General features: G+C 70.1%; 107 protein-coding genes, 2 pseudogenes and 1 riboswitch (1 of these 110 only partly in view). Of the genes and pseudogenes, 61 read left to right on the top strand and 48 right to left on the bottom strand.

Annotated elements, in window-relative coordinates; all coding sequences use genetic code 11:
• From AB0J87_RS41095 to AB0J87_RS41115, 5 genes are all read right to left on the bottom strand, one after another.
• Positions 1-528, bottom strand: the 5' portion of a protein-coding gene (locus AB0J87_RS41095) for a DUF4142 domain-containing protein (protein ID WP_363975202.1). The gene continues 174 nt to the left of window position 1, outside the view; only the first 528 of its 702 coding nucleotides appear in the window; it begins with the start codon at positions 526-528; its stop codon lies off the left edge, out of view.
• Positions 529-791: 263 nt separating this feature from the next.
• Entirely contained in the window at positions 792-1,559 is a 768-nt protein-coding gene (locus AB0J87_RS41100; RefSeq protein ID WP_363975205.1) for a GH25 family lysozyme, read from the bottom strand.
• Between the two features lie 11 nt (positions 1,560-1,570).
• A riboswitch (cyclic di-AMP (ydaO/yuaA leader) is annotated at positions 1,571-1,715 on the bottom strand.
• Between the two features lie 502 nt (positions 1,716-2,217).
• Complete coding sequence (locus AB0J87_RS41105) at positions 2,218-3,705, bottom strand: MBL fold metallo-hydrolase (protein ID WP_363975208.1); 1,488 nt, start codon at positions 3,703-3,705, stop codon at positions 2,218-2,220.
• A gap of 82 nt (positions 3,706-3,787) precedes the next feature.
• Positions 3,788-4,057, bottom strand: a complete 270-nt coding sequence (locus AB0J87_RS41110) for a metal-sensitive transcriptional regulator (protein WP_350735590.1) — start codon at positions 4,055-4,057, stop codon at positions 3,788-3,790.
• A 294-nt stretch (positions 4,058-4,351) separates the two neighbouring features.
• Complete coding sequence (locus tag AB0J87_RS41115) at positions 4,352-4,642, bottom strand: Lrp/AsnC ligand binding domain-containing protein (RefSeq protein ID WP_363975212.1); 291 nt, start codon at positions 4,640-4,642, stop codon at positions 4,352-4,354.
• 336 nt (positions 4,643-4,978) lie between these two features.
• Between AB0J87_RS41115 and AB0J87_RS41120 the strand changes: the two genes are divergently transcribed.
• The 3 genes from AB0J87_RS41120 (at position 4,979) to AB0J87_RS41130 (ending at position 9,054) form a co-directional block, all read left to right on the top strand.
• Positions 4,979-6,439 carry a carboxylesterase family protein gene (locus AB0J87_RS41120; RefSeq protein ID WP_363975214.1) on the top strand — a complete coding sequence of 487 codons (1,461 nt, stop codon included), beginning with the start codon at positions 4,979-4,981 and terminating at the stop codon, positions 6,437-6,439.
• Between the two features lie 141 nt (positions 6,440-6,580).
• Positions 6,581-8,023, top strand: coding sequence for a multicopper oxidase family protein (locus AB0J87_RS41125; RefSeq protein WP_363975217.1), 1,443 nt, complete (start codon positions 6,581-6,583; stop codon positions 8,021-8,023).
• A gap of 344 nt (positions 8,024-8,367) precedes the next feature.
• Positions 8,368-9,054 carry a TIGR00266 family protein gene (locus tag AB0J87_RS41130; RefSeq protein ID WP_363975220.1) on the top strand — a complete coding sequence of 229 codons (687 nt, stop codon included), beginning with the start codon at positions 8,368-8,370 and terminating at the stop codon, positions 9,052-9,054.
• 337 nt (positions 9,055-9,391) lie between these two features.
• On the opposite strand, the gene AB0J87_RS41135 is transcribed toward AB0J87_RS41130, so the two are convergent.
• On the bottom strand, positions 9,392-10,600 hold the full coding sequence (locus tag AB0J87_RS41135; RefSeq protein WP_363975223.1) for an alkyl sulfatase dimerization domain-containing protein: 1,209 nt from the start codon (positions 10,598-10,600) through the stop codon (positions 9,392-9,394).
• 457 nt (positions 10,601-11,057) lie between these two features.
• Between AB0J87_RS41135 and AB0J87_RS41140 the strand changes: the two genes are divergently transcribed.
• The 8 genes from AB0J87_RS41140 (at position 11,058) to AB0J87_RS41175 (ending at position 26,112) form a co-directional block, all read left to right on the top strand.
• Positions 11,058-16,367: an amino acid adenylation domain-containing protein gene (locus AB0J87_RS41140; protein ID WP_363975226.1), complete on the top strand. Its 5,310-nt coding sequence runs from the start codon at positions 11,058-11,060 to the stop codon at positions 16,365-16,367.
• 78 nt (positions 16,368-16,445) lie between these two features.
• Positions 16,446-17,966 (top strand): AMP-binding protein, encoded by a 1,521-nt coding sequence (locus AB0J87_RS41145; protein ID WP_363975229.1) that lies wholly within the window; start codon positions 16,446-16,448, stop codon positions 17,964-17,966.
• Complete coding sequence (locus AB0J87_RS41150) at positions 17,963-19,462, top strand: condensation domain-containing protein (protein ID WP_363975232.1); 1,500 nt, start codon at positions 17,963-17,965, stop codon at positions 19,460-19,462. Before AB0J87_RS41145 ends, AB0J87_RS41150 begins: the two co-directional genes overlap by 4 nt.
• The gene (locus AB0J87_RS41155) at positions 19,456-19,695 is read left to right on the top strand and encodes a phosphopantetheine-binding protein (protein ID WP_350735567.1); all 240 of its coding nucleotides are present in this window, start codon (positions 19,456-19,458) and stop codon (positions 19,693-19,695) included. The genes AB0J87_RS41150 and AB0J87_RS41155 overlap by 7 nt, the downstream gene beginning before the upstream one ends.
• Before the next feature lie 8 nt (positions 19,696-19,703).
• Positions 19,704-20,999, top strand: coding sequence for a condensation domain-containing protein (locus tag AB0J87_RS41160; RefSeq protein WP_363975236.1), 1,296 nt, complete (start codon positions 19,704-19,706; stop codon positions 20,997-20,999).
• An 8-nt stretch (positions 21,000-21,007) separates the two neighbouring features.
• Positions 21,008-21,172, top strand: a complete 165-nt coding sequence (locus tag AB0J87_RS41165; protein ID WP_350735841.1) for an MbtH family NRPS accessory protein — start codon at positions 21,008-21,010, stop codon at positions 21,170-21,172.
• Between the two features lie 15 nt (positions 21,173-21,187).
• Positions 21,188-23,059, top strand: a complete 1,872-nt coding sequence (locus AB0J87_RS41170) for a non-ribosomal peptide synthetase (protein WP_363975239.1) — start codon at positions 21,188-21,190, stop codon at positions 23,057-23,059.
• Entirely contained in the window at positions 23,056-26,112 is a 3,057-nt protein-coding gene (locus AB0J87_RS41175) for an amino acid adenylation domain-containing protein (protein ID WP_363975242.1), read from the top strand. The genes AB0J87_RS41170 and AB0J87_RS41175 overlap by 4 nt, the downstream gene beginning before the upstream one ends.
• On the opposite strand, the gene AB0J87_RS41180 is transcribed toward AB0J87_RS41175, so the two are convergent.
• The 3 genes from AB0J87_RS41180 to AB0J87_RS41190 are packed head-to-tail and all read right to left on the bottom strand — an operon-like array spanning position 26,102 to position 29,104.
• A complete protein-coding gene (locus tag AB0J87_RS41180; protein WP_363975245.1) occupies positions 26,102-27,190 on the bottom strand; it encodes a 2-oxo acid dehydrogenase subunit E2 in 1,089 nt (362 codons plus the stop codon). The two genes, AB0J87_RS41175 and AB0J87_RS41180, sit on opposite strands and share 11 nt — an antisense overlap.
• Entirely contained in the window at positions 27,187-28,188 is a 1,002-nt protein-coding gene (locus AB0J87_RS41185; RefSeq protein WP_355199833.1) for a transketolase C-terminal domain-containing protein, read from the bottom strand. Before AB0J87_RS41185 ends, AB0J87_RS41180 begins: the two co-directional genes overlap by 4 nt.
• 4 nt (positions 28,189-28,192) lie before the next feature.
• The gene (locus AB0J87_RS41190) at positions 28,193-29,104 is read right to left on the bottom strand and encodes a thiamine pyrophosphate-dependent dehydrogenase E1 component subunit alpha (RefSeq protein WP_363975249.1); all 912 of its coding nucleotides are present in this window, start codon (positions 29,102-29,104) and stop codon (positions 28,193-28,195) included.
• Between the two features lie 259 nt (positions 29,105-29,363).
• On the opposite strand from AB0J87_RS41190, the gene AB0J87_RS41195 reads away from it, so the two are divergent.
• Together AB0J87_RS41195 and AB0J87_RS41200 are read left to right on the top strand one after the other, a co-directional pair.
• Positions 29,364-30,779, top strand: coding sequence for a condensation domain-containing protein (locus AB0J87_RS41195; protein ID WP_363975252.1), 1,416 nt, complete (start codon positions 29,364-29,366; stop codon positions 30,777-30,779).
• Positions 30,780-30,789: 10 nt separating this feature from the next.
• Positions 30,790-32,082: a condensation domain-containing protein gene (locus tag AB0J87_RS41200; protein ID WP_363975255.1), complete on the top strand. Its 1,293-nt coding sequence runs from the start codon at positions 30,790-30,792 to the stop codon at positions 32,080-32,082.
• Here AB0J87_RS41200 and AB0J87_RS41205 read toward each other — a convergent pair.
• Entirely contained in the window at positions 32,073-32,642 is a 570-nt protein-coding gene (locus tag AB0J87_RS41205) for a helix-turn-helix domain-containing protein (protein WP_363975258.1), read from the bottom strand. The genes AB0J87_RS41200 and AB0J87_RS41205 overlap by 10 nt on opposite strands.
• Before the next feature lie 96 nt (positions 32,643-32,738).
• Here AB0J87_RS41205 and AB0J87_RS41210 point away from each other — a divergent pair, with 96 nt between their 5' ends.
• Both AB0J87_RS41210 and AB0J87_RS41215 read left to right on the top strand, forming a co-directional pair.
• Positions 32,739-33,020: an NmrA family NAD(P)-binding protein gene (locus AB0J87_RS41210; protein ID WP_363975261.1), complete on the top strand. Its 282-nt coding sequence runs from the start codon at positions 32,739-32,741 to the stop codon at positions 33,018-33,020.
• Positions 33,021-33,061: 41 nt separating this feature from the next.
• Positions 33,062-33,664, top strand: coding sequence for an NmrA family NAD(P)-binding protein (locus AB0J87_RS41215; RefSeq protein WP_363975263.1), 603 nt, complete (start codon positions 33,062-33,064; stop codon positions 33,662-33,664).
• Here AB0J87_RS41215 and AB0J87_RS41220 read toward each other — a convergent pair.
• The 3 genes from AB0J87_RS41220 to AB0J87_RS41230 all read right to left on the bottom strand — a co-directional run bounded on the left by AB0J87_RS41220 (position 33,658) and on the right by AB0J87_RS41230 (position 38,268).
• Positions 33,658-34,866: an FAD-dependent monooxygenase gene (locus AB0J87_RS41220; RefSeq protein ID WP_363975266.1), complete on the bottom strand. Its 1,209-nt coding sequence runs from the start codon at positions 34,864-34,866 to the stop codon at positions 33,658-33,660. The genes AB0J87_RS41215 and AB0J87_RS41220 overlap by 7 nt on opposite strands.
• A gap of 51 nt (positions 34,867-34,917) precedes the next feature.
• The gene (locus tag AB0J87_RS41225) at positions 34,918-38,004 is read right to left on the bottom strand and encodes a BTAD domain-containing putative transcriptional regulator (RefSeq protein ID WP_363975269.1); all 3,087 of its coding nucleotides are present in this window, start codon (positions 38,002-38,004) and stop codon (positions 34,918-34,920) included.
• 63 nt (positions 38,005-38,067) lie between these two features.
• Positions 38,068-38,268 (bottom strand): hypothetical protein, encoded by a 201-nt coding sequence (locus AB0J87_RS41230; RefSeq protein WP_363975272.1) that lies wholly within the window; start codon positions 38,266-38,268, stop codon positions 38,068-38,070.
• Here AB0J87_RS41230 and AB0J87_RS41235 point away from each other — a divergent pair.
• The 6 genes from AB0J87_RS41235 to AB0J87_RS41260 are packed head-to-tail and all read left to right on the top strand — an operon-like array spanning position 38,251 to position 43,763.
• Positions 38,251-38,586, top strand: a complete 336-nt coding sequence (locus tag AB0J87_RS41235) for a YbaB/EbfC family nucleoid-associated protein (protein ID WP_363975275.1) — start codon at positions 38,251-38,253, stop codon at positions 38,584-38,586. The genes AB0J87_RS41230 and AB0J87_RS41235 overlap by 18 nt on opposite strands.
• Positions 38,587-38,607: 21 nt before the next feature.
• Entirely contained in the window at positions 38,608-38,907 is a 300-nt protein-coding gene (locus tag AB0J87_RS41240; protein WP_363975277.1) for a hypothetical protein, read from the top strand.
• Positions 38,904-42,986: a toxin glutamine deamidase domain-containing protein gene (locus AB0J87_RS41245; protein ID WP_363975280.1), complete on the top strand. Its 4,083-nt coding sequence runs from the start codon at positions 38,904-38,906 to the stop codon at positions 42,984-42,986. The genes AB0J87_RS41240 and AB0J87_RS41245 overlap by 4 nt, the downstream gene beginning before the upstream one ends.
• A 19-nt stretch (positions 42,987-43,005) precedes the next feature.
• The gene (locus AB0J87_RS41250; RefSeq protein WP_363975283.1) at positions 43,006-43,290 is read left to right on the top strand and encodes a YrhB domain-containing protein; all 285 of its coding nucleotides are present in this window, start codon (positions 43,006-43,008) and stop codon (positions 43,288-43,290) included.
• Positions 43,287-43,526 carry a hypothetical protein gene (locus tag AB0J87_RS41255; RefSeq protein ID WP_363975286.1) on the top strand — a complete coding sequence of 80 codons (240 nt, stop codon included), beginning with the start codon at positions 43,287-43,289 and terminating at the stop codon, positions 43,524-43,526. The genes AB0J87_RS41250 and AB0J87_RS41255 overlap by 4 nt, the downstream gene beginning before the upstream one ends.
• 12 nt (positions 43,527-43,538) lie before the next feature.
• Positions 43,539-43,763 (top strand): hypothetical protein, encoded by a 225-nt coding sequence (locus AB0J87_RS41260; protein WP_363975289.1) that lies wholly within the window; start codon positions 43,539-43,541, stop codon positions 43,761-43,763.
• Between the two features lie 20 nt (positions 43,764-43,783).
• Here the strand turns inward: AB0J87_RS41260 and AB0J87_RS41265 are convergent, their stop codons facing one another.
• Positions 43,784-44,767, bottom strand: a complete 984-nt coding sequence (locus tag AB0J87_RS41265; protein WP_363975292.1) for a helix-turn-helix transcriptional regulator — start codon at positions 44,765-44,767, stop codon at positions 43,784-43,786.
• A 182-nt stretch (positions 44,768-44,949) separates the two neighbouring features.
• Here AB0J87_RS41265 and AB0J87_RS41270 point away from each other — a divergent pair, with 182 nt between their 5' ends.
• Positions 44,950-45,183, top strand: coding sequence for a heavy-metal-associated domain-containing protein (locus AB0J87_RS41270; protein WP_363975296.1), 234 nt, complete (start codon positions 44,950-44,952; stop codon positions 45,181-45,183).
• A 328-nt stretch (positions 45,184-45,511) separates the two neighbouring features.
• Positions 45,512-46,816 (top strand): vanadium-dependent haloperoxidase, encoded by a 1,305-nt coding sequence (locus tag AB0J87_RS41275; RefSeq protein ID WP_363975299.1) that lies wholly within the window; start codon positions 45,512-45,514, stop codon positions 46,814-46,816.
• Between the two features lie 14 nt (positions 46,817-46,830).
• Here AB0J87_RS41275 and AB0J87_RS41280 read toward each other — a convergent pair whose 3' ends face one another.
• From AB0J87_RS41280 to AB0J87_RS41310, 7 genes are all read right to left on the bottom strand, one after another.
• The gene (locus tag AB0J87_RS41280; RefSeq protein WP_363975302.1) at positions 46,831-47,160 is read right to left on the bottom strand and encodes a hypothetical protein; all 330 of its coding nucleotides are present in this window, start codon (positions 47,158-47,160) and stop codon (positions 46,831-46,833) included.
• A 76-nt stretch (positions 47,161-47,236) separates the two neighbouring features.
• Positions 47,237-47,842: a gluconokinase gene (locus AB0J87_RS41285; protein WP_363975305.1), complete on the bottom strand. Its 606-nt coding sequence runs from the start codon at positions 47,840-47,842 to the stop codon at positions 47,237-47,239.
• Entirely contained in the window at positions 47,832-49,061 is a 1,230-nt protein-coding gene (gene manD / locus AB0J87_RS41290) for a D-mannonate dehydratase ManD (RefSeq protein WP_363975308.1), read from the bottom strand. The genes AB0J87_RS41285 and manD overlap by 11 nt, the downstream gene beginning before the upstream one ends.
• Positions 49,062-49,104: 43 nt before the next feature.
• Positions 49,105-50,253: a galactonate dehydratase gene (gene dgoD / locus AB0J87_RS41295; protein WP_350735507.1), complete on the bottom strand. Its 1,149-nt coding sequence runs from the start codon at positions 50,251-50,253 to the stop codon at positions 49,105-49,107.
• Positions 50,254-50,258: 5 nt separating this feature from the next.
• The gene (locus tag AB0J87_RS41300) at positions 50,259-51,074 is read right to left on the bottom strand and encodes a carbohydrate ABC transporter permease (protein ID WP_350735505.1); all 816 of its coding nucleotides are present in this window, start codon (positions 51,072-51,074) and stop codon (positions 50,259-50,261) included.
• Complete coding sequence (locus AB0J87_RS41305; protein ID WP_350735502.1) at positions 51,071-52,021, bottom strand: sugar ABC transporter permease; 951 nt, start codon at positions 52,019-52,021, stop codon at positions 51,071-51,073. The genes AB0J87_RS41300 and AB0J87_RS41305 overlap by 4 nt, the downstream gene beginning before the upstream one ends.
• 28 nt (positions 52,022-52,049) lie before the next feature.
• Positions 52,050-53,288: a sugar ABC transporter substrate-binding protein gene (locus AB0J87_RS41310; protein WP_363975313.1), complete on the bottom strand. Its 1,239-nt coding sequence runs from the start codon at positions 53,286-53,288 to the stop codon at positions 52,050-52,052.
• A 243-nt stretch (positions 53,289-53,531) separates the two neighbouring features.
• Here AB0J87_RS41310 and AB0J87_RS41315 point away from each other — a divergent pair, with 243 nt between their 5' ends.
• Positions 53,532-54,236, top strand: a complete 705-nt coding sequence (locus AB0J87_RS41315; RefSeq protein WP_350735496.1) for an FCD domain-containing protein — start codon at positions 53,532-53,534, stop codon at positions 54,234-54,236.
• A 74-nt stretch (positions 54,237-54,310) separates the two neighbouring features.
• Here AB0J87_RS41315 and AB0J87_RS41320 read toward each other — a convergent pair whose 3' ends face one another.
• Together AB0J87_RS41320 and AB0J87_RS41325 are read right to left on the bottom strand one after the other, a co-directional pair.
• Positions 54,311-54,499 (bottom strand): hypothetical protein, encoded by a 189-nt coding sequence (locus AB0J87_RS41320; RefSeq protein WP_363975316.1) that lies wholly within the window; start codon positions 54,497-54,499, stop codon positions 54,311-54,313.
• 27 nt (positions 54,500-54,526) lie between these two features.
• Positions 54,527-55,129, bottom strand: coding sequence for a molybdopterin-dependent oxidoreductase (locus AB0J87_RS41325; RefSeq protein ID WP_363975319.1), 603 nt, complete (start codon positions 55,127-55,129; stop codon positions 54,527-54,529).
• A gap of 81 nt (positions 55,130-55,210) precedes the next feature.
• Here AB0J87_RS41325 and AB0J87_RS41330 point away from each other — a divergent pair, with 81 nt between their 5' ends.
• From AB0J87_RS41330 to AB0J87_RS41350, 5 genes are all read left to right on the top strand, one after another.
• Positions 55,211-55,606: a helix-turn-helix domain-containing protein gene (locus AB0J87_RS41330; protein ID WP_363975322.1), complete on the top strand. Its 396-nt coding sequence runs from the start codon at positions 55,211-55,213 to the stop codon at positions 55,604-55,606.
• A gap of 10 nt (positions 55,607-55,616) precedes the next feature.
• Entirely contained in the window at positions 55,617-56,426 is an 810-nt protein-coding gene (gene modA / locus AB0J87_RS41335; RefSeq protein WP_355199813.1) for a molybdate ABC transporter substrate-binding protein, read from the top strand.
• Positions 56,427-56,432: 6 nt separating this feature from the next.
• A complete protein-coding gene (locus AB0J87_RS41340) occupies positions 56,433-56,723 on the top strand; it encodes a hypothetical protein (protein WP_363975325.1) in 291 nt (96 codons plus the stop codon).
• Entirely contained in the window at positions 56,720-56,977 is a 258-nt protein-coding gene (locus tag AB0J87_RS41345; RefSeq protein WP_363975328.1) for a hypothetical protein, read from the top strand. The genes AB0J87_RS41340 and AB0J87_RS41345 overlap by 4 nt, the downstream gene beginning before the upstream one ends.
• 316 nt (positions 56,978-57,293) lie before the next feature.
• A complete protein-coding gene (locus AB0J87_RS41350; RefSeq protein WP_363975331.1) occupies positions 57,294-57,632 on the top strand; it encodes an aldehyde dehydrogenase family protein in 339 nt (112 codons plus the stop codon).
• Positions 57,633-58,005: 373 nt separating this feature from the next.
• Here the strand turns inward: AB0J87_RS41350 and AB0J87_RS41355 are convergent, their stop codons facing one another.
• Positions 58,006-58,227 (bottom strand): hypothetical protein, encoded by a 222-nt coding sequence (locus tag AB0J87_RS41355; protein ID WP_363975334.1) that lies wholly within the window; start codon positions 58,225-58,227, stop codon positions 58,006-58,008.
• A 127-nt stretch (positions 58,228-58,354) separates the two neighbouring features.
• On the opposite strand from AB0J87_RS41355, the gene AB0J87_RS41360 reads away from it, so the two are divergent.
• Positions 58,355-58,873: a helix-turn-helix transcriptional regulator gene (locus tag AB0J87_RS41360; protein ID WP_363975337.1), complete on the top strand. Its 519-nt coding sequence runs from the start codon at positions 58,355-58,357 to the stop codon at positions 58,871-58,873.
• A gap of 10 nt (positions 58,874-58,883) precedes the next feature.
• Here AB0J87_RS41360 and AB0J87_RS41365 read toward each other — a convergent pair whose 3' ends face one another.
• The 8 genes and pseudogenes from AB0J87_RS41365 to AB0J87_RS41400 all read right to left on the bottom strand — a co-directional run bounded on the left by AB0J87_RS41365 (position 58,884) and on the right by AB0J87_RS41400 (position 67,414).
• On the bottom strand, positions 58,884-60,683 hold the full coding sequence (locus tag AB0J87_RS41365; protein ID WP_363975340.1) for a cytochrome c oxidase assembly protein: 1,800 nt from the start codon (positions 60,681-60,683) through the stop codon (positions 58,884-58,886).
• A gap of 80 nt (positions 60,684-60,763) precedes the next feature.
• Complete coding sequence (locus AB0J87_RS41370; protein WP_363975343.1) at positions 60,764-63,052, bottom strand: polysaccharide lyase 8 family protein; 2,289 nt, start codon at positions 63,050-63,052, stop codon at positions 60,764-60,766.
• A 383-nt stretch (positions 63,053-63,435) separates the two neighbouring features.
• The gene (locus AB0J87_RS41375; protein WP_363975346.1) at positions 63,436-64,257 is read right to left on the bottom strand and encodes a class I SAM-dependent methyltransferase; all 822 of its coding nucleotides are present in this window, start codon (positions 64,255-64,257) and stop codon (positions 63,436-63,438) included.
• A gap of 256 nt (positions 64,258-64,513) precedes the next feature.
• Positions 64,514-64,990 (bottom strand): DUF2278 family protein, encoded by a 477-nt coding sequence (locus AB0J87_RS41380; RefSeq protein WP_363975893.1) that lies wholly within the window; start codon positions 64,988-64,990, stop codon positions 64,514-64,516.
• Positions 64,972-65,127: pseudogene (locus tag AB0J87_RS41385) on the bottom strand (DUF2278 family protein); the annotation flags it as partial. The pseudogene AB0J87_RS41385 and the gene AB0J87_RS41380, both read right to left, overlap by 19 nt.
• Positions 65,128-65,188: 61 nt before the next feature.
• On the bottom strand, positions 65,189-65,827 hold the full coding sequence (locus tag AB0J87_RS41390; RefSeq protein WP_363975349.1) for a hypothetical protein: 639 nt from the start codon (positions 65,825-65,827) through the stop codon (positions 65,189-65,191).
• A gap of 112 nt (positions 65,828-65,939) precedes the next feature.
• Positions 65,940-66,878 carry a D-alanine--D-alanine ligase gene (locus tag AB0J87_RS41395; RefSeq protein ID WP_363975352.1) on the bottom strand — a complete coding sequence of 313 codons (939 nt, stop codon included), beginning with the start codon at positions 66,876-66,878 and terminating at the stop codon, positions 65,940-65,942.
• The gene (locus tag AB0J87_RS41400) at positions 66,860-67,414 is read right to left on the bottom strand and encodes a hypothetical protein (protein ID WP_363975355.1); all 555 of its coding nucleotides are present in this window, start codon (positions 67,412-67,414) and stop codon (positions 66,860-66,862) included. Before AB0J87_RS41400 ends, AB0J87_RS41395 begins: the two co-directional genes overlap by 19 nt.
• Here AB0J87_RS41400 and AB0J87_RS41405 point away from each other — a divergent pair.
• Positions 67,408-69,393, top strand: coding sequence for a TIM-barrel domain-containing protein (locus AB0J87_RS41405; protein WP_363975358.1), 1,986 nt, complete (start codon positions 67,408-67,410; stop codon positions 69,391-69,393). The two genes, AB0J87_RS41400 and AB0J87_RS41405, sit on opposite strands and share 7 nt — an antisense overlap.
• Before the next feature lie 15 nt (positions 69,394-69,408).
• Positions 69,409-70,449 (top strand): amidohydrolase family protein, encoded by a 1,041-nt coding sequence (locus tag AB0J87_RS41410; RefSeq protein ID WP_363975361.1) that lies wholly within the window; start codon positions 69,409-69,411, stop codon positions 70,447-70,449.
• 78 nt (positions 70,450-70,527) lie between these two features.
• Here the strand turns inward: AB0J87_RS41410 and AB0J87_RS41415 are convergent, their stop codons facing one another.
• Both AB0J87_RS41415 and AB0J87_RS41420 read right to left on the bottom strand, forming a co-directional pair.
• Positions 70,528-71,406, bottom strand: a complete 879-nt coding sequence (locus AB0J87_RS41415; protein ID WP_363975364.1) for an LLM class flavin-dependent oxidoreductase — start codon at positions 71,404-71,406, stop codon at positions 70,528-70,530.
• The gene (locus AB0J87_RS41420; RefSeq protein WP_363975367.1) at positions 71,406-72,350 is read right to left on the bottom strand and encodes a zinc-binding dehydrogenase; all 945 of its coding nucleotides are present in this window, start codon (positions 72,348-72,350) and stop codon (positions 71,406-71,408) included. The genes AB0J87_RS41415 and AB0J87_RS41420 overlap by 1 nt, the downstream gene beginning before the upstream one ends.
• Before the next feature lie 453 nt (positions 72,351-72,803).
• Here AB0J87_RS41420 and AB0J87_RS41425 point away from each other — a divergent pair, with 453 nt between their 5' ends.
• Positions 72,804-74,261 (top strand): FAD-binding protein, encoded by a 1,458-nt coding sequence (locus AB0J87_RS41425; RefSeq protein WP_363975370.1) that lies wholly within the window; start codon positions 72,804-72,806, stop codon positions 74,259-74,261.
• A 180-nt stretch (positions 74,262-74,441) separates the two neighbouring features.
• Here the strand turns inward: AB0J87_RS41425 and AB0J87_RS41430 are convergent, their stop codons facing one another.
• Positions 74,442-74,999 (bottom strand): hypothetical protein, encoded by a 558-nt coding sequence (locus AB0J87_RS41430; RefSeq protein WP_363975373.1) that lies wholly within the window; start codon positions 74,997-74,999, stop codon positions 74,442-74,444.
• 185 nt (positions 75,000-75,184) lie between these two features.
• A complete protein-coding gene (locus AB0J87_RS41435; RefSeq protein WP_363975376.1) occupies positions 75,185-75,580 on the bottom strand; it encodes an ATP-binding protein in 396 nt (131 codons plus the stop codon).
• A gap of 517 nt (positions 75,581-76,097) precedes the next feature.
• Here AB0J87_RS41435 and AB0J87_RS41440 point away from each other — a divergent pair.
• Positions 76,098-76,559 carry a GNAT family N-acetyltransferase gene (locus tag AB0J87_RS41440; RefSeq protein WP_363975379.1) on the top strand — a complete coding sequence of 154 codons (462 nt, stop codon included), beginning with the start codon at positions 76,098-76,100 and terminating at the stop codon, positions 76,557-76,559.
• A gap of 480 nt (positions 76,560-77,039) precedes the next feature.
• The gene (locus AB0J87_RS41445) at positions 77,040-77,855 is read left to right on the top strand and encodes a CPBP family intramembrane glutamic endopeptidase (RefSeq protein ID WP_363975382.1); all 816 of its coding nucleotides are present in this window, start codon (positions 77,040-77,042) and stop codon (positions 77,853-77,855) included.
• 418 nt (positions 77,856-78,273) lie between these two features.
• Here the strand turns inward: AB0J87_RS41445 and AB0J87_RS41450 are convergent, their stop codons facing one another.
• The gene (locus AB0J87_RS41450) at positions 78,274-79,254 is read right to left on the bottom strand and encodes a metalloregulator ArsR/SmtB family transcription factor (protein WP_363975896.1); all 981 of its coding nucleotides are present in this window, start codon (positions 79,252-79,254) and stop codon (positions 78,274-78,276) included.
• 86 nt (positions 79,255-79,340) lie between these two features.
• On the opposite strand from AB0J87_RS41450, the gene AB0J87_RS41455 reads away from it, so the two are divergent.
• Entirely contained in the window at positions 79,341-80,546 is a 1,206-nt protein-coding gene (locus tag AB0J87_RS41455) for an MFS transporter (protein ID WP_363975385.1), read from the top strand.
• 427 nt (positions 80,547-80,973) lie between these two features.
• Here the strand turns inward: AB0J87_RS41455 and AB0J87_RS41460 are convergent, their stop codons facing one another.
• The 3 genes from AB0J87_RS41460 to AB0J87_RS41470 form a co-directional block, all read right to left on the bottom strand.
• Positions 80,974-81,414: a hypothetical protein gene (locus tag AB0J87_RS41460; protein WP_363975388.1), complete on the bottom strand. Its 441-nt coding sequence runs from the start codon at positions 81,412-81,414 to the stop codon at positions 80,974-80,976.
• Positions 81,415-81,807: 393 nt separating this feature from the next.
• Complete coding sequence (locus AB0J87_RS41465) at positions 81,808-82,335, bottom strand: hypothetical protein (RefSeq protein WP_363975391.1); 528 nt, start codon at positions 82,333-82,335, stop codon at positions 81,808-81,810.
• Between the two features lie 277 nt (positions 82,336-82,612).
• Positions 82,613-83,491, bottom strand: a complete 879-nt coding sequence (locus tag AB0J87_RS41470; RefSeq protein ID WP_363975394.1) for a hypothetical protein — start codon at positions 83,489-83,491, stop codon at positions 82,613-82,615.
• A gap of 226 nt (positions 83,492-83,717) precedes the next feature.
• On the opposite strand from AB0J87_RS41470, the gene AB0J87_RS41475 reads away from it, so the two are divergent.
• The 5 genes from AB0J87_RS41475 to AB0J87_RS41495 all read left to right on the top strand — a co-directional run bounded on the left by AB0J87_RS41475 (position 83,718) and on the right by AB0J87_RS41495 (position 87,010).
• Entirely contained in the window at positions 83,718-84,071 is a 354-nt protein-coding gene (locus AB0J87_RS41475) for a hypothetical protein (protein WP_363975396.1), read from the top strand.
• 257 nt (positions 84,072-84,328) lie between these two features.
• Positions 84,329-84,595: a hypothetical protein gene (locus tag AB0J87_RS41480; protein ID WP_363975399.1), complete on the top strand. Its 267-nt coding sequence runs from the start codon at positions 84,329-84,331 to the stop codon at positions 84,593-84,595.
• A gap of 694 nt (positions 84,596-85,289) precedes the next feature.
• Complete coding sequence (locus tag AB0J87_RS41485) at positions 85,290-85,778, top strand: hypothetical protein (RefSeq protein WP_363975402.1); 489 nt, start codon at positions 85,290-85,292, stop codon at positions 85,776-85,778.
• A 458-nt stretch (positions 85,779-86,236) separates the two neighbouring features.
• Positions 86,237-86,626, top strand: a complete 390-nt coding sequence (locus tag AB0J87_RS41490; protein WP_363975405.1) for a DUF2690 domain-containing protein — start codon at positions 86,237-86,239, stop codon at positions 86,624-86,626.
• 36 nt (positions 86,627-86,662) lie between these two features.
• Complete coding sequence (locus tag AB0J87_RS41495; protein ID WP_355199773.1) at positions 86,663-87,010, top strand: hypothetical protein; 348 nt, start codon at positions 86,663-86,665, stop codon at positions 87,008-87,010.
• A gap of 664 nt (positions 87,011-87,674) precedes the next feature.
• Here the strand turns inward: AB0J87_RS41495 and AB0J87_RS41500 are convergent.
• Entirely contained in the window at positions 87,675-88,256 is a 582-nt protein-coding gene (locus AB0J87_RS41500) for a TetR family transcriptional regulator (RefSeq protein WP_363975408.1), read from the bottom strand.
• 92 nt (positions 88,257-88,348) lie between these two features.
• On the opposite strand from AB0J87_RS41500, the gene AB0J87_RS41505 reads away from it, so the two are divergent.
• Together AB0J87_RS41505 and AB0J87_RS41510 are read left to right on the top strand one after the other, a co-directional pair.
• The gene (locus tag AB0J87_RS41505; protein WP_363975410.1) at positions 88,349-89,224 is read left to right on the top strand and encodes an SDR family oxidoreductase; all 876 of its coding nucleotides are present in this window, start codon (positions 88,349-88,351) and stop codon (positions 89,222-89,224) included.
• 11 nt (positions 89,225-89,235) lie between these two features.
• Positions 89,236-89,973, top strand: coding sequence for an SDR family NAD(P)-dependent oxidoreductase (locus AB0J87_RS41510; protein WP_363975413.1), 738 nt, complete (start codon positions 89,236-89,238; stop codon positions 89,971-89,973).
• A 92-nt stretch (positions 89,974-90,065) separates the two neighbouring features.
• Here AB0J87_RS41510 and AB0J87_RS41515 read toward each other — a convergent pair.
• Positions 90,066-90,200: pseudogene (locus tag AB0J87_RS41515) on the bottom strand (transposase); the annotation flags it as partial.
• Between the two features lie 208 nt (positions 90,201-90,408).
• Between AB0J87_RS41515 and AB0J87_RS41520 the strand changes: the two are divergent.
• Positions 90,409-90,873, top strand: coding sequence for a hypothetical protein (locus AB0J87_RS41520; protein ID WP_363975416.1), 465 nt, complete (start codon positions 90,409-90,411; stop codon positions 90,871-90,873).
• Between the two features lie 277 nt (positions 90,874-91,150).
• Here AB0J87_RS41520 and AB0J87_RS41525 read toward each other — a convergent pair whose 3' ends face one another.
• Positions 91,151-91,759, bottom strand: a complete 609-nt coding sequence (locus tag AB0J87_RS41525) for a TetR/AcrR family transcriptional regulator (RefSeq protein ID WP_363975419.1) — start codon at positions 91,757-91,759, stop codon at positions 91,151-91,153.
• 94 nt (positions 91,760-91,853) lie between these two features.
• Between AB0J87_RS41525 and AB0J87_RS41530 the strand changes: the two genes are divergently transcribed.
• From AB0J87_RS41530 to AB0J87_RS41550, 5 genes are all read left to right on the top strand, one after another.
• Positions 91,854-92,594 carry an SDR family oxidoreductase gene (locus AB0J87_RS41530; protein WP_363975422.1) on the top strand — a complete coding sequence of 247 codons (741 nt, stop codon included), beginning with the start codon at positions 91,854-91,856 and terminating at the stop codon, positions 92,592-92,594.
• A gap of 94 nt (positions 92,595-92,688) precedes the next feature.
• Positions 92,689-93,081 carry an ester cyclase gene (locus AB0J87_RS41535; RefSeq protein WP_350736209.1) on the top strand — a complete coding sequence of 131 codons (393 nt, stop codon included), beginning with the start codon at positions 92,689-92,691 and terminating at the stop codon, positions 93,079-93,081.
• Positions 93,082-93,315: 234 nt separating this feature from the next.
• Positions 93,316-94,002, top strand: a complete 687-nt coding sequence (locus tag AB0J87_RS41540; RefSeq protein ID WP_363975426.1) for an SDR family NAD(P)-dependent oxidoreductase — start codon at positions 93,316-93,318, stop codon at positions 94,000-94,002.
• Positions 94,003-94,006: 4 nt separating this feature from the next.
• Positions 94,007-94,306: a hypothetical protein gene (locus AB0J87_RS41545; RefSeq protein ID WP_363975429.1), complete on the top strand. Its 300-nt coding sequence runs from the start codon at positions 94,007-94,009 to the stop codon at positions 94,304-94,306.
• Positions 94,300-94,497 (top strand): hypothetical protein, encoded by a 198-nt coding sequence (locus tag AB0J87_RS41550; protein ID WP_363975432.1) that lies wholly within the window; start codon positions 94,300-94,302, stop codon positions 94,495-94,497. The genes AB0J87_RS41545 and AB0J87_RS41550 overlap by 7 nt, the downstream gene beginning before the upstream one ends.
• A 68-nt stretch (positions 94,498-94,565) precedes the next feature.
• Here AB0J87_RS41550 and AB0J87_RS41555 read toward each other — a convergent pair whose 3' ends face one another.
• Entirely contained in the window at positions 94,566-95,498 is a 933-nt protein-coding gene (locus AB0J87_RS41555; protein ID WP_363975435.1) for a hypothetical protein, read from the bottom strand.
• A gap of 858 nt (positions 95,499-96,356) precedes the next feature.
• Between AB0J87_RS41555 and AB0J87_RS41560 the strand changes: the two genes are divergently transcribed.
• From AB0J87_RS41560 to AB0J87_RS41585, 6 genes are all read left to right on the top strand, one after another.
• On the top strand, positions 96,357-97,058 hold the full coding sequence (locus AB0J87_RS41560) for a response regulator transcription factor (protein WP_363975438.1): 702 nt from the start codon (positions 96,357-96,359) through the stop codon (positions 97,056-97,058).
• A complete protein-coding gene (locus AB0J87_RS41565; RefSeq protein ID WP_363975441.1) occupies positions 97,055-98,512 on the top strand; it encodes an ATP-binding protein in 1,458 nt (485 codons plus the stop codon). Before AB0J87_RS41560 ends, AB0J87_RS41565 begins: the two co-directional genes overlap by 4 nt.
• An 86-nt stretch (positions 98,513-98,598) precedes the next feature.
• The gene (locus AB0J87_RS41570) at positions 98,599-99,558 is read left to right on the top strand and encodes a polyphosphate polymerase domain-containing protein (RefSeq protein WP_363975444.1); all 960 of its coding nucleotides are present in this window, start codon (positions 98,599-98,601) and stop codon (positions 99,556-99,558) included.
• Entirely contained in the window at positions 99,555-100,241 is a 687-nt protein-coding gene (locus tag AB0J87_RS41575) for a DUF4956 domain-containing protein (protein WP_363975446.1), read from the top strand. The genes AB0J87_RS41570 and AB0J87_RS41575 overlap by 4 nt, the downstream gene beginning before the upstream one ends.
• 10 nt (positions 100,242-100,251) lie before the next feature.
• On the top strand, positions 100,252-101,919 hold the full coding sequence (locus tag AB0J87_RS41580) for a CotH kinase family protein (protein ID WP_363975449.1): 1,668 nt from the start codon (positions 100,252-100,254) through the stop codon (positions 101,917-101,919).
• A 311-nt stretch (positions 101,920-102,230) separates the two neighbouring features.
• Positions 102,231-102,368, top strand: a complete 138-nt coding sequence (locus AB0J87_RS41585; RefSeq protein WP_363975452.1) for a hypothetical protein — start codon at positions 102,231-102,233, stop codon at positions 102,366-102,368.
• A gap of 45 nt (positions 102,369-102,413) precedes the next feature.
• Here AB0J87_RS41585 and AB0J87_RS41590 read toward each other — a convergent pair whose 3' ends face one another.
• The 3 genes from AB0J87_RS41590 to AB0J87_RS41600 form a co-directional block, all read right to left on the bottom strand.
• On the bottom strand, positions 102,414-103,184 hold the full coding sequence (locus tag AB0J87_RS41590; RefSeq protein ID WP_363975455.1) for an MFS transporter: 771 nt from the start codon (positions 103,182-103,184) through the stop codon (positions 102,414-102,416).
• Between the two features lies 1 nt (position 103,185).
• Complete coding sequence (locus tag AB0J87_RS41595) at positions 103,186-103,761, bottom strand: TetR/AcrR family transcriptional regulator (protein WP_363975458.1); 576 nt, start codon at positions 103,759-103,761, stop codon at positions 103,186-103,188.
• A 205-nt stretch (positions 103,762-103,966) separates the two neighbouring features.
• On the bottom strand, positions 103,967-104,602 hold the full coding sequence (locus AB0J87_RS41600) for a TetR family transcriptional regulator (RefSeq protein ID WP_363975461.1): 636 nt from the start codon (positions 104,600-104,602) through the stop codon (positions 103,967-103,969).
• A gap of 102 nt (positions 104,603-104,704) precedes the next feature.
• On the opposite strand from AB0J87_RS41600, the gene AB0J87_RS41605 reads away from it, so the two are divergent.
• From AB0J87_RS41605 to AB0J87_RS41625, 5 genes are all read left to right on the top strand, one after another.
• The gene (locus AB0J87_RS41605; protein ID WP_363975463.1) at positions 104,705-105,916 is read left to right on the top strand and encodes an FAD-dependent monooxygenase; all 1,212 of its coding nucleotides are present in this window, start codon (positions 104,705-104,707) and stop codon (positions 105,914-105,916) included.
• Complete coding sequence (locus AB0J87_RS41610) at positions 105,913-106,563, top strand: DUF3159 domain-containing protein (RefSeq protein ID WP_363975466.1); 651 nt, start codon at positions 105,913-105,915, stop codon at positions 106,561-106,563. The genes AB0J87_RS41605 and AB0J87_RS41610 overlap by 4 nt, the downstream gene beginning before the upstream one ends.
• Positions 106,564-107,247: 684 nt before the next feature.
• Complete coding sequence (locus AB0J87_RS41615; protein WP_363975469.1) at positions 107,248-108,096, top strand: oxidoreductase; 849 nt, start codon at positions 107,248-107,250, stop codon at positions 108,094-108,096.
• Positions 108,097-108,330: 234 nt separating this feature from the next.
• Positions 108,331-109,287, top strand: coding sequence for a patatin-like phospholipase family protein (locus AB0J87_RS41620; protein WP_363975472.1), 957 nt, complete (start codon positions 108,331-108,333; stop codon positions 109,285-109,287).
• A gap of 15 nt (positions 109,288-109,302) precedes the next feature.
• Complete coding sequence (locus tag AB0J87_RS41625) at positions 109,303-109,575, top strand: hypothetical protein (protein WP_363975475.1); 273 nt, start codon at positions 109,303-109,305, stop codon at positions 109,573-109,575.
• 148 nt (positions 109,576-109,723) lie between these two features.
• Here AB0J87_RS41625 and AB0J87_RS41630 read toward each other — a convergent pair whose 3' ends face one another.
• On the bottom strand, positions 109,724-113,050 hold the full coding sequence (locus tag AB0J87_RS41630; RefSeq protein WP_363975478.1) for a S8 family serine peptidase: 3,327 nt from the start codon (positions 113,048-113,050) through the stop codon (positions 109,724-109,726).
• Between the two features lie 84 nt (positions 113,051-113,134).
• On the opposite strand from AB0J87_RS41630, the gene AB0J87_RS41635 reads away from it, so the two are divergent.
• Positions 113,135-114,112, top strand: a complete 978-nt coding sequence (locus tag AB0J87_RS41635) for a LysR family transcriptional regulator (RefSeq protein WP_363975481.1) — start codon at positions 113,135-113,137, stop codon at positions 114,110-114,112.
• Positions 114,113-114,566: the final 454 nt, after the last annotated feature.

The following is a 114,566-nucleotide window of genomic DNA, read 5'->3' on the forward strand; positions in this document are numbered from 1 at the left end:
CAGCCATTTGACGTACGTCTTGTCATAGGCGGATCCGGACCTGCCGGAAATATCCGTCATCCAGTCCTGCTGCTGAGGCGTGGGCTTCACCGGCAGCTTGACCTTCAGCTTGGCGGCCACGTCGCGAACCTGCCCGTCGAGCATGTCGTGCTGAGCCGCGATCTCCTTGCTGACCTGGCGGACGCGGGCGCTGTTGGCGCGCTGTATCGCGTCCTGGGCCATGGGCATCTCCCACAGGCTGGCGAGCCGGACCTTCTTGATGAGCTCCTGGTCGGCCTCGGACAGCGGTCCCCACTTGGTCTGCCGGGTGCGGGCCTCCGGCTCGTCCTCCACGGGTTGGACGGTGGGCGCGTCGGTCGGTCCGGTCTCGACGGCGGTCGGCTCGGTGCTGAGGCCGGCGGTCGGCTCGGTGCTCAGGCCGGCGGTGTCAGAGACGGGCGTCGGCGTGTAGCCGGCGCAGGCAGTCAGAGTGCAGAGGGCGGCAATGCCGCAACTGATGAGAGCGCGACGGCTGTCGAGGAGTCGCATACGCCGTCATCCCCTTCCGGTCCCTTGGACGCGGCCTTCGTGAGTGGCGCCGGTCACTGAGGGATACGCGGGAGGGTGCGGGAGTGTTCATGGCATTGTGCAAGATTTGCATTGGGCAAGACTGCCGGGGTCCGCTGAGCCGTTGTCCGAGGCGGCCTTCACCGGTGCCATCCGTGACCGGCGTCCACCGCGAGCTCCTCCGGGCCGAGAGGAGCACGCGGGGCGGCGTCCACCCGATCGCGGTGCGGACCCGCCGTGTGGGCTCAGGCCGTGGGACGGCCCAGGCCGCGCAACTGGTCGGCGGTCAGCGCGGAGACGTTCTGGTCGACAGGGACCTCGGAGTACTGGTGGATGGCCCAGGACTTCCAGTCGGCAGGCGGGGTGATGGCCCCCTTGGCCTTGCTGTAGTGGGCGACCCACAGCGGGTACTCGGACAGGCCCTTGCCGTACTTGTTGGCGAAGTTCCAGCCGCTGTAGAACATCGGGGTGATCCCCGTCTTGTCCTTCACGTACGACAGCCACGTCTTGGCCCAGGCGTTGACCTCGGCGACGGATCTGCCGTTCGCGGTCTCCAGGTCAAGGACCAGCAGGTCGCCGGCCTTGGCGGGCTGCGAGTTCACCACGGACAGGAAGTGCTCGGCCTCCGCGATGGGATTGTTGCGGGGATGGCCATAGTGGTACGCCCCGCGCACGATGCCCTTCTTGCCCAGCTCGCGCCAGTGCCTGGCGAATGAGGCGTCGCGGAAGGACGTGCCTTCTGTGGCTTTGATGATGCCGAACTTGGCCGGGCTGGCATTCCAGTCGTACAGGGGCTCGTAATTGGAGATGTCCAGGCCGTAGATGAGGGCTCCGGCTCCATGACGAGTCGCCTGCACCGGGCTCTGCTCGGTGGGCGATGCGAATGCGAAGGTGGTGATGGCGGCGGTTGCGGCGAGGATCGCGACGGCGACGGCGAAGCTGAGGTATTTGGTGAGGAGATCGCGGTGATTCTTGAGGATGTAGGCGATTGTGGCAAGCCGGGGCTTGGACATGAGGCATTGACTCCTTGCTTCCATACCGCCTACCGGGTTAGCTGACGGGTTCGGGCCTGGAAGTGCCCTACCTGGCGCAGCCTGGGCTGGCGTCCGATTCACCCCAAGAACGTGGGTCCCCGGTTCCGCGAGGCGCGGATTCGGCGGCCGGACGCTGTCCCCGAAGGGCTTCTTCGGGCAGCGCGCGGTCCGGTCAACGAAGCGGCAACGATGCGGCGAAAGAGCGCCACATCCGTGCCGCAACTAGGCAAAAGATAGACATATATCCATAGATGGTGCAAGTAGTGCAAATCCGATTCGCGGGTGTCGGCGACCGGGCGGCGCTGAAATGCCGTGCCTGTAGGGATTCTGGTGCTTGGCAAAGAATCGGGGGAGTCGCTTCCGGGCCTTTTTATGATCTCGGCACGGGTGGGGCAGGCCATTCATGCGTTGCCATTGTGACCAAACGCCGTTCTATGGGTAATCGTGACTCCAGCCATCGTTTGACGTCCGCGGCGCCGTCGGGCACGCGGGAGCCGGGCAGGTGGGCGGGCTCCAACTCTCCGGGGGTCCGCACGTCGATCGGCCCCGGCGGGTCACGGGATCCTGGCGGGTCACCGGATCCCGGTGCGTCGCCGGATCGCGGCAGGCGTCCTGGTGTCGCCGGGGCCGAGGGTGGTCAAGAGGGGGCCTCGTCGGGGGTGGTGATGGGCAGGCCGGCGTCGGCGGCCCGGGAGTAGGCGTCGTCGATGTGGACCACCTGGCGGCCGCCGCGGGCCAGCAGGCTCGCGGCCGCCGCGGCCCGGTAGCCGGTGCCGCAGTGCACCCACACCGTTCCCTCCGGCACCTCGGCCAGGCGCTCCGGCAGTTCGGGCAGTGGGATGTGCACGGCGCCGGCCACGTGACCGGCCCGCCATTCGTTGCCCATCCGCACGTCCAGGACGGTCGGGCCACCGGCCGGTTCGCCCGCACGAGCGGGGGTCTGTTCACCCGTACGAGCGGCGGTCTCTTCGCCCGCACGGGCGGTGGCCCGTTCTCCCGCACGGGCGGTGGCCCGTTCTCCCGCGCGGGCGGTGGCCAGGTCGGCGAAGGTCGCGGTGGCCAGCTCGGCGATCAGGCCCGGGTCGTGTCCGGCCCACTGTTCGACGGTGCCGGTCGAGGCGGCGGCCGGGCGGTCTATGCCGATGCGGGCCAGCTCGCGCTGGGCGGCGGCGACCTGTTCGGCCGACTCGCCGAGCAGCGTGAGGGGCGTGCCCCACGGGGCCAGCCAGCCCAGCCAGGTCGCCATCGGCCCGTCCAGGCCGAAGCTGAGCGTGCCGGCCAGGTGCCGGTCCGCGAACGCCTTGCGTGAGCGCAGATCCACCACCCATTCGCCAGCCCGCAGGCGAGCCAGCAGCTCAGCGCTGTCGGCCGGCCGCGCCGGGGTCAGGTCGATCGGCTCCGCTCCGGCGGCGTTGCGCGCGCCCATGTGGGCGTAATAGGCGGGGTAGGCGTCCAGGCCTTCCAGGATGTGGGTGACGAAGTCGTCGGCCTCCATCCGCAGCACCGGGTTGACGTCCTTCTCCCGGCCGATGGTCGAGGCGGACGCGCCGGACTGCGTGACCGCGCAGAAGCTGCCGAACCCGTGCGTCGGCCAGAGCCGCGCGCCGTCGGGCAGCAGGCCGGACAGCCGCCGCGCGGAGGCGTGCTGGTGGCGGGCCAGGGTGCGGGCATGCTCGGCGCCCAGCAGGTCGGTACGCCCGGTGCCGCCGAACAACAGCGATCCTCCGGTGAACACCCCCTCCGGCCCACCCGGACCGGCCAGCACGTAGGACAGGTGGTGGAAGGTGTGTCCCGGCGTGGTCACCGCCTCCAGCCACATCCGCTCGGAGACGGCGATCCGATCTCCGTCGTACACCGGCACGCGGTCGAAGCCGACTTCCTCGGCCCCGCCCACCAGGTACGCCGCCCCGCTCACCCGTGCCAGCGCCAGACCGCCGGAGACGTAGTCGTTGTGCAGATGGGTCTCCACCACGTGGATGATCCGCACCCCCAGGCGACCGGCCAGGGCGAGGACGCGGTCGATGTCGCGCTGCGGATCGACCACCACCGCGACGCGCCCGTCATGGACCAGATAACTGCGGTCCCCCAGGGAAGAGGTCTCGATCACCTCGACCTGGATCGTCATCTCCTTGTCTCCTTTCGATCGTCAAATACCCCCGGGGGTATCAAGAGAACATATGGGTGCCCCGGCTCACCCGATCACACGGTCACGAAAGAGCGAGGAACAGCTTCTCCAGCCGCTCAACGCTGATCGGTGGCTCCTCGCCCTGCTCGCGCGCCACCTGGCACTGCTGCAACCCGGTCGAGATAATCTTGAATCCGGCCCGGTCCAACGCCTTCGACACCGCCGCCAGCTGCGTCAGCACCTTCTCGCAGTCCTCGGCGTTCTCGATCATCGCGATCACCCCGCCGAGCTGGCCGTGGGCCCGCTTCAGCCGCGTCAGCGCATCCCTCAGAACGGTCGCGTCCATCTCCACCCGGACCACCTCCGCGCCCAATATACCCCCCGGGGTAACTCGGCAAAGGGCCGCGGCGGTAGTCAACGGCGCTGAGAGCACCTGGTCCACCTTGATCAGGGTTCCGGCCGGGCGCGGTGACGTACCGGATGACGTGCTGGAGCCGCGCGTATCTCCGACGGGAGCAATGGAACGAGAACGTGGGCCGATCCGTGACCGCGGGACCTGACGTGCTCCTTCGGGCGGCGGCGAGGAGGTCTGGCGAACGATACGTCATGACGCGCGGGGGTCGTGAGCGGCGACAGGTTGATGAACTCAGATCTCGGATCGGCGAAGGAGGCCGGTCCGTTTCAGTGAGCTCAGGATCGGGGTCACCTCCAGCCCGCGGACATCGTCAAGCGATCCGACAGTCTCGGTGAGGAAGGCGTACAGCCCGTCCAGATCGTCGGCCGCGACGGCCACCAGGAGGTTCGCCGCCCCGGTCGTGGCCGCGGTGAACCGCACCTGCGGATGCCGGCTCAACTCTTGCCCGGTCGCCTCCAGGCTGCCCGGACCGGTGGCGATCCACAGCAGCGCCTCGCTGCCGATGCCCAGTAGGCGTCCCACGAATGGACGGCGGCCGTGGCGGGCAGGTTCCGCAGCAGCAGCGAGGTCCGGGCCTGGGGCCCGTCGAGAAAGAGCACGCTGCTGATCTCGTCACCGCCGCCGAGAATGTCGACCCACACCGTGTCGGCACGCCGCGCCAGTCCCGCGGCGATCGCCTGAAAGCGGCTGGGCCGGCACCGGATCCGCAACACCATGGGGATGAGCCGAGGAAAGAGAGCGGGATTGCGGATCGCTGTGGGCCGCAGCGTGCCGTCGTGCAGGAGCGGTGTGCTCGCTCTTTTCCGCCGAACGACCGTAGAACGGAGGCGTACCACTCCGGCAAGGAAGGTGACATCAATGATCGTGAGGGAACGCCCCGTCGTGGACACCGAGTCGGGGAGCGTGCAGGGCACCGTCGAGGACGGCGTCGCCGCGTTCCGCGGCATCCCCTACGCGGCTTCCCCACTGGGGGACCGGCGCTTCGCCGCTCCCGAGCAGCACCCCGACTGGTCGGGCCGGTGGGATGCCGCCTGCCCCGGCCCGTCCGTCCCCCAGGCCCCCTCCCGTCTCGAAGCGGTCATGGGACACCGCACCCCCGACTGGAACGAGGACGGCTCCCTCACCCTCAACGTGTGGACCCCCCGCCTGCCGGTCGGCGGACCCGCCCCGCACGCCCTCCCGGTCCTGGTGTGGTTCCACGGCGGCGGATTCACCAGCGGATCCGGTGGCTGGGACTGGTACGACGGCCGGAACCTGGCCGCCGCCGGCGACATCATCGTCGTCACCGCCAACTACCGCGTCGGCCCCCTCGGCTACCTCTACCTCCCGGAACTCGGCATCGAGAACCTCGGCGTGCAGGACCAGGCCGCCGTCCTCACCTGGGTGAAGCGCAACATCACCGCCTTCGGGGGAGATCCCGGCAACCTCACTGTCGGCGGCCAGTCCGCCGGCGCCTTCTCCGCCCTCTACCTCGCCCTCTCACCGGTCACCGGCCCGCCGATCAAGCGGGTCATCACCCAGAGCGGCCCCTGGGGGCTCCCCCCGCAAGACCCCGGAGAGGCGGCCGACCATGCCCGACGCTTCCTCAAGATCCTCAACCTGGAGCGGGGCCCGGATCACATCACCACCCTGCGCGCTGTCCCAGCCGAGCAGCTCCTCGCCGCCTACCGGCAGCTCGCCCAGGACATCTTCCGCCCGGGCAGCGTCGCTCCGCCGATGTACCCCGTCCTCGGCGCCTTTGGGATGCCCGAGGCGTGGGAACAGGCGCTGGCCTACGGACGCCTCGACGGCAAGCAGCTGCTGACGGGGACCACCAGGAACGAGATGGCGGCGTTCTTCGCGTTCGACCCGCGCATCCAGGCCGTCACCGCCGCCCAGGCGAGCTCGATCGTGGCCGGCCAGATCGACGGCGGCGCCGAGCGGTTCGACCGCGCCGCCGCCCGGCTTCCGCACGCGACACCGAGCGACGTCTTCACCGAGGTCGAGACCGAGATCATTTTCCGCGACGGGGCCCTCGCCATCGCCGATCACCACGCTGCGGCCGGCAACCCCACCTACGTCTACCAGTTCGACTACGCCCCGGCTCAGGACCCCGCACACCTGGGCGCCGCGCACTGCGTGGAACTCCCCTTCTTCTTCGACACCATCGACGCCTACCCCGACAGTCCCATGCTCGGCGAGGCCACCGTCGCGGCCCGCTCGCTCGGCCACACGTTCTCTCACGCGGTAGCGGCCTTCATGGCCTCCGGCCGGCCCGCCGCAGAGCAGTGGCACCCGTACGAGGCCGCCAACCCTGCGACCATCCGGCACTTCGCCTGACATTCCGCCGCCGCCTGGTCCGCGCGCCTCGCAGAACAGCCGCTCCAACGGCCAATCTTTGTGAAAATGCGGGCCAGCTCCCGCGTGGGCGAGCCGACACCGGGCATCCACGTAGCCGACCTCGTCGTCACAAGGAGCGCCATGTCCCTGTCCAGAGCCGTCCTCTTGCTGGGACCGGCCCTGCTGATGGCGACCGGCTGCGGCACCACCGCCACAATGGAGGCCGCCCCAGGCGGTCCTGCCGGCCCGGCGAGTCCGGCCACCCCGACCGCGCAGGCGCAGCCGGCCTTCCGCCAGCCGCGCGAATTGTCGAGCCACAACGGCCACCTGCACGTGCGGCTGGTCGTGGAGCAACGCGTGGTACGGCTCGCGGGCCAAGACGTCCGCGCGTTGACCTACAACGGCGACTTCATGCCGCCGACCCTGCGCCTGTTTCCCGGCGACCGGGTCGACCTGGAGTTGGTGAACCGGCTGGGCGAGCACACCAACCTGCACACGCACGGCTGGCACGTCTCACCGAAGGACAGCTCCGACAACATCTACCTGCACATCAGGCCGGGCCAGACCTACCGCTACACCTACCGGCTGCCCGAGGACCTGGCACCGGGCACGTACTGGTACCACTCCCACGCGCACCCGCTCTCGGAGGGGCAGGTGTTCGCCGGACTGTCGGGCGCGATCGTGATCGAAGGGCTGAACCGGTACCTGCCGTCCGACCTCCATGACACGGCCGAACTGCTCATCGCGCTCAAGGACTTCCAGGTGCGCGCGGGCGCCATACCAACGGCGAACATCGACAGCAACGCCCCGACCACCCGGACCGTGAACGGGCTCATCAACCCGATCATCCACATCCGGCCCGGCGAGACGCAGATGTGGCGGCTGGCCAACATCGGCGCCGACATCGCCTACAACGTCCAGCTCCAGGGCGTGCGCTTCCACGTCATCGCCCAGGACGCCAACCCCGTTGCCAGGGTCTGGAGCACCGACACGCTGCTCATGCCTCCCGGCAGCCGGTGGGACGTGCTCGTGCAAGGGCCGCCGGCCGGCCGTACCCGCCTGGTGACCCGGCCCTACAGCACCGGCAAGGACGGCGACTCCTACCCTGAGGCGACCCTGGCCACCCTGGTGTCCGCGGGGCGCGCCGTGACGCCCGCACGCCTGCCCACGACGTTCGCCGCCCGGTACTTCGACGACCTGAGGAAGGATCCCATCGCCCAGAGGCGGGTCGTCACGTTCTCGGAGAACACCCGCGCCGACCGGTTCTTCATCAACGGCAAGTCGTTCGATCCGAACCGGATCGACGTGCGGGCGAGGCTGAACACCACCGAGGAGTGGCGGGTGCGCAACCTCGCCGACGAGGAGCACACCTTCCACGTGCACGTCAACGACTTCCAGCTGATCAGCGTGAATGGCAGGCCGTACGACGCCCGTAACTGGCAGGACACGGTGCAGCTCCCCGCGCGCGGCGAAGTGGTGATGAGGACGAGGTTCAGGGATTTCGTCGGGAAGTACCCGCTGCACTGCCACATCCTCAACCACGAGGACCGCGGCATGATGGCCAACATCGAGGTCGTCCGCTGACAGCGGTTGGTAGATCTGCGGCACGCTTCGACCAGGAGGCCCGCCCGACCGGCCGCCATGCCGGGACTCCCTCAGGCGAGGCGAGAGACGCCATAGGTGATCAGGTTCCGCCGGGCGAGAGCAACCGCAGGAGGTCTCCGGCCGGCGTGCCGCCCACGGGGTCGACCGCGGCGGGAACAGGCCGTGCCCCGATGTGCTCGCGGATCTCTTCCTTCCACGTGGGCCGAGCGGGAACGCCCGGGTGGCGTTCTCGCAGCGTCTGGGGCGTTTACGTGTTGTCTACGAATCGTGTACGGCCGTACAGCAGAGTCGCTCCGGACAAGATGATCGGGATGGAGGGGTACATGAAGACCGAGATCCGTCACCCTGGTTCGTTCGCGGTCGCGCGCTGCCACCTGGACGGCGGGGAGACCCTGCGCGTCGAGGCGGGCGCGATGTACGCGACGAGCGCGGGGGTCCAGCTCCGGGCCAAGGTGGAGGGTGGTCTGCTGCGTGGGCTGGCGCGTTCGGCGCTGGGCGGCGAGTCGCTGTTCACCACGCGCTACACCGCTCCGGAAGGCGGCGGCTGGGTGGACGTGGCGCATCACCTGCCCGGCGATGTCCAGGCCGCCGAGGTACGAAGCGACAGCGCGCTCCTGCTGACCAGGGGATCGTGGATCGCGTCCAGCGACGGCGTGGAGATCGCCACCAAGTGGGGTGGCATGTCCAACCTCATCGGCAGCGAGGGCGGCTTCCTCATCAAGGCGCAGGGCGACGGCGTCGTCGTGCTCGGCTGCTACGGCGCGATGGACGTGATCGACCTGGCGGCCGGGCAGCAGGTCGTGGTCGACTCGGGGCATCTGGTCGCCTACGACGAGACGGTCAAGAGCAATCTGCGCCGGGCGGTCGAAGGGAAGACGGTCCAATCGCTCAAGTCGGGCGAAGGTCTGGTCTTCGAGTTCACCGGGCCGGGCAGGATCATGACGCAGACCAGGAACCCTGGGGCCTTGATCCTCCACCTGACGGAAGTGCTCCCCTTCGAGCGCGCCTGACCCCGCGCCGGCGGCCCGGCATGCCTCGGGCGATGGGGATCGACGCGGCGAGGTCGCCCGCGCGCCGCCCACGCCCGTGCGCCGCCGCGCAGCCCCATCGGCCCGGTCCCTGCGTCCCGCCGCTGCGGCGATGGGCCGCTGGCTGCGGTGGGCCGATTTGGCGCCGGGCCGCCCAGCGGTCGCGCCGGGTGGGGCGCGGATGTGGGAACCGTGGGTTTCTCGGCCGTGACGACGGGATCGACGGCTGTGACGACGGGATCGACGGCCGGGCGATGGGACGTGACCATGTCCGCCACCGCCAGGAAACGCCCGCCGACGCCGGAGTGGAGGCCGGCCGTTACGAGCGTTTCCGGGACTCGGCGGCGGCCCAGGCGAAAATGCCCTTCGCCATGAGGGACAGTTCGCCGGCCGCCCTGGTGGAAAAGACCTCCGCGCGTACGCGATGCACTCCCGCGTCGTCCGGAGCCGCCAGGGCGGCCATTTCCGCCAGATGCCCGGCCAGCCGCTCATCGCCTTCGGAAAGGGCCTTGAGCGCCGCGTCCGCGAGGGCCTGCGCCCCGCCCGCCAGTTCCGCGACCGATTTCGCCAGCACCGCCTCGGGAGCGGGCTTCAGGTGGGCCGGATTGCCGTCGTACCAGCCGCCGTAAAGGCGCCACAGATTGCGTACGACGAATTCCGGCTCGTCGTAACGCGCCCGCAGATAGGGCCGGTCGGCGAGATGCTCCGGCGCCTTCACGGAGTGGACGATCTCGTCGAGCCGGGCGCCCGCGTTGAGCAGTTCCAGGGTCTGCGTGATGAGCGACTCCAGCCATTCGGCCGTTTCCAGCAACGCCTGCCGGATGCGGTCGCGGCCGAAGATGGGGGCGCCGTGGCCGGGGAGCATGATCTCGGCGTCCATGGCGGCCATCCGGTGCAACGCGTGCACCCATTCCCGGGGATAGCGCTGCGCCTTCTGCGGGTTGCCGCAATTGGGCGTCACCCAGAGGAACAGGTCACCGGGCAACAGCAGCTTGTGCTCACGCACGTAGCCGATGGTCCCGTCGTCGGTCTCGCCCTTGGCGTGCACGAGGTCGAACGTGAGCCCGCCGCGCCGCACGGTCAGCGCGTCGGTGTAGGTCACGTCCGGACGCCGGTAGTCGGTGGGCCAGTGGAGCCCGGCGGCCTGGAACTGCCGCTGGTTGATCACCGAGTTATAGCCATTTGTCAACACATAACGCTCGAACCGGTCAACAACTGCTTTATGGGCATAAATCGCGGCTCGAGGCCCCGATTCCTCGAACGGCCCCGTCCCGAAGACATGGTCGACGTGCCCGTGCGAGTAGAACGCCGTGGTCAATGGCGCCCGTGTCCAGGCCCGTACGTCCTCGTGCAATTTCGCCGCCGAGAACGCGCTGCTCGTGTCGAACAGCACCAGCTCGCCCTCGGTCTCGAACGCGGTCACATTGCCGAACCCCGGCCACCAGCCGACACCGTCGGCGATCGGCTGAACACCCTTGCCCTGCAGGCCCGCGTCCACGACGCTGTCGTCCGATTCGCCGCGCCACACGCGCTCGGCGTACTCGATAATCATGGGCCCAACCCTGCTTCCAGAACCTCATTCTGGGCAAGGGGTTCACGGCAGGATCTCGCCTTTGACGCGCGGTCAAAGGGCGGAGGCGCTCGGCTTCCTTGCAGGCGCAGGTCAGAGATGATGACACGCTGTGGGAGCGCTCCCAGATATATGACGAAGATGTTTCCGAACTGTCAAGGACCCGAAAGACAGAGCTAACGGAAACAGGGGTGCGACCTGCGCACATCGCGAATTGTTCTTGTTAGACCACGGTGGGCATCCGGAAATGCGGATCTAGCCCTTGACCTCGAAGGAGCCGAAACCTAGCCTCCCTCGTGGGAGCGTTCCCACGGCCTCATCAGGCTTCGCCGTTCCGGCTGCAGCACATCCGCGTCATCGCCGCGGACCTCCGTACGTGTACGTGCACCACCGCGTGTTCCGAGGAGAAAGACGCGTGACCAGGAGCTCCCTTTCACCGGCCAAGCAGGCCCTGCTGGAGCGTCGCCTTCGGGCGCGCGGCACCAAGGTCAGTGTTCCCCGCCGTGACCCCGGCACCGCGCCGCCGCCGTCGGCCATGCAGGAGCGATTGTGGTTCCTTGAGCAGTACGCCCCAGGCACGGCCGCCTACACCGTGCCGTTCGCGGTCCGGCTCACCGGCGACCTCGACGAGAACGCCCTGGCCGGAGCCCTGACAGAGCTCACCCGGCGGCACGAGAGCCTGCGTACCAGCCTGGTCACCACCCCGGACGGCCGCCCGGAGGCGGTGGTCGCCGAGGAGCCGGTCGTGGAGTTCCGCGTCACCGACGACCCCGGCGAGATCGACCGGGAACTGGTCCGGCCGTTCGACCTGGCCCGCCCGCCGCTGCTGCGCGCCCTGCTGGTGCGCTCGGCCCCCGGCGAGCACGTGCTGCTGCTCACCATGCACCACGCGATCACCGACGGCTGGTCGTGCGACATCCTGTTCCAGGAGCTGCTGGCGCTGCACGCGGGCCGGGAACCGGCGCCGGTGCCGCTGCAGTTCGGCGACTACGCGCACTGGCAGCGCGGCCGGACCTTCGACGACGACGTGCGCTACTGGGTGTCCAACCTGGACGGGGTGCCCGCCCTGGAGCTGCCGACCGACCTGCCCCGGCCCGCCGAGCAGCGCTGGGACGGCGCCGCCGTGGACGTCGTCGTGGACCCCGCCCTCACCGCGTCGATCGCGGAGCTGGGCAAGGCGCACCGGGCCACGCCGTACATGACGCTGCTCGCCGCCTTCCAGGTGCTGCTCGGCCGGTTCGCCGGGCAGGACGACTTCGCGGTGGGGTCGCCGGTGTCCGGGCGGGAGCTGCCCGAGCTGGAGACGGTTGTCGGGCCGTTCATCAACACCCTGGCCCTCCGGGCCGACCTGCGCGGCGACCCGACCTTCGGCGAACTGCTCGGCCGGGTCCGCGACTCCACCGTGGACGCCTTCGCGCATCAGGCGCTGCCGTTCGACCGGCTCGTCACCGAGCTGGCCGTGGAGCGGGACGTCAGCCGCACGCCGGTCTACCAGACCATGTTCGCGCTGCAGAACTACCGCGGCCGGACCCTGGACACCTCCGGGCTGGGCGCGGAGCCGTACCCGATCCCGACCGTGGCCAGCCGCTTCGACCTGGCGCTCTACCTCTTCGAGGGTGGCGGCGGGCTGCACGGGCAGCTCACGTACAGCACCGCGCTGTTCCGGGAGGACACGGCGCGGCGGCTGGCGGGATGCCTGGAGACGCTCCTGCGGGCGGCGGTCGCCGACCCCGGCCTGCCGATCTCCCGGTTGCCGCTGCTCGGCCCGGACGAGCGGCGGCGCGTGCTCGCCCTCGGGGCCGCCGAGCCGGCGCCGCTCGCCGGGATCGGGCTGCTGCACGAGGTCGTCGCCGGGCAGGATCCCGCGGCGGTCGCGGTGGTCGCGGGGGAGACCTCGCTCACGTACGGCGAGCTCGGCACCCGCGCCGACCGGCTGGCCCGGCGGCTGCGGGCCCTCGGCGCCGGGCCCGGGGAACGGGTGGCGCTGTGCCTGGAGCAGTCGGCCGGACTGGCCGTGGCCGTGCTCGGCGTGCTCAAGGCGGGGGCCGCGTACCTGCCGCTGGATCCGGAGCATCCGCCCGAGCGGCTGGCGTACGTGGTGCAGGACGCCGGGGTACGGATCGCGGTGACCGATTCGTCCTCCAGGGAGCGGTTGCCCGACGGCCTGCTCACGGTGGGCCTCGACGAGCCCGACGGTGACGAGGCGCCGGTCCCTCCTGACGTGACCCCCGACGACCTGGCCTATGTCATCTACACCTCCGGCACGACCGGGAGGCCCAAGGGCGTCGCGATCCAGCACCGGCAGGCGCTGGTCTATCTCGCGGGCCTGCGGGAGCGGCTGGGGATCGAACCCGGCGGTTCGTACGGGCTGCTGCAGTCGCTGGCCTTCGACTTCGGGGTGACGGTCTTCTACGCGTGCCTGATGACCGGCGGCACGCTGCACATCATCCCGCCGCGCACGGCGGGGCACGAGCTGGCCGAGTACGTCCGGGACGCCGGCATCGACTACCTCAAGATCACCCCGTCCCATCTGGCCGCGCTGCAGGCCGACGTGCTGCCGCGCAAGCTGCTGATCCTCGGCGGCGAGGCGGCGCCCCGCGACTGGGCGGAGGAGCTGGCCGCGTCCGGACGCTGCCGGGTCGTCAACCACTACGGCCCGACCGAGGCGACGGTCGGCGTGACCACCTATCCGGTCGAGGGCACCGGCGGCACGACCACCACGCTGCCCATCGGCAGGCCGCTGCCGGGGGCTCGGGCGTACGTGCTGGACGAGCAGCTGGAGCCGGTGCCGATCGGCGTCGCGGGGGAGCTGTACCTCGGCGGGGATCGGCTGGCCAGAGGCTATCTCGACCGCCCCGCCCTGACCGCGGAACGGTTCCTGCCCGACCCGTACGGCCCGCCCGGCGCTCGCATGTACCGCACCGGCGACCTGGCCCGCCACCTTCCCGACGGGAACCTGGAGTTCCTCGGCCGCCGCGACCTGCAGGTGAAGATCCGCGGCTACCGGGTGGAGCTGGCCGAGGTCGAGTCGGTGCTCGGCCGGCATCCCGGCGTGACGTCGGCGATCGCCGACATGCGCGGCGGTCTCCTCGTGGCCTACCTCCTCGCCGAGTGCGGTGAGGCCCGGCCGGAGGCCGCCGAGATGCGGACGTGGCTGGCCGAGCGGCTGCCCGACTACATGATCCCCGCCCGGTACGTGTGGCTGGACGAGCCGCCGCCGCTGAAGTCGCACGGCAAGGTGGACCGGGCCGCCCTGCCCGACCCGGCGCCGGAGACGACCGGCCGGTTCGAGCCACCGCGATCCGCCGCGGAACGGACGGTCGCCGCCGTGTGGGCCGAACTCCTCGGTGCCGCCGAGGTCGGCGCCACGGACGACTTCTTCGAGCTCGGCGGACACTCCCTGCTGGCCATGCGGGTGGTGGCCCGGCTCAGGCAGGAGCTGCCGGAGCGTACCGTCACCGTGCTCGACCTGTTCAAGCACCGCACCGTACGCGAGCTGGCCGCGCTGCTGGAGTCGGACGGCGACGGCCCGCGCCACCTGCTGCACCGGCTCACCCCCGCCAGGACGGCCACCTCGACGTTGGTCTGCGCGCCGTACGGAGGCGGCAGCGCGGTCATCTACCAGCCGCTGGCCGACGCGCTGCCGGCCGACTGGGCGCTCTACTCGATCGCGGTGCCCGGGCACGAGCTGGGCGAGGAGTCCCGGCCGCTGGACGAGGTCGCCGACGGGTGCGTACAGGAGATCCTCGACGGCATCGAGGGCCCCGTCACCCTGTACGGCCACTGCGGCCTCGGCGTGATGCTGGCCGCGGAGATCGCCCGCAGGCTGGAGGACGCCGGCCGCGAGGTCGAGGCGGTCTACCTCGGCGGTGTCTTCCCCTTCGCCCGCCCCCGCGGCCGACTCTCGGGCCTGACCGAGCTCATGGAGCGCATCCGCGGCGACCAGGCCTGGATCAACGACCTGCGCTCCGCCGGCCTGGACGTGGAGGAGGTCGGACGCGACCAGCTCGACCTCATGGTCCGCAACCGGCGGCGCGGCACCCGGCAGGCTGAGCGGTACTTCACCCGCATGTTCGAAGAGGCTGCGGCCCCGCTGCGGGCGCCGGTGATCGCGCTGGCCGGCGAGCGTGACCCGGCGATGGAGTTCTACCAGGAGCGCTATCGCGAATGGCACGTGCTGTCGGAGCTGACGGCCCTGGTCGTGCTGGACGAGGCCGGGCACTTCTTCCTGAAATATCGGGCGGAGGAGCTGGCGGCCATCGTGACCGGCACGCACCGCGCCATCGCCGAGGGCCGGACCGAGCCGCTGGTACGCACACCGCGATCGACGTGGTGGCTGGAGGGCGTGTCATCCGGAGACTCGCCGGCGCCTTCGGAGGAACGCCGGGCGCGGCCGGGCATGGGGAGGTTCGCGCTGGTCGCGGCCGGGCAGCTGGTGTCGATCCTGGGGTCGGCGCTGACCGAGTTCGCCGTGCCGCTGTGGATCTACACGACCACCGGCTCGCTGGCGGACTTCGCGCTGTTCGCGGTGCTCGGGCTGCTGCCCGGCATGCTGGTCGCGCCGCTGGCCGGGGCCATCGTGGACCGGCATGACCGGCGCGCCGTGATGCTCGCCGGCGACGTCACCGCGGGCGGCGTGCAGCTGGTCCTCGGGGTGCTGCTGTGGACCGGCAACCTGGAGATCTGGCACATCTACCCGCTGCTCGCGCTGCTGTCGGTCGCGCTGACCTTCCAGCGGTTCGCGTACGCCTCGGCGATCCCGCAACTCGTCCCCAAACGCTTCCTGGGCCACGCCAACGGGGTGGTGCAGCTCGTCACCGGCACGGCCCAGGTGGCGGTGCCGCTGGTGGCGGTCGGGCTGATGGCGGTCATCGGGCTGGAGGGCATCCTCGTCCTCGACGTGCTGTCGTACGTGTTCGCGGCCGCGGTCGTGCTGGCGGTCCGGTTCCCCCGGAGCATGGCCTGGCGGCGGCGCGAGACGGTCATGGCGGAGATCGCCGGCGGCTGGCGGCTGACCTGGGGGAACCGGGGCTTCCGCGGGATGCTGGTGTTCTTCGCCGTCCTGAACGTGTTCCTGTCGCCGCTGTTCCTGATGATCTCGCCGCTGGTGTTGTCGTTCGCGACGCTGCAGGACGTCGGGCGGGTGTCGCTGGCGGGCGGGATCGGCGTGCTGGCCGGCGGGCTGCTGATGGCCGTGTGGGGCGGGCCGCGCCGGGGGCGGCTGCGCGGGGTGCTGCTGTTCACGCTCGCGCTGGCGGGGTTCTGTGTGGTCGTCGGCGTACGGGCGGATCTCGTGGCGATCGCCGCGGGGGCGTTCGGGATGTCGCTGTGCCTGACGCTGCTCAACGGCGTGTACGCGACGATCATCCAGGTCAAGGTGCCGCAGCGGTTCCACGGGCGGGTCATCGCGCTCAACACGCTCGTCGCCTGGTCCACGCTGCCGATCGGGTTCGGGCTGGTGGCGCCGTACGGAGCGACGGTGCTGGAGCCGCTGATGGCGCCGGACGGGCCGCTGGCCGCGACGGCGGGGGCGTTGCTCGGGACGGGGGAGGGGCGCGGGATCGGGCTGATGTACGTGGTCTTCGGGCTGGCCATCGCGCTGATCGCGGTGTGCGCGATGCGCGTGCGGGTGCTGGCGCGCTTCGATCGCGAGGTGCCCGACGCGCTGCCCGACGATCTCGTCGGCATCGAGGAGCTGCGGCGGCGTGCGGGAGGCGAGTCGTGATCGTGCGGGAGCTGCGGCGGTGTGCGGGAGGGGAGCCGTGATCGTGCGGGAGCTGCGGCGGCGTGCGGGAGGCGAGTCATGATCGTTCCGGAGCTGCTCGCCAGGCGGGCCGCGGAGGAGCCCGAGGGGGTCGCGCTGGAGGTCGCCGGGGGCGGCACGCTGACCTTCGCGGACTGGCACGCGCAAGTGGACTCGCTGGCGCGCGGGCTGGTCCGGCGCGGGGTGCGGCGGGGCGACCGCGTGGGGCTGCTGTTCGGGGCCGAGAACTGGACCGGCTTCGCCGTGACCTACTGCGCCGTACAGCTGGCCGGCGGGGTGGCCGTGCCGATCTCCGACCGGTTCGCGCCGGCCGAGGTGGCGTACATGCTGGAGCACTGCTCGGCGACCGGCGTGCTGCACGCCGGCAAGGGGCCGGCCGCGCCGCCGGACGGCGGGTACTGGAGCGCCGTGCCGGCCGAGCTGGAGCCCGGCTCGCGCGAACCCGCGCCGCCGGGGCCGGCGGATCTGGCGCAGATCCTCTACACCTCCGGCACCACGGGCAGGCCCAAGGCGGTGGCGGCCACCCACGCCAACCTCACCTACGGCAGCGCCACCCGGGCCAATCGCCGCAGGTTCGGGCATTCGCGGCTGCTGCTGCACGCCTTTCCGATCGGCACCAACGCCGGCCAGGCCATGCTGATCAACGCGCTGGACGCGCGGCCGTCGGTGCTGACCCTGGCGCGGTTCACCCCGGGCAGGTTCGCCAGGCTGATCGAGTCGCGGCGGGTGGGGACGGTGTTCCTGGTGCCGGCGATGGCCCTGGAACTGCTCAACGCCGGGCTGCACGAGCGGCACGACTTCTCCGGCGTGGTCCTGCTCGGGTCGGCGGCCTCGGCGCTGCCGGCGGCGCTGTGCGCGCGGCTGGCGGCGGCGTTCCCCAAGGCGACCGTGACGAACTACTACACCTCGACCGAGGCGGCGCCCGCCCAGACCGTCATGATCTACGACCCGTCGCGGCCCGCCGCCCTGGGCCGGCCGGCGCTCGGCAGCGGGCTGAGGATCACCGGCCCCGACGGCACGCCGCCGGCGGCCGGGGAGACGGGGGAGATCTGGCTGCGCTCTCCCGCCGCCGCGCGCTCGTACTACCGGGACCGGCAGGCCAGCGCGCACACCTTCCGCGACGGGTGGGTGCGGATGGGCGATCTGGGCTACCTCGACGCGGACGGCTACCTGTATCTCGTCGACCGGGAGAGCGACGTCGTCAAGTCCGGGGCGTACAAGGTGTCGACCGTGCAGGTGGAGGCGGCGCTGCACGAGCACCCGGACGTGGCCGAGGCGGCGGTCACCGGCGTGCCGCACCCCGTGCTGGGCACCGTGCTGGCCGCGGCCGTCGTGCCCCGTTCGCGGGCGCCGCGCGTGACGGAGCTGCGGGCCTTCCTCATGGCCCGGCTGGCCGCGCACGAACTGCCGACACGAGTGATCTTCGTGGACCACCTGCCCCGGAACCACTCGGGGAAGGTCGTCAAGTCCGGCCTGCGCGATCTGCTGAAGCAGGCGGACTCCGTGATGGAAACAGGCTCTATGGAAACAGGCGCTGTGGAGAAAGAAGGCGGGAGATGACCGGATCGTGGCCGGCCTCCCCTGCGCAGCAGGGGATGTGGCTCACCGAGCGGGCCGGGGTCGCCGGGCGGGCCTTTCACATGCCGCTGGCCGTGTGGCTGGACGGGCCGCTCGACGTGATGGCCCTGGCGGAGGCGTGTGAGGAGGTGGCGCGCAGGCATCCCGTGCTGGGCGGCGTGCTCGCCGAGGACGGCGGTGAGCTGCGGGTGGTCCCCCACGGGGTGCCGCCGATGCGCGAAGGCGGCGACCTTGAGGAGGAGCTGGCCGGGCCGGTCGATCCGGGGGAAGGCCCCGCGGCGCGGTTCACGCTGATCCGGGAGGACGCCAAGCGGCACGTACTGCTGTTCCAGGCCCATCACGCGGTGTTCGACGGGGAGTCCAAGGACATCCTGCTGCGGGACCTGGCCTCCTGGTACGGGGGCGCGACGCCGGCGCCGCTGGTGCTGACGCACCCGGAGGTCACGGTCCAGCAGCAGGTCAGGCTGGCGGACGCGCTGCCGGACGCGCGGCGCTACTGGCAGGACCGGTGGCAGGACCAGCGGGAGCTGCACCTGCCCGGCCTGACCGGCGTCTCCGTGGCCGCGGCACCCGGCTGCGCCCTCGACTTCGTCGTCGAGGATCTCGGCGGGCTCGCCGGGCGGCTGGAGGTCACCCGTTTCGAGGCGGTGCTGGCCGCGTTCGTCGCGCTGCTGCGCGCGTACGGCAACGCGCGGCCCGCGGTCGGCGTGGATCTGTCCACGCGGACCGAGCGGAGCCGGGACCACGTGGGCGCCTTCGTCAACGAGCTGCCCGTGATCGGGGCGCCGGAGGCGGGCACGTTCGGCGAGTTCGCGCGGAGCCTGCGGGTCGAGCTGCGACGGTTGTACCGGCACCGCGAGGTTCCGCTGGCCAGGGCCGTGGACGGGATCGGCCCGCGCGCCGCGCTCACCCCCGTGTCGCTCAGCTACCGCCGGCGGCCCGAGACGGGCCCGCTGTTCCCCGGGCTCGGCGCGTCGGTGGAGTGGATGATGTTCAACGGCTGGGTGCGCAACACCCTCCACCTGCAGATCGTCGATGACCCGGCGGGCACGGCGGCGCGGCTGCAGTACAACCCGGCGCTCCTCGACCCGGCGGGGGCCGAGCGGATCCGGGAGGATTTCGCCGCGCTGCTGGCGGCGGTCGCCGCGGACCCGGACGCGCCGCTGGACCGGCTGCCGCTGCCCGCCCCCGTGCCGGCGGCGTCCGTGATCACGGCCGACACGGGAGCGGGCGGGCCGGTGGCCGCCGAGCTCGTACGGGAGATCCAGGCCATCTTCGCCAAGGAGCTCGAACTGGACGACGTGGAACCCGACGACGACCTGTTCGATCTCGGCGGCCATTCCCTCACGATCACCCAGATCATGGCCAGGGCCCGGGAGCGGTACGGCGTGGAGCTCTCCTTCGAGGTGTTCATCGACGACGCCACCGCGACGAGCATCGCGGCGGAGGTCGCCCGCCTTCGGGAGCAGGCATGTTGAGGGAGCGCGTGGCCGCGCTGGTGGCCCAGGCCAGCGACGGCGAGCTCACCGCGGCGGAGGTGCTGGCGGCCGACTGCTCGCTGACGGCGCTCGGCCTCACCTCGCTGGGCTACATCCGGCTGATCGACGCGATCGAGGAGGCGTTCGGCTTCGACATCGAGTTCGACGGCAGCCTCGACACGCTCGACGGGCTGGTCGACCACCTGTCCCGGTTCGCGGGCCGCCCGTCATGATCGGCCCCGTGATCGGTCCTGTGACGGTCGAGTTCACCGGCGCCAGGTCCGGCCAGGGGCCGCTCACCTGGGGCCAGCGGGCGATCTGGCGGCTCACCGAGTGGCTGCCCCCTGGCGACCCGTACTTCAACATGCCGTGGGCCCTGCCGGTGCACGGCAAGCCCGACCTGCCGGCCGTACTCGCCGCCCTCGCGCGGCTGCTCGGACGGCATGAGAGCCTGCGGACGAACTGGCTCCCCGGCCCGGAGCCGGCCGATATGGTGCAGCGGGTCGCGGGGCAGGGGCGCTTGGCGGTCGAGCTGGTCGACGCCGCCGGCTCCCGGCCCAGGGTGCTGGCCGGGGAGATCGCCGCCGAGCTCGCGGCCAAGGGCTTCGACTACGCCGACGAGCTCCCGGTGCGCTGCGCCGTCGTCATGGACGGCGGCAGGCCGCGCGCGGTGGCGTTCGCGTTCACGCACATGGCGGTGGACGGGCGGGCGCTCGACGTCATCGCCGGCGAGTGGCCGCGGCTGCTGTCCGGGGAGCCGCTGCCCCAGGACGTCCCGCAGCCGCTCGACCTGGCCGCCGAGGAACGCTCGCCCGAGGGCGCGGCGCGCGGCGAGCGGGCGCTCAGGTACTGGCGGGCGGCGCTGGAACGGATGCCGCGCCCGCTGTTCGCCGCGCCGCCGGGCAGGCCCGAGGAGCCCAGGTTCGTCAAGCTCGGCATGGAGTCGGCGGCGCTCGGCGCGGCGGCCACCGGGCTGGCCGCGCGCTGGGGGGTGAGCACCAGCAGCGTGCTGCTCGGGGCGTACGCGACGCTGCTGTCCCGGCTGACCGGCCGCGGCACGGTCGCGCTGCAGCTCATCGTGGGCAACCGGCACGATCCCCGGCTGGCGCCCATGGTGGCCACCCTCGTCCAGGACGGGATCTTCGTCCTGGACGTGGCCCCGGGTCAGCCGCTCGCCGAGGTGGTGCGGGCCGCCCACCGGGGGGTGCTGGCGGCGTACCGGCACGCCCGCTACGACCCGGCCGCCCAGCGGGCGCTGATCGAGGAGACCGGGCCGCCGCCCACCGCCTACTTCAACGACGTACGGGTCACCGGGGGCTGGCCCAACCTGCCGCCGAACCCGCCCGCGACCCCCGGCCGGATCTTCCCGGTGGGGGCCTGGCCGGAGGTGGACGCCGAGGTGTTCTGCACCGCCGGGCCCGCCACCCACACCTGCCGGCTGGACCTGCTCGCCGACACCGCCCTCCTGCCCCGGGAGGCGATCGAGGCGACGCTGCGCGAGGTCGAGACGCTACTGGTCAGCGAGGAGAACACGTGAGTGCCGAGATGCGCGTGGTCGTCAACCACGAGGAGCAGTACTCCGTCTGGGCCGCGGATCGCGAACTGCCGCCCGGCTGGTCCGACGCGGGGTTCGCGGGCACCCAGGAGGAGTGCCTGGGCCACATCGAGACCGTCTGGACGGACATGCGCCCGCTCAGCCTGCGAAACTGAAAGGCGATACCGACGTTGAGTGACGACACGACGCCGCCCCCGCGCAGTGCCGCGAACGGGACGGCGGGCACGATCTGGCGGTGGCTGGACAAGGCCCCCGACGCGGTGGCCGTGACCGGCTCCGACGGTCAGGTGACCTACCGGGAGCTGCACCGGCGCGTCGAGGACCTGGCCGCCGTGCTGCGCGGGCACGGCGTCGGCCCCGAGACGCCCGTGGGGCTGTGCATGGAGCGGACCACCGGGATGCTCGTGGCGATGCTCGCCGTGTGGACGGCGGGCGGTGCGTACGTGCCGCTGGATCCGGCCTTCCCCGCCGGACGGCTGCGCATGATGCGCCAGGACGCCGGCATCGGCCTGGTGCTGACCCAGGCGGGCGTCGATCCCGCGCTGCTGGACGGCGTTCCCGCCGTCGTCACGCTCTCGCCCGGGGGCAGGCCGCTGACCGGCGCTCCCGCCCCGTCCGGCGGGGTCGCGGCCGATGGGGACCGGCTGGCGTACCTGATGTTCACCTCGGGCTCCACCGGCCGCCCGAAGGGGGTGGCGGTGCCGCACCGGACCGTGGCGAACCTGCTGGAGTCGTTCGCCGAGCTGCTGCCGATCGGGCCGGAGGACCGGTGGCTGGCCGTCACCACGCTGTCGTTCGACATCTCGGTCCTGGAGCTGCTGCTGCCCCTGTTCACGGGCGGCCGGGTGGTGATCGCGGCCACCGGGGAGGTCTCCGACGGGTGGGCGTTGCGCGAACGGGCCGTCGCCGAGGGGGTCACGATCATGCAGGCGACGCCGGCGGGCTGGCGGATCCTGCTGGAGTCCGGCGGGGTCCCCGCGACGATCAGGACCCGGTTGTGCGGCGGCGAGGCGCTGCCCCGCGATCTCGCGGACGCGCTGCTGGCCGACGGCGCCGAGCTGTGGAACGTGTACGGGCCCACCGAGACCACCGTGTGGTCCACGGCCGGCCGAGTGCGGCCGGGACCCGAGGCCGTGGATCTCGGCTCGCCCATCGGGCGGACCTCGCTCCACCTGCTGGACGGGAACGGGACGCCGGTCGCCGACGGGGAGGCCGGCGAGCTGCACATCGGCGGCGCGGGGGTCGCCCGGGGATACCACGGGCTGCCCGGCCAGACGGCCGCGCGTTTCCTGCCCGACCCGTACGCCGGCGTCCCCGGCGCCCGCATGTACGCCACCGGCGACCTGGCCAGGATCACGCCCGACGGCCGGCTGGAGTACCTCGGCCGCGCCGACCAGCAGGTCAAGGTGCACGGATTCCGCATCGAACTGGGCGAGATCGAGGCCGCCCTGCGATCGGCCGCCGAGGTCAGGGACGCCGCGGCCGCCGTCCGCGACGGGCGGCTGGTGGCCTACCTGGTCCCGCGGGAGCAGGCCGTGGACTGGGCCGCGCTGCGCGAACGACTGCGCGCCTCGCTCCCCGACTACATGATCCCGGTCCGGCACACGACCCTGACGTCCCTGCCGCTCACCCCCAACGGCAAGCTCGACCGCGCCGCCCTGCCCACCCCGTCCTGGACGCGCCCCGGCACCGCCGCCTTCCGCGCCCCGGCCGCCGGGGTCGAGTCCGACCTCGCCGAGATCTGGGCGGGGGTGCTCGGCGCCACCGAGCCCATCGGCGCCGACGACGACTTCTTCGAGCTCGGCGGCCACTCCCTGGCCGCCACGCAGATCATCGCCAGGGTCCAGGCCAGGTACGGTCTCGAGGTGCCGATCGTCGTGCTGTTCGAGCGTCCGACGATCGCCGGGTTCGCCGCCCGGCTCGACGACCTGGACGACGCCGAGCTCAGCCTGGCCGACGTCGCCGCGCTGCGCGACCAGCTCGACGGCCTGAGCGCCGAGGAGCTCCAGGGGCTGTTCGACGACCTGGCGGCCGGGTCATGAGGGCGCCGCTGTCGCCCGCGCAGGAACGGCTCTGGATGCTCCAGCGGCTGGAGCCCGGCGACGCCTCGTACACGATGTACCTGGTACGACGCCTGCGCGGCCCCCTCGACCGCGACGCGTTCACCGCTGCCGTCGGCGCGCTCGTGGCCAGGCACGAGAGCCTGCGCACCGCCTTCGCCGAGGAGGACGGCACGCCCTGGGCGGTGGCCGGGCCGGTCGGGTGGTCGCCGCCGATCGAGTGGCTGACGGCGGCGGGGGAGCAGGTGGACGCGCTGGTCGCCGAGCGCACCAACGCCGCCTTCGACCTGGCCGCGGGCGTCCCGCTGCGGGTCGCCGTCATCGAGGTCGCCCCGGACGATCACGTGCTGTGCCTGACGCTGCACCACATCCTGGCCGACGGGCACTCCCTGGAGATCATGCTCGACGACCTGGGCGAGCACTACGCCGCCGCCGTCGAGGGCCGCCCCGCCCGCCTGCCCGACATGCGCATCCAGTCCAGCGACTACGCCCGCTGGCAGCGGCGCAGGGCGGACAAGGCCATGCCGTACTGGACCGAGGCGCTGGCCGCGCCGCCGGTCACCGAGCTGCCCTTCGCCCGTCCGGGAGCGCGCGCGGCCGTCCGGGAGGGCGGCCATCACTGGGTACGGCTGGGCGCGCGGCACCTCGCGGAGGTGGAGCGGCTGGCCGTGGCCCACCGGGCGACCCCGTTCATGGTGCTCATGGCGGCCTACCAGGCGCTGCTGTTCCGGCACAGCGGGCAGCACGACCTGGTGGTCGGCACCGTGGTCGCCGGGCGGGACCGGGTCGAGCTGGAGCGGATGGTCGGCTACCTCACCCAGACCCTGCCGCTGCGCGGCGACCTGGCGGGCGACCCGACGTTCGCCGAGCTGCTCGGGCGGGTCAAAGCGGTGGTGCTGGACGCGATGGGCCGGCCCGCGCCGCTGCTGGAGCGGCTGGCGCGCGGCGTCGAGACGCTGCTGCCGACCGTGTTCATCCTGCAGGACTACGCCGCCGGGCAGGACCGGGCGTACGGCGGGGTCCGGGTGTCGGACTTCGAGGGACGCCACGAGCAGATCGTGGTGGACCTGCTGGTGGAGGTCTGGCCGGCGGGGGAGGAGCTGGCGATCTGCTTCGGCTACGACGGCGCGGTGTTCGAGGCCGGCGAGGTGGCGACGATCGCCGAGCGCTACCTGACGCTGCTGGCCGGGGCCGTGGCCAGGCCGGACACGCCGATCTCGCGGCTGCCCGCGTGGACCGAGCGGGACGAGACGGCGATGGCCGAGCTGGCCGACGGTCCCGCCGAGCCGGTCGCGGACGGGGTGCTGGAGCTGGTGGCGGACGCGGTGCGCCGGACGCCGGAGGCCGTGGCCGTGCGCTGCGGCGATCAGGTGGTCTCGTACGCGGCCCTCTGGGACCAGGCCGGCGCGCTCGCCGGCACCCTGCGGGAGAGCGGCGTCCGGGAGGGCGACGTGGTGGCCGTGCGGCTGGCCCCGTCCGCCGAGGTGATCGCGGCGCTGCTGGGGGTGTGGCGGGCGGGCGCCGCGTACCTGCCGCTGGACCCGGCCGACCCGCCCGCCCGGCACGCCGACGCCATGGCCGCCGCGGGCGCCGCCTGGCTGATCGGCGAGGACCGGGTGCACGCCGTGGCCGACGGGAGCGCGGCCAGGGGGCCGGTGAAGGGAATCGCCTACGTGATGACCACCTCGGGGTCCGCCGGGCTGCCCAAGGCGGTGCTCGTCGAGCATCGTTCGGTGGCGGCCAGGGTCGGGTGGATGCGGCGGGAGTACGGCCTGGGGCCCGGGGATCACGTGGTGCAGTTCGCGTCGCTGAGCTTCGACACCCACGTCGAGGAGATCTTCCCGGCGCTCGCGTCCGGGGCGACGGTGATGCCGCTGCCGGACGGCCCCGCGAGCCTGCCCGACCTGCTGGCCGGGCCGGACGGGCACCGGATCACCGTGCTGGACCTGCCGACCGCGTACTGGCACCGGCTCGTCGAGTCACCCTCGGAGGTGGCCTGGCCGCCCGCGCTGCGGCTGGTGGTCCTCGGCGGCGAGCAGGCCGACGGGGCGGCCATCGCCCGGTGGCATCGTGAGGGGCCCGGGGCCCGGCTGGTCAACACGTACGGGCCGACCGAGGCCACGGTCATCGCCACGTGGGCCGAGCTGGCCGAGCTGGACGGGACCGACCCCGGCGGGCGCCCGCCGATCGGCCGGCCGCTGTCGGCCACGTCCGTGCGGGTGCTGGACGCCCGGGGGGAGCCGGTGCCGCCGGGCGCGGCGGGCGAGCTGGCGATCGGCGGGGCGGGGGTGGCGCGCGGATACGCCGGGCTGCCCCGCCGCACCGCCGCCGCCTTCGAGCCCGACCCGTACGGCGAGCCCGGGGCCCGGCGCCTGCGCACCGGTGACCGGGCGCGGTGGCGCTCGGACGGGCAGCTGGAGTTCCTGGGCCGCCTGGACGACCAGGTCAAGGTGCGCGGCGTGCGCATCGAGCCCGGCGACGTGGAGGCAGCCCTGCGCGAGCACCCCGGCGCCGGGCAGGTGGCCGTGGCCGCGCGCGGCGAGGACCTGGTGGCGTACTTCACCGGCCCCGCCGCCCCGGCCGAGCTGCGCGCGCACGCCGCGGGCCGGCTGCCGAGGGGCTTCGTGCCGACCCGGTGGTCACGGCTGGCGGAGCTGCCGCTCACCTCCCGGGGCAAGCTCGACCGGGCCGCGCTGCCCGAGCCGGACCGGGTCACCGGGACGGACTACACGGCGCCGCGCACCGACAGCGAGGCGCTGGTCGCCGAGATCTGGGCCGAGGTTCTGGGTTTCGAACGGGTCGGCGTGCTGGACGACCTGCTGGAGCTGGGCGGGCACTCGCTGATGACCACTCGGGTCGCGGCGCGGCTGCGGGCGATGCTGGAGGTGGAGGTGCCGATCCGGGTGGTGTTCGGCTGCGGCACCGTGGCCGAGCTCGCCGAGGCCGTCGAGGACCTGCTGATCGAGGAGATCGACGCGATGAGCGAGGAGGACGCGCGGCGCGCCCTGACCGGGCCGTCCGGGCTCAGGGAGTGATCGTCTTCCGGATGGCGTTCAGGAACATCGCCGCCTCGCGCCCGTTGACGAGGCGGTGATCGAACGCGAGCCCGAGGGTGACCGTGGTGCGTTTCACGACATTCCCGGCCGAGTCGAGGGCGAACTCGTGCTGCGGCGCGCACAGCGACAGCGCGCATGTCTGCCCGGGGAACACGATCGGCACGGCGAGGAGCACGGCCGTGTCGGTGTGCAGGGTGACGACGATGTTCCCGCCCGCCAGGTCGCCCTCGCGGAACGCCGCCTGTGCCGCCTTCGTCCGGTACGCCGTGAGCCGCTCCGCGATCTCCTTGACGGACAGGCGGTCGGCGTCGCGCAGCACCGGGACGTACAGGCCGTTGCCGACGTCCACGGTGACGCCGACGTTCGGGGCCGTCGAGGGGCGTACGGCCAAGGGGTCGGCTGCCACCGGCTCGGCGAAGCACATCGGGAACCGCCCGTGCAGCGACGCGACCGCCGAGACCAGCAGCTCCGGCAGCCCGATCAGCGCCCTGGCCTCCTTGCTGAGGGCGCGGGCCCGGGCGATCGCGGGGCCGGCGTCCAGCTTCACGGCGGTGAAGGCGGCCGGGATCGTCTGGTGGGAACGGGTGACCGCGGCGGCCACGGCCCGCTGAACGGCCGGCAGCGGCTGCGCATCGCCTGCGCCGGTTTCCAGCGTGCCGGTTTCCAGCAGGGCCAGCACGTCGGCGCGCTTGATCAGCTTCTTGCCCAGCGCGCGGATCCGGGCCGGGTCCACGCCGTGCTCGTCGATCAGCGCCTGGGCGGGCGCGGTGACGATCGGCCCCTCTGCCGCCGCACCGGGGTCGGGGGCCGCCGGCGGGGGTGCCGAGCCGTCGGAGATGTGCGCGATCACGTCCCCGGGCCGGCAGGTCGCGCCGGTCTCCGCCGTCCGCCGCAGTACGCCGCCGGCCTCGGCCATCAGCTCCTCGGCCGCCTTGGAGGTCTCCAGGACCACCACCGGATCGCCCTTCACCACCCCCGCGCCGTCCTCGGCCAGCCACTCGACCAGCAGGTACTCGGTGTCGTTGTTGTTGAGCTTGGGCACGCGCAGCTCGGTCAAGGCAGGAGCTCCTGTACGGCGCGGACGATGGCGGTGTCCTGCACCAGCACGTCACGCTCGAGATGGGCGGCCGCCGGGATCACGCTTGCCGCCGAGTGGACGAGGGACACGGGACGCCGCAGGCGCCCCCAGAGCCGGCTGTGCACCTGGTGCGCCACCTCGGCCCCCCAGGTGCCGCCCGCGGTGCTCTCCTCGGCGACGACCACGGCGCCGGCCCGCTCCAGCAGCGGCGACAGCGGGGCCACGTCGAAGGGGTACAGGCGCCGCGGCACGAGCAGCAGGCAGGAGATCTCCCGCTCCAGCAGCAGCGTGCGCATCGCGGCCAGGGCCCGGTGCGCCAGCCCGCCCGGCGCGATGATCACGCAGTCGGCCTGCTCGGGATCGTCCACGTACACCCTGGCCACCCCGCCGGCCCCGGGCAGCACGTCGTACTGGAACAGATCGTCCGCGACCCCGCCGCCGAAGAGCTGCCGGGTGTAGAGGATCTTGTCCTCGAACAGCAGGCACGGCTCGCCGCGCGCGAGCATCTCGCCGAACAGCTCGCGATGGTCGTCGAAGGGGGACACCTCGTACACCGCGAGCCCGGGGACGCCGATGAAGTGCTTCTGCAGGCTCTGGCTGTGCGTGGGGCCGTAGCCGCGACCGCCCCCGGACGGGCAGCGCACGATCAGCGGCAGCCGCAGCGGCCTGCCGTACATGGAGACCGACTTGCTGGCGAAATTCACGATCTGGTCGAAGGCCAGGGCCACGAAGTCGGAGAACATGATCTCGACGATGGCCTTGCCGCCCGCGAGGGCCAGGCCGCCGGCCACGCCGACGATGCCGTTCTCGCTGATCGGGGTGGCCAGCACCCGGCCGGGGAAACGGCTGGACAGCCCTTTCGTGATCTTGAACGCCCCGCCGTACGGGTCGAGCACGTCCTCGCCGAGCACCCGCACGGACGGATCCTCGGCCAGCACCTCGTGCAGCGCCCGGTTGAGGCTCTCCGCGACCCGCATCGCCTCAGCCCTCCCGCGCCGACAGCGGCCGCCCGAGCACCTCACCGGCCACCACCTCGACGAACGCGCGCGCCTCCGCGTCCAGGCGGGCGAAGCGGGGGGAGCCGCCCTGGCGCGGGTACCAGTCGTGGTCGCGGGCGCGCCGGAGCTCCTCGGCGGAGCGGGTGTCGTCGCCCTTGCTGTGCGGCCCGATCCGGTGCGTGGCGAACTCCACCACCAGCGGCCCCGCGCCCTGCCTGGTCCGCTCGAACAGCGGCCGCAGCGCGTCCCGGATCTCGTGCGGATGCCGCGAGTCCACGTGCAGGAACCGGCACCCGAACGCCCGCGCCCGATCCCCGATCGTGCCCGCCAGCTGCGCCGACGTCGGCGTGGTCTGCGCGATCCCGTTGTTCTCGGTCACCACGACCAGCGGCAGCCGCCAGAGCGCGGCCATGTTGAGCGCCTCGTACACGGCGCCCTCGCCCCACGTCCCGTCGCCGATGTACGCCAGCGCCAGCGCGCCCGGCTCGGCGTCCCGCAGGTGCAGCGCCACGCCCGCGGCGACCGGCAGGCTCTCGCCCTGGATCCCGGTGGACAGGTAGCGGCCGGACAGGATGTGCTGGCTGCCGCCCACGCCCCCGCAGACCGCGCCCTCCCGCCCGGTGATCTCCGCGAGCAGTCCGTACGGATCCCGGAATCGTGCCAGGTAGTGGCCGTGTCCGCGATGATTGCTGAAGATGTAGTCCCGCTCGCCCAGCAGCGGCGTGAGCGCGACCGGCACGTACTCCTGCCCCAGGCAGGTGTGGGTGGTGCCCTGCACGAGCCCTTGGCCGAACAGGTCGAGCAGCTTGCGTTCGAAGTGCCTGATCAGCAGGAGCAGCCCGAGGTCGTCGTCGGACAGGTCCTCCGTGATCTCTTCCAGCAGGCGTTCCGGCACGATCGGCACTCCTTGAGGGGGAATGGTGGTTTTGGGAGCGCTCCCACAAATTCTATCGATCACCATGAGGAGCGGCAATGGTCGGACGGGGAGCTTTCCAGACTGTCAAATGCCGAGAATGAAGGGCCGGTGCCACGTGTACTGATCGCCCACCGTCCGCTTCCGGTCACATGGCGTCGCGATGGGGGATCTTGACCGGCCTCCGGCGTAAAACCTAGGCTTCGGTGGGAGCGTTCCCAACCTTCGAGGTGACCCCCACGTGAGCCCCGACCTCGAGCGCGAGAAGCTGCGGCGCCGCCTGGCCACGCTGCCCCCCGAACGCCGTGCGGCCCTGCGCAGGGCGCTGCTCGGCGGCCGGGACCAGCGCACCTGGCCGCTGTCCACCGGGCAGGAGCGGCTGTGGTTCCTGCAGCGCTTCGATCCTGACGACTGCGCCTATCACATCACCTGGCCGGTACGGCTGCGCGGCCCCGTCGACGAGACCGCTCTGGCAGCGGCGTTCACCGCGATCGCCGCCCGGCACGAGGTGCTGCGCACCCGCTTCGTCCTGGACGGCGACCTGCCCGCGCAGGTCGTGGACGAGCCCGGCGAGGTACGGCTGGACCGCCTGGATCCCGCCTCCGCCGACCTCGGACAGGCGGTCGCCGGCTACGCGGGGCGGCCGTTCGACCTCGCGGCGGCCCCCGCGTGGCGGGCGGGCCTGCTGCGCCTGGCCGCCGACGACGCCGTCCTGTGCATCGTGCTGCACCACATCGTGGTCGACCACTGGTCGCTCGACGTGCTCATGCGCGAGCTCGGCGAGTGCTACCGCGCCCACCGGGAGGGCCGTGCGCCCTTGCTGGACGAGCTGCCCGCGCAGTACCGCGACTTCGCCGCGGCCGAGCGGCGGCGGGCCGAGGAGGGCCGGGACCACCTGGACTACTGGACCGAACGGCTCGCCGGGGCACCCCCGCTCGACCTGCCCCTCGACCACCCCCGCCCGGCCCGCTGGACCGGCCGCGGCGCGAAGGCGGCCGTGGCCGTGCCGGACGCGGACGTCACCCGCCTGGAACTCCTCGCGCGCGCCCACCGGGCCACCCCGTTCATGGCCCTGCTCGCCGCGTGGCAGGTCACGCTGGGCGCGGCCGCCGGGCAGGACGACTTCTGCGTCGGCGTGCCCGTGGCCGGCCGGAACCGGCCCGAGCTGGCCCCGCTGATCGGCTACTTCTCCACCACGCTCGTCGCGCGGGCCGACCTGTCGGGGGACCCGACCTTCGGCGAGCTGCTGCGGCGTACCCGGATCAGCACCATGAAGGCCCTCGCCCACGCCGGAACCTCCTTGGACCGCATCCTCGGCGCGCTTCGGGTGCCGCGCGACCTGAGCCGTCCGCCGCTGTGCCAGGCGATGTTCAACCTCACCCACAACCTGCCCACCGGCGACCTGCTCCGCACCGAGCTGGGGGACCTGGCCGTGGAGGTGTGCCCGCAGCCCGACCTGGGCCGGGCCCGGGTGGAGGTGTCCCTCGACGTGTACCGGGGGCCCGAGGGGATCGGCGGCTGGCTGGAGTACTCGACCGACCTGTTCGACGCCGCCACCGCGCACCGTCTGGTGGAGGCGTTCGCCCGCGTGGTGACGCGCGCTGGCGGCGACCCGAGCCTGCGGCTGTCCGAGCTCGGAGCAGCGGTCCGGAACTAAGGAGAGCGCCATGCGGCTTTCGGTGGACTTCGCCTCCGGCCGTTCCGGCACGGCGGAGCTCGCATGGGGACAGCGGGACGTCTGGACGGCCATCCAGGGGGTGGGGCCGGACGCACGCTACTTCAACGTGCCCCGGCTGCTGACCGTCCCGGGCGCGGGAGGCCCGCGCCATCCCGGGGCCGTGGCGGCCGCTCTGGCCGAGGTGATGGGCCGGCACGACGCCCTGAGATCCGTGGTACGGCTCGGCGCGACCGGGCCGTACCAGGAGGTGGCGGCGGCCGGGACCCTGGCGATCGAGCTGGTCGAGGCCGCACGCAGCGATGTGGACGATGCCGCGGCCGGACTTGTCGCCCGTCTGGCCGGGCGACCCTTCGGCGACGGCGAGCAGCCGCTGCGCGCCGGGGTCGTGGTCTGCGACGGCGTCGTCACCCACGTGGCGCTCGTGATGAATCATGTCGTCGCGGACTGGCGCGCGGCCGACGTCGTGGTACGCGATCTGCGGATGCTGCTGCTCCGCGGAGTGATCACGCGACCGCCGTCGTCGCAGTTGCTCGACCTGGTACGGGAGGAGGAGGCGGCCTCGGCCCGTTCGGACCGGTCGATCGCCCAGTGGGAGGCGCTGCTGCGGACCGTACCGTCCGCCATGTTCCCCACCGTGGTCAGCAGCGGCGCGACGCCGAGGTTCGCGCGGGCCGTGCTGTCCTCGCCCCGGCTCGACCACGCCGCACAGGTGCTCGCCCGCCGCACCGGCGTCAGCACCGCCACAGTCCTGCTGGTGGCGGTCGCCATGCTGCTGCGCGAGCTGACCGGGCACGAGGTGTCCGCGATCACCCCGATCGTGCACAACCGCTTCAACAGCCGGACCCGGGGCCTGGTCACCAGCCTGAATCAGCTGGGACTGTTCACCCTGGGCCCGTGCGGAAGCCTTGCCGAGACCCTCGTGAGCGCGTATTCGGCGGTTCTCGCGTCTTACCGGCGCGCCCGCTTCGACTCGCTGGCCCTGCACGCGATGGTCGACCGGATGAGCGCCGACCGAGGCGTCCCCATGTTCCCGTTGTGCTGCTTCAACGACCTGCGCCCCGGCGAGGATTCGGGTGGCTCCGACCGCGCGGACGGGGAGTCCGAGCTGGAATGGCTGCCCGGCATGGACCGGCGCAGCTGCGACTTCTGCGTGGCCCTGATGCGCTGGAAGGGCACGCTCGGTGTGGAACTGAGCGCCGACACCGCCCGCCTGCCCGAGGGCGAGATGGCCGGCCTCCTGTACCGGCTGGAGTCCTTCGTGGCCGGGTCGGCTCACTCTTGATGAGGGCTGAGTCCCGCCACGGCCAGGCCGAGCAGCCGGGCTGACTCGGCGGCGGGGTCCGGGTGGTGCTCCGTGGCCAGGGCGATGCCGGTGATCAGGGTGAGCAGGTCGTCGATGGTCACCCCCGGTGCCAGCGCGCCGTCGTCCGCGGCGCGCCGCGCCAGCGGCTCGCCCGCCTCGGTGAGCTGCGCCGAGGCGCAGTGCTCCTGCGTCTCGCCGGGACCGGTCGCGCGGTCGCGGGTCAGCGCGATGGCCAGCCCCCGGATGGTCGCGGCCTGCGCGGTGACGGCGCTCAGCCACTCCAGCAGCGCGGCCCGGGTGTCGGGCCGGCCGGTCAGGTCGCGGGCGTGGGCGCACAGGGTCTCGACCCGTTCGCGGAAGACCGCCTCCAGCAGTGCTTGGCGGGTGGGGAAGTGCCTGCGCACGGTGCCGGATCCGACTCCGGCAGTGCGGGCGATCTGCTCCAGGGACGCGTCGGCGCCGTACGTGGCGATCGCCTCCTCGGCCACGGCGAGCAGGAGTGCGTAGTTGCGGCGGGCGTCCGCGCGCTGGGGGGTCATGGCGTCACCTCACAGTTTGCTAAGTGGCGGGGTCCGCCGTATCTTACCGAAATATAACCGGCGGGGGCCGCCGTTTAATATCCCTGGAGGAGCCACATGTCCACCGATCCCGCACCCGTCCTGGTCACCGGAGCCACCGGACAGCAGGGCGGCGCCACCGCCCGCGCCCTGCTCGCGGCGGGCGTCCCCGTACGGGCGCTGGTCCGCGACCCCGCGACCGACCGGGCCAAGGCCGTCGAGGCGCTCGGCGCCGAGCTGGTCACCGGCGACCTCCACGACCGCGACTCCGTGATCAGGGCCGCGCGAGGAGCCCGGGCCGTCTTCTCGGTGCAGATGCCCGCGGTGAAGGCCGGCGCCTTCGACTTCGCGGGCGGCTGACCCAGGCCGTCAACCTCATCGAAGGCGCGCTGGCCGCGGGCGTGCCGCAGTTCGTGCACACGTCCGTCTCCGGCGCGGGGCAGCACATCGAGGCGCCCGGCTGGGCCGAAGGGCGCTGGGCGTCGATGGAGCCCGTCTTCGCCGCCAAGGCCGGCGCCCAGGACCGGGTACGCGAGGCTGGCTTCACACACTGGTCGATCATCAAGCCGGGCTTCTTCATGGAGAACTTCCTCCCGTCCGTGGCCTACCTGCTCCCGCGCGGCGTCGAGGGCGGCCTGGCGACCGTGCTGAAGCCCGGCACCCGGCTCTCCCTCGTCGCGGTCGAGGACATCGGCACGGCGGCCGCGGCGGCCATCGCCGCGCCGGAGCGGTTCGACGGGGTCGAGCTGGAGCTGGCGAGCGACTACCTGACGATGACGGACATCGCCAAGGTGCTCTCCCGCGCTCTGGGCACCGAGCTGACCGCGCCCGACATGACCGTCGAGGAGGCGGTCGCCGCGGGCATGCCCGGCTATGGCGTCGATTCACACGAGTTCCTCAACGTGGTCGGGCAACCCGCCCGCCCGGAGTACGCGCGGGCGCTCGGCCTCCCGCTCACGACCTTCGAGGAATGGGCGCACGAACACCTGCGGGCCGCTCAATAGTCCTTGAGGGTGATGGCGTTCGCGGCGGCGTTGAGCGGCTTCAGGATCGGGCGCAGGGCCAGGTCCTTCCAGGGCAGGTGGCTGACCATCCGCATCATGGTGGTCTGCATGCGGATCTGGCGGGTGCTGCCGGCCACCATCTGCTTGGCGTTGCTCTCGCCGAGGCTGAGGTTCACGTCGACGTACCCGCTCATCTCCTCCTGGTAGCGGGCGAACGCCACCCGGTGGTCGCCCCCGGCGGCCTTCAGCTCGCCGGCCAGCACGTACGCCCCCACGAGGGCGAGGCTGGTGCCCTGCCCCGACAGCGGCGACGGGCTGTGCGCGGCGTCGCCGACCAGCGCGATCCGCCCGGCCGACCAGCGGTCCAGCCGGACCTGGCTGGCGGAGTCGAAGTAGAAGTCGGGGGAGTGCGGCATGGCGGCCAGCAGCGTGGAGCTCTCCCAACCGGCGCCGGCGAAGGTCTCGGCGACCAGGCGCTGCTGTGCCGCGACGTCGCGGCGGTCGGGCAGCACGGCGGGGGTGGGGAAGATGAACTGGGCCTTGGCGGCGGACTGCCGGGTGCTGTAGAGGTTCACGACCTTGCCCGGCGTCGGGTAGATCAGCTCCCAGCGGTCGAGGCCGAGGTGGTTGGGCACGGTGAACACGCACGCGTGCATGCCGAGCGGGCGCACGAACTTCGCCTCTTCGCCGAAGACCTGGGCCCGCAGGTTCGAGTGCAGCCCGTCGGCGCCGATCACGAGGTCGAACATGCGCGGCGCGGAGCGCGCGAAGGTCGCCATGACGCCGTCGTGGCCCTGGGTGAGGCCGGTGATGCTGTCGCCGAACAGGTACTCCACGCCCTGCTTGGTCGCGTCGTACATGATGCGGGCCAGGTCGCCGCGCAGCACCTCGTCGTCGCTGGGGGCCCGCAGGCCGATGAGGTCGGGGCCCAGGGTGGCGAGCGGCTTGCCGGCCGCGTTCACCCAGGCGCCGCCGCGCATCCGCGTGCTGTACCGCTTGACGGCCGGGGTGAGGCCCATCCGGTCGACGACGTCCATCGCCACGCCGCGCAGGTCGACCTTGTAGCCGCCTTCCCGCAGCGCCGGGGCCAGCTCCACGACGGTCGGGGTGAACCCGTACCGCTGCAACCAGTATGCGAGGGCGGGACCGGCCACGCTGGCGCCGGAGATCAGGACCGTCTTGTTCGCGAGGTGCTGTGTCATGGCGACAGCGTCGCCGGTCCCGCTCGCCAGGCGCTCACCAAGCGCTCACCGTCACTCACCGGCCAGGTCGAGCACCTCCTCGGCGCTCAGCCCGCGGCCCCGGTGACGTGCTTCGGCGTACCGGCCGGGCCCGAGCGCGCGTTCGGCCTCGGCGGCCGTCTCGTCCACGTCGCGGTCGGCGACCAGGTCCGCCCCGCGCAGGGACGCCGCCGCGCCGATGAGCGTCGCGGCCCGTTCCGCGTCACCGGCCAGCAGCGCGGCCCCCGCGAGGCCGTCCACCGCGTCCGCGGCGGCCGGCAGGTTGCCGCTGCGCACGGCCGTCTCGAGGGCGGCGCGGTGGTGGGCGCGGGCCTGCGCGGCGTCCCCGTCCATGGCGGCGGCCCAGCCGAGTCCGGTGAGGATGCGGGCACGGATCCGGCTCCCGGTGATCGAGGCGTCTCCGCAGCCGGCCAGCGCCGCCTCGTACAGCTGCCGGGCCTGGTCGGGTTCGCCGGATCGGCGGGCGAGGTCGGCGAGGCCGCGGCGGGCGTCGGCGAGCAGGTCCGGCGCGCCGACGGCGCGGGCGACCTCGGCGGCGCGCTCGTAGCCGGTCCCGGCGGCGGCGAGGTCACCGTCCTGGGCCAGCAGGTCGGCGCGGCGGGTGAGGAGGTCCGCGGCGTCCTCCGTACGGCCCAGCTCCTCGATGAGCGTGATGGCCTCGTCCATCCAGGCGACCGCGCGGGCCCGCTCACCGCGCCAGGCCGCGATCCCGGCGAGCTTGTCCAGCGAGTTCGCGATCGCCCAGCGGTCGCCCGACGTGCGGAAACCGGCCAGCGCGGCGGTGAGCGCGTCCTCGGCGGCGGAGGTCCGACCGCCGAGCAGCAGCCGCAGTCCGTCGCCCATGCGCAGGAACGCCTGCGACCACGGGTCGGTGTCGAACAGCCGGTGCTGAAGCGCGGGGTCGACGTCGAGCAGGCGTCCGGCCATCGAGAGCAGGAACACGACGTGGGGCCGGCGCAGCGGCCGGTCGTGCGCGGCGAGGCCGGCGGCGGCGCGGTCCAGGTGGTCGCGCAGGCCGGCATCGGTGGAGTTGCCGGTCGCGGCGGCGGTCACGACGCAGCACGCGTACTCCTCGGCCTTCTCCGCACCCGGAGCGTGTTCGCCCAGCAGCCGGGCGGCGAGTGGGGCGGCCTCGCCGCGCAGGCCGCGCAGCCACCAGAACCAGGACAGGGCCGCGATCAGCCGCGCGGCCAGCGGCGGGTCGGCGGTGACGGCCCAGCCCAGTGCGGCCAGCAGGTTGCCGTGCTCGGCGTCCAGCCGCGCGAGCCGATCCAGCTGGCCGGGCCCCCGCAGGTGGTGGTCGGCGGCTTCGGCCAGCGCGGTGAAGCACTCCGCGTGCGCCCGCAGGCATTCCTCCCGCTCCCCGGTCTCGGCGAGCCGCTCCGCGCAGTACTCGCGCACCGTCTCCAGCATCCGGTAGCGGCCGTCGTGTGCCTCGACGAGCGACTTGTCCACCAGGCCGGCCAGCACGGCCGCCACGTCGTCGGACCCGGCCGGCCCGTCCAGGCCGCAGACCCGCTCCGCGTCCGCCAGGGTGGCGCCGCCCGCGAACACGGTGAGCCGGCGCGCGAGCGCCTGCTCATCCGGGTCGAGCAACCCCCAGCTCCAGTCGACCACCGCGCGCAGCGTCTGATGCCGGGGCGCCGCGGTGCGCTCGCCGCGCGACAGCAGCCGGAACCGGTCGGCCAGCCGCGCGTCCACCTCGTCCAGGGTGAACGAGCGCAGCCGGGCCGCCGCCAGTTCGATGGCCAGCGGCAGCCCGTCGAGGGCGGCGCAGATCCGCCGCACCGCGCCGATCGTGGCGGCGTCCACGACGAACCCGTGCCGTACGGCGGCGGCCCGGTCGGCGAACAGCCGCACCGCCGGGCAGGTCAGCGCCTCGGCGAGCGCGGCATCGGGTGCGGGCACGGCCAGCTGCCCGACCGGGAAGAGGACCTCACCGGTGATGCCGAGCGCCTCCCGGCTGGTGGCCAGGATCCGCAGCGCGGGGCAGGCGGCCAGCAGCCGGTGCGCGAGCCCGGCCGCGCTCGCGACGACCTGCTCGCAGTTGTCCAGAATCACCAGCACCGGCCGGTCGGCCAGCGCCGCGAGGAGCCGATCCTCCGGCGGTCCCGACTCGCGCAGGCCCAGCGCGGCGGCCATGGCCGGCGCCACCTGCGCCCCGTCGCTCAACGCGGACAGGTCGACGAAGCACACCTCCCCGGACACCCGGCCGCTCGCCTCCACCGCCAGCCGCGTCTTGCCGGTGCCACCCGGACCGGTCAGCGTGACCAGCCGTGATCCGGCCGGCAGCGCCGCGAGCTCGCGCAGCTCCTCCGCCCTTCCGACGAAGCTGGTGAGCTGGGCCGGCAGCCGCCGGAGCGCGGGGGCGGCCGCCGGTTCGGCGCGCAGGATGGCCAGGTGCGCCTCGGCCAGCTCGGCGGACGGATCGACGCCCAGCTCGTCGCCCAGGAACCGGCGGGCCTGATCGTACGCGGCGAGCGCCTCCGCCTGCCGGCCACCGGCGTACAGGGCCCGCATCAGCAGCGCCCGCGCCCGCTCCCGCAACGGGTGCGCCTCCACCAGCTCCGTCAGCTCCGCGGCCACCGCGTGGTGCTCGCCCAGCGCGAGCGCGGCCTCGGCCCGGTCCTCCACCGCCGCCAGCCGCTCCTCCAGCAGCCGGGCGGCCGCCGCCTCGGCGAACGGCGCGTCCAGCACGTCGGCGAGCGCCGGCCCGCGCCACAGGTCCAGCGCCTGACCCAGCACCATCGCGGCGCTCGCCGGGTCCCCGCCGGCCAGCGCCTGCCTGCCCTGCCCGGCCAGCCGGGCGAACCGGTGCGCGTCCACCGCGTCGAGGTCGACCGCGAGCCGGTAGCCCGCCGGTCCGAACTCCACGGCCGCCCCGTCACGCAGTCCTCGCCGGAGCCGGGAGACCTGCGACTGCAGCGCGTGCGCCACGTCGGCGGGCGCGTCCTCGCCGTACAGGCCGGCGGCCAGCCGCCCGACGCTCACCGGGCGACCGGCCTCCAGCAACAGCATCGCCAGCAGCGACCGCACCTGCGGGCCGCCCACCGCCACCGGGCCCCCGTCGGGCAGGCGCGCCTCAACCGGACCCAACACGCCGAACCGCATCAAAAGCCCCCGGCTTCGCACATGCCGGCAATTATCCCAGCCGCGGGCCGCTCAGCGCTCCGAGGTGGTCTCCCGTACCCAGGGCAGCGCCGGCCGCTCGACGAGCAGCAGGGCGGAGACCGTCACTTCGACGAATCCTGAAATGGGGCCAAGCGCCGACTTTCCCCCATTACGGTGCGAGAAATGAACGCTGACCAGTTGCATGAATACGCGAACCAATTGCGTGACAATTTCTTGCGACTGCAGGATCAATCCCTGGAACTGCACCAACGCGCCCGAGCCCTGCAGGTCACCCACAGCTCGCCCGACGGCCTCGTCACCGCCACCGTGGGCGCCCGCGGTGACCTGATCCGGCTCGAGCTCGACCCCCGGGTCTCCCGCCTGCGGGACAGCGGCAGGCTGGCCGGCCTCATCACCGCCACCGTGCAGCAGGCCGCGGCGATCGCCCAGGAGGAGATCGTGCGGATGTTCGCGCCCCTCGTCCCGCCGGAGCAGATGCGGGCCCACCTGGATGGCGACCTCGACAGCGTGCTGGGGCACCTGGACGACCGGCTGCGCGAGATCGGGTAGCGGATGGCCGAGCACGTACGCATGGAGCGGTCTCAGGTCGAGGCCGGGCTCAAGGGCTGGCAGGGCCACGCCGCCGGACTCGGTGACGCTCTGCGCGACGCCAGCGCCCGCATCGAACGGCTGAACGCCGCCGCCCCCTGGGGTGGCGACTCTGCCGGGCAGGAGTTCTACCGGGCTTACTCGGCCGAAGGAGGGCCCGACACGCTCATCGCCTGGGCCGGGCAGCTCATGAGGGACCACGAGGCCACCGGCGAGGATGTACGGCAGACCGTGGAGACCACGAGCGAGGCCGCCTCCGCGCCGAGGGGCGATCGCGTGTGAGCGTCCACGCGGGGGCGGAGCACAACCGCAGCACACCGGTCACCAGCCCGCCGGGCGCTGGCGACGACACGATCGGCAGCGGCGGTTACGCGACCGACGTCACGCCGGCCTGGGGAGAGGGCGCGCCCGAGTGGGTGGACGTCCTGATCTCGCTGGTGGCGGCCGGGCAGATGTGGCCGGAGGGCAGCGAGAAAGGCCTCGCGGAGCTGGCGGTGGCCTTCGACGACCTGTCGCGGGCGGCGCTGGCCGGGCAGGACGTGAGTTCGCGGGCCACGATGCTGGACGGGTGGTCGGGCGCGTCGGCCGACGCCTTCCGCGAGCACACCGACGAGCTCGCGTCGGGGGAGACGGGGCTGGCGGGGATGGCGCAGGCCGCTCGGGCGTACGCGCTGCAGCAGGACTCCTTCGCGCGCGCCACGCAGTACGGCAAGCTGTCCATCAACGTCGGCTACTGGATCACGGTCAGCGCGGCCGCCGTCGGGGTCATGGCGAGCTTTCTCACCGCGGGCGCGACCACACCGCTGCTCGCCGCGTACGCGCAGCGGCTGCGTACCTTCCTCAACCAGGTGTTCGGCTCCCTGGAACGGGCGGCGGGGGCCGGGCGCGGGCTCACGGCCGTCGCGCCGAAGCTCGCCGCCGTCCAGGCCGCCCAGTTCGGCGGGCGAAAACTCGGCCAGGGGCTGCTGGCCAGGGCGGTCACCAGCCACATGCTGCGCGAACTGCCGGAGGAGGTGGGCGAGGGCCTGCTCATGGACGGGCTCGCCCAGCGCCGGCAGATGGACCTCGGGACGCGTACGAGCTGGGACACCCGCATGACGGCCGCGAACGTCCTCGGCGACGCGACCGGCGCCCTGCTGGCGTCCCGGGTCGCGCCCGCGGTCTCCAAGTACGTCTCCGGCCTCCCCGGCCTGCGCCACCTCGATTCTGCGGCCGGGGACGCCGGTGGGCCGGCGAACGTCCTCATGCGGTACCCCACCAAGGCCGCGAGCGCGGCCGCCACCAACGCGCTCGTCTCGGCCCCCGCCGGGATGATCTCCAACGGCGTCGTGTACGGCACCTGGCAACTCCCCACGATGGAGGGGCTGGTGGGCAGTATGGCGGCCGGCGCCGGCCGAGTGGGCACCATCAGCCCCCTCAGCACCGACGTCCTCTCCGCCCTCGCCAACCCGTCAACGGCCCTCGCCCGCGCGGAATTCACCGTCCGCGCCCAAGACCCCACCCCCTCGCCCTCGGCACCCACCGCCGGCTCCGGCCAGGGCGGGAGCGCCCAGAACACCGCCACCCACGGGGCAGGCGGGGTCGCCCCGATGACCACCACCCCGCCCACCCCGGCCGGCGACGCACACGGGACCGGTTCGACAGGCACCCCCCAGCGCAGCGGCCTCACCCCGACACCGGCCGGCGCCCCCACCGCGTCGGCCCCCACCGCGTCGGCCCAGACTGGAAGCGCACCTACCGGAGCACCACCAAGCACCACCTCCAGCGGCGCCACCCAGGCAGGCGCGACACCACAAGGATCAGCACAGAGCACCGCGTCCAGCGGGACCGCGCAGGCCGGCGCGGCGTCGCAGGGTGCGCCATCGGGCACCGCGCCCGGGGGGACGGCGCAGGCGGGTACGGCACCGCAAGGATCGCCACCGGGCACCGCGTCCGGCGAAACGGGGCAAGCGGGTACAGCACCGGGCACCTCCTCTGGCGGGACGGGGCAGGCTGGTGCGGCATCGCAAGGGGCGGGAACGAGCGGCCAGTCGGCGGCCGTTGGTGCGCCAGGTGGCTCATCGGCACAGACCAGCCCGATCGGCGCGGCTGCCGGCACCCCGGTCGCCGGGACGGGTGCGCCCACCCCAGCCACGGCAGCGGCCGGGCCGACCACCCCGGCCACGGCAGCGGGCGCGCCGACCACCCCGGCCACGACAGCGGGCGCGCCGACCGCCCCGGCCACGGCGGGGGCCGGGCCGACCGCCCCGGCCGCTGCCGCCTCTGTGCCGACGGCCTCTGGCGCCCCGAACGTGACAGGGCCCGGGGTGGATGTCGAGGGCGGGGGGTTGGTGCCGTCCAAAGAGGCGTTGGCTCTGGCGCTCAGCGGGGCGGGCACCCCGTCCGTACCGAGGCTTGAGGGGATCGGGCCGGAGGCGGCAAGTGACATTGATCAGGCGTTACGTGAGCTGGCCCGTGACTACCCGGACCTGACGCGCGCCCTCGGCGCCGTCAGCACCACGGACCCGCACGGGAACTTTGTCACCCAGCCGGACCTGGTGGCCTACGCGGTCATGGACGGCGGTGAGCGGGGCATCCACCTGAACCCTGTCGCCATGGCCGACCAGGTGGCGGCCGGGCGGGTGGAGGAGGCGACCGGGTGGACGGTGCCGGGCGGTGGGTCGGTGCGCGGTGTGCTCTACCACGAGGTGGGGGAGCACATCGCCGACCGCATCATCGGCGACCCCGATGCGCGCACCGCCCTGAACGCCACCGTCTCGGCCGCGCTGGGCCGCCCGTACGACGTCACAGGCGTGCACGACCAAGAGACCGTGACCGCCGTCGAGTCCCGCCTGTCCACGTACGGCGCCACCACCCCCCGCGACCTGATCGCGGAGGCGTTCACCGAGTACAGGGCCTCGGCGACCCCGCGTCCCCTGGCCAGGGCGGTCGGTGAGCTGATCGATCGGCTGCACACCACGCGGGCACACCGGACACAGGACACCGCGCCGACGACGCGCTCCCGCGAAGAGGTCTATGCCCGCAGGCGCGGTCCCTCCGACGACCCGGAAGCGGATCCGGACCTGTGGGCGCTGCGGGCCATGGACGGGCGGATGAGCGAATCCCGCTATCGGGACGAGGACGCCGAACGCCAGGCAGGCAAGATCCTCCAGCGCATGGCGAACACCTGGGGCCGCGACGGGACCCAGTGGTTGCTGGATACGTTCCAGGCGCGTTCCCCGTACGTACGCGACGGCATCCTCTGGGCCGCCCGCCAGAACGGACTGGCCGGCCCGAGCGGCGAGCAGCAGTCAATGGCGCAGACGTCTCGGCCCCCGGGCCAGAGCGGCCGGAGCGGCCAGAGCGGCCAGAGCGGCCAGCCGCAGGAGGCCGCCTACCAGGCCGAGAACCTGTACGACTCCCAGGCCGACCGGCGCCACTGGAAAGACGTCATGCGGGAGGCCGACCATCTCGCCCACCAGTACACGGCCGCCGACCGCAACCAGGACGCGGACGCGTTCCAGGACGCCATCGACAACGCCCAGGCGTTCGTCCGCCGTCACGGCCTGGCCGACGCCAGCCGGACGCCTTGGTACAAGTTCAAGGGCGCGGCGGAGATGGACGACTGGATGGCCTTCCGCGAGAGGGAGGACACCAGCACCGGCATCGGCTTCATCAGCGAGATCCTGCTCTATGACTTCGACCTGGAGCCGGACGACCTCAAGGGCACCGGTGCCGCCGGTCAGAGTGGGACGAAGGGGTACGAGCCGCCGATCTCCGACCACGACGACTTCGGCAAGGTCAATGTCGAGCGCCGGACCAAGGTGCCGCTCGCCGGACTGCGCCCGCAACGGGTGGAGGACTACGACAAAGCCTCCCAGCCGCTCAGCGAGGAGCACAAGGAGGCCATGCGGAAGGCGTACGGGGAGTTGCGGAAGTTCATCGACGACCTCGGCTCCAGGGAGATCAGGTTCGGTGACCTGCTCGCGATCATCAACAAGGTCAACCCGACCGGGCACAACAGGAACTGCCCGGAGACCAGCCTGGCCATCGACGACATCCTGCGCGGCAAGCCGGCCGTGGCCGGGCCACTGAACGCCGCGCCGGTCCCGGTCATCCGCACCACGATGGGCAGGCGGGCGATCGAGAAGCACCTGCGGCTCAGCAATCTCAAGAAGGTAGCGAAGATTCTGCAGAACGAGGGGCCGGGATCACGCGGCGTGGTGATCGGCTACAGCGGCTCCGGCATCGGGCACGTGTGCAACGTCCTCAACGTCAACGGCCACATCTACTACGCGGACGGCCAGCACCAGCGGGTGTACGTGGACCGGCACCCCATGGAGGGCAAGTACCGCGAGTACGACTTCTTCCAGACCCGCTGAGAAAGGACGGATCACCATCATGATCGGCAAGGAGGAGGCCGAGCAGATCGTGCGCGCGTACATCGCGGAGGAGTTGAGCGCGGTGGGGGAGCGGCTGATCGTGCACGACGCGGTGACGGTGGAGCGGCCGTACGGGTGGTTCTTCACGATCACCACGGTGGAGTTCGTCGAGACGGGCGACCCCGGCACCACGTACGCCGGGCTGGGACCGGTCCTGGTGCGGAGGTCCGACGGCGGGCTCGTCGAGTACGACTCCATGTACACCGGCGAGTCGGCGGCCGAGGACTACGAGGCGGCGCTGTGACGCGGCGGCGGCCCGCGATCTGCGACGCGTGCGCCAGGCTCCGGCAACGGGTTGATTCGCAGGCGGCCGGCCGGTACGTCCCCTACTGCGAGGCCTTCCCCGAAGGCGTCCCGGCGGAGATCTACGAGGGTGGCTTCGACCACCGGCAGGAATACCCCGGCGACGGCGGTGTCCGGTTCGCGCTGCGGCCGACGGCCGAGGGGGCGGTGCGGGCGTTCGAGCTACGCCGCACCTGAGAGGCGAGGGCTGTGCGGCCGAGGAGCCTGGGCGGGACGGGCACCGACTCGCTCACCCCCGCGCTCGTCCGCTGGCTGCCCGTGTCCGACCTCGGTCGGGTGGTGCATTCCTCCGTGGACGCGCTCCTGCCGATCTTCGCGGGCCCGTCCGTGGTCGCCCTCGCAGCCCTGGCATTCGCGTTCTTCCTGCCCGACCGCAGGCTGCGGGAGGAAGCTGCCAGAACACGCCCAGAGTGAAGCGTCAGGTCGTTCGCTGTTCAACTGACATCGAGGAGGCCGAGCCGTGCCGCTCGTACGCCCGCCTGGAAGCGGCTGCTCGCCCCCAGCATCGCCGTGAGCTCACCCACCAGACGGGTGACGGTACGAGTGGAGACGCCCATGCTGCGGGCGATGGCCGAGTCCTTCTGGCCGGCGGCCAGCATGCGCAGGACGGCCCGCTGCTGCTCGGTGAGCGTGACGCCGTCGGCCGATCGGGGCACATCGTCGGGCTCGGAGGCGGTCGTCCAGCAGTAGTCGTAGATCGCTGCGAGGGATTTCACCAGGCTCCCGCCTCGGATGAGGATGCTGCCTGCTTCGGGGTCATGGGGGTCGGCCTGGACGACGGCGGTTCGGCGGTCGTAGATGAGCATCCGCGTGGGAATCACCGGGGCGACCCGGACCTCGATGTCGAGCCGTCGCCAGCGGCCCATGAATTCGCGGATCAGCGGGTTCGACAGGGCGATCTGTGCGTGCAGTGCTCGCATGCGCACGCCGTTGCGCATGGTCGTCTCGCTGCGGGCGAGCCCTTCCTCCAGGGATTCGCGCGTCCACGCGGCGATCGGGTGCATGCCGAGCACTTCGATCTCGGCCAGCTCGGCCAGTTCGTTGATGCGCTCGGACAGTTGATCGCTGCGATTCAGCCACGGAAAGAACTCGATGTGCGCGTGGTTGTCCGCCTGCTCGGGCAGGCGGAGGTAGTGCTTGGCCAGTGCTGCCGTTCTCACGTGCTGCTCGACGAGGCCGTCCAGCAGGCGGTGAGTGTTCTGCAGGGTGCGCTTGAGCGTGACCGTTACGTCGGCGGCCGTCTGCGTTTCCGGGTTCAGAAGGTCGAGCCGGGTGAGCTGGTCGCGGGCACGGTCGATCTCCGCCGCCGCCAGGCCGAGTTCGTCCGCGGCCTCGGGCAGCGACTCTCCTCGCTGGTGCATCCGGGCGTACAGCGATCGAGTGACTCTGTCGTCCGCGGAAGACGGCTGCCCGTCCACTGGGCTCCTTTCACCATGGGCCAACGCTGAACATTGACATAACTGGCCCTTTATCGGCAAAGGGGTCCACTTTCCGCCATGTCCTACTTCGGAAGCCTGCTAGCCCTCCACGAATCACTGGGCTTGCAGCACGATCCCTGGGTGAGGCGAAGCACCATCGCCGTGAACAAGGAGGGATCTATTTGATCACCGTTGCGTACAGTCTCGTCGCCTACCGCGTCACCGGCCTGTCGTCGGCGACGTGCGAGCACTGCCTGGCCGCAGTCAAGCTGGAGCTGATTCAGGTGCCGGGAGTCGTGGGAGTGGACGCGGCTCCGGACGAAGGCCGCGTGAGCATCCTTACTGACGGCCCCGTCGACGAGGGGCAGGTCCGCGCGGCCATTGAGGCGGCCGGCTGCACCGTCGAAGGTTCCTGAACTGCCCGTGGCCGGGTCCGCCACGTCGGGTGGCGGACCCGGCCGGTCGGCAAGGAGTCGGCTCTTGGCAGCCTCTTGGCGGGAGAAGGTCGAGGTCTGCGGCAACGGCTCGAGAAGACCCGCCTGCGCCGCCGTCCTCAGGCGGAACATGCGCGAGCTTCGCGATCAGATGCGTGAGATGAAAGACGAGATCCGTCGCGCTCAGGTTGTCGTCGTACCTCGCGCTGCCGCTTTCGCCGAACGGGCCTCAGTGTCGTCGGCCTGGTTGCCGATGGGGCAGTTGTTCGCGCGCTGGCTCGATCGGTGGCGGTCGGAGTAATTTCCCATCATGGTCAAATTACGTTCCGCCGGATGGGCAGGCGCCCTCCCGCGCAAGGCCGTCAGCTTATCCGTCGCCGGAATCATCGCTGTCGGGTCGCCGATCGGACTCGGCTCGTCGTTCGCGAACGCGTCGACTTCGAACGCGCCTCCCAATGCCGTCATCACCTGGGACAGAAACGCCCAGACGGCGATATGGGACATCGCCGGCCAGCAACCACAGGTCCAGGCGCGCAGTTTCGCAATGGTGCACGGAGCCGTTTACGACGCCGTAAACGCGATCGCCGGCACTCCCTATCAGCCGTATCTGATCGCGCCGCCTGCCGACGGGACCGAGTCGACGGACGCGGCCGTCGCGACCGCGGGCTTCCTTGTGCTGAACGCGCTGTTCCCGGAACAGCAAGCGAGGCTGAAGACGCAGTACGACGAGGCGCTGGCCGTGATCCCCGACGGTACCGCCAAGCAGCGCGGAATCACCGTGGGCACTCAGGCGGCCGCTGCGATGAACGCCGCACGGCAGAACGACGGAGCGTTCGGAAACCAGACCTGGACTGTGGGCACCCAGCCCGGTCAATGGCGGCCGGCGCCACCCGCGTTCGCCTCCGACGGAGCCTGGGTCGGTGACCTCAAACCGTTCCTTCTCCGCAGCGCCTCCATGTTCCGCACGTCCGGCCCGCCGTCGCTCACCAGCCACCGGTACGCCCGGGACTTCAACGAGGTCAAGACCATCGGCTCGGCGACCAGCACGGTCAGGACGTCCGACCAGACACAAGCCGCGATCTGGTGGCACGACCGGCACCTGGCCGAATGGGAGATCAAGCGCCAGCTGGCGTCGAAGCGGCAACTGAACACGTTGCAGACGGCGCGGATGTTCGCGATGGTCGACCTGGCCGAAGCCGACGCCACGATCGCTTGCTACAACGAGAAGGCAGCGTGGAACTTCTGGCGGCCGGTCACCGCGATCCGCCTGGCCGACACCGACGGAAATCCGGGAACGGCGGCCGATCCCGACTGGACGCCATTGCTCGTTACACCACCGCACCCCGACTACACATCCGGACATACCTGCTTCACAGCGGCCAGCATGTCGGCGTTGGCGTATTTCTTCGGCCGCAACGACATCCCCTTCAGCGGGTACAGCGCCGCCTCGGGTACCACCAGGTATTTCCGCAGTTTCTCGCAGGCGCTCGCCGAGGTCATCGAAGCACGCATCTGGGGCGGAATCCATACCCGAACGGCCGACGTCGAAGGCGCGAAAATCGGCAAGAAGGTCACCGCTTACATGGTCGCGCACTACTTCAAACCGAAGGAGTAATGACCTGCTGCTCTTCACCCTGAAGTGGCGGGCTTCAGGGGCAGCTCTTGCGGTAGGGCAGGGCTGGGATGCAGGCCTTCCATGCCGTTCAGATCAAGGGTGACGACGTCGGCCCCGTCGGCCGTGAAAGCGATCGACTGGAGCTGCCCTGTATTCGGATCCTGACCTCCAACGGCGTCGAGAAGACGCTGGTCGGCGCTGGCGAAAGCCGGCTTCTTGCCGTCGGGAAAGAAGGCCACGAGCTCGCCCGGGACGGTTCCCGCGGCGGCATCCACGATCTTGACCTCGCCCTGGCCGACCGCGGCCGGCAGCCTGCCATCCACGCTGAAGAAAGCGCTCTTCATGGCAGGCAGCCGTTGTGGACGTCACGCAACCGGGCCTCAGTGTCGGCCTGGGCCGCCAGGACCTGACCTCCCGGGCTCAGCGTGCCGTCGGCGGTGGTCCGGGAGAGGGGACAGTGGGCGTGCGCGTGTGCGTCTTCGCCGAACCGCATCGCGTGGGTGACGCCGGCAGTCCGAGCCGGGTCGCGACCGCCGCCGCCAGCTCGTCCGGCGACAGCGCCACCTCCAGCACCATCCCGGACTCCTCAGGGCCGAGGTGCTCCAGGATCGCCCGCTGCGAGTCGAACAGGCCGGGCGACATGTAGTGGTCGGTACGGCGGGTCAACCGGTCCCGGATCAGCGTCGCGGGCCCGTCCAGGAGGACAAACTCCACCTCCGGCGGGCCCTGCCGCAGCACGTCCCGGTACGAGCGCTTGAGCGCCGAGCACGCCAGCACCGTGGAGACGCCCTCGGCGTGCCGGGCGGCCATCCAGGCGGCCAGGTCCCGCAGCCACGGCCAGCGGTCCGCGTCGTCCAGCGGGATGCCGGCGCGCATCCGCGCCACGTTCGCCTCCGGGTGGAACTCGTCCGCCTCGGCGAACCGCAACCCGGTCAGCTCGCTGATCCTGCGGGCCACGGTCGTCTTGCCCGCGCCCGACACGCCCATGACCACGATGTGCCGGGTGCGCCGCTGCTCACCAGTCATGGACGGTGCCGTCCTTGAGCCGGTTGAACGGCAGGTACGCCGGCTGGTACGGGAAGCGCGCCGCGGCCTCCTCGTCGAGATCCACGCCGAGCCCCGGCAGCTCCCCGGGGTGCAGGTAGCCGTCGCTGAAGCTGAACGACTGCCGGAACACCTCGTTGGTCGCCTGGCCGTGCTGCATGTACTCCTGGATGCCGAAGTTGTGGATCGCCAGGTCCAGGTGCAGGGCGGCGGCCATGCCGACCGGCGAGATGTCGGTCGGGCCGTGGATGCCGGACTTGATCTGGTACTGGGCGGCGTAGTCGAGCAGCTTGCGCATGGCCGTGATCCCGCCGGTGTGGGTGACGGCGGAGCGGACGTAGTCGATGAGCTGCTCGCGGATCAGGGTCTGGTAGTCCCACACGGTGTTGAAGATCTCCCCGATGGCCAACGGGGTGGTCGTGTGCTGACGGACCAGGCGCAGCGCCTCCTGGTTCTCCGCCGGGGTGCAGTCCTCCAGCCAGAACAGGTCGTACGGCTCGAGGGCCTTGCCGAGCTTGGCGGCCTGGATGGGGGTCATCCGGTGGTGCCCGTCGTGCAGCAGCGGCAGCTCGGGGCCGAACTCGTTGCGCACCGCCTCGAAGACGCCGGGCAGGTGACGCAGGTAGGCGCGGGTGTCCCAGTCCTCTTCCGCGGGCAGCGCGGTGCGCTGGGCCGGCTCGTAGTCGTACCGCTTGCCCTCGACGCTCGGCTGGGCGGCCACTCCGTACACGGCGTTGATGCCCGGTACGGAGGTCTGCACCCGCAGCGACCGGTACCCCATCTCCAGGTGCCGCCGGATCGAGTCGAACAGCTCCGGCAGGTCCCGGCCCGACGCGTGCCCGTACGCCATGATCCCGGTCCGGGAGGCGCCGCCGAGCAGCTGGTAGAGCGGCATCCCGGCGGCCTTGGCCTTGATGTCCCACAGCGCCACGTCCACGGCCGCGATGGCGGCCATGGTGACGGGCCCGCGCCGCCAGTACGCCGAGCGGTAGAGGAACTGCCAGGTGTCCTCGATGCGATGCGGGTCCCGCCCGATCAGCAACGGGACGACGTGGTCGGCCAGGTACGACGCGACCGCCAGCTCACGCCCGTTGAGGGTGCCGTCGCCCAGCCCGGTGATCCCCTCGTCCGTCGTGATCTTGAGGGTGACGAAGTTGCGGTCGGGGCTGGTCACGATGACGTCCGCTGCGATGATCTTCACGCGGGTGCCTTTCTCACGTCGGCGGTGCGGTCGGGGGTCATGGTCACCATTCCGCGTACGAACCGTCCCGGTGCCGCCAGACAGGGCTGCGCCAGGCGTGTCCCTTCTTGTCGGCGGCGCGGACCGCCTGATCGTCGATCTCGATGCCCAGGCCGGGTGCGGTGAGTCGCTCGACGTATCCGTTCACGAAGGTCAGCGGGGTCTTGTCGAGGCAGTAGTCGAGCACCTCGGCGCCACGGTTGTAGTGGATGCCGATGCTCTGCTCCTGGATCAGGTAGTTCGGGGTGGCGAAGCCGACCTGGAGGCAGGCCGCGAGGGCGATCGGGCCGAGCGGGCAGTGCGGGGCGAGCTGCACGTCGTACACCTCGGCGAGGGTGGCGATCTTGCGGACCTCGGTGATGCCGCCGGCGTGCGAGAGGTCCGGCTGGGCGACCGCGATGCCGGCCTGGAAGACCGGCAGGAACTCCTGCCGGCTGTAGAGCCGCTCCCCGGTCGAGACCGGGGTGGTCGTCGAGCGGACGAACTCGCCGATGAGGTGCGAGTTCTCCGGTACGACCGGCTCCTCCAGGAACAGCGGCCGGTACGGCTCCAGCAGCGGCGCCACCCGGCGGGCGTTGGCCAGGGTGAAGCGCCCGTGGAAGTCGACGGCCACGTCGCGGTGGTCGCCGAGCACCTCGCGGGCGGCGGCCACCCGGGCGACCACGCCGTCCAGCTCGGCGACCGAGGCGACCGGGCTCATCGCGCCGGAGGCGTTCATCTTCACCGCGGTGAGCCCGGCCTCGAGCTGGGCGGCGATGTGATCGCGGACCTCGCTGGGCTCGTCGCCGCCGACCCAGCCGTACACCCGGATCCGGTCCCGGACCGGACCGCCGAGAAGCTGGTGCACGGGGGCGCCGAAGTGCTTGCCGGCGATGTCCCAGAGGGCCTGGTCGAGGCCCGCCACGGCACTGGCCAGGATCGGGCCGCCCCGGTAGAACGAGCCCTTGGTCAGCACCTGCCAGTGGTCCTCGATGCGTAGCGCGTCCCGGCCGATCAGCAGCTCCGCGAGCTGGTCGACGGCGGTGCGGACGGTCTCGGAGCGCCCCTCGCAGGTGGCCTCGCCCCAGCCGACGATCCCGGAGTCGGTCTCCACCCGGACGAAGAGCCAGCGGGGGGCGACGAGGAAGGTCTCCACGCGCGCGATGGTCGTCATGCCGGTCAGCCCTTCGTCGCGCCGGCGGTGAGGCCGGAGACCACGTACTTCTGCACGAACAGAGCGATCACCATGATCGGCACGGTGACCACGGTGGCCGCGGCCATCAGGCCGCCCCAGTCGATGCTGGCGTACCCGACGAAGTCGAAGATCGCCACGGGCAGGGTCTTGGTGTCGGCGTCGGAGAGCACGAGCGCGAACATGAAGTTGTTCCAGGAGAAGATGAAGGACAGGATCCCGGCGGTGGCGATGCCCGGCACCGCCAGCGGCAGGGTGATGCGCCGGAACGCGCCGACGTGGGTCAGCCCGTCCACCAGCGCCGCCTCCTCCAGTTCCTCGGGCAGGCTGTCGAAGTAGCCCATCATGATGTAGACCACCAGCGGCAGCGCGACGAACATGTGGCTGATGATCAGCACCCCGAAGCCGCCGACCATCTTCAGGTTGGAGAAGACGTAGTACCAGGGCACCAGCAGCGAGACGCCGGGGATGACGCGGGCCATCAGCACCACCAGCGCGGACTTCTTCATGTTGAACCGGCTCATCGAGTACGCGGCCGGCACGCCGAGGATCAGCGAGGCCACCGTGGCGGCGAAGGCCACCCAGAGGCTGTTGACGATGAACTCGACGTAGTTCGCCTGCTGGAGCACCTTGGCGTAGTTGTCCATGGTGGGCGAGAAGGCCAGCGCCTTGCCCGGGTCGTAGATGTCGACGTTGGTCTTGAACGACGCGGAGACCATCCAGAGCAGCGGCGCGACCAGGGAGAGCACCACGATGGTGAGCGCCACCACCCGGAACACCTGGTACGCGGGCCGGGCCTTCATCGCTGCGCCTCCTTGCGCCGGGCGGTCAGGGCCCACATGGCCCCGATGATGATCAGGAAGAAGAGGATGAGGACGGTGGAGGAGACGCCGTACTCGTTGTAGTCGAAGCTGAGGCCGTAGGCGTACACGTTCAGCGTCTCGACCTCATGGAACGAACCGCCGCCGCGGCCCTTCGTGGCGTAGAGGACGTCGAAGGTCTTCAGCGCGTCGATGCCGCGCAGCAGGACCGCCACCGTCAGCGTGGGCATCAGCAGCGGCAGGGTGACGTGCCGGAACCGCTGCCAGGTGCTGGCGCCGTCGATGTGCGCCGCCTCCTGCGGCTCGTCCGACAGCGAGGTGAGCCCGGCGAGCAGGATCAGCACCACCATCGGCGTCCACTGCCACACGTCGATGAAGATCGTGGTGGCCAGGGCCGTGTGCTGGCCGGCCAGCCACGGCTGCGGCCCGATGCCGAACCAGCCGAGGAGCTGGTTGGCCATGCCGATGTTCGGGTCGAAGATGAGCCGCCACATCATGCCGACCGCGACCGGAGTGGCCACGAGCGGCATGAGGATGGCGACCCGGACCCACCGCTGCCCCTTGAACGGCCGCCAGAGCAGCAGCGCGATCGCCATCCCGAGGACCACCTCGAACAGCAGCGCGACGACGGTGAACGTGGCGGTCCGTCCGACCGCGGGCCAGAACCGCTCGGTGTCCGACAGGACGTCGAGGTAGTTCCGCAGGCCCACGAACTCGCTCTCCGCGCGGACGGATCCCTCGGCGTCGGTCAGGCTGAGGTAGCCGGTCCAGGCCAGGGGGAACACGAGCAGCGCGGCGACGAAGACCATCGCGGGCGCGGCGAAGAGCCATTTGCGGTGGGCGTCCACCCAGCGCAGCCAGCCGGGCGTGCCGGGGGCGGCGGGGGCGCCGCGCGGCGCCTTGGTGGTCGGTGTGGTGATCGTTGCCATGGGGACTCCAGGGGTCGGCGGGTGCCGCTTACTTGGCCTCGTCGTCCAGGAACTTCTGGAACGCGGCGTTGGCCGTGTCGGCGGCCGCCGCGGCGTCCTTGCCGGTGATCGCGTCGACGATCGGCTGGCCCACGATCTCGCGGGACTCGGCGACCTTCACGACCAGCGGCCGGTCATGACCCACCCCGTCCTTGGTGCTGGCCGCGATGGCCTCCACCAGGTCCTTCGGGAAGGTCGAGGTGCTCTCCGGGTTGGCCCACACGGAGGTGCGGGCGCCGGGCACGCCGGACTTCTGCTGGGCGAGCGTCTGCGCCTTGCCGGTGGCCCACTCGATGAACTTCCAGGCGTTGGCGGCGTTCTCCGAGCTGGAGTTGACGCCCAGCGCCCACGACGGGATGTTGTACGGCTTCGAACCGCCAGGGCCGGCCGGGAACGGCGCGAAGCCGACGTTGTCCGAGACCTTGGACTTGGCCGGGTCGGTGGCGTTCTTGTAGAGCGAGTTGGCCTCGGTGTAGAAGGCGGCCTTGCCCTGGGTGAAGATGGCCATCGCCTCGGGCCAGCCCATGTCGGTGCTGACGTTCGCCGGGCCGGAGTCCTTGATCAGCCCGCCGTAGTAGGCGTACGCCTGCTTGGCCGCCTCGCTGCCGACCGCGGCCTTGCCGCTGCCGTCGACGAAGTCGCCGCCGAAGCTGTACAGGAAGCTGGAGAACTGGGTGACCGCCGGCGACTTGCCGGTACGGGCGACGAACCCGGCCATGTCCGGCTCGGATGCCTTGATCTTGGCGGCGGCGGCCTTGAGCTCGTCGAGGGTCTTCGGCGGGGCGCTCAGGCCGGCCTTGGACAGCAGGTCCTTGCGGTAGTAGAGGACCTCCTGCTCGGTGATGATGGGGACGCCGACCGGCTTGCCCTCGTACGTGGTGGCCTCCACGGGGCCTGCCTGGAAGTCGCTGAAGTCCCAGTCCTTGTTGGCCTTCACCTGGTCCGACAGGTCGGCCAGGTACTTGTTCTTGGCGAAGAGCCTGCCCTCCTGCAGGGGGCGGTACATCATCACGTCGATGTCGGACGAGCCGGCGTTCAGCTTGACGTTGTACTGGTCGGAGAGCTGGTCCTCGCCGAGCTGGGTGATCTCGGCCTTGAGCCCGGTCTGCTTCTCGAACTCGGGCAGGGCCTTCTTGATGTTGTCGGTCCACACGTGGTTGGCCAGGGTGATCCGGACCGTCTTGGACCCGCCGCCGTCACCGCCACCGCCGCAGGCGGACAGCCCCATGGCGGCCACCACGGCCAGAGATGTACCGAATATCGCTCGACGTCGCACGTCAATCCCGCCTTCCTGGCATGGTCGCCGCCCCCCGGAAGAGCGCCACATGCTCGTAACATCTGCTTAATGCCGGGATGCTAGGACAAAAAAGCTGACTTATTCAAGAGTCAGCCTTCAACTGATATGTTCTATGCCGTGAATCAGTCCTCCCCGGGGGCCGCCCCCACTCGGCCCGCCCTTGCGGAGGCTGGGTTGCACGCACGGGTCCTCGACCACCTCGGCACCGCCATCTGCAGCGGCGACGTGGCCGCCGGCTCGGTCCTGAGCATCGAAGACCTGGTCGACCGCTACCAGGTCTCCCGCTCGGTGATCCGCGAGGTGCTGCGGGTGCTCGCGTCCATGGGGCTCATCGAGACCCGGCGCCGGGTCGGGATCATGATCCAGCCTCCCGGGGTGTGGAGCGTCTTCGATCCGCAGGTGATCCGCTGGCGGCTCGCCTCGGAGGGGCGGATGGCGCAACTGCGCTCGATCACCGAGCTGCGGACCGCGATCGAGCCGTACGCCGCCTGGCTGGCCGCCGGGCGGGTCGACCACGACGAGGCGAGCGAGCTGGTCGGGCTCGCGGCCAAGATGTGGGCCGCCGGGAAGGCCGGCGACGAGGCCCGCTTCCTCGACCTGGACATCGACTTCCACCGGCGGGTGCTGGCCGCCTCCGGCAACGAGATGTTCGCGAAACTGCAGCTGATCGTGGCCGAGGTGCTGGCCGGCCGGCACCACTACCACCTGATGCCTCACTACCCGGACGAGGAGGCGCTGCAGCTGCACACCGACGTGGCCCAGGCGATCCAGCGGCGCGACGGCGAGCGGGCCCGGGAGGCCATGGTGGGGATCATGGAGCAGGGGTTCGCCGAGATGAAGTCGCTGTGGGAGCGGACCGCCGAGCCGGGCGGCGCCTGACCGGCGGCCTTCGCGTCAGCGCGCGGCGTTCGATCTTGACCTGGTACGGGCGGCGCGCCTCGTCGGTGTGCCGTTCAGGAGTCGTCGTCGCGTCGATCGGGCCGGGCGTGGGCGGCGAGCGCGAGTCCGGCCAGGCCCAGCAGGGCGCCCAGCGCGCTGACGCGCGGGTCGGCCCGGTCCACGGTGAGCAGGTACCCGGTCATGGCGATGGCGGAGCCGGCGGCCAGCAGCACACCGGCCCACCGCAGCAGTCGTCGTGACATGGGCGTTCCGGTCGGGCGAGGGGCCGGTCAGGCGGGGTCGAGTGCGTCCGTGTCGCCGACGTGGAGGCGTACGACGCCGCTGACGTAGCGGCCACCCTTGACGTCGCCGGGCACGACCAGGCGCGGGCCTTCCTTGTCCAGTTTCGCGCCGTCCTGGGTGACGGCGAGCAGCACCTTCTTGCCGGAGAAGGCCGGGTCGAGCTCGGCCCAGGCCAGTGCGGCGCGGTAGCCGTCGGAGCCGGTGGCGGTGACGACCAGGCGTAGCTGCGCGTTCTTGACGTCGGGGTCGATGCGCGGCTCGGTGAGCTGGAGGACGTCGGACAGCAGCGGGCCGGTGAAGGTGTGCTTCTCCGCGCCGTGGGAGGTCTGGTAGCGCACGCGGACGGTGTGCTGCGGCAGGCCGCGCAGCCGCGCCATGGTGAACGAGCGCGGACGGTCGACCTGGCCGCGCACCTTGACCGTCCCGGCGGGGGCCTGCCGGACGGAGGCGGGGCCGGCGGCGGTCGCGGCCGTGGCCGGGGCGGTGGGCGTGAGCGTGGCCAGCAGGACGGTGGCGAGCGCGGACGCGACGGCCCGGCGGCGGGGTGAACCGATACTCACGAGGGTGCTCTCCGATCTCGTGGATGCCATGGCAGAACCCTAGATCATGCCGCTGCTGCGGCGGAAGTCGGGTATTCAGGCTCGAATGTGCGGAAGGTATCGTGAGAGCTTGTGACGACGTTTCGGATCAGCGAGGCCGCGGCGTTGCTCGGGGTCAGCTCCGACACGGTCCGCCGGTGGGTGGACGCGGGTCGGCTGGGGGCCGGGCGGGACGAGCACGGTCATCGGCAGGTGAACGGCGCCGACCTGGCCGCCTTCGCCCGCTCGCAGATCGAGGAGAGCGGCGACGGCAACCGCTTCCGCGGGATCGTGACCGAGGTGATCCGCGATGCGGTGATGGCGCAGGTGGAGATCGCCGCCGGGCCGTTCCGGGTGGTGTCGCTGATGAGCCGCCAGGCCGCGGACGAGCTGGGCCTGGAGGTGGGGGTGGTGGCGGTCGCCGTGATCAAGTCCACCAACGTCGTCGTGGAGATTCCCGGTCACGAGCGCGTGGCCAGTTACTTGTGAGGAGCCCCCTGTGGAGTTCAGGCGTCTTTCCCGATGGGCGATCGCCCTGCCCGTCGCATTCGCGCTGGCGGGCCTGGCCGGCTGCGGCTCCGGCGGACCGGCCACGTCCACGGCCGGGGCCTCGTCGGCCCCGGCCGCCGGTGGCGGGGCCAAGGAGGTGACGGTGTTCGCGGCGGCGTCGCTGACCGGGACGTTCACCGAGCTCGGCAAGACCTTCGAGGCCGCGCACCCGGGTACGACGGTGAAGTTCAACTTCGGCTCCAGCGCGACGCTGGCCCAGCAGATCACCCAAGGGGCTCCGGCGGACGTGTTCGCCGCGGCGAGCCCGGCCACGATGAAGACGGTGACCGACGCGTCGCTGGCGAGCTCGCCGACCACGTTCGTGCGCAACAAGCTGGAGATCGCCGTGCCGAAGGACAATCCGGCCAAGGTGGACGAGCTGAAGGATCTGGCCGACAGCAAGGTGAAGGTGGCCTTGTGCGCCGAGCAGGTGCCGTGCGGGGCGGCGGCGATCAAGGCGCTGGACGCGGCCGGGCTCAAGGTCAAGCCGGTGACGCTGGAGCAGGACGTCAAGGCCACGCTGACCAAGGTCGAACTGGGCGAGGTGGACGCGGCGCTGGTCTACAAGACCGACGTGATCGCGTCGGCGGGCAAGGTCCAGGGCATCGCCTTCCCCGAGGCCGACAAGGCGATCAACGACTATCCGATCGCCACCCTGGCCAAGGCTCCCGCGGGTGACCTGGCCAAGCAGTTCGTGGACCTGGTGGTGTCGCAGCAGGGCAAGGACGTGCTGACCAAGGCCGGCTTCGAGGCCCCCTGATCCGGGATGAGCTCTTTGGCACCGGAGCAGCACGATTCGGCGGGCCCGCGTGGCGGGCTCGCCGGGCGTCCGGCCGCTCCGCGTGCCGGTCTCCCCGGGCGTCCGGCGGGTCCGCGTGGTGGGCTCCCCGGGCGTCCGGCGGGTCCGCGTGGTGGGCTCCCCGGGCTCACCTCCGAACGGCTCGACGGGCCCGCGTTCGTCGCCTTCCCGCCTGCCGTCGCCGACCTCGACCTGACCCCCGGCCGGCAGATCCGGGCCTCGGTCAAGGCCGCCGAGACCCACGCCCACCCCGCATGACCGAGCTCCCGCCCGACGGCCGCCACGACTGCAACGCCATCTGCCTCGGCGGACCCTGCCACGGTCTCCTCACCCACGTCGACCAGGACATCGGCATCCTGACCGTCCCCGTGCCGCGCCTCTCACCGGACGAGCCCGAGACGTGCGCCCGCTACCGCATCACCCGCGAACGGGTGCGCTACTTCGGCCAGGCCGAGCCGTACATCGCCCTGCACTGGGCAGACCCGCCATGCTCGTGCGGCCTGGACTCATAGCCGGTCGTCGGCGCACACCGGGCTTGTGGCGCCGCGGCCCGGAAACGCAGTACTCATCTGCGAGGTGGAATCAGCTTCCTCATGGCGGATGAGATGGAAAGACGGCTACCGACGCCGCTTGTGAGTGCCCACGCCTCTTGCCTTCTTACGCCGTCAGTAGTCTCATGAGGACTACCAAGCGCCGGCTCGGTCGGCCAAGCCAGGCCCCGGGCGAGCGCACGTTCATCGACAGGAAGCCGACGCTGATGACGGTGACCTTGGACAAGAGCGTCGAAGACTTCGTGGCGACGCCTCGGCAGCTCTTCATCGACGGCCGGTGGGTGGACGCCGCCTCCGGCAGGACCTTCGCCACCCCGAACCCCGCCACCGGCCGGCCGCTCGCCCAGGTCGAGGCCGACGCCGAGGACGTCGAACGCGCCGTGCGGGCCACGTTGATCATTACGGTCTCGGCGCGGGCATCTGGACCCGCGACATCTCCAAGGCGCACGTCCTGGCGAGCAAGCTCCGGGCGGGCACCGTCTGGATCAACTGCTACAACGTCTTCGACGCGGCCCTGCCGTTCGGCCGCTACAAGCAGTCCGGCTGGGGTCGGGAGATGGGTCACGAAGTGCTGGAGGCGTACACCGGGGTGAAGGCGGTGCGCACCCAGCTGTAGAGGACCTCCCGGGCTCGGGATTGGCGGACCCGGGAAACGAGGGGTGGGCGCGGGCGGCGCGCTGCCAGGCGGGAACCTGCACGCCGCCGGCCGCGCCCACCCCTTCTCATGACCGGCCGGTCAGTTCCCTGGCCCGTTGGCGGGCCCGGGTCTCGGCGGCCAGGACCGCTTCGACCGTCATCGCCTCGCCGGCGATCTGGTCGTGCTCGTCCATCACGCGCTCCACCGTGTCGATGATCTCGAGGAACGGCAGGTCGCCGGCCAGGACTCGATCGCCTGGGTGCCGATGGATCCCGCCGATCCCAGGAGGACCAGGCTGCGGGGCTCGTGGAAGGCAGAAGTCATGGCATGCCAGCGGCGGCGTGCCGCGAACTCAGAGCTGGCCGTGGGCGGGCTCGACCCAGCTGAGCACGACGAACGGGGCGGCACACGAAGGATGGTGGACACGACCCGCCGTGACCCGATAGGGGGCGCCGCGCGTCGAGCCGTCAGCCTCGAACGCGAAGACCTCCACGACGCCGACGTCCTGGTCGATGCGGGTCAGCATGCCGTCGTGCGGGCCGCCGACGCAGATGGCGTTCGGGACGGGTCTCATCCCTGGCGGCACCCTAAGGTGCCGGCCTCGTTCTCCCTCACAGAGCAGTCCTCCGCAGCCGTGGCTAGTTCATGCGAGACTACTTGGCGACCCTCTGACGCCCGCGACTGGCCCTACCCTTGAGCGTGTGAATCCTCGCGCGCTGTCGCTCACCGAGTGGATCGTGCTCGCGCTCGTGGCGGAGGGGCCCACGTACGGCTTCGCCGTCGCGAGGCTCACCGCTCCCACCGGTGCCGTCGGCGCGATCTGGCAGGTGCCGCGGCCTCGGGTCTACCGTGCGCTCGATCGGCTCACCGACCTGTCTCTCATCGAGCCGTGCGGAAAGGAGCGGGGGCAGGGCGGTCCACAGCGTACGGTATTCACCGCCACGTCGGCCGGGACCTTGGCCGTGAACGGCTGGCTGATATGCCCGGTCGAGCACATCCGCGACATCCGTACCGAGTTCCTGATCAAGTTCGCTCTGCTCCAGCGATCCGGCGCGGACCCGCGCCCGCTGCTGGACGCGCAGGCGGCGCGCATCGAGCCGATCATCCGCAGCCTGCGCAGGCAGCGGGACCAGGCACATGGGTTCGACCACGTCGTGGCCGCCTGGCGGTATGAGACGGCCGAGGCGGCGCTGCGCCTGATGCACACGGCCCGGCACTGACAGAGCGCGGTCACTTCAAGGGCGGGCTCGTCCGTACGCGGGCGAGCGCCGCCTGCCTGAGCCAGGCCATGCGTACGGCCAGGAGAGCGAACACGGGCAGCGGAAGGAGCATGGCCACGGCTCCGGCGAGCCGCTGGTCGGCGAGGAGGTCCGGGACGCCGGGCGGGGCCGCGAGGGAGAACCAGTCGTTCGCGACCGGCGGCCCGAGCAGCAGGAACGCGCCCAGAGCCAGATGAGTCAAGGCGACGGCGGCCAGCAGCCGGGCGCGGACGGCCCAAGGAAACGGGCGGGGGAGCGGGTCGACACCCGCCGGCACCCAGAAGGTCAGCAGGCCGAGGCCGACGAACAGGACCTGGGTGAGCAGGTGCTGGGCGTAGCCGGACAGGGACCATGGGAGCCACGGCGTGGCGTACAGCAGCAGGAAAGCGACCGGGTAGACGGCGAGGAGGAAGGCAGGGTGGGTCAGGCGGCGGGCGGGGAGTTCGAGGTCCTCGCGTAAGGACGCGGCCAGGGTGAGCGGCGCGCCCAGGCAGAGCAGGAGCGGGGCGACGGCGGTGAGCACGACGTGCTGCAGGACCTGCGCCGACAGCATCGCCCGCGCGTACCCGCCCACGCCGCCGAGCAGCACCAGCGCCATGAGCGCCACCCCCGCGCACCAGGCGACCGTACGTCCGACCGGCCACGACGCGGCCCGGCGCACGCCGACCAGGTAGGCGACGGCGGGCAGCGCCAGGAGCAGCAGGACGGTCGGGTCCAGGCGGACCTCGGTGATCAGTGCGCTTGGGGTGAAGGGGGCGAGCGGGTACTCCAGGACGAGGTGGTCGTGGCCGCCGCCGCTGCCTGGCGGTGGTGGGGTGCGGGACAGGCCGACGGCCAGCCCGATGACCGCCGCCATCACGGTCAGCTCGCCGGTCGCCAGCCGAACGAAGGTGTGGCGTACGGTCCGGTCGGCGACGCCCGCGACGGTGCGGCGGCGATGCGTCCAGCCGAACAGGCCCAGCGTCACGAGCGCCACGGCCTTGGCCACCAGGAGTTGCCCGTAGGTGCTCTGCCAGAGGTCGGACGGGCTGCCGAGCCGCACCCAGGCGCCGGCAACGCCGGAGACGGCGACGGCGGCGAAGCAGCAGAGGGCGAGCGTGCTGAAGCGGGGCAACACCGTCGGAAGGTGTTCGGAGCGGCGGAAGTGGACGAGCACCGCGGCCAGGCCGCCGACCCAGATGGAGACCGAGACCAGGTGCGACATCAACGCGGACACGGCGATGTCGTGGTCACCGGCGGAGGCGGCATGCCCCACGTACGCGGGCGGCAACAGCCCGACGGCGGCGATCATCGGGCGTACCCAGGCGGGCAGCGTCCGCAGCCGCGAGGAGACGGCCGCCAGCGCCGCCACGGCCGGGACCCACAGCAGGGCCCGCGTCTGCGGCAGCGCCGTGCCGAACCGCAGCAGGTCAGGGGCCCCGAGCAGGTCCGCGACGGGCAGGGGGATGAGGTTGGACAGGGTCAGCACGTAGCTCAGCAGCGCGGCGAAGGTCCAGCCGAGCGCCCACCAGCCGGCCGCGCGCAGGCACGCCTCGGACTCTTTCGTACCGGTCGGGGCGAGGGCGGCCGCCGTGAGCGTTCCGACACAGGCGAGCGCGCACAAGTCGTAGCAGAACCGGACCAGCGGCAGCCCCCACACGGTGACCGGCCCGGCGGTGGGCAGCCCCGGGAGCTCCGGCTGGATCGCGCCGCCGAACCGGAGCACGACGACCAGCACGACCACGCCGGCGGCCACCGCCGCACCGGCGTAGATCCGTTCCGGGGCCTTCATGGCGGCTCCGCCCGGTCAGTGTGCCCATTCGCATCGTGCCACACCGGCGGTGATCAGCCCATGGGCTGACCCCGGAGGTTTCAGACGCGCACCACAGCGGTGTGGGCGTGCCCGCGGCTGCCGCCGACCTCCACCTTGACCGCTTTCTTGGACTTGCGCACGCTGCGGTCGCTCTCCTTGACCGATTTCACCGGCCAGGGCAGCGTGATCTTCACCTCGTCGGCGGTCCTGGACGGGTCCGAGACCGCCAGCCGTACCCGCTTCTGGTCGCGGCGGATCAGCAGCGTGCAGGGGCCGTCGGCGGAGAGCGGGCCGTCCGCGGTCTCGACGGTCCCCGCGCGCCAGAAGACGGCGGCGAGCACGCCGTCGCGGGAAATGGCCTGCACCGTGCGGGAGTTCGCGAGGATCTCGACCCGCCCGCCGTACGCCGCGGTCTGGGCGACGGAGGCGTCGGGGAGCACGGCATAGGCGTAGCGCGCCCTGCGCGGATCTACGCCGTGGTCGACGAGGATCGTCGTGTAGTGCCTGGTGACGGGGGTGTCGTCGCCTCCGGTGGTGGCGCCCTTGTCGATGTCCCGCCAGCGGCCGGTACGCTTCCCGCGGATCACCTTCGCCTTGACGCCGTCGAGCAGCGCGTAGCCGGCCACCCCGCAGAGGTGGACCCAGCCGTCGCCCTGGGTCAGCGGCGGATGACTGTCGTGGGTGTTGCGGTTCTCCACGACGGTCTCGATGCGGCGGCCGTCGGAGGCGGTGATGCCGGAGCCGAGGGCGATCACCGCGTCATCGAGGAGGAACCACGCCTTCCTGGCCCGCAGCGAGGAGCCGTCGGCGATCAGCCTCATGGCCGCCACGCCGTACTCGCCGTCGAGCGCCACGCCGCCCGCCCACGGGGTGGGCGGCAGGCGACGCTTGCCGTGCCGGAGCTCGGCGCGTCTGCGGGTGTCGACCGTCGTGCCCGGCAGCCGGTACGGGTCGATCGTGGGCCACAGGTCGTCGTTCCAGTGGGTGAGGTCGCCGGTGTAGAGGTAGGTCATGCCGTCGCCGGTGTACCAGCCGTGCAGGTTCTCCAGGTTCATGGCCTCGGCCGCGCCGATGCGCTCCGAGCTCATCGCGATCGCGAAGGCCCAGGTGGGACGGTGGTGCACGACCCGGTCCATGTCCGCGAAGACGTACGTGCCCGTCGGACGCGGACCGACCGGCACCGACGGGTCCGCCAGCAGGGCCTTGGCCCCCGCGATGCTCGGCAGCGGCGCGAGCGTGTCGTACGGGATGGCCTGGTTGCGGGTGAGCCAGCCCTTCACCAGCGGCCGCCAGCGCTGGGCATAGCGTTCGGGCGCCGCCTCCAGCAAGGTGAGGATGGCCTCGACCGCCTTCTGCCCCGAGTGGTAGTCGCGGTGGCCCTGCACCGAGATCTGCCGGCCGCGTACGCAGTCCATCATCAGCCCGTCGAAGATGAACGGCGTGAACGAGCGGTCCACGATGTCGTAGACGTTCCCGATTCCGCCGATCTCCCACGGTGACTTCGCGAGCATGGCGATCAGCTTGGCCACGCTGTCCAGATAGTCCACGCCGTAGCTGCCGGTGTAGGGGAACACGTCGTGCTGGATGAACGACCCGTCACGGTAGAAGCCGTCGCCCGGGCCCTTGGTCCGCCGCAGCAGATCGGAGACGGCGTCCCTGGCCCGCTTGACCAGGCGTGCGTCGTGGGTGAGCAAGCCGCGCATCGCCACCGCCATGGCCTTGCCCGCCCGGTTGGCGCCGGTCTCGACGACGCCGGGGTGGCTGACGCGGCGTTCCGGGTCGGGGCACCAGCGGCGTAACGGGCGCAGCCAGCGCTCGATGCGGTCCTTGGGCAGGCCGTCGTACATCAGGGCGCAGGTGTCGGTCAGCGCGCGGGGGACGCCGATCTCCCACCAGTACCAGTTGCTGCCCCGCCGGTCGAGCCCTTCGCGGTAGGCGTGCTCGTACAGGAAGTCCAGCGCGCTGATCGCGGTCTCGGCGACCTGCGCGTTCCTGTGCAGGGCGGTGCCCGGCGTGGCCCAGCCCAGCGCCAGCGTGCGCATGCGGTTGTAGGCGCGGTTGAAGTTGCCCGTCCGGGGGTCTCCGAGCGGCAGGTCGGGCCACAGGCTCGGGGCGCCGGGGGTGAGTTTCAGCTTGCGCAGCACCGCGTTGGCCGAGCCTTCGACCGCCTGCGTCTTGTCGGCGTACGCGGCGTCGTACGACCCGCCGGCCAGCAGGCTCACCCACCGCTCGCGCGCGGCGTCGAACGCGGCGGCGCCGACCGCCTCGGCCGGTCGCTCCCACAGGGAGAGGCCGGTTAAGGCCGCGGCGCCCAGAAGGGCGGACCGCCGACTGAGGGGGTGGGTCATGGAGGCCTTCCGACAATCGGGCAAATACCTGCTGAAACGATCATATGTCCCCAGGAGGGTGGATCATTCGTTCGGAAACCACCCCCTGCGCGCCGAAGCCGGCGGCGCGCCTGGTCGATGAGGGCGAGCGTTCTGTGATGGAGCACATCACGCTCCTCGCGCACGCCGTCAAGGGCGACGTCGAGGCAGAGAGCTACGCGAACACGATGCGTTCGGTGCAGAACCAGCCCGAGGACGGCGAGTCTGCGACGGATGCGGTTTCCGGCGAGGGGAGACCGCGGCAACGACACTCGGGTCGGCCTCGCAACCTGCTGAAACGGCGGGGTGTCAACCGAGACCTCGCCCGCCCTGAAGTCCGGTCGGTCGGGCGGGCGAGGCATCCATCAAATGCCGGCGTCGAGCCTATTGGTCCTCGTCCGGGGGCGGTACAGGGGCCGCTTGACATACGTGACGGGGACCGAGGAGATGGGCTCGTCGAGTGCGACGTCCGGCCGGCGACGGGCGACCGCGCGCACATAGCCGAGGTGGCGTCCGCCATCGGCGGTGAGGGCGTCGATTTCCACCTGGTTGTCCGGTGCGATCGCCCGCTGCCATTCCAGCCAGTACTTCCACCCGTCGGCCATCGTGTCGGCCACGTCCACCTGGGCGACACCGCTGCGATCCCAGTGGCGGCGCCACCACTCGGCCGAGTGCAGGTTGGCCATGCTCGGCTCCCACCACGCCGCCAGGTGCTCGGGAGTCGGTCCGTCGATCTCCTGGACCAGTCCGGCACCGGCGATGCCGATCTGCCCGCCCGGCCGGACGAACCTGGCCAGATAGTTCAGGTACAGATCGTCGGTGCCGTAGTAGACGAACGAGTCGATGCTGACGACGGCATCGAAGAAGCCCGCGGCGAACGGCAGGGCTCGGGCGTCGGCGTGGATGGGGAACGCCGCGTGCTCGGCGCCGGCGTCGTAGATGCGTTGCATGCGTTCGTCGGGGCTGAACCACAGGTCGGTGGCCCATACCTGGACGTCGTACTCGCGGTACAGGAAGATCGACGAGGCGCCCCGGCCGCAACCCAGATCCAGCACCCGCATGCCGGGCCCCAACGACATCGCCTCGGTGAGCCACTCGGCCAGCCACAGCGAGTTGGCCCCGCCGCTGACGCTGGAGCGGATCCAGTCCGGGTTGTAGCGGGAGGTCCGTGGGAACCGTTCTGACATCAACGGGTCAATCGGCATCGTCGGGTGTCCTCCTGTGTAGGTCCGCGGTGGCAGGTTGCGGTGGGGAGGGTAGCGGAACGTGACGCAGTGTTCCCGTATGAAACGCCGCCCGATGAGTAAAGTCTGCAGCCGGTACGGCTGATCGGCGGTTACCTGATGACAGAGAGCGACTCCACGCGGCAGTCAATCGAGAGGCGACCCGGGATGGGCTTCGCATCTCCACACGGGTCCGTGGCACGCCCGGCGTGTTCCTGCCCTAGGGTGATCGCGCCGCCGTTGTTGCCCGGCTGCAGCGCTTCGCTGACCGGCACCACCAGGGTGGCCCCGGCCGCGAGCGGCCCGGCCGGTCTGCCAGGTGCCGGCCCTGCAAGTCGATCGGATCGGGCGGGGTGTTGATCGGTGTGACGGTCTCGCGCTCGGGCGCCGGTCCGTCAGGGTTGACCAGCGCGGCCACAATCCGCGCCGGTTCTTCGCCGCCGGCGGGCCGGGCGGGCGCGGTCTCGATGGCGTCCCCGGTGCGGTCGTCGGTGTGCCAGGCCGGGGATTGGAAGGCGAGGAAGATGGCGGCCCACCGCGATGCGCCAGGGAAATGGAGCAGCAGGCCACCGTCCTGCCAGACCCGGTCGTCGGACCGGAACCGGCCGCTGTTGCCTTGGCCGGAAGCAGCTGGACGACGGGGTGGCGGAAGTCCTCGGCCACCGGGTACGGCAGCTCGGAGGGGGCCTGCTGCGATTGCACGTTCACCGCCACCCTGTCATCGGTCCCTGCGGCGTCGGTGAGGTGGATCTGGCAGCGCGGGGTGTCCGCGCCCCCTTCGCGACGCCGGTCGACCGCGCGCCCGGCCAGCACACCACAGGACCGCAGCGGCACAAGTCCACTCCTCCTGAACGACGATCACATCCCGCGCCGATCCGGATGGCGCGGCGCCCCCTCAGTCGGCCAGGTAGGAGATCGAGCGAACCTCGTAGCCGGTGGTCCTGGAGCCGCGCACGTGCATCAGCATCGCACCGCCCTCATAGGAGTAGGCGCACGAGTAGCCCTGCGGCTCCTTGCTGCAGCCCTGGAAGAAGTGGGTGGCGCCGCGCGGGTCGTACTTGACCTTGAACAGCTTCTGCACTGTGGTGGAGGTGGCGACCTCGAGGCCGCCGTACTCGTCGCCGCGCTTCCAGGCGGCGAAGAGGTGCTTGGCCACGGTGGATGGCTCGGTGATGTGCCGCGACAGGTAGACCTTGCTGACCTTCGAGCCGGTGACCACCATCGCGATGCCGTCAAGGCCGCCGGGCACGCGCACGCTTGTGTGCACGAACCGGCACACGTTGCTGGAGCAGCCGTCGAAGCGGTCGGGCGCGCGGTAGACGTAAGTGAAGATCGTCTTGACCGCGGTGGGGGTGGCCGCCTTCGCCGCGGCCGTGCGGTCGGCGGCCAGCCAGGCGTGGAACAGCTTGTTCGCCACCTTGCCGGGCGCGGGCGTCCCGGCCGAGACGGGAGCGGCCAGGGCGGAGCCGGTGGAGGAGAGCGTCAGTGTCGCAGCCGCAGTGAGGGCGGCGCCGAGGACCAGTCGTTTGAACACGCTGCGACACTAAGGGGGGCGCCTTGCGCAGGGATTGAGCCCGGCTTGCAGTGGTCCGGGCGCTTCGCCCAGGCCGGGCAGCTCCCCGGGTCATTGTGCCGCACGTCCGGGCTCAGGCCCGGTAGCCGGTCGGGGCGCGCAACGCGGTGGACAGGACAAAGGAGACGAGCCCGTCGTAGTCGAGTCCACCGGCCCCGGCCATCGTGGCCAGGTTCCCCGGTCGCGACAAGCCGGGGAGCGTGTTGGTTTCCAGCCACCACACCTCTCCATCGGCGCCCACGACGAAGTCGCTGCGGGAGTAGCCCCAGCAGCCCAGCGACCGGTGGGCGACGCGTGCCCATTCGGCGATGAGCACCTCGGCCTTTTCCGGCAGCGCGGCGGGGCAGTGATTGGTGAACCTGCCGGGGTCGTTCTTGGTCTGGTAGTCGTAGAAGCCGTTGACGGGACGGGTTTCCAGCAGGGGCGGGACCCACAAGCCCGGCTCGTGGTCCAGGACGGCCGCGGTCACCGACCTGCCGGGGCAGAATCGCTCGGCGAACAGCTGCTGTCCGCCGGAGCGCAGCGCGCGGATCGCGCTCAGGAGCTCCGGCTCGGTGGTGGACAGGTGAATGTCGATGGATCCGCCTTCGGAGACGGGCTTGAGCATGAGCGGCAGCCCCAGGGTGGAGGTCAGCTCGGCGGCGAGTTGCTCCGCCGACAGGCCGTCGTCCAACTGGCGGCCGGGCAGAATGCCCACGCCGTGCGCGCCGACCATCGCCTTGGCCGCGCACTTGTGCATGGCCAGCGCACTGGCCAGCACTCCCGAGCCGGTGTACGGCATGTTGAGATGCTCCAGCAGCCCCTGCAGCTTGCCGTCCTCGGCATACTGCCCGGCGATGGCCAGGAACGCGACGTCGACCGTGCCCAGCCGTCGCAGGAAGGCGGCGCTGGCGGTGTCGATCATCACGGCGTCGACGCCCTGCCGCATCAGTGAGGCGTGGACGGCTCTGCCGGACAGAAGAGACCGGGCGCGCTCGCGGGACCTTCCGCCGGTCAGGACGCCGACGCGCACGCCGAGGGCTCCGGCTTCTCGATGCAGAACACGGTCTCCGCGCCGAACTGGGTGTCGGTCCGCACGTCCGTACGGCGGACCGTTGCGGCGCCGAAGGCCAGCAGGACCTCTGCCTCGGGCAGGCGGTAGACCGGGATGGTCTCCGGGACCTCGATCTCCAGGAACTCCGGCGCCAGCGGCGTGAACAACACGACGACCAGCTTGCGGCGGAAGGAGGCGACCGCGTTGCCGAGGATCGCCGCCCAGTCACGGTTGTGCTCCAGGACGTGACGCAGGAAGATCGCCTCGACGTCGCTCTTGTACGTGGTCAGATCGACGATGGCGTCCGCGAAGGGCGTGCGCGAGCCGTCGATGCCGCGGTAGCGCTGCCCGGGCGCGAGGCAGGTCCGCAGCCAGCCCCGGCCGCATCCCCAGTCCTCGATCTCCGCGCAGTCGGCCAGGAAACGCGCGCCGATTTCGTAGGTAGTGGTTTCGCCGAAGGGCGTCGGCTCGATGATCCCGGCATAAAGGCTGTCCCATTTTCCAACGAGTGACATCCGCGGCTCCGTCTGGCTCGTTTGCTACCACCGTTGAACTACCGATCCACCGCGAAGTCAACATCTTTTCCGGTAGGTCGTTCTGTGGTTTACTTTGCTGGCCCGGCAGCAAGCACCCGATTCAAGGTGGGTATATGCGCGATCCGGTTGAGTTCTTGCGGTCCCATTGGCGCGTTACCGTCGACCCGGAACTGCCGGGCATGGAGATCGGACTCGACGGCTTCCGTCAGTTCCTGCGGCTGGACGTCAACGCCGACACTCTGGAATCCTTCGACCGCAACGTGTCGGCGTCCTGGCACGGTGTCACCGACCAGGGCACCCACGAGAGGCTGGACTGGACTGCGAAGAGCACGCTCTGGAGTAAGCGCTATCACCTCGACATCCATTCCGGACATCTGGATTTCCACGCCGAGATCTACGGCGAAGGACTGATCGATCGCATCCGGTACTTCGACGTCATATCCGATCGCGACCACCGCCCGTTCTCGACCCGGACGATGCATCTCATCGATTACGGCCGGACCCCGGTGCGGGCCTATACGACGGGCTCGCCCATATCGTTTCGACGGGTCTTTTCGCCGGAGCCGAACTATTACGGCCGACGCGAATTCGAACCATTTGAGTACGCCCAGATCAGTGTCGCCGGAGACAGCGAATACTGCGGGGGCAATCTCATCGCCAATCCTGGGCTGCTGTGCTTCGCGGTCGCCGCTGACCCCAGCCGGGAATGGCTGGCGTTCGGCCTGGCGGTGCGCCCGGGTGAGCACTTGTTCTCCGACTTCGAATATCTCGGCGGCGCCGACTTCTCCTTCGCCCTCACCTGCTGGGGAGCCCTTCGGGTCACGGGCACGTACCTGACTCCGCACATGGTGATCGTCCGCGGCGACACCGCCGAGCTGGCCGTGGCCGCCTACGTGGACGTGTTGCGCGACTCGGGGCTGGTGCCCAGCCCGGTCCGGGAGCAGCCGGAGTGGTGGAGCAGGCCGATCGTGTCCGGCTGGGGGCACCAGTGCTACCAGGCCGATCTGTTCCGCGTGCGCAGCGGGGCGGAGCGGCAACCGGACAACGCCGCCTACATGCTCTGCGCTCAGGCCAACTATCGGGACATGCTCGACCGGCTGGACGCCCACGACCTTCCGTGGGGAACGCTGGTCGTGGACGCCCGCTGGTTTCTCTCCGGTGGCCTCAAGGACGTGGACGTCGGCCGCTGGCCTGATCTGCCCGGCTTCATCGAGGCTCTGCACCGGCGGGGCAAGCGCGTGTTCATCTGGTGGAGCCCATGGGACACGGAGGACATACCGGCGGGCGACTGCGTCACCTACCGGCCCGAGGTGAGCCTGGGACTGCCGAACAGGCCCGGGCGACGGGCGAAGACCCCCAAGGGCAACCTGCCGATGAACACCCTGCCCGCCGGAACGAAGCTGGCCGTGGACATCACGCTGCCGGCCGTGCGCGAGCGCATCAGGCAGCAGGTGCGGGCGTTGCTCGGCCCTGACGGGCTCGGCGCCGACGGGCTCAAAATCGACCACATGTGGGCCACGCCCGGAAGCTACGGCATGGCCTTCCCCGAGGGCTCGGGGCGGCTGTTCGGCCTGGAGGCGGCGCGTGCGTACCTGAGCCTGCTCTACGAGACGGCCAAGGACATCCGGCCGGACGCGATTCTGAGCGGACACTCGCCCAACCCCTACCTGGCCGACGTGCAGGACATGGTGCGCATCAGCCCCTGGTCACGCTTCCCGGAATCCGTCGTGAGCGAGGCACGGCACAGCGCCGCCATGGCCCGCCTGGCCGACCCTGGATGGCTGATCGACACCAACGGCCACCCGATGCCCTCCCTGACCGCGTTCCGTGAGTACATGAGCCTCCAGCCCGAGCTCGGCGTGCCCAGCCTGTTGTACGCCACCCATTTGGACACCACGGGCGAGGCATTCACCGACGACGACTACGCCATGATCCGCAGGGCGTGGAGACACGGCTGACCGGGCGGGGAGTCCATGCGGGATCTGCGCTTGTCCGACTACCGGCCCGTTTCCAGCCTGCCGCCGCTTCCTCCGCCGCCGGCCAGGGCCGCGACGCCGGCGGTGGACGCGCACACGCATCTGGGGCGCTGGCTCACGGAGGGGCGTTGGGCCGCGCCGGACGTGCCCGCGCTGATCGGCTTGATGGACTCCGTGGGCCTCTCGGCGATGGTCAACCTGGACGGCCGCTGGGGCGCGGAGCTCGAGGCCAACCTCGACCGTTACGACCGCCGCCATCCCGGGCGCTTCGCCACGTACTGTCACGTCGACTGGACCGCCCTGACCGGGCCCGCGCCGGGCGAACAGCTCGCCGCGAGCCTGGCCCGCTCGGTGTCGGCCGGTGCCCGGGGACTGAAGGTATGGAAGGACCTGGGGTTGTCGGTGCGCGACGGCGACGGCGCGCTGGTCCTGCCCGACGACCGGCGGCTGGCTCCCCTCTGGGAGCAGGCGGCGGAGCTGAGCGTGCCGGTCGCCATCCACGTCGCCGACCCGGTGGCCTTCTTCGAGCCGGTCGACGAGCACAACGAGCGGCTGGAGGAACTCCTCGCGCACCCCGACTGGTCGTTCGCCGCCCCCTGCCATCCGCGCTTCCCCCGCCTGATGGCGGCGCTGGAAGCGCTGGTGGCCGCGCATCCGCGCACGATCTTTATCGGGCTGCACGCCGGATGCAACGCCGAGGACCTGGCCTGGGTGTCGCGGATGCTGGATTCCTATCCCAACTTCCACATCGACATCGCCGCACGGATCAGCGAGCTCGGCCGCCAGCCGCGGCGTACCCGGGCGCTCGTGCTCCGCCATCCCGGCCGGATCCTGTTCGGCACCGACCAGGTCATCCAGCGCCGGGCCACCTACGAGATCTACTTCCGCTTCCTGGAGACCGCTCACGAGTACTTCCCCTACTCGGTCCTGGAGCCCCCGCCGCAGGGGCGCTGGTGCATCTCCGCTCTCGACCTGCCGGCCGAGATCCTCGCCGGCGTCTACTCGGGCAACGCCCGGCGGCTGCTGGGGATCGGCTGAAGCGAGCCCAGGAGGACCTTGAGGTCGGCGTAGAAGGCGGGCGTGGGGCTCACCTGGTAGTCCGGCAGGTCCAGATCTTCAGGGGTTGAGGAGGCGGTTGGTCTCGGCCAGCAGCTCGCTCTGGCGCAGGCGGTCGGCGGGGAACGGCATCGCGATGACGCGGTGCACGCCGACCTCGGCGAGTGCGGCCAGCCGTTCGGCGGCCGCGGCGGGTGGGCCGGTGACCAGGCCACCACGGGCCTCCTCCTCGGTCATCCCGTACTCCATCAGCGACCGGGCCTGAGCGTCGATCACCGACGCGGGCAGGTCGCCGAGACCGATGCTGAGGCCGATCGTGACGCGCGGCGCCGGGCGGCCGTATTCGGCGGCGAGGCCGGCCAATTGGCGGGTCTGTTCGGCGATCTCAGCCGGCGTGGAGAACGCCGGATACCATTCGTCGGCGAAACGGGCGGCTCGGCGCATGGGGCCGGCGCCGATGAGGACGGGCGGCATCGTCGCGCCCGGAGAGAGCGTGATCATCTCGCCGTTCACGTTCGTGGGCTTGCCCTCGACCAGGCTCGGCAGGATCTCCAGGGCGGCGTCGGTGCGCTGCGCGCGTTCGGCGTAGGGGATACCGACGGCCCGCCAGGCTGCGTCGCCGTGCACGCTGCCGCCCGAGCCGACGCCGAGCAGCACCCGACCGCCGGACAGGTGCTGCAGACTGGCGATCTGCTTGGCGGCCCAGGCGGCCGGGCGCAGCGCCAAGACCATCACCCCGAAGCCGATCTTGACGCGCTCGGTGACGGCGGCGGCCGTGGCCAGCACTATGGTGCTGTCGAGGAACGGCCGCACCGGGATCAGATGGTCGCCGACCCAGATCGACTCCAGGCCGAGCCCCTCGGCGTGCCGGGCATGCTCGCGCACCCCGGCGGTCTCATCCACGCCGAACGACGGTAGGTTCACGCCGACCTTGAGCATCAGCGCACCTCGAGCAGGGTCTTGCCGATGCCGGCGCGCGACTCGATGGCGGCGTGCGCGGCGGCGGCCCGGTCGAGGGGGAAGCGCTGCCCGATCAGCGGCCGCAGCCGTCCGCCCACGGCCTCGGCGAGGGCGCTCTCGGTGTACTCGCGCATCATCTCCGGGGTGGGCTTCGCCTGGACGAGCGTGACACCGCGCGCGACAGCGGCCTCCGCCTCGATGCCGGCCCACTCTCCGCTCGCCAGCCCGAAGCTGACCATCCGCCCGCCCTGGCCGAGCAGTTCGAAGGCGGCCCGAGCGATGTCGCCGCCGACCCCGTCGAAAACGACGTCGACAGGGTCGACCTCGTCGGTCCAGCCCGGAGCCGTGTAGTCGACCACCTCGTCGGCGCCCAGGTCGCGGGCCACACCGGTCTTGCGCGAGCCCCCGGCCGCACCGACGACGGTCGCGCCCGCCGACTTGGCGAGCTGCACGAGGAGCGAGCCCACGCCGCCGGCCGCCGCCTCGACCAGAACCCGTTCCCCGGGCTGTGGTGCGGCCGCCCGGATCATCATGGTCGCGGTACGCCCGTCGGCCAAGACCGCGACCGCGTCGTCCAATTCCAGGCCGTCGGGGACAGTAAAGAGCCCGGAGGCATCCACCGCGGCCCGTTCGGCATAACCGCCGGAGCCCCCCGTGGAGGTCACCACCCGACGGCCGACCAGGCCGGAGTCGACGCCCTCGCCGACCGCCGTGACGACGCCCCCGACGCCGTTGCCCGGGATCATTGGCAGCTCCGGCTTGAACGGCGACGGGCCACCCGACCGGAACTGGGTCTCCACAAAGGTGATGTTGGCGTAGACGACGTCGATCAACACCTGCCCCGGCCCCGGGACCGGATCGGGGGCGTCTCCAGGTACGAGCACCTCGGGCCCGCCGAACTCCTTCAACCACACCGCACGCACAACACTCTCCCCTGTTCGGCTGATGTCGGTCTCAGCATGCAACCTCAACCGAACTCGAGGTCAAATCGCGATCACCAGTACAGCTCGACCGCCATGTCGGCCCGGTTCTCGGGTCGGCGTCACTGGGGGGCAAGGTAGAAGAGTTGACGACCTCTTCTCGCTGGTCAGGGCGAGATGATCTTTCTTTCACGTGTGGCACGTGGGCTGATCCTCACAGCATGTTGCAGCGACAATGCGACCACGCGGGGCGAGGGCGATGTAGGCCGGCCGGGCACGCGAAACTCATCGGTCCATCCTGCCCCGATGATGCTCGCTGCCCCACGGCTCGCCCGACGAGGCCCGCAGCGCCGTAGTAACCCTTTTGTGGCTGTCATCCGGTTTCGTTCGGGTAGCGTCGCCGGGTGCCGTCGGCGATTATCGACGCGACGTGACCGCGCTGCGAAAGGATCGGGTATGACGTGGTATCCGTGGAGACAGGCGTTCCTCACAGCGGGGGCTGCCGTGGTCGGCTTCGACCCGTCAACGCGCACATGGGTCACCGACGCCGCCCAGTCTCAGGGGATGGTCGACCTGCCGCCGCTGAAGGGCAAGGTGGTGACCGATCCCGCCTCGCGCGGCCAGGCGGCCGACGACTTCGGGCACCTGATCCATCGGACCCCCGGGGCCGTGCTGGAGCCCGGCGCCGTGTCGGACATCATGGCGATGATGAAGTACTGCCGGACGCACAGCCTGCAGGTGGCCGCACGCGGCCAGGGACACGCCACCTTAGGTCAGGGCCAGGTCGCGGGCGGTCTGATCATCGACATGACCCCGCTCAACGCGGTTGAGGTGCGGGAGGACACGGCCGTCGTGGAGGCGGGCGCGCTCTGGAGCAGCTTGGCGCAGGCGACCCTGGCCCACGGCCTGACCCCTCCGGTCTTCACCGACTACCTGGAGCTCTCGGTCGGCGGCACGCTCTCGGTGGGCGGTCTCGGCGGCCAGACCCACCACCACGGATCCCAGGCGGACAGCGTCGTGGAGCTGGAGGTCGTCACGGGGGAGGCCAGCCTGAGGAGGTGTTCCGCGCAGTCGCGCCCCGACCTCTTCCACGCGGCGCTGGCCGGAAGAGGACAGTGCGGCATCATCACCAAGGCCACCGTGCGCCTGCTGCCCGCCCCCGCGACGGTCCGCCACTACCTGCTCTCCTACCCGAGCGTCGCCGCGCTGACCGCCGACCAGCGGCGCGTGGTCAACGACGGCCGCTTCGCCTACGTGGAGGGAGAGCTCGGGCTGCCGACCGACTCCGCCGACTGGAGTTACCAGCTTGAAGCGGTCGCCTTCTTCAACGGCACGACCCCGCCCGACGACGCCAGGCTGCTCGACGGTCTGGGCGACCAGCCCGGCGACCGGCAGATCCAGGACATGTCCTACTTCGACTTCCTCAACCGGCTCGCCACGGGCGTCGCCTATCTGAAGTCCACAGGCGAGTGGTACCGCCCGCACCCCTGGTGGAACATGTTCCTGCCCGCGAGCCGCACCGACGCCTTCGTGGAGACCGCCATCAAGGACCTGACCGAGACCGAGGTCGGCGCCAGCGGCGTGGTCCTGCTCTATCCCTTCCCCCGCGCCCGCCTGCACCTGCCCTTGCTGCGCGTGCCCGACGAGGAGACGGTCTTCCTCTTCACACTGCTCAGAACCGCCTCACCCGGAGCCGAGAGCCCGCAGGACATGGTGGAGGCCAACCGTTCCCTCTACCTGCGCGCCCGAGCCGTCGGGGGTTACCAGTACCCGGTCGGCTCCATACCCACCACGCCTGAGGAGTGGCGCACCCACTACGGCCCCGCATGGGCCGACTTCGAGGCGGCCCGTGAACGCTACGACCCCGACGGAATCCTCACTCCGGGCCAGGGCGTCTTCCCTCCGGGACCGTGAAGTCCGCAGCCGGATCACCGTGCCGAGTTTCGCCACCAGGCGAAGGGCGCGGTGTTGCAGGGGGACGGCCGGTCGGGTCGCGCTGTGTCCGCGTACTTCTTTGAGTGCTCCACGAAGTACGGAGACAAGTGCACCAGCGCAGCGGCTGTCTCCAGCGATTCCCCACGGAGGCTCGGGGCGTCATGAAGGCATCCGCTGACCGCGGGTGGGGTGACGGCGCAGGTGGTAGGCGTTGGCCAGGGCGAGCACTATCGGCCCCCACAGGGCAATCGGGGTGATGCATACCATTGCCAGCGCCTGCCACCAGCCGTTCTCATACGCCGTGCGGTCAAAGACGCCGACCCAGGCGAGCACCATCCAGACCGAGATCGCGGTCATGAGGAGCCCACCGATCACGGCCGGGACGACCGCCGCCATGGTCGGCACAGGTCTGCCGCCGATGACCGGGACCCAGTTCGGGACCACCTCGCCCCAACCGCGCACCAGACCGATGCTGAGCAGCGCCACCAACTCGGTGATCACACTGAGCCCGAAGACATAGGGGATAGTGATCCACAACGGTGATACAGGCGCGTCGTTGAGCTGTCCCATGTCGAAGTGAAAGGCGAACGGCAGCCTCCACAGGCACGAAGGGAGCAGCAGCCAAGGGAGCGCGTAGGCGACACGGAGTGCCCATCGGGGGACGGGCTGTTCGGTGTCGCTGGTGGCTGGGGCCGCGTGCAGCAGTTTGATCGCCATGGCGGCAGTCTCTTCGGGCACCGAGGATGAAAGATCACCTGTGAGAATGAACCGCCTCCCCCACGCGAGCTAGTCAGGTGAGCGCGGCACGAGGAGGCACCGCAATATCGAGCGCCTGAAGGCCCGCGGACAGCTCGGTGCGTTCCCGTGATCAGTTGGATCTATGGAGAGTTGAAGACAAGCGCTCAGGCGACCTCAGTGGCTTGTTCGATGTTCCTGAGCCGGTTCTTGAGCCGGTTCTTGAGCCGGTAGCTGGGGCCGTTGATGGAGATCACATCGCAGTGGTGGAGGAGCCGGTCGAGGATGGCGGTGGCCAGCACCTCGTCGGCGAAGACCTGGCCCCACTCGCTGAAGCTCTTGTTCGAGGTCAGGATGATCGAGCCCTTCTCGTAACGCTTGGAAATCACCTGGGAGACCAGGTTGGCCTCGCCGCGTTCGAGGATCTCGTAGCCCACTTCGTCGATCAGCAGGACGCTCGGCCGTAGGTAGGTGCCGAGTTTGCTCCTCAGGCGTACGCCGAGCACCACGTACCCGCTGTTGGAGTAGGAGAAGACGGTGTCGAGCGGGAGGAGTTGGTCCACCTTGGCGAGGGTGGCGACGAACTTCTCGATCGCGTCATCGTTGCGACCGGTGTCGGTGAAATGGTTGCCTTGATACCGCCGGTGTGGGTGAGCAGGTGGCGGGCGGTCAGGGACTCGGTCGCGGCCTCGACCTGGGTGCGCAGACTCAGCACGCCCGCAGCCTCGTCCTGGATTTCCCGTTGGCCGGCACGGCGACCTGTGCGCCTGGTACGTCGTATTTCGCGACAAGCTCGCCCGGATCCCATTCCATCCCACCAGGCTAGCTCCATGATCGAAAGCCTTCGCCGGGTTAGGGGACGCACCGTGCGGCTTCACCAGTTGAGGGGCCACGGTGATTCCGGACAGCCGTCTTACGGGCGTAGCCTATGCGGCTGTTTGGGCTGAGAGGGACTCGTTTGAGTACCTCCAGGGGGGCCGGGTGCCGAGCGCCGAGTGCAGGCGCCGACGGTTGTAGAACCCTTCTACGCTGTTCGGCAGGGAGGTGTTGTCGATGTCGGCAGTCGTAATAAGTCTGTCAGTGCGTGATCTGACCCAGGAGGATCTGCAGTGGTGTTCGTGGTCCGGTTCGGCTCTGCACCTGACTCAGGTCGCGCGAGAGCTCAAGCGCTCGCGGAGCGGCGTCGTGGACTACTTGGCCGTTTGTCCCCCATCTGACTGGCCGGTGGCGATCGGCGGTGTTGACTATGAGGTAAGCCCAGGAGCGGGAACTCTATGGCAACTGGCTGTGCTCCCCGCTCTGCAGTCCTGCGGCATCGGGACTGTTCTGATTCATGCGGCCGAGCAGCGCATTATCGCCAGGGGGCTGCAGCGCGCGGAGCTAAGCGTTGAGGAAAGCAATCCTCGTGCGAGAGCGCTGTACGAACGACTCGGATACGTTGCTCATGGCCGCAAGCCTGCCGCATGGGATGCCGAAGGCCCAGACGGTGTGATCCGACGCTATGAGACAGTCTGCACGCTGATGGGCAAAACGTTGACGTGACGTCGCTTCCAGCGTGACGGCGATACCTCTGCTCCGCGCCGCTCGTCGGCCAGCAGCGGTCCCTCCGCGCGCTGTGCCGCGGGGGGTGCGTGCCGGGCAGGGCGTGTGGCTGCGGTCGCGGGATCGGGCGCGCTGGCCATCAGAGTCGTGCCGGCCAGGGAGTCGCGCCGGTGAGTATGGAGCTGATCAGGCCGTTTGGTTTCCCGTCGCCGTAACCTCGCACATTGGAGGACTTCGGCTGGCGTGCAGCGCGGCGAGGATGGCCTACTTCGCGCCGTGGCGCACAGCCAAGACGGGACCAGAGCCCGTGCTGTTCAGCACGCGGGCGGGTGACTCCCGAAGGAAGGCCAGGTGCAGACCGCCGCCTGCTGAGCTCCCGCCCGGTCCGCACCCGCCGTGACCTGCGCCTTTCACGGTGACTCGAAGCCGTATCAGAGTGACGTCAGGTCCGTGTCAAGTCGCGGGGCCACACTTCCCGACATGGATACAGCAATGCAGCCCCCGGCCGACACCCAAGGCGCCCAGCCGAAAGGCTTCGTCGCCAAGCTCCTCGCCGACCGTCACTCCGTCCCGTTCTCCATCGCACTGCACCTGGTGCCCGGCGCGGTCATCGTCGCGGTGTATGCGTTCATCGCCGCCCCCCTGGTCCGGGCGATCGACTTCCCGATCTTCCTGGCCTGGGCCATCGCCCTCGCGGTTGTGCTCTTCCCGCTCCAACTGTTCCTGCTGTGGCTGGGCAAGAAGCAGACCGGCCGCTTCACGATGAAGGGCGTCGTCCACTACCGCGACAAGCCGCTCTCGCGCGGCAAGGTCTTCTGGCTCGGGGCCGCGTGCCTCGTGTGGATGACCGTGGTCTCGCTCTCGCTGACCCCGCTGGACAACATCGTCTACGACTGGTTCTTCACCTGGGTGGACTACCAGGGCGCCGGCCCCGACGGCACCACCTACCTCCAGGGCTACCCGCAGGAGCTCGTGCTCACCACGCTGCTCATCTGCGCGCCGTTCACCGGCTTCACCCTGCCCCTGCTCGAGGAGTACTACTTCCGCGGCTTCCTGCTGCCCCGCCTCCCGCAGCTCGGCAAGTGGGCTCCGTTCTTCAACACCTTCTTCTTCTCGGTGTACCACTTCTGGGCCCCTTGGACGGTCCTGTCGAAGCTCGTCTTCCTCTACCCGGGCGTCTGGCTCGCCTGGAAGAAGCAGGACATCCGCATCTCGATCGCCATGCACCCCGGCTCGGCGCTGCTGATGACCGTGGTCGGCGTCATCGCCCTCGCCTCCGGCGCCTACTCCATGTAAGACCGCCTCGAAACGAGGGGTGCCGTCCGCCGGCCGAGGGCCGGATGCGCCGCTCCGGAGCAGTCGCAAGCGCCGCCGAGCAGGCCGACCCCGGGCTGCTCGCGGCGCTGGATGCGCTGGTGGAGCAGGTCACTCGGGGCGATCTCGCACAAGCCGGGGTGTGTAGCCGCCAGTTCGCACCATCCGACCGCCACCCCGGGGTACATCTTCGAGGCCGGATGTTCCCGCTCGGCGAGGCTGCTGCCGGAACTGCAACAGGGTTGGGTCGGACCGGGGTGTGGTGTCAGCCTCGCGGCTGATCCGTTTCCCCGGCGCGCCCGCCGCACTGACAAGCGTGAACGTATCTACCAGGGCTGTCGACGTCGTCTCGATCAGGATGTGGCTCCGTGGCCCGGTTCAATGATCCACGGGATACTTCCTAGATGACTGTCCCGCTCAGGGAAGCCCCAAGAGCAGTCGTCATATACAAGACGCTGCGCCCGGATCGCTCGCGGGTGACCAGCCCGCTCTCGCGCAGTACGCGGAGGTGTTGTGACACGGCGCTGGGCGTGATCCCGAGTACTCGGGCCAAGTCCGTCGTCGTTGCGGGGGACCGCAGTGCCTCAAGCAGTTCGGCGCGCGCCCGACCGAGCAGCCGGACCGTGCTGCCCGCGGGTGCCCGCGTTCCGGCGGTCCACAGCGCCCCGACGCCTCGTGCCGGATAGCGCACTGTGGTCTGCGTGGACGTCCTCTTCTTGATCAGCACGTAGGGTGAGCCGAGAACCACCGGCATGAGCACCAGCCCACCCGGACCGCGCTCCACGACACGCTCGACCCGCCAGCGTGCTCCCCCAAGTATCAACCGGCCATCGCGCCAGCGCAGATCCGGATGCAGATCGGCGAACAACCTCTCGGCACCGCCCGCAGCCATCTGCTTGGCCCGATGGATGACATCCGCATCGAGGACGGCCCGGATCCGTGACCAGTGCGGCGCGATGAGCCGGTCGTGCGCCGTACGCAGTTCCGCGGCGATCGCACGCAGCCCTGCCGCCGGCTGTTCAGCGAGCGCGGCGGCCGGGGCGGGGAGGTCCTCGCCGAACACGCGCCGGAGGCTGATCCGCACTTGAGATGCGGGTGTCCTGCGCAACGCGGCAAGGTCGTCGTCGATGGATGCCCCCGAGCCGAGCGGGGCAGGAACGAGGAACTCCGGCCAGTTCGGCCGGTCGCTGACGATCAGCGGCCATGTATACGAGAGATCCAGGGGATTTCTGGCGAGCTCATCCGCCGCCCACCGCAGCCACCGCAGGTGGAGCGGGTTCCGATCAAGATCACCCAGCTGCTGCAAGCCGGACACGGTCTCCGACAGCGGCGAGATCGCGAACCGGGTCGCCGCCAACTCGGCCACACCAAGATCGATCATCAGCGCCACAGATCGATTATGTAGCACTCGCCTAAATACTGTCGTGACGGCGCCCGGCAGCTGAAGATCACCACATGGCACGGAACATGACGCAACGTGAGACCGAGCCACGCTTGTCTGCGGGCTACTGGCGGTTGTGGTGGGCGACCGGTGTCAACAGCGTCGGCGACGGGGCGTTCGCCGCGGCTGTTCCCCTGCTGGCCGTCACGGTCACACGCGACCCCCGGCTCGTGTCGATCGTGTCCGCGGCGACATACCTTCCCTGGCTGCTGCTGTCCCTGCCCGCCGGCGCGCTCGTCGACCGGCACGACCGCGTCGCCCTCATGTGGCGCGCTCAGGCGATCCAGGCGTTGATCGCCGCTGTCATCGCGGTCCTTGCCGCTTTCGGCCAGATCGGCATCCCGGTGCTCGCCATCATCGCCTTCGGGCTAGGAGCGTGTACGGTCGTTTTCGCCAACGCCGCCGAGGCGGTGCTGCCGGACATCGTCGACGAGTCGCTGCTGCACAAGGCGAACGGCCATCAGCAGGTCATCACCACGGTCGGCTTGCAGTTCGCGGGGCCACCGGCCGGCAGCCTGCTGTTCGCGGTCGCCGTGGCGTTGCCGTTCAGTGTGGACGCCGCCTCGTTCGCCCTGTCCGCCGCGCTGCTGGCGACGTTGCCCAGGCGCAGGCGCGAGCGAATCGAACATCCACCGATGCGGACGGCGATCGCGGACGGCCTGCGCTGGCTGGCCCGTCACCGGCTGTTGCGTACCCTCGCCATCCTGCTCGGCGTCAACACCTTCTGCTTTCAGCTCGGCAACGTCTCCCTGGTCCTCCTGGCGACTCAGACACTGCGCCTGGATACGCCCGGTTACGGGCTGCTGCTCGCCGGCGCCGCGATCGGCAGTCTGCTCGGCGGGCTGGTCAGCGCGCGCCTCGTCCAGAGGATGGGCGAGCTCTCCGCGCTCCTTGCCGCGCTCATCACGAACGTCGTCATCTTCGTCGGGATCGGGCTGAGCCCGAACGTGATCGTGCTCGGCGCCTTGCTAGCCGTCAACGGCTTCGTGATCACGCTCTGGAGCATCGTGACCGTCAGCCTCCGGCAACGGATCGTGCCGTCCGAGATGCTCGGCCGGGTGAACAGCGTCTACAGGATGCTCGGCTGGGGGCTGATCCCGCTCGGGGCACTGGCCGGGGGGCTGGTGGCGCACGCGTTCGGGCTGCGCGCGCCGTACCCGGTCGCGGGGGCGCTGAGAGGAGTCGCCTTGCTCGTCGCGATGCCTGTACTGATCCGTGCCATGCGTCACTGAATCGCCGAGGGCCTCATGGGGCGGCGGTGGCGAGAAACGATCGGCGCCCTCGAGGGAAGCGATCTTCGTAGCCTAGTCTCAGCCGCTGGTCCAACCTATCGTGAACACCTCACCTGGCCGGCCTCCGGCCACGACATCCGCCTGGGCGAAGAAATCACCGCTCGCATCACCGCCGAGCACGACCCCGCCCGCCGCCGCACCCGCTGACCAAGCCAGCCCCAGCGCCGACATCGGTTCCGCCATCGATGCAACATGCCTTCAACGCCAGCCAACGCGCCTTAAAAGATCATCTCGCTCTGACCTGCGAGAAGAGGGAAAGAATCCAAGACAACGATTGCGGAGGCGAAGCCCCTGCGCGCCGACCTCGACCAGCTCTGCGCCGGTGATGCGGAGGGCGGCGTCGCGGTCGCCGAGGGCCTGGTGACGTTCACGATCCCCGCGCGCCCGTGGTCCGCGTCGGCGGCCGGCGCAGCCGCGCCAACTCCGAGACCCGCCACCCTTCCAGCAGCGCCACCAAGTTCCCGGGAGCGCGGTCCGCCCGGTGCGCGGCCCTGGCGACCTTCGCGTAGGGCCGCTTCTCCGTGACCTGCCGGGCCAGCACTGACATCCCTGGCAGCAGGCGCGCACCGGAACCCGGGAACGCGCCTGCGGCGGGCCGCCTCACAGACCACGGCGGCCCCGGGCTGCTGGTGCCGATCTCCAACGGCGGGCAGGGAGCCGGCGCCCTGGACGCCCTGCGGGTGCAGCGCGCACTGGGCAGCAGGACACCATCGCCGGCCGTGGCCACCACCAGGCACCACTTCTCGGTGGCCACCGCGGTCGGTCTGGCCACCGCCGCCACCAACATCAACGGATACAGCGGATTCATGGAGTGGGAGGCTATCGATGATGTGGCCTCCCACCGCCGCCTCGTAGCGCCCGGCTTCGCCGAGGAGCGCCCCGGCGCCGGAATCCTCTCCCCTCCGATGACCGCCACGCAGGATTACCCGAAGATTTCGATCAGCGGGGTGACGGGCCCGTGCAGTCTGGCCCGGTCGATGAACCTGCTCGCCGTCAGTGTCATGGTCCCCCCCGACGAGACAGCCCGTCCCCGGAGCTGTCAGTCGCCCTCGACATGCCGGGCAAGGTCGCCGGCTTCCTCCGCACCGCCGAACGGGAAACCGCCGCGCGGGCCGCTGATTTCGTCGAAGCCTGATTGCGTCTCCCAGGCACCTTCCTGCGACTCAGAGTGCGTAATCACATAGGTTGGCGAAGGCATCGGTCAGTCAGGCACGCCAGTCAGCCGGCGGGCTAGGTCGCTGGCGTCCTTCTGGGTGAAGGCACCACTGATCTCCAGCACGGGACCAGAAATCGGCTGTGTAATGGCCGGTGCGGTGACCACTTTGCCGTCGATGACGATGGCGAGCTGGTTCCGCGGGGCGGGTAGCTGGTACAGGGCCGATGTCAGCGCGGCGAACTTGGCACTGTCGGTGTTGTTGAGCGTGACTTGGACTACCCAGGTCACCCCTCCGGACAGGCCGGCTGCCGCCTTCTCTGCTGTGATGTCGGTCATGCCCTGGCCGAGCTTGTAACACGAGGTGCCGTCGAGAGCGCCCACCGTACCCGTAGCGCAGGGAATGGAGGACGTCTCAAGCACGGGCAGCAGCGCAAAGGACGTCACGTGCGGCTCAGATCGGGGCGCTCCGGTCATCGCTGTGAGCACTCTGGCCGTCATGAAGATCATGACGACTGCCAGCCCAAGAGTGACGATCGTTCCCGCGACAATAGCGATCACATGAACACGTCTCACGGAACCTCTCCCACGAGGCGAGCCATCCCTTCTCGTATGACTGTCAGGGAGTTCTCCACTTCCACTCATGACGACCGGAGCCTCTCGGTCAAACTATGGCGGCATGAACCTTATGGCCATCAACTTCCAGTGACATTGGTCAGCCTGTCGATGACAGAGGACATCAGTTTGGACAGCATTCTGGGCCAATGCAGTCGAGAAATGTCGGTGAGAAATCTGCTGGCCGCCAATCCCGCCCGCCGCCTCCCTCCTTCACAGCCGGATTTGGGGTCCGGAACTAACAGACACCGGCCTGTTTCCGTTTCGCGATGATCTGGGCGACGGTGGCGGTGAGCAAGCTGACGCACAGCCCGATCACCACCGCCAACAGGGAGTAGGCCCACAGAGTGGCCTGAATGCTGTCCTGGTTGTCCAAGCCTGGGTCGATCGTGAGGTAGACAGAGGAGAGCAGAAGCGGGCCGGCCACGCCCGCTTGGACACCGCGCTTCCATCGGCCGTGCTGTGCCGCCGCCCACGCCGCGATGATTCCGCTGACCATGACTGGTCCGATCAGCCCGGCAGTTATCCCACCGGCCTCGATGAAGTTCGCCTCCACCACGTACTGACCGGTCTTGCTACTCAGCTCGCCTTCCGTGAGCATGGGGTCGAAGGCGGGCGCCCTGTCCCACCACCACGGTCTGGCGAATTCCAGGAGGGAGACCCACAAGGTGTAGGCCAGCAGGCCGACCCTGATCTCCCGATACCGCAGCGCCGCCATCGCAGCGGCGACGCCGATCACGCCGCCGAAGATGGTCGCCCAGGCCACCTCGAGTGGGCTGGAGTTGATGCCGTCTTCCGGCGCTGCGGATGCCAGGCCGTACAGAAGCGGGGTAGCGGTCAGACAGGAGCCGAGCCAAGCCGCCGGCGGCAGCCACAGCCACGACCACGGCGCACGCTGAAACACGCGGTACGTGATCGCGGAGGCGACCAGTGTGGAAGCGACCGGATACCAGGTGGAACGAGTTACTGCGTGGTCCCAGTCGATGTACTCCGAGTACGAACCCCCTGCGGTCGTCCATACATTGATGCCCAAGCGGTGCGCGGCGAGGACCTGTGCGACGGCCAGCACCGCAGCGACCAGCGCGCAAACGATTGAGGCTGCGAGCCGCCACCTCATGCTTTCGCCCAAAGACGCTGCAAACGGGACGGAGTGTCCCGCCCGCCGGCTAGTGCGCACAAAGCCGTCATGGTTGAGCATTCTGCACCACCAAGATCGGAGCCGAAGGCGGCATCCGTCAACTCCACCTGTGCGCCTGCCGATAATTACATCCACCCTGTGAGAGCTTCGCGTGGCGTGGCGCGAGTTCCGATCTTCAGGAGGGGGTGCGGCATGATGATCGGCCGTGCTCCTTCGCCTGGCCTATGTCACCGTTACGAACGCCTTCGCCGCGCTGCGGCTGCTATCCATGGGCAATCGGGACAAGGACGTCGAGATACTCGCCCTGCGCCATCAGATCACCGTGCTTGAACGGCAACTCGGCGCCGATGCCAGAGTGAGGTTCATGCCCGAGGACCGAGCCTTCCTGGCCGCGCTGCTGACATCGCTGCCACGGGGGTCCCACGCCAGGTACGGCTGCTCGTCCGGGGCACCGCGATCTGATGAAACGGCGTCACGCCCAGACCTGCCGGCCGAACAGGCGAGGGCGCCCACCCACGGTTCGCTCCATTCGTGTCCTCGTTCTGCGATTGGTTCGTGAAAATCCCTCGTGGGGATATCGGCGGGTGCACGGTGAACTCACCACGCTCGGCATCAAGATCGCCCCGTCCACGATCTGGGAGATCCTCAAGCGGGAAGGGCTTGATCCGGCGCCCGAGAGGGCGTCCACGACGTGGGCCGACTTCCTGCGCTCGCCAGTTGACGCCCTGTTGGCCTGCGATTTCATCGAGAACATCACCTTGAACGGGCCGGGCGCGCTACCTGATCCGAGACCGGGATGCCAAGTTCCCGGCTCTCATGGACGAGATCCTGTCCGACGCCGGCATCCAGACCGTGCGGACCGGCACCCGGATGCCGCGTATGAACGCGGTCATGGAGCGATGGGTGCAGTCGTGCCGCCGTGAACTGCTCGACCGCTGCCTGATCTGGAACGAACGCCACCTGGGCACGCCCTGCGCGAGTACGAACACTTCTACAACGAGCGCCGAGCCCACCAAGCCCGGGCTCAAGGGCTCCGCTGCGTACCGTCCCAGATCCGATCACGGATCCGAAGTGAGTCGATAACCTGAATATACGCCGACGAGATCGGCTCGGCGAGGTTCTCCACGAGTACTCACATGCCGCTTGAACTGCATGGATGGACTTTCCGGCAGGCGCAGGCCTCCACGCGCAGGGCTTCGGCGCCGTCGTCGGTCAGGCGGTAGTAGCGCCGCAGCCGCCCCTGCTGTGCCTCTTCGCGGTCGAGTGCGACCTGGCTGTCGGCCGAGAGCCGGACTGACGACCCCCCGCTCTACACCCGGGCGGCAGCACGAGCGTGCAAGCTGCCAGGCCTACCGGCCGCCGCCCGGCCGCGACGTCGATCGCGGGCCCGACCTGAGCCGCTGACCACCCCGGGTGGTATTCGGCTTCCCGACTACTACGGCCGGAACCTGGACGCCTCCTCAACGACCGCCTGAGCGAAGCCGCTGTATGAGTCCGATGGGAGTCGGGATGCACTTCGGCGTGCGCAACGGCTCGCCCGGCCGACGAGGTGTGCCTGCCGGCTAAGAAGGTGCCACCGAACCCCTCCTGATCCTGTATGGGTGAGCACCGGTGCACCCCCGAGCCGCGAACGAAAAAAGGACGGTTCAGTGTGCATTTCGGCACAGACTTTCGCGGCGAATGTCCCAGAGGGTAGACAGGGAAAACGGCGCATGCCCAGAGACGGGACCACGGGCCGGGCGACGCCCCATCGGACAAGCAGGCCCGCCGTCACACCATGAGCAACAGCACGTTCAAGAGAATCCTCACGATCCTCACGGCGGCAGCGACGGTCTCGGCGACGGCGATCGCGGTTCCGTCGGCGGCGAACGCGGGCGCGTACGGCTGCCGCGGCAACCTCGTGGGAAGCTGGCGAGTGCCGCTGAAGGACCTGCTCACCGGCGAAACCTACTACCGCAGCGACATCAAGCTGTTCTACAACCCGGCCAGCGGCTGGAACTGCGCCGCCCTGGTCAAGCGCCCCGGACAGGCCCGCTACGGCGAGAAGACCCCGCTGTCCATCGAGATGTACAACGAGCGCTACGCCGAGGACGCCATCAAGAACAACCACGACCGGGAAGAGGGCAGCTTCAAGTACTACGCCGGCCCGGTCAAGGTCTACGGGAAGAACTTGTGCGTGAGCATCCACGCCATGCACGAGGACGCCACTGGCCCTCACGAGAGCTACAACGGTCGTCGTAGCCTCACGGGCGTCGCCTGCCACTAGTTGGCTTGACCCGCAGGGTTGTCGACGCAGGTGGCCGGTGGCTGTCCGAGTCGGTCAGGTGCCGTCCGGTAAGCCCTTCACCTGCGGTTTCATTCGGAAGATCTCGATGGGCCCGTTGTGAGAACTGGCTACAACGGCTCATCCGCAACCCCATCGCATGGTCTGAGTGGCCCGCGTCGTGCTCAGGCGGTGGCCCGGAAGGGGCACCTGCTTCAAGCCGGCGTCGACACATGGCCACGTGGTGAGGGGCGTTTTCAGTCCGTCGGCGACGGTACCCGGGTTCGAATAGGACCCATCCACGGTGGTGGCAAACCGTCGTCGACCAAAAGAACCCCTGGGCATGCGGAGTGCTTTCTGGCCGTCCTGCATGCCTGGGCCTGTCGCAAAGGAGGCGGTTCGACGTGAAGATCCATAGAGCAGCGGTTGCGGTGTCCGTAGCGGCGATCTCATCGGTCGTGATGACCACAGCACCAGCGAGCGCTCACCCCTACGACGGAAAGGACCCCTACACGACCGGGTGCGCCAGCACCAAGGTGAACACCGGGAAGAAGGCCTCGCTGAAGAACGAGGTGGGCGACAGCCTGGGCACGATCTGGCTGTTCTACTCTCGTCGCTGCGGCACCAACTGGGGCGAGGTATCGGTCGCCAAGAGCGGTTCCGGTGCCATCACGGTCTTTACCAGCAAGACGAGCAGATCCTTCAGCTACCGCCCCGGGAACGGCGGGCACCACTGGGGCAACATGCTCTACGCCCCCAGCGGCGTCTGCGCCAAGGCCACGGGCAGTGTGACGACCGGGATCGGCCGCGCCAACAAGGGCAGCGGCACCACTCCGAAGGCCTGCGGCTAACCCACGCCGGCGCCCCGACAAAAGGAGGGAAACACTGTGCGTATCGCGATCATAGGGGGAGCCCTCGTGCTGGCCGGCGCCCTCGCCGGAGTCGGCTTCGTGGGCACTGCTCACGCCGGCACAGACGGTGCCACGGCACCAGCCGCGCGGTCCGGGAACCTGTCAGGCAGGGTTGGCGCGAAGGTGTCCTGCTACGACATCTGGATCAACGACGTCGGCTTCTACCGTAGCGTCACGATCAAGAACAAGTGCGGGCAGACGAAGCAAGTGCGGGCGAGGATCGCCTGGTGGCCCAATGGACCGTGCTGGACCATCAGACCTGGTGGGTATCGGACCCACTACTACAGGTCGCCCGGCACGTTCTACAACCTGAAGAAGTGTTGACGACCTGCTCATGACCCGACTCCAGCGCCCGATCCGATCCCGGACGTTCCTCAGGGCCCCGAGACGGTCTCATCCAAGATCGGGGGTTGACGATGAGGCCCATACACACCCCGAGGAGACGCGGGCCGCGGTACGGGAGAGCGCAGGGGCAGGATTACGCCTGGCTACGACGCGGACTTTATCGCGGTGGGCGGCGACCCGCCGTCTGATATCGGCACGCCGGCCGCCGTGATCGAGGTCTTTCGCAAGGCCCATCAGATGACGGAGCTCGGTGTCCCTGCGTGCTCCGCTGAGTTTCGCTCGCTGAAAGGGTTTTGCCCGTCGGGGACGGGTACGTCGAGAGGTTTGCCGAACGGCGGGCTCGTCGCACCGCAGACGGGCCCGCCGAACAAGTACCGCTGAGAGGACAGAGCCCTGCGGAGCCGGCCATCAGCCACGGGCCCGACTCGGCCGAGCGGCTGAGCTGGCACTGCCCGCTTCGCCGGCTCGGGCAGTGACGGCGCCTCGGTCCAACTCGTGTCCTGCGACCAACCCTCCCCAATGAACACGGGTGACGTTGCCGCGATGTAGAGCACGAACAAGATGCCCCGCAACGCCAGCCGGTCATCCAGCCGTTTCCGGCCCGGATGATGCCGGCGCCGTTCCACGTGTAGTTGGATGGTTCTCAGGAGTGGGGTCGGGGTGGCTGAACGAGCCCGGCCACGGCGCTCACCACCGCGGCCCGGCGGCTGGCGAGATCGTGGAAACCGAATTCCGATTGCAGCGCCTTCAGCGACCAGGCGGCGCTGTCCCAGCTGATCACCACTCCGATCACCATGGCCATGAGCTCTGCCGGCGGGATGTCGGCGCGAAGCTTGCCCGCTTGCTGAGCGGCCGCGATCGCGACGACCCTCGCGCGGTATCCCGCGACCTCGGGCTCGAAGGACTGTTCTCGTTCCAGCCCTGCCCACAGGTAGAGCCGCCGGACGTGCGGCCACTTCTCCAGGCGGTCGAACAGGTCGCCGGCGTAGCCGATCAGGTGATCGTCGCCGAAGGGGATCGATGCCGCGAGCTCCAGGAAGGTGTCGGCGACAACCTTGTCGAACAGCTCTTCCTTGGTGCCGAAGTGCATGTAGATCGACCGCTTGTTGGCCGCGGCGTTCTCGGCGATGCGGTCGACCCGGGCACCGGCTAGACCGTACCGGGCGAACTCGTCGACCGCCGCTTTCATGAGTCGCCGCTTGGTCTCGGTCGCGTCAGGTGGCATCCACCCATCGTACATAACTATCCAGGGATTTACATACGGCACGGCATGCCGTATGAATGTATCTAGTTAGTTACCAACGAAAGAGAGCCCTCATGCGCACCTGGTTCATCACCGGAACCTCCTCCGGCTTCGGCCGTGAACTCACCGAACAACTGCTCGCCCGGGGAGACCGGGTCGCCGCCACCGCACGACGCCTGGAGTCCCTCGATGGCCTGGCGGCCCGCTACGGCCGGCAACTGTGGCGAGCCCGCCTGGACGTCACCGACACGACAGCGCTGCGTCAGGTCGTGGACCGCGCGTTCACCGACCTCGGCCGCATCGACATCGTGGTGTCCAACGCCGGCTACGGCCTGTTCGGGGCACCCGAGGAACTCACCGACGAGCAGATCGACCGGCAGATCGCGACCAACCTCACCGCCTCGATCCAGCTCGCCCGCGCCGCCACCCCGCATCTGCGCCGGCAGGGCGGCGGACGCTATATCCAGATCGCCAGCGTCGGCGGCCAGATCGCCTTCCCTGCCATGAGCCTCTACCACGCCACCAAGTGGGGAATCGAGGGATTCTGGGAGTCGTCCGCCGCCGAGCTCGCGCCGTTCGGCATCGGCGTCACGATCGTTGAGCCCGGCATGTCCCGCACCAACTTCGGCGCCGGCAGCGCCGTCCTCGGCGCACCGCTGCCCGAATACGCCGACGGCCCGTCCGGGCAGCTGCGACGCGTGCTCTCCGGCGAACTGCCACCGCTGCCCACACCAGGAGACCCCGTCAAGATGGCGGCGGCCATCATCGCCTCCGCCGACCAGGCCGAGGCGCCGCTCCGCCTGACGCTGGGCTCCGACGCCTACGAGCTGGCGACCACAGCCCTGCGCGGCCGCCTCGAAGCCCTGGAGGCCGGGCGAAGCCTTGCCTACTCCACCGACGCCGACGATGTCGTCCACGCACCTGTCCTCACCACCTCCACCTCCCACTGAAGGAGCCCGTCATGTTCGATTTCACCGGCAAGACCGTCCTGATCACCGGCGCCTCCGGCGCGCTCGGCACCACGCTGTCCGTCCAATTCGCGCAGGCCGGCGCGAACGTCGTCGCCGCGTCCCGCAGCCGCTACGACGAGGTAGCCGAGAAGGTCGGCGGCAACAGCCTCGGCGTCCGCCTCGACGTCACCAGCGAGACAGAGTGGGCCGAGGCGATCACCCGGACCGAGGAACACTTCGGACCATTGGACATCTTGGTCAACAACGCCGCCTACCTGCGCATCGGCACCACTGAGAGCATCCCGCTCGACGAGTTCCGGCGTGTGCTCGATACCAACCTCACCGGCGCACTGCTCGGCATCCGCGCTGCGGCCCCGTCCATGCGCAAAGCCGGCGGCGGCGCCATCGTCAACGTCAACTCCATCGCCGGGCTCACCGCCGCGCCCGGCCTCGTCGCCTACAGCAGCAGCAAATGGGCACTGCGCGGGCTCATGCGCGCTGCCGCCAAAGAACTCGCCCGCGACAACATCCGCGTCAACGCCGTCCATCCCGGCATCATCGAAACGCCCCTGGCCTACGACCCCGACGGCAACCCGATCGTCCCCGTCGACAACCTCGCCGTCCCCCGCAACGCAGCCCCCGACGAGATCGCCGACTTCATCCTTTTCGCCGCCTCCGACCAAGCCCGCTTCGCCACCGGCTCCGAAGTCCTCGCCGACGGCGGCTACATGCTCGGCGCCATCGCCTGACAACAGGCAAGCTCATCACCGGATCGGGGGCAATCAAGCTCACCATTGTTCAGCCGTGACCACGTAGCGCCTCCGGCACTGCCACGCACGAGCCCGCGAGCCTTGGTGGCCTTGCGCAGCTGATAGTTCAGGTCCTCGATGCGGTTGGTGGTGTAGAGCAGCTTGCGGACCGCGGGGAAGAAGGCGAAGAACGGCGTGAAGCGGTCCCTGATGGCGCTCGCTGAACTACTCAGTTCTGCTCGTTGAAAGTGCCCATCGGAGGACTCGCTGGTGGCGGTGTCATCTGTGCGGGTGGGCTCCCCTGAACACTTCGGGTGTTCGAGGTCCGTTGCGGTTCGGGGGAGCCCACCAGGAGATGTTCACACAGGGGAAGACGCGGTAGCGCAGGCGTAGCACTCGGCTCGTACGGTGCGCACCCATCGCTCGGAATAGCAGTTGCCACGAGAGCGCCGTCACGCCCGCGCCGGTGAAAACGGCGTCGAAGATACTGATGTACGTGGCATCTCGATCGCGGATGAGGAAGCGGAGGGAGCCGAGCCGCTCGCCGAGGTCCATGAGCAGGTTTCGGGCCTGCTGGGCCGTCCAAGCGCCGGTCGGGTTCGTGGTCACGCCCGGGACGTGCACACGCCGCGTCGCCACCTCGATGAGGACCAGCACATTCAGCCGTTTGAGCAGTACCGTCTCGACCACCAGGAGGTCACACGCGACGATCGCGTGCGCCTGGGCGGCCAGGAACTGCCGCCAGCTCCTAAGCCCCAGATCGGATTCTCCCGCGCCATCCGCACGATCAGCGCCTTGACCGGCCGACGGGTGCTGGGCCGTCCCGGGCGGCTCCTGCCGGTGAAGGTCCACTACGCGCTACGAGTTCACGGTGCCGACGCAGGATTGTCGCCGGGGTGAGCGGGAACAGCTCCGCCCACCGGCGGCGGTGGATCAGCCGGGACAACGCCGCAAACCGGAGCCGGCCACCAAGTTGATGGCGGAGCACTCGGTTCTCCTGACGAAGCACCAGCAGCTCAACGTTCTTGAACACATCAGAGCGGACCGGCACCGCCAGCAGGCCGAACAAGGTCCCTCATCAACCGGCAGACAAGCGACAACACCACCTCGCGATGATGGCAGCCGCCGCTCTGATCGTGCAGCGAAACCCCAACTCACAGCACGAAACTGTGTTTCGTCAGGAGAGCGGCCAGTTGCGTAGGGCGGCGTCGGCCAACTCCTGGAGTTCGTCGCGGCCGACACCGCTCGCGGCCTGCACGGCGATACCGAACGCCAGAGTGGTGACGTACCGGGCCAGGAGCCCCGGATCGGTTTCCGGAGGAAGGTCGCCGTCGTCGACGGCTCGCTGGAACCGCTCTCGAACACAGGAGTAGGAACTGTTGCGCCAGGCGACGAGAAGGTCGCGGACTTCGCGCCCGGAGTCGCTGGCGGCCAGGGCGCCCTGGACGCCCAGGCAGCCGTGGGGATGGGCCGGGCGGGTGGTGGTTCGAACGGTGCCGGCCAGGATCGCGGTGGCGACGCCGAGGGCGGTCGGCTCCTCCAGAGCCTGCACCAGGTAGGCGCTCGGGCCCTCGGTGTAGCGCTCCAGGGCCTTGCGGAACAGTTGTTCCTTGTTGCCGAAGGCTGCGTACATGCTGGTGGTGGAGATGCCCATCGCGTCCGCCAGGTGGGCCGTGCTGGCCCCCTCGTAGCCATGCTCCCAGAAGGTCAGCACGGCGCGCTCGAGAGCTTCGTCGGCGTCGAATTTTCGCGGCCGGCCCATGGGGCCGCTCTGCTTTCTCCCCACTCCTTCAGCCTACCGTCTTTTGCAGCGATCGCTACAGAAGTGCTAACGTCGGACTTCTGTAGCGATCGATGCAAAACTCGAAGGGGGCATCATCGTGGGGCTACTTGACGGCAAGACCGCTCTCGTCACCGGGGGTAGCACCGGAATCGGCCTGGCCAGTGCCGTGCGACTGGCGGCTGAGGGCGCGCACGTGTTCATCACCGGCAGGCGCACGACCGAACTCGACGCGGCCGTCGAAGTGATCGGTTCAGCGGCGACCGCGGTGACCGGCGACATCTCGAACCTGGCCGACCTGGACCGGCTCTATGAGACGATCCGCAGCCGGGGACGGGGCCTGGACGTCCTGTTCGCGAATGCCTCCGTCGCCGCGCTCGTGCCGCTCGAGCAGGTCTCTGAGGAGCACTTCGACACCCTTTTCGGTATCAACGTCCGGGGCATGCTGTTCACCGTTCAGAAGGCGCTGCCGCTGCTCAACGCCGGCGCTTCGGTGATCTTGAACGGCTCCACCAACGTGGACGTCGGCGATGAGGGACTCGGCGTGTACGCGGCGACCAAGGCCGCCACCCGGCAGTTCTCCCGGACCTGGGCCAACGAGCTCAAGGGACGAGGTATCCGGGTCAACACCGTCACGCCCGGCCCGACCGATACCCCTGCTTTGAGGGGGCTCACCCCCGACCCGGAGCAGTTCGAGCAGTACCTGGCTACGCGTGTGCCGCTGGGCCGGCTCGGGCGCCCGGAGGAGATCGCCGCGGCCGTGACCTTCCTCGCCGGCGAGCAGAGCAGTTTCATCACCGGTTCCAGCCTGTACGTCGACGGCGGCCTGAACCAGATCTGACAGACGAAACGTCAGGGGTCGTGAAGGGCGTCGAGTCCTGACGACATGTGGTCGGAGCCCCGACCCGGGGGCTGCCATACAGAAGGGTCATCTCATGTCCGACAGCGATCTACGCGCGTTCTACCTGCGCTACATCCAGGAGCTCAACGCCCACAGGTTCGATGGCATGGACGAGTTCATCGACGACCGGACCACGTTGAACGGTGAGCCGGCCACCCGGGACGACCTCATCGCGGTTCAGAAGGCTGACGTGGACGCGGTTCCGGACCTGCACTGGGAGCTCAAGGAACTGCTCTTCGACGGTGACCGCCTGGCCGCGCGTCTGGTCAACACGGGCACTCCGGTGAAGGAGTGGCTCGGTGTGGCTCCCACCGGCGCCTCGTTCGAAATCGTCGAGTACGCCATCTATCAGGTCCGCGACGGCCGGTTCGTGCATATGACGGCCCTGCACGATGCCGGCGAACTACACCGGCAGCTGACCGGCTGACCTCCGCGATCGGCGTCAGCAACCCGGAGAACGCCGCTGGGTCACTGCAAGTCTCGGCACCGGGCGCAGTTGAACGCGGTGGCGGCCGTCAGCATGGCTCAGGCCGGCATCGCGCTCGACTTCCCGGGCCGGTGGCATAGATCGGAAAGCCGAACACACGGGCGGACACGGCCGGCCCGGGCTGTCAGACGCCGGCCGTGGCGGCATCGCTCCAGATATGTCGAAAGGAAAAGCATGACCATCACACTGATCACCGGGGCCAACAAGGGCATCGGCTTCGAGACAGCCAAACAGCTTCTGGAGTTGGGCCACGTCGTCTACCTCGGCGCGCGTGACGTCGAACGAGGCGAGAAGGCCGCAGCAGCACTTGGCGCACGATTCGTTCAACTTGATGTGACCGACGACGCATCGGTGAGCAGCGCACTGGCGACGATCGACGCGGCTGAGGGCCGGCTCGACGTTCTGGTGCACAACGCGGGCATCTTGGGAGACGGAGTCATCGACGGTCCCACGGCTCTCCGCGTGTTCGACACCAACGCGGTGGGAATCGTGCGCGTCACGGAGGCGGCACTTCCCCTGCTGCGCAGATCATCGAACCCTAACGTGGTCACCGTTTCGAGCAGCGCCGGGTCATTTTGGGCAGTGAACAACCCCGAGCGGCCGGAGTTCCACTTGCCCCTCGCACTTTACTCCGCGTCCAAGTCAGCAGCCACCATGCTCACGGTTCAGTACGCCAAGGCCCAGCCGGGCATCAAGTTCAATGCAATCGAGCCCGGCACCACCGCCACCGACATGACCGCGGCCTTCGGAATCGGAAGGTCACCCGAAGAGAGCGCCAGAACTGTCGTACGCCTGGCAACCCTCGACGCGGACGGTCCAACAGGAACGTTCCGCGACGAAAGCGGGGAATTGCGCTGGTAGGCGCGTGGAAACGATCGAGGGGCAGCGCGACCGCGCTGCCCCTCGATCGTTTTCCAATCGCAACAACAACCCAGCGACGCCGGGCGCTTGGACGGCACAGCTGGCTCGCAACCCGCTCATGGAGTTTGGGAGGTGGATCGGCTCCTTCCGCTTCCTCATCCGTGACCGGGACGCCAAGTTGACCGATGTCTTCGACGAGGTTTTCGCCGACGGGGGAGTGGCGGTGGTGAAGACGCCGCCGTGGACGCCGCGGGCGAACTGCCACGCCGAACGATGGGTGCGCACCGTGCGGGCTGAGTGCTGATCTACGACGAACGGCATCTGCGGTTGGTGCTGATCGATTATGCCGATCACTACAACGGGCATCGCCCGCACCGGTCCTGTCGGCAGTTGTCACCCGATCATGACGAGCGGACCGTCGTACCCCTGGAAGGTCCGATCAAGCGCAGGACGCTACTCGACGGGTTGATCAACGAGTACCACCGAGTCGCGTAGCCCTTTCGGAGAACTCCCAGCTCAAGCCGTATGCGATGAGTTTGAAGCAGGTCAACTCGTTCAGGCACTCACCGGACCGGATGTGTCGCGTCGGTTCGCGGGACCCAGCCGACGAAGACGCCCTCGGGGCTGTGCGTCGACAGCGCCGCCGCGATCGAGCCGTGCAGGGTGGCGTCGTCGGGCAGCCTGAGGTGGTGCTCGTCCGGCTGGTCGTAGAGGGACAGGTCGAGCCGCGCCGACGGGTACCTGCGGACTCCGTCCACGACCGCCGCTTCGCCCTTGTACGACAGGGTGACCGAACGGAGCCTGGGCCAGGGGTGTTCGTTGAGGTGCCGCTCGGTCACGGTCAGGACGCCCATGGCTGCGGCCTGGTGATTTATGCGGATATATCCGGTGATGCCGACGATCACCACCAGCACCACACCGACCATGAAGGCGATGTAGTCCGGGGCGTTCATCCCCCGGCCCTCGGGCAACATCGCGCCGATGACGCCGACCACGAGCAGCATGAGCACAGTGACGACGATCATCAGGCAGCCGAACATGCCCCTGTTCTGCCGGAGCGCGACGGCCCGCAGGTCGAAGGCGGTTCCGTCGGGCGGCTGACGGACCGTCCTCGCCGTGACGGTGGACAGGCTCCATCTCTTGACGTCCTCCCGGCGGAGCAGCACCCCGCCGACGATCCCGCACAACGCGGCCGCGACCCCGATCATCTGCGACGGGTACACCTCGCCGTCGGTGATGCCGATGGCCACGGCGGTTGCGGCGATCATGATCGGGCAGATCGCGAAGAGCGCCTTGCGCATCAGCCCGATCGCCATCGGGCCGCCCAGCCAGATCCGGGCAAGCCAGAAGTACCAGACCGAGCTCCAGAACACCCCCGCGAAGATCTCAAAGGGGGCGGCATCGTTCCGCCAGACGAGCACGACGCCACCGATGAGGCCGGGCCAGAGGACGGCAAGCAGGCCGACGGCCGACTTGTGGGCGAGGGGGCGCTGCATGCGCGGAATCCTAGCCTTCCCGGCATATCGCCCTAGACCGCGGACGGCAAAACGGTCGGCGTGTTCCGCAAGGGAAGTGGACAGCGCACGGGCTGGAAGCGATGGATTCCGAACTTCCGATGCGGCAACAGGGCCTTCGGCGCCGACGATTCGAATATCGAGGATCGTCGCGGCGGCTGCCTCAACACCAGGGCAAAGCGCATATTTGTCATTGCGCCTGCCGAAATTCCATCCGTGCAGTTCAAGCGGCATGTGAGTACTCGCGGAGGCCCCCGCCGGGTCGGTCTCGTCGGCGGATGGTCAAGCTCGCGATTCGCTCTGGGTCAGTGATCGGATCCGGGGCGGGACGCAGCGGGGCCGCCTGGAAGTCGCACGCCAGTAGAGCTTCGGCCTGGGAGTGCAGGAAGTCGGCCCAGGTGGCAGACGCCCGCTCGGGGTGCTGGGTCAATGCCTTCCTGCTTGAGGATCTCCCAGACCGTGGGTGGACGGCGCGACTGTGATGCCGAGCGTGGTGAGTTCTCCGTGGACCCGCCGGTAGCCCCAGGACAGGCTCTCCCGGACTGAGCGCAGGACGAGGGCGGATGGAGCAGACCGTGGGTGGGCGTCCGCACCGTTTCGGCGTGCAGGCGCGAGCATGGCGTCGTTTCATCAGATCGCGGTGCCACCGCACGACGGTGTCGGGCCGAACGAGGAGCGTCGCGGGGCAGCGGCGCCAGGAGAGCGGCGAGGAAGTACGGCGGCACGGAGCAGCAGAGCGACACCTCGGACAGGTGGCCGTTCGGCGGTGGCCAGACCCTCTACTGATGCGGCGGCGACACTTCACACGTTGCTCTCACCATGAGCGTGTAGAACGAGGTCGTGAACGAACAACCTGCCGCGAAAGTCCTGGTCGTCGATGACGAGTCGAACATTCGCGAGCTGCTGTCCGAAGCTCTGGAGCTGAACGGCTTCGCCGTGCGGACCGCCTCCGACGGACGCCAGGCGCTGGCGGAGGTGGCCCGCGAGCGGCCTGACATCATCGTGCTGGACGTGATGATGCCCGGCGTGGACGGGTTCGCGGTCGCCCGCAAGCTGCGCGACGCCGGCGACAGCCCCATGATGCTGTTCCTGACCGCCAGGGACACGGTGTCCGACCGGATCGCGGGGCTGACCGCCGGTGGCGACGACTACGTGACCAAGCCGTTCAGCCTGGAAGAGGTGGTGCTGCGGCTACGGGCCATCATGCGCAGGACGCGGCCCGTGGAGGAGCAGGCCGACGACGGCGTGCTGCGGTACGCGGATCTGGAGCTCGACGAGCAGGCCCACAGTGTGCGGCGGTCCGGGCGGCCGATTCATCTGTCACCGACGGAATTCAGCCTGCTGCGCTACCTGATGATCAACGCCGAGCGGGTGGTCAGCAAGGCGCAGATCCTCGACCGCGTGTGGGACTTCGGCTTCGACGGCGAGAGCAGGATCGTCGAGTCCTACATCAGCTACCTGAGGCGCAAGATCGACGCCGATGGCCCGCCGCTGATCCACACGTTGCGTGGGGTCGGCTACCGGCTGCAGGGACCGTCGTGAAACCGGCTCTGCCCCTGCGGCATCGGCTGCTGATCGCGCTGCTGGGGCTGTGCGCTGCCGGACTGGCGGCCTTCGCCACGGCGAGCGTGCTGCTCCTGGACCGTTCGCTGCTGGCGAGGGTGGACGCCCAGCTGACCGAGGTGGCCACCACGTTCGGCCGGCGCCCGGTACCCCCTCCGCCGCCGGTCGACATGGGCCGGGCCGTTGAGCTTCCGACGCAGTTCAGGATCGCCTTCTACAGTCCTTCCGGGGCTCTGCTGCGCAACCTGCCCACGGAGAACACGAATGGCCCGGCCATCCCCCCTGCCGTGATCTTCACGGTCGCGCGAGGTCCCGTCACCGTGCCCGCCAGGACGGGGTCGGAGCAGTGGCGCGTGCTGGTGAAGGACCTGCCCGACGGCACCAGACTGGCGGTGTCGATGTCGCTGGAGCCCAACCAGGCGACCGTGCACCAGATCCTGATCATCGAGGTGGCGGTGGGCAGCCTGGTGCTGCTGCTGCTCGGCACGCTCGCCCTCGCGGTGGTGCGCCTGGGGCTGCGCCCGCTCACCCGCATGGAACGTACGGCCGAGGCCATCGCCGGCGGAGACCTCGACCGCAGAGTCGGTGACACCGACCCGACAACCGAGAGCGGGCGGCTCGGCAGAGCGCTCAACATCATGCTGGAGCGCCTGGCGATGGCGCTGCGCGAGTCCGAGCGCTCCGAACGGCGACTGCGGCACTTCGTCGCCGACGCCTCCCATGAACTGCGCACGCCGCTCACCTCGATCCGGGGCTTCGCCGAGCTCCACCACCACGGCCAAGGCCCCCGGGACCCGGCGGCCGAGCGGCTGCTGCGCAGGATCGAGGCCGAAGCCGCCCGCATGGGCGTCCTGGTCGAGGACATGCTGCTGCTGGCCCGCATGGACCAGGAGCCCACGCTGGAGCCTGCCGTCGTGGACCTGCACGTGCTGGCCGGGGACGTGGTGCACGCCGCCCGGGCCCGAGACCGCGATCGGCCCATCCGGCTGGCCGTCTCCGACGAACCGGTGTTCGTGCTCGGTGACGAACACCGGCTGCACCAGGTCATCGCCAACCTGGTCGGCAACGCCATCCAGCACACGGCCCCGGGAGCCGAGGTCCGGGTCGAAGTCGGCCCGCGCGCGGTCGCCGGGGTGCCCGCTCCCGGGGTGGTGCACGTCGGCTCCGGACCCGCCCCCCACGCCAGGGCCGCGCTGATCGAGGTGCGCGACGAAGGTCAGGGCATCGATCCCGAGCACCTGCCGTACCTGTTCGACCGCTTCTACCGCGCCGATGCGGGCCGCTCCCGCGACAGCGGTGGAACCGGGCTGGGCCTGGCCATCGCCGCGGCGCTCGTGCAGGCGCACCACGGCCGGATCGAGGTGACGAGCACCCCGCGCCGCGGCACCACCTTCCGCGTGCTCCTGCCGCTCAAGCAGCCCGAAGACGGCTGAACCCTCCGTTCACCTTCACGTCAGATTCGGTTCACACATTATTCCCAGCTTCATGCTGTCGGATGTGTGCTGACGAAAGGAGGGACATGCTGGAAAGGTTCCGCAAACGAGCGGTTTCCGCCGCTGACGGCGCTGATCGGCCGGTGTCCGGTGCCGAGGTGGACGATGAGCTGGGTCACCGGCTGCGGGCGCCGAGCAAGCTGCACGCCTTCAACCGGTACGAGATCAAGTACCTCGTGGACGCGGCAGAGGCGGTCGAGCTGCGGGAGGAGATCGAGCAGCGGCTGGATCGCGACCGGCACAGCGGCGACGCGGGCTACGGCATCTGGAGCGTCTACTACGACACCCGACAGCTCCGCTTCTACTGGGAGAAGATCGAGGGGTTGAAGTTCCGCAGAAAGCTGCGCATCCGCCACTACGGTGACCGGTTCTCGGTGAACCTGGACACCCCGGTGTTCATCGAGATCAAGCAGCGGGTGAATCGGGTCACTCAGAAGCGGCGGGTACAGCTGCCGTACACCGACGCGCTGCGCCTGTGCGACGGGCGGCAGATGGTCGAGCACGACCCATCCCAGCGGGCCTTCCTGGAGGAGGTGCTCGACCTGGTGCTGCGCCTGGACCTGCGGGCCGTCGCGATGACCGGTTACCAGCGGCACGCGTACGTGGGCCGCGGCGCCGACGTGGGCCTGCGCGTCACCTTCGACCGCCGCATCCGCGGCCGTGACCGGGACTTCCACCTCGGCGCCGACGCCGAGAACCGGCTCATCGTGCCCGCCCGCAAGGCGATCGTGGAGGTCAAGGCGAACGAGCGCGTGCCGTACTGGCTGACCGACCTCACCGCCAAGCGGAACCTGCAGGTGGTGCGGGTCTCCAAGTACTGCCAGAGCGTCGAGGCCCACGGGCTGGCCCCGCGCTCGATCTTCCACATCCCCGACCACGACGCCCACCAGGACGCCGGCCACGGTGCCGGTCACGGGGCCGGTCGCGGCGCCGGCTACGACCCTGACCTCGACCGCCGCCGGTCGACCGTTCTCTCGGAGGCATGACTCCCATGGACTTCTCCTTCCAGGACCTGTCCGGCACGTTCAGCGTGGCTGACATCGCGATCGCGATGTCCCTCTCGTTCGTGCTCAGCGCGATGATCGGCTGGGTGTACCGGGCGACGCACCGCAACGTCTCCTACAGCCAGTCGTACGTGCAGACGCTGGTCATCCTCGGCATGCTGATCTCGCTCATCATGCTGGTCGTCGGCTCGAACATCGCCCGCGCCTTCGCCCTGGTCGGCGCCCTGTCGGTGGTCCGCTTCCGCAACGCCATCAAAGAGACCCGCGACGTCGGGTTCATCTTCCTGGTGATGGGCGTCGGCATGGCCGTCGGCACCCGCTTCTACCTGCTGGCCATCGTGGCCGCCGTGGCGATCTCGCTGATCATCATGGTCATGCACCGGTTCAACTGGTTCCAGCTCAACGTGCGCCGCCAGGTCGTCAAGGTGCAGGTGCCTTCCGACGACGACTACACCCACGCCATCCAGGACGTCCTGGTACGCCACACCGACGAGTTCGAGCTGGTCAGCATGGAGTCCATCAGGGCCGGCGCGCTCACGGAGCTGATGTACACCGTCAAGATCAAGAAGGGCAGCGAGCCGTCGGACGTCATCGCCGCCCTGCGCGAGCGCAATCACGGCCAGTCGGTCACCGTCCTGACCGGGTACGACCAGACCGACCTGTAGGGGCACGCGCATGACAGCACAGCCCAAACGGCTCAAGCACCGCATCCCCGTCAAGCTCCGGCACAACTGGAAACTGGTCGCGCTGTGCACGGCGTTCCTGGCGGCGTGCTGGGGCGTGTTCGGCAGCGGGACCATCCGCCCGTACGTCACCAGCGCCCAGGCCGCCGAGACCGAGACCGTCGTCACGAACCTGACCGGCACCAAGGACCTGTTCGACGCCTCCGTGGCGCACGACGTGAAGCTCACCTTCACCGACGCGGCGTACGAGGACATGCTGACGGAGTACTTCAAGGACGGCGAGAAGGAGTACGTCGAGGCGGACCTGACCATCGACGGCACTCGCATCCCCAGCGTGGGCGTCCGCCTCAAAGGCAACTCCACCCTGATGGGGCTGACCTGGAAGGGGCAGTCCAAGCAGCGCGGCATGCCCGGGGGCGGCCGGCGGCCCGAAGGGCTGCCGGAGGGCTTCCAGCTTCCCGAAGGCTTCCAGCCGTCCGAGGGCTTTCAACCGCCTGGCGATGGACAGCCCGCGGCCGGGCAACCCCAGGCCACGCGATCCCCGGCCGGGCAGCCACAGACCGACCGCGGTGGCGGGTTCGGCGGTGGTGGCGGGCCGGGGGGCTTCGGCGCCCAACTCAAGGGCGAGGAACCGGAGAACCTGCCGTGGCTGATCAGCTTCGACGAGTTCGTGGACGGCCGCCGCTACCAGGGCCACAGCCAGATGGCCGTGCGCCCGGCCTCGACGAGCTCGACGGCGATGCTGAACGAGGCGCTGGGCATCTCGGTGGTCGGCGCCGCCGGCGAGCCGACCCAGAGCTCCACCTACGCCTCCTTCACGGTCAACGGCCGCTCTGCCGCGCCGCGGCTGCTGGTGGAGTACCTGGACGAGGGATACGCCGAAGGTCTCGGCAACGGCGTGCTGTACAAGTCGCTGGCCTCGGGGTCCTTCGACTACAAGGGCGAGGACCAGACCGAGTACACCGAGGACTTCAAGCAGATCAACAAGGTCGGCGGCAAGGACCTGCAGCCGGTCATCGACCTGGTCAGGTGGGTGAACGAAGCCTCCGACGCCGAGTTCGCCGAGGGTCTCGACGAGCGCCTGGATGTGGAGTCGTTCGCCCGGTACCTGGTCCTGCAGAACCTCATGGTGAACTTCGACGACATGGCGGGGCCCGGGCGTAACTACTACCTGTGGTACGACCTGGACACCAAGAAGTTCAAGGTCGTCACCTGGGACCTCAACCTCGCGTTCAGCGGAAACGCGGAGAGCGGCGTGAACGACACGATCAGCATGGGCTTCGGCCGGGGACGCCCCCAGCAGACCCAGCAGCAAGGTCAGCAATCCCAGCAGGCTCGGGGCCTCACTCCGTCCGACGGCGGCGAGCAGACGCGCCCGGAAGATGGCGGCGGCATGATGCGGATGGGCCATCCCTTGAAGGAGAAGTTCCTTGCGAACGCCACCTTCAAGAAGCTCTATGAGGAGCAGTACCGGGCCCTGTACACCAAACTGCTGGCCGGCGGCACCGCCTCCGGCCTGCTCGACGACCTCGTCGCGGCCTACAAGCTGAACGAGAAGGCCGACACCGCCAAGATCGAGGAAGAGGCGAAGACCCTGCGCACCTTCCTGCAGACCCGGACCAAGACCTTGGGCTCGGACAAAGCGATCAGCGGCACGTAACACCTCCGCAGCGATGGGTCCGCCGCGCCTCAGAGCCCCGGCGGACCCATCACCACCTGCGGCGATCGCCCGTTTCTACGCCGACTTCGGCCTGACCCCCGTCGGACACGGGACTTTCGCCACCGTCGACGGAGGCGAGCAGCTCACTTTGGCCACCGCTCCTCTCCGCCGCCTGCCGGAGTTGGGCGTCGGCATGGAGCACGACGACGACCTGCTCCAGGTGGCGACTGCACTGACGCGGCTGGACCTGCCCTTCCTGCGCGACGCGACCACGCTCACCGTGCGGCATCGTGCACATCCACGATCAGACCGTGAACGACGAGGCCAACGCCCCGTTCGGCTGCGTGCGGACCTACGACACCGGATCGCGCTACGGCAGCGCCGAGGCCAACATCGAAGCGTTCACCGAGGACCCGCTGGATCGCCCAGTACTCCCTCTGAACCGGTAGCGTGCCGTCGCGTCAGCCGGCGGCGAAGGGCTGGGGGCCTCGGCGTCAGCGGTTCCCGTTTCGGGTTCGTCCTCCCGTAGCCTGCGGTCGGGCAGGAAGAACGCGAGTGCCAGGGCTGCGAGGGCGACCATGGACAGGCCCGCGAAGATCGGCAGGAGCGCGTCGACGTAGGAATGCACCACCTGATCGCGGACGGACTCGGGCAGCGAGCGGACGAGCGCGGGGGTGAGCGAGTCGGTGCCTGTCCCGCCCAGGCTCGGCGCGAGGCCGGACAGGAACCGGTGAGCCGCTCGGCGAACAGCGCGCCGACCGCTGCTGTGGCGATGGTCGCCCCGATCTCAGCGAGTCCGCGTTGAGGGTCGAGGTGGCGGTGCCGACCTCGCTGCGCGGGAAGGCGTTCTGCACGGCCAGGACCAGGTTCTGCATGAGCAGGCCTATGCCGGTGCCGAGCAGCGCCAGATAGGCGCACACCAGCTGGCGCGGCGAGTCCGCGTTGAGGGTCGAGAGCAGGTACACGCCTGCCGGGACGATGACCAGACCGGAGATGACGAAGCTCTTGTAGCGGCCGATCCTGGCGATGAGCTTGCCGTAGACGGGCATGCCGATGGTGACGGCCAGGATGTAGCTGGTGGTCACCCAGGCCATCTCGGACAGTCCGTCGAGCTCGCCGACGATGGTCGGCAGAGCGGTGGCGACGATGGTCTGGTCGAGCGCCGGCAGCAGCATCGAGACGATCAGGGCGGCGTAGATCCAGCCGAAGCGCGCCGGAAGCTTCGAGGCCGTCGCCGTCACAGTGGCGTGCGGGGCGCCGGTCATGTCAGCGGACCCCCAGTACCGGCAGGATGACGGCGTCGACGAAGCGCGCCGAATGGTCCTCGTAGACGCCGCGGCCGGTGCGGGTGCGGCGCACGAGGACCGAGGCCAGGAGCAGTTCGGGAATGAACTCGCGGCCGGGGGAGTCGGGGGCGATCTCGCCGCGCGCGGCGGCCCGGTCGATGATGCGGCGGGCGGCCTCGGCCATCGGCGCGGCCAGGACCTCGTTCATCGCGTCCTGGAGTTCGGGATCGGTCCTGGAGGCGTGCGCCAGGGCCGACATGATCGCCTCCTGGTCGCCGGCGATGGCGGCCATGCGGCGTCCGCCCTTGAGGAAGTCGCCACGCAAGCTTCCGGTGTCGATGTCGGCCAACGGCGGCGGCGCCGCATGCCTCAGCGCCTCGGTGACCAAGCGGGGCTTGCCCTTCCAGCGGCGGTACAACGGCGCGGTGCTCGCCCGCGTGGCGGCCGCGATCTGCTGCATCGTCAACCGTTCGTAGCCATGCTCGCCGACCAGGCGCACCACGGTCTCGTAGATCTCGGCCTCGCGCTCGGGCGTGAGCTTTGAACGACCTTCCACCATCTCTCCTATCGAAACGAAATGATTTCGTTTCGATACGAGGCGAGGATCGGTTGCCCGCCCGGCGCACAGCCTGTACGACCCTGTACCGCTCGAATGCTGAGTTACGGGGGCCTGAGCTGCGGTCAATCGGCGGATGGACCGCGGGTCGTTGAGGTCGGTGACGTCGCGGAAGGGCCGCATCGTGGAGTCCGGGTGACGTCGATCACCTTCCACTGCCCGGTGTGTTGGTAGTGGTAGTAGCCCCCTGTCCGGTGAGGCACTGCTGCACGACCGGGCCGAGGCGGGCCACCAGTTCATCGGTGGACGCGGAGGCGATCGGCTCGAGTCGTACGATGTAACGCGCTACCGCCAGGCCCAGGATCTGGACGTTCACCATGCCGGCCCGTAGCGCGGCGTCGGGCGTGTCGAGCATCGCCGCAAGCCGACTGGTGATTTCCCGGTCGATGAATTCGCGGAGTAGTGCTTCGGATGCCTCGTGAGTGGGGGCTGATCGGGTGAGCATCATGAGCGGCGTGCGGCCGGGTTTGTCCAGGTTCTCCAAGAGCGTCCGGATGATGCGTTCGCCGATGCCGTCGAGGCCGCCGGTGAAGATCGATTCGATGGCTGACGGCAGATGGGGTGGCATCTCCGTGGCCGCGGCGAACAGGCCCTGCTTGGTTTTGAAGAAGTAGAACACCATGGCCGGATCGACTTCCGCCTGGGTGGCGACGGCGCGCACGGTCGTGCCGCCATAGCCGTGCTCGCGGAACAGCGCGCGGGCGGCTTCCAGGATCCGTTGCCTGCTTTCCGCGCCGGATCGCCAGCGTCCGGGGCGAGCAGAGGGGCTGTGTTCTGTCATGGCAGGGCGAGTCTATCGGTTCTTTCCTCATCGATTGGTGAAGTTATTGCTCCGGTACGTGTTACCTTGAACTTCATCAACCGGTGAAGAAAGGTCGGCACGGTGAAGGTGGTCGTGGTAGGTGCGGGGCTTGGCGGGTTGACGCTGGCCCACGGGTTGCGACGGGCGGGAATCGACGTCGTGGTATACGAGCGGGAAGCGGAGCAGGGGCGCCCGCAGGGCATCAGCCTGCATTTCGATGACCGCGGAACGGCTGCGCTGCGGGCGTGCTTGCCGCCGCCGCACGTGGCGATGGCGGAGGCCACCATGGGCGGACCGCGCGAACAGAGGCTGCTCCTGTCCGAAGCAGAGGGAAGGCTGGTGGTTGCGCGGAGCCAACCGCTGGACGGCACATCGGGGCCGGCCCGGCCCGGTCGGCAGGTACACCGGCCGCTGTTGCGGGCGGTGTTGCTGACCGGACTGGAGGACACGGTGCGGTTCGGGGCGGAGTTCACGCGGTTCGAACAGCGGCCCGACGGGACCGTCCGATCGTGGTTCGCCGATGGCAGCACGGACACCGCGGACGTGCTGGTCGGTGCGGACGGCATCGGTTCGGCCGTTCGCCGCCAGTACCTGCCTCACGTGCGGGTGGTCGACACGGGCAAACGCATGCTGATGGGCGCGACACCACTGCGGGCCGTGGCCGGTACCGGGCTGCCTGAACTGATCGGCCACAGCCCCGCCAACGCACAGGCGCACGGCACGATGATGGCGATGGGCGTACTGCGGTTCAGCCAGCCGCCGGTCGCCGCGAGGAAGGAGTGGCTGCCTGCTCTGCGTTCCCGCGTCGTCGCCGATGCCGAGGACTACGTGATGTGGGCGCTGCCCGTCACGCAGGAACTGCTCGGTTCGGCCGAATCACCGGCCACGGTGTGGCGCCGAGCGCAGGAAGTGTCCGCCGGTTTTCACCCCACCTTGCGGATGGTCGTCGACCACGCATGGCCGCACCTCACGGTCGCGCTGCGGGGCGGGCTGATTCCGCCGATGCCGGCATGGCCGGCTGCTCCGGTGACGGTCATCGGCGATGCGATCCACGTGGCACCGGGTTTCGGCGGCAACTTGGCGATGCAGGATGCGCACCGCCTCTGCGATGAACTGGTCCAGGCCTGGCGTGGGCAGCAGGGTCTGCTGGCCGCGATCGGTGCTTACGAGGACGCGATGCGCCGCGACAGCTTCCCCGCCCCCGACGCCACCGCAGGCACCCCCCGGATGGTTGCCACCCCCGCCGGATCCGGCGGATCCGGCGGATCCAATGGTGCGGAGGTCGGCACATGAATTTCAACCTGCTGACGCAGAAGTCGCTGTCCTTGTTCGCCGTAGTGGGCGGCTGGCGCACGCTCGCGGAAAGCATCGCATCCCGAGCGCTGTTCACGGTTGTCTATCTGATAACCGGCCAAGTCACGACCTCCGCCCTGATCGCAGTCGGCGGTGTGTTCGTCATCGCGGTGGCCCGGGTGTGGACCGACCGAAAGTACTGGCAGGCAGCCGGCGGGCTGCTCACGGTGGGCGTGTCTGCGTTCTTGGCCGGGAGTAGCGGGGTGGGGGTCAACTTCTACCTTGTCGGTGTGCTGGCCAGCGTGGCCGGCGGGGCCGTGTTCCTGGTATCCATGCTGGTGGGGTGGCCGTTGATCGGGTTGGTGGTGGGGCAAGCGCGCGGTGAACGGTTCACCTGGCGGCGCGATCGTGCGAGGCGGCGCCTCTACCAGAAGTGTTCGGCGGTCTTCCTGGCGAAATTCGCCATCGGCGCGATGGTGATGGTGCCTTTGTACCTGGCCGGGAACGTGATCGTGCTCGGGATTGTCAGCACACTGCTGACCATGCCCGCAACCGCCGCCTGCGCCTATGTGATCTGGCGGATCCTGCGCGCCGAAGCGGACCCCACGGGAGCTGAATCCGTAGTTCCCATCTCGAACCGCGGTTAACAACTGCAACCGGTTCGGCCGTTGGATGTTCCGGCACGCCGCACCTTCTACAACACCGTCCGGCTGCACGAGGGCATCGGCTACGTCACCCCCGACGACGAACACCACCGCACACCTCGGTCCATCGAATGAGTGGCCAACAGGATGGCGCTTCTCTCCCCTCGCGAGCACCATCAAGTCTTGGCCCGAGCGATCCCGCTGCGCACCGTCCCCGATCAATCAGGGATCCAGAGCGAGTCACTGACCTGAACATACGCCGACGAGACCGGCTCGGCGGAGTGCCTCACGAGTAGCAACATGCCGCTTGAACTGCATGGTCGGAGTCTTTGTCAGGCGCAGCGTCCAGGAACGATCCCTGTCCGTCCAGGCATCCGATGGATCCCGTTCGGTCGGTTCGATCAGTGGGAGTTCTTGCCAACGAGGTTCCCGCGCGAGTCACCTTCCTCGAAAAATAGTATTGATTGATACTATCGCAAATGATACGGTAGTGGATGTGCAGAGCCAGCAGCGCTGCCCTGGGTTCAACCCACTCCCGTGATCACCGACTGACGACGCTCGGCACGTTGGGCTTCCTCCGGCTCCTGAAGAAGTGGATTCCCGGCCCGTGCCACGAGGCTGCCCCGCCTCGGCGCCGACCGAAGTGACGGCCCGTTTCTCCAGGCACCACACACCACGAGAAGAGACATGACCAACCAGTTCCGCCTCGGCGGCGACCGTACGATCGACCGGCTCGGTTTCGGCGCCATGCGCCTACCCCAGAGCGGCTTGGGCGGACCCGCCCGCGACCCCGAGTCCGGTCGCGCCGTCCTGCGCCGAGCCGTTGAACTCGGCGTCAACCACATCGACACCGCCGACTTCTACCGCACCCAGGACGGCTCGGTACGCGCCAACACCCTGATCCGCGAGGCTCTGTCTCCGTACCCGGACGATCTGGTCATCGCCACCAAGGTCGGCCCGGTCTTCGGTCCCGACGGTCCTGGCCAGGGCACCGCCGCCGACCTTCGGCCCCAGGTCGAAGCCAACCTCCAGAGCCTGGGCCTGGATCGCCTCGACCTGGTCTACCTGCGCATCGGCACGGTGGGGCCGCCCCACGGCGAGTCGCTCGCCGAACGCTTCGAGGCGCTCGCCGCGCTCCGCGAGCAGGGCCTGATCCGCCACCTGGGCATCAGCAACGTCGATGCCGGCCAGCTCGCCGAGGCCCGCACGATCGCTCCTGTCACGGCCGTCCAGAACGACTTCCATATCGCCAACCGTGACGAGACGGCCGTCCTGGACGCCTGCACGCAGGCCGGCATCGCCTTCGTCCCCTTCTTTCCCCTCGGCGGCGGCAGGGCCGACTTCAACGACCCCGCCCTGGTCAAGGTCGCCGAGCGGCACCGCGCCACCGTCCAGCAGATCGCCCTGGCCTGGCTGCTGGCCCTGTCCCCGATCGTCCTGGCCATCCCGGGCACCGGTTCCGTGGCCCATCTGGAGGAGAACCTGGCCGCCCGGTCGATCACCCTCACCGAGGAGGACCTCGCCGACCTCACCTGATCGCAACGGGCCGCATCGTTCGCTCCCCCCTCGCGGCGACGACTTAGACGAACAAGTTGGCCGACGTAGTCACCGATTCGGTGGCCGACCGGTCGTGGTTGAGGAATCGAGCGCCGTGGCGAGAGAGGGCGGAGCATGAGGGTTACATATCGCCGGAGATCGGCCTCCTCGGCTCTCCATGGCGTCAGCGAGGGCGGCTCGCCTGGTGGTCACGGCGATGCGCAGCGTCAAGCCATGACGGACGACGAGAGGACGTGCTCCTCGTCATCGTGCCGCCCGGACGCGGGCCCGCAGCCGGTGGGTTTGCGCGCCCTTCCCCGTCCCGTGGCGGTGGTGGTCGGGGGCGGGGGAGTGCTCGGGGCTGCGCAGGTCGGCGTCGGGTGGGCATTGGAACAGCGAGGATTCGTCCCGGAACTGATCATCGGAACCTCGGTGGGAGCCATCGCGGCCGCACACCCCGGCAAGGCCGCACCATGGCTGGATCGCGTGTGGACCCAGGCGCGTCGCCGTGAGGTGTTTCCGTTCGGCTATCTGTCCTCGCGGGCCGGCATCTGCGCGGACCGCGGCCTGCGCAGGCTGATCGCTCGGGCGGAGCTGCCGTCGCGGATCGAACAGCTGGAGATCCCCTTCGCCGCGGTGGCAACGGATCTGGCCACCGGCGACCAGGTGCTGCTCGACCATGGAGATCTCGAGTCCGCGCTGCTGGCCGGCGCGGCCGTTCCGGGGGTCCTGCCCCCGGTGGAACGGGAAGGCCGGACGCTTGTCGACGGCGGGGTTATCGCCTACGTCCCGGTACGGGCGGCTCTGCAAGCAGGGGCGGCCAGCGTGCTGGTGCTGTCGACCGGGCCGGCGAGCTGTCCGCTGCGCCCCATCGTCCCTCCCCTGCGGGCCGGCGCGGTCGCCGCCCGGGCAGGGCAGCTGCTGTGGCACCATCAGATCGAGCGCGACCTGCACGACGTATCCGAACAGATTCCGACCGTCGTGCTGCCGACCGGAATCGAGGCCTGGCCCGCCCCGTGGGACTTCGGCCATTCCCACCGGCTGATCGAGACTGCTTGCCTCGAAGCGGGCCGCTTTCTCGACGGGCTGCGCATCAGTGGGCCCGGCCTGTATCGGGTTGACGGGTCTCCTGCGGCATCGGCCGGCCTGGGCCGGGCACGGACCGCCTCCGCAGCGGAGGTCGGCCGGTGAGTACCATCGCGTGTGGTGCTGCTCAATTACAGCGGTGGCGCCCAGGTCGCCACCGGCGCGGTTGAAGAACTGCACACCCGGCTGCGGGCACCGCTCCTGCTGATCACCATCGGTGGGTTCCACAGCGGCGCCAACGATCTCACTCACGCCGATCACCTGCATCAGCTCACCAGCGCGAGCGACTGGATTGAGCGGTCAGCACCTGGATCTTCCCTCAGCGTTGGCAGCTTCCTCGACTGCACCGCCGACACTGTGATCGAACTCATCCGCGCCTGCTGCGACGGATGATCTGTGGCCTGAAGGGCCGACCAGGGCCCACAGTGCAGGATGGGCGGTGAAAACCCCTTCATCGGCGACCCACCCGGCCGAGACGTCCGAGACAGACAGCGCGTGACAACGGCGGGCCTCGGGCGACGTGCCCGAGGCCCGCCGGGCGTCATCGCAGGTTGTAGGCGCGGATGACGGTGTAGTCGACGGTGCCGCCGTCGGCCCGCTCCGCGTGCGCGCGCACGGACACCGACCCCTTGTCCGGGTGGATCAGCGTGGCCAGCCACGTGTCCGTTCCGGTCGGGATCAGGACCGCCTTGCGCCACGTCGCGCCCTCGTCGTAGGAGACCTCGACACTGACCCGCCGCGTCGGCGAGGCGGCCGAGCCCGGCTGAGCCTTCAAGCTCACCGGCAGCATGAACGGCCGGCCGGCCGGTGCGCTGTTGGCCAGGTCGACCTGCGGCGTGAAGGAGAACGACGACAGGGGCAGGTACGTCCACTTGTCCGTGCTCACCTCACCGGACTTGAACGTCCACGCACCGCTGATCTTGGTGGAGGCGTTGAACCCGGTCTTACGGTCGACGTCGTACTCCAGCCGATAGGTGCTCTCGGCCGACGGCACCGGCCCGCTGGCGTCGTAGAAGTACTTCGGTATCTCGGCCAGCTGGACGCCGTCGCGGTAGAACCCGACCCGGCCGCCGTCGAGCAGCGAGTAGCCGGTGTGCCCGGAGTCGTCGCCGAACGGCGGGATGTTCAACATGATGGTGTTGCCGGTCCGGGCGACGTACGTGCGCGGGTTGAACTTCGGCCCGGCAGGTCCGCGTTGCCAGTCGACCACGAATTTCCCGCCCGGCTGCCAGGTGGTGTCGTCGTACCAGAACTGCGTCTGGCGCGCTCCGCTCGTCTCCCACCGGTTGTCCCAGACCACGCCCTTCGCGCTGTAGTAGATGGTCCGGGTGCTGGGCACGTCATACCTGATCGGTCCCGACATCGCGCTGCCGCCCTCGGGCGGGAAACCGAAGTTGTGCATGTAGCCCTGCTGCTTGTCCGGGGTCACGCCGTGGTTGCGGTTGACCACGGTCGCCAGCTCACTGGGGCGCACGGTGTGGCGGTAGCCGGTGAGGAACCGCCCGCGGACGAACTGCACGAGGTCGTACTCGTACGGCGAGCCGTAGAAAGTGCCGTCGGCGCCCGGCTCGGCCCAGAAGCTGCGCACCTCCGACACCAGCGTGCCCTGATCGGCCGTCACCTCCTCACCCAGGTCCGCGGTGAACAGCTTGCCGAAGTCGGCGCCGACGATCCGCGCCGCCAGGCCGTATCCGCGCGGCAGGCCGCGGGAGAAACCGGCCGCGGCCAGCCGGGTCCGCGCCGAGGACTTCGGTACGGTCACCGACACCGGTGTGCCCTGGCGCGCGTCGAGCGTGAGGACTCCGTCGTCGGTGTTCCCGACGGTGAGGTTCGGCTGCACCAGCAGCGTCGAGGTCCCGTCGGGTGTGATCACCGTGGCCTGAACGTGGTAGCGGCCGGGCCGGAGCTTGGCCTTCACGGTGCCCGACGCGTCGTAGGGAACCTGGAAGACGTCCAGATCGAGACCGACCACCGACAGGTCGTAGTCACTCGCCGGCGTGCCCGCGCGGTCGGTGAGCTTGAAGGTGACGGTGCGGGTCTCGTGTCCCTTCGTGATCGTCAGTGGGGTCCGCACCGAAACGCCGTCGGCGTTCGAGGCCAGCAGCATTCCGGTGAAGGTGCCTGTCGCCGACGGCACCCGGGTGTCGGCGGTCAGCGTGACCGCCGCGGTCCCACCGGCCGGCACGACCGCCCGCGCCGGACTGGCCGTGAACAGGCCGGCCGGCGCGACGACCCCGTCCGGGCCGGTCGCCGTGGTCGTGAGGTCGAGGGTGACGGGCGCTGTGCCGTCGTTCCGGTAGGTGATCGTCTTCGTCACGGGAACGTCGTCTTCGGCCGGCCACGGTTGCGAGCCGAGCGCGAGGCCGGTGACGTCGGGCAGGATGGCCTGCTGGACCGCGCGGCCGACGTCGACCCTGCCGGCGCCCTGCTGGAAGGCGTTCAGGCCCGGGTTCGGCTTGGCCGTGGCGACCAGCGCGGCTTTGAGGTCGGGGCCGGTCCACTTCGGGTGCTGCTGCGCCAGCAGCGCCGCGGCTCCCGCGACGTGCGGCGTGGCCATCGACGTCCCGTTCAGCTGGGTGTACCCGGGCGAGTACTCCGGATAGTCGGATCCCTTCGCCAGCGCCGCGACGATGCCCACGCCCGGCCCGGTGATGTCCGGCTTGATCGCGCCGTCGACGCGCGGCCCGCGGTTGGAGAATGACGCCAGGGCATCCTGCTTGTCGACCGCGCCGACGGCGAGCGCGGCGTCCGCGGTGGCCGGCGAGGACACACCGCCGTTCCTGCCCTCGTTGCCCGCGGCCACGACGAACAGCGTGCCGGTGGTCGCGGTCAGGCGGTTCACCGCCTCCTCCAGGACGTCTACGCCCGGGAAGTCGGTGCCGCCGAGGCTCATGTTGACGACTTTCGCCCGCTCTGCGGCCCATTCCATCCCGGCCAGGATCGCCGACTCGGTGCAGTTGCGGGTGCTGCACACCTTGCCGATCAGCAGGTTCGCCCCGGGCGCCACACCGCGGTACTTTCCGCCCGATGCCGAACCGCTGCCGGCGATGGTGGAGGCGACGTGCGTGCCGTGACCGACGGTGTCCACGGTGTCGGCGGCGTCGGTGAAGTTCTTCTCCTCGACGATCTTCCCGGCCAGGTCCGGGTGGGAGTTGTCGATCCCGGTGTCCAGGACGGCGACGGTAATCCCGCTGCCGTCGTATCCGGCCGCCCAGGCGGTCGGCGCGCCGATCTGCTTCACGCTCTGGTCCAGCGAGACCTCGCGCTTGCCGTCGAGCCAGATCCGCCCGATGCCGGCCGCCGCGGTGCGCTGGGCCGCCGGGCCGGCGGTCACCTCGGTCCAGAACTCGTGTGCTCTCGCTTTGCCGACCTTCACCGCGGCGGCGCCGATGCTGGGCAGCGTGCGGGTGACCTTCCCGGCCGACCTGACCTTGGCAGCGGCCTTGGCCTCGTACGACACGATGGTGGGCACGTCGTCGACGTGCGCGTCGTCGTATCCGGCCTGGACGAGCCCGGTCACGTCGAACAGCCGCCGGTCGAGCCGGGCGGCCGACACCAGCTTCTGGGCGTCGTTCGGCACGACGAACTGGTGCCCGTCGCGTTCGTACTGGCTGAAACCGACCTTTTCGCGGCCGGGAGCGGGGTCGATCGAGACCCGGTTCCCCTCGACATAGACGCGGTCGCCCGTCAGCAGGGTGACCCACGAGCCGCGGGGCGCCGTGGACTGGGTGCCGGAGGTCCACCGGGAGGGTGCCGGATCGGCGCTCGGCGTGGGCTCCGCGCTCGCGGTGGAGGTCAGACTCGCGGTTAACAGGGCGGTGGTGAGCAAGAGACCGGGCAGGCGCCGGCGCAGAGACGTCCTGGACATCAAATTCCTTCCTGATGGTGCAGGAAAGATTTTGAGATCAGGACATCGGGCGTAGGTACTCCTAATCGGGCATAACATCGCGTTATGCAGTTGGAGATCCGCCACCTCCGGGTTGTCGCGGCGATCGCCGAGTGCGGCAGCATCAGCCGGGCCTCGGCCGTGCTCGGCCACAGCCAGCCGGCCGTCACCGCGCAGTTGCAGCGGATCGAGCGCGCGCTCGGCGGGAGGCTCTTCGCCCGCGACGGAACCGGCGCCAAGCCCACGGCGTTGGGTGCCATGGTCCTGTCCCATGCCCAGGGCATCATCGCGTTGCACGACGATCTGGTGCGCGACGTGCAACGCCGTGACGCCGACGGCGACCTGGCGACGCTCAGGCTCGGTGCCACGGCCGGGCCGATGGCGGCCGGCCTGATGACGGTCAGCCGCCGGTTGCTGCCGGAGGCCGAGGTGTCCCTGCACGTGAGCGACGCGGACGAGGAACTGGTCGAACTGCTCGCCGCATCCCGGCTGGAGATCGGGCTGAGCGTCGACTATCCGGGCTACGAGTTGCCGGTGCCCGAAGGGCTGAGCGAAGCGGTACTGGGCGTCGAGCCCGTCTTCGTCGTCCTGTCGAAGGACCACCCGCTCGCGGCCGAACCCGAGGTGCCGCTGGCCGCGCTGGCCGGCGAGCGCTGGCTGCCGGGTGTCGGCAAGGACGTCAGGATGCGGGCGATGTTCCGGGACACCTGCCGCCGCGCGGGGTTCGTGCCGCGGCGCATCCAGCGCACCGACGCCAGCCTGGTGTTCTCCCTGATCAGCCAGGGGCACGGAGTGTCCCTGTGCAGGGCGATCACGGCCGAGCGCGAGAACGTGGTGGTCAGGCCACTGGCCGGCGACCCGATGTGGGTACGGGAGCGGCTCCTGTGGTCGGCGGGCTCGCCGGTCGCCGAGCACGTACCGGGTATCCGTGACGTGCTCGCCGCGACGTACCGGGAGCAGGCGGAGGCGATGCCGGTCTACCAGGCGTGGCAGCGCAGCCGCCGCCGGTCCTGGTCGGAGGGCGACGTGGAGCCCTTCGCCTAGCGAGTACCGCGATCTTTCCGACTCCCGACCCGCGGGCTGGTGACTTCGCCAAGCCGGTGCGGGTGACCAGTGGCCAGGCCGGTTGAACGCGGTACAGGGCGCGGGCGGGTGTACGGGGCGGCGCTGATCTGGCTTCCGCATACATCGAGAGCGGGGGCGGCCGTCAGGGAGGCCGCAGCGCCGTACGAGAAGCGGCACGGCCGTACACACCAGCTCGACACATGGGGCAGCTACCACGACATCAGCGTCGAAGCATGGCCGTGCCTGCAGGTCAGGTCCCTGGCGCTGCCGTTTGCCGATGACCCGGACTACCGTTACGGATGGAGGGCGGAGTATGCGGTATTCGCTTCCGGGAAACTTGTTCACCCCGACGGCGAGCGCCAATGGCCTTGGCAACTCCCGTCGCCCTCCAGGTCCGTCCAACGGTAAGTGACGGCCCCAACATCAACGCCTG

Source organism: Nonomuraea sp. NPDC049625 (assembly GCF_040675285.1).
Taxonomy (GTDB): domain Bacteria; phylum Actinomycetota; class Actinomycetes; order Streptosporangiales; family Streptosporangiaceae; genus Nonomuraea; species Nonomuraea angiospora_A.

Coding starts and splice junctions, on each gene's coding strand:
- AB0J87_RS41100 (WP_363975205.1), bottom strand. CDS start 1,559: ATGTCCAAGCCCCGGCTTGCCACAATCGCCTACATCCTCAAGAATCAC.
- AB0J87_RS41105 (WP_363975208.1), bottom strand. CDS start 3,705: ATGACGATCCAGGTCGAGGTGATCGAGACCTCTTCCCTGGGGGACCGC.
- AB0J87_RS41120 (WP_363975214.1), top strand. CDS start 4,979: ATGATCGTGAGGGAACGCCCCGTCGTGGACACCGAGTCGGGGAGCGTG.
- AB0J87_RS41125 (WP_363975217.1), top strand. CDS start 6,581: ATGTCCCTGTCCAGAGCCGTCCTCTTGCTGGGACCGGCCCTGCTGATG.
- AB0J87_RS41130 (WP_363975220.1), top strand. CDS start 8,368: ATGAAGACCGAGATCCGTCACCCTGGTTCGTTCGCGGTCGCGCGCTGC.
- AB0J87_RS41145 (WP_363975229.1), top strand. CDS start 16,446: ATGATCGTTCCGGAGCTGCTCGCCAGGCGGGCCGCGGAGGAGCCCGAG.
- AB0J87_RS41150 (WP_363975232.1), top strand. CDS start 17,963: ATGACCGGATCGTGGCCGGCCTCCCCTGCGCAGCAGGGGATGTGGCTC.
- AB0J87_RS41155 (WP_350735567.1), top strand. CDS start 19,456: ATGTTGAGGGAGCGCGTGGCCGCGCTGGTGGCCCAGGCCAGCGACGGC.
- AB0J87_RS41165 (WP_350735841.1), top strand. CDS start 21,008: ATGCGCGTGGTCGTCAACCACGAGGAGCAGTACTCCGTCTGGGCCGCG.
- AB0J87_RS41175 (WP_363975242.1), top strand. CDS start 23,056: ATGAGGGCGCCGCTGTCGCCCGCGCAGGAACGGCTCTGGATGCTCCAG.
- AB0J87_RS41185 (WP_355199833.1), bottom strand. CDS start 28,188: ATGCGGGTCGCGGAGAGCCTCAACCGGGCGCTGCACGAGGTGCTGGCC.
- AB0J87_RS41200 (WP_363975255.1), top strand. CDS start 30,790: ATGCGGCTTTCGGTGGACTTCGCCTCCGGCCGTTCCGGCACGGCGGAG.
- AB0J87_RS41205 (WP_363975258.1), bottom strand. CDS start 32,642: ATGACCCCCCAGCGCGCGGACGCCCGCCGCAACTACGCACTCCTGCTC.
- AB0J87_RS41210 (WP_363975261.1), top strand. CDS start 32,739: ATGTCCACCGATCCCGCACCCGTCCTGGTCACCGGAGCCACCGGACAG.
- AB0J87_RS41220 (WP_363975266.1), bottom strand. CDS start 34,866: ATGACACAGCACCTCGCGAACAAGACGGTCCTGATCTCCGGCGCCAGC.
- AB0J87_RS41240 (WP_363975277.1), top strand. CDS start 38,608: ATGGAGCGGTCTCAGGTCGAGGCCGGGCTCAAGGGCTGGCAGGGCCAC.
- AB0J87_RS41250 (WP_363975283.1), top strand. CDS start 43,006: ATGATCGGCAAGGAGGAGGCCGAGCAGATCGTGCGCGCGTACATCGCG.
- AB0J87_RS41275 (WP_363975299.1), top strand. CDS start 45,512: ATGGTCAAATTACGTTCCGCCGGATGGGCAGGCGCCCTCCCGCGCAAG.
- AB0J87_RS41280 (WP_363975302.1), bottom strand. CDS start 47,160: ATGAAGAGCGCTTTCTTCAGCGTGGATGGCAGGCTGCCGGCCGCGGTC.
- AB0J87_RS41285 (WP_363975305.1), bottom strand. CDS start 47,842: ATGACTGGTGAGCAGCGGCGCACCCGGCACATCGTGGTCATGGGCGTG.
- dgoD (WP_350735507.1), bottom strand. CDS start 50,253: ATGACGACCATCGCGCGCGTGGAGACCTTCCTCGTCGCCCCCCGCTGG.
- AB0J87_RS41300 (WP_350735505.1), bottom strand. CDS start 51,074: ATGAAGGCCCGGCCCGCGTACCAGGTGTTCCGGGTGGTGGCGCTCACC.
- AB0J87_RS41305 (WP_350735502.1), bottom strand. CDS start 52,021: ATGGCAACGATCACCACACCGACCACCAAGGCGCCGCGCGGCGCCCCC.
- AB0J87_RS41310 (WP_363975313.1), bottom strand. CDS start 53,288: ATGGGGCTGTCCGCCTGCGGCGGTGGCGGTGACGGCGGCGGGTCCAAG.
- AB0J87_RS41320 (WP_363975316.1), bottom strand. CDS start 54,499: ATGTCACGACGACTGCTGCGGTGGGCCGGTGTGCTGCTGGCCGCCGGC.
- AB0J87_RS41325 (WP_363975319.1), bottom strand. CDS start 55,129: ATGGCATCCACGAGATCGGAGAGCACCCTCGTGAGTATCGGTTCACCC.
- AB0J87_RS41340 (WP_363975325.1), top strand. CDS start 56,433: ATGAGCTCTTTGGCACCGGAGCAGCACGATTCGGCGGGCCCGCGTGGC.
- AB0J87_RS41345 (WP_363975328.1), top strand. CDS start 56,720: ATGACCGAGCTCCCGCCCGACGGCCGCCACGACTGCAACGCCATCTGC.
- AB0J87_RS41355 (WP_363975334.1), bottom strand. CDS start 58,227: ATGAGACCCGTCCCGAACGCCATCTGCGTCGGCGGCCCGCACGACGGC.
- AB0J87_RS41365 (WP_363975340.1), bottom strand. CDS start 60,683: ATGAAGGCCCCGGAACGGATCTACGCCGGTGCGGCGGTGGCCGCCGGC.
- AB0J87_RS41370 (WP_363975343.1), bottom strand. CDS start 63,052: ATGACCCACCCCCTCAGTCGGCGGTCCGCCCTTCTGGGCGCCGCGGCC.
- AB0J87_RS41375 (WP_363975346.1), bottom strand. CDS start 64,257: ATGTCAGAACGGTTCCCACGGACCTCCCGCTACAACCCGGACTGGATC.
- AB0J87_RS41400 (WP_363975355.1), bottom strand. CDS start 67,414: ATGTCACTCGTTGGAAAATGGGACAGCCTTTATGCCGGGATCATCGAG.
- AB0J87_RS41410 (WP_363975361.1), top strand. CDS start 69,409: ATGCGGGATCTGCGCTTGTCCGACTACCGGCCCGTTTCCAGCCTGCCG.
- AB0J87_RS41415 (WP_363975364.1), bottom strand. CDS start 71,406: ATGCTCAAGGTCGGCGTGAACCTACCGTCGTTCGGCGTGGATGAGACC.
- AB0J87_RS41425 (WP_363975370.1), top strand. CDS start 72,804: ATGACGTGGTATCCGTGGAGACAGGCGTTCCTCACAGCGGGGGCTGCC.
- AB0J87_RS41430 (WP_363975373.1), bottom strand. CDS start 74,999: ATGGCGATCAAACTGCTGCACGCGGCCCCAGCCACCAGCGACACCGAA.
- AB0J87_RS41445 (WP_363975382.1), top strand. CDS start 77,040: ATGGATACAGCAATGCAGCCCCCGGCCGACACCCAAGGCGCCCAGCCG.
- AB0J87_RS41450 (WP_363975896.1), bottom strand. CDS start 79,254: ATGATCGATCTTGGTGTGGCCGAGTTGGCGGCGACCCGGTTCGCGATC.
- AB0J87_RS41455 (WP_363975385.1), top strand. CDS start 79,341: ATGACGCAACGTGAGACCGAGCCACGCTTGTCTGCGGGCTACTGGCGG.
- AB0J87_RS41460 (WP_363975388.1), bottom strand. CDS start 81,414: ATGAATCCGCTGTATCCGTTGATGTTGGTGGCGGCGGTGGCCAGACCG.
- AB0J87_RS41470 (WP_363975394.1), bottom strand. CDS start 83,491: ATGAGGTGGCGGCTCGCAGCCTCAATCGTTTGCGCGCTGGTCGCTGCG.
- AB0J87_RS41480 (WP_363975399.1), top strand. CDS start 84,329: ATGGACGAGATCCTGTCCGACGCCGGCATCCAGACCGTGCGGACCGGC.
- AB0J87_RS41485 (WP_363975402.1), top strand. CDS start 85,290: ATGAGCAACAGCACGTTCAAGAGAATCCTCACGATCCTCACGGCGGCA.
- AB0J87_RS41490 (WP_363975405.1), top strand. CDS start 86,237: ATGACCACAGCACCAGCGAGCGCTCACCCCTACGACGGAAAGGACCCC.
- AB0J87_RS41500 (WP_363975408.1), bottom strand. CDS start 88,256: ATGCCACCTGACGCGACCGAGACCAAGCGGCGACTCATGAAAGCGGCG.
- AB0J87_RS41505 (WP_363975410.1), top strand. CDS start 88,349: ATGCGCACCTGGTTCATCACCGGAACCTCCTCCGGCTTCGGCCGTGAA.
- AB0J87_RS41510 (WP_363975413.1), top strand. CDS start 89,236: ATGTTCGATTTCACCGGCAAGACCGTCCTGATCACCGGCGCCTCCGGC.
- AB0J87_RS41535 (WP_350736209.1), top strand. CDS start 92,689: ATGTCCGACAGCGATCTACGCGCGTTCTACCTGCGCTACATCCAGGAG.
- AB0J87_RS41540 (WP_363975426.1), top strand. CDS start 93,316: ATGACCATCACACTGATCACCGGGGCCAACAAGGGCATCGGCTTCGAG.
- AB0J87_RS41555 (WP_363975435.1), bottom strand. CDS start 95,498: ATGCAGCGCCCCCTCGCCCACAAGTCGGCCGTCGGCCTGCTTGCCGTC.
- AB0J87_RS41570 (WP_363975444.1), top strand. CDS start 98,599: ATGCTGGAAAGGTTCCGCAAACGAGCGGTTTCCGCCGCTGACGGCGCT.
- AB0J87_RS41575 (WP_363975446.1), top strand. CDS start 99,555: ATGACTCCCATGGACTTCTCCTTCCAGGACCTGTCCGGCACGTTCAGC.
- AB0J87_RS41580 (WP_363975449.1), top strand. CDS start 100,252: ATGACAGCACAGCCCAAACGGCTCAAGCACCGCATCCCCGTCAAGCTC.
- AB0J87_RS41590 (WP_363975455.1), bottom strand. CDS start 103,184: ATGACCGGCGCCCCGCACGCCACTGTGACGGCGACGGCCTCGAAGCTT.
- AB0J87_RS41600 (WP_363975461.1), bottom strand. CDS start 104,602: ATGACAGAACACAGCCCCTCTGCTCGCCCCGGACGCTGGCGATCCGGC.
- AB0J87_RS41610 (WP_363975466.1), top strand. CDS start 105,913: ATGAATTTCAACCTGCTGACGCAGAAGTCGCTGTCCTTGTTCGCCGTA.
- AB0J87_RS41615 (WP_363975469.1), top strand. CDS start 107,248: ATGACCAACCAGTTCCGCCTCGGCGGCGACCGTACGATCGACCGGCTC.
- AB0J87_RS41620 (WP_363975472.1), top strand. CDS start 108,331: ATGACGGACGACGAGAGGACGTGCTCCTCGTCATCGTGCCGCCCGGAC.
- AB0J87_RS41630 (WP_363975478.1), bottom strand. CDS start 113,050: ATGTCCAGGACGTCTCTGCGCCGGCGCCTGCCCGGTCTCTTGCTCACC.
- AB0J87_RS41635 (WP_363975481.1), top strand. CDS start 113,135: ATGCAGTTGGAGATCCGCCACCTCCGGGTTGTCGCGGCGATCGCCGAG.